The sequence below is a fragment of the Limnohabitans simekii (SeqCode) genome (genome assembly GCF_965234735.1).
Taxonomy (GTDB): Bacteria; Pseudomonadota; Gammaproteobacteria; order Burkholderiales; family Burkholderiaceae_C; genus Limnohabitans; species Limnohabitans simekii.
On sequence record NZ_OZ248541.1, the window covers coordinates 277262 to 392604 of the forward strand.

98 protein-coding genes (2 of these 98 running past the window's edge) are annotated in these 115343 nt (G+C 56.9%); 46 read left to right on the plus strand and 52 right to left on the minus strand.

Annotated features, from left to right (window positions below):
* The 3 genes in view from yaaA to queF are tightly spaced (at most 5 nt apart) and all read left to right on the plus strand, a layout consistent with a single transcriptional unit that may run on beyond the window.
* Positions 1-162, plus strand: partial view of a peroxide stress protein YaaA gene (gene yaaA / locus AC8GFP_RS05580; RefSeq protein ID WP_506611090.1) — the 3' portion only. The gene continues 615 nt to the left of window position 1, outside the view; 162 of the gene's 777 nt are visible here — the last part of the coding sequence; its start codon lies beyond the left edge, outside the window; its stop codon occupies positions 160-162.
* Between the two features lie 5 nt (positions 163-167).
* The gene (locus AC8GFP_RS05585) at positions 168-1055 is read left to right on the plus strand and encodes an alpha/beta fold hydrolase (protein ID WP_506611092.1); all 888 of its coding nucleotides are present in this window, start codon (positions 168-170) and stop codon (positions 1053-1055) included.
* Complete coding sequence (gene queF / locus AC8GFP_RS05590) at positions 1052-1897, plus strand: NADPH-dependent 7-cyano-7-deazaguanine reductase QueF (RefSeq protein WP_506611094.1); 846 nt, start codon at positions 1052-1054, stop codon at positions 1895-1897. The genes AC8GFP_RS05585 and queF overlap by 4 nt, the downstream gene beginning before the upstream one ends.
* A 3-nt stretch (positions 1898-1900) precedes the next feature.
* On the opposite strand, the gene AC8GFP_RS05595 is transcribed toward queF, so the two are convergent.
* The 5 genes from AC8GFP_RS05595 to AC8GFP_RS05615 are packed head-to-tail and all read right to left on the minus strand — an operon-like array spanning position 1901 to position 8691.
* Entirely contained in the window at positions 1901-2737 is an 837-nt protein-coding gene (locus AC8GFP_RS05595) for an enoyl-CoA hydratase-related protein (protein ID WP_506611096.1), read from the minus strand.
* Positions 2715-3980, minus strand: coding sequence for a DNA polymerase IV (dinB, locus tag AC8GFP_RS05600; protein ID WP_506611098.1), 1266 nt, complete (start codon positions 3978-3980; stop codon positions 2715-2717). Before dinB ends, AC8GFP_RS05595 begins: the two co-directional genes overlap by 23 nt.
* A gap of 5 nt (positions 3981-3985) precedes the next feature.
* A complete protein-coding gene (locus AC8GFP_RS05605; protein WP_506611100.1) occupies positions 3986-5359 on the minus strand; it encodes a M48 family metallopeptidase in 1374 nt (457 codons plus the stop codon).
* Complete coding sequence (locus AC8GFP_RS05610; RefSeq protein ID WP_506611102.1) at positions 5337-7487, minus strand: xanthine dehydrogenase family protein molybdopterin-binding subunit; 2151 nt, start codon at positions 7485-7487, stop codon at positions 5337-5339. The genes AC8GFP_RS05605 and AC8GFP_RS05610 overlap by 23 nt, the downstream gene beginning before the upstream one ends.
* A 52-nt stretch (positions 7488-7539) precedes the next feature.
* On the minus strand, positions 7540-8691 hold the full coding sequence (locus AC8GFP_RS05615; RefSeq protein ID WP_506611104.1) for an alpha-hydroxy acid oxidase: 1152 nt from the start codon (positions 8689-8691) through the stop codon (positions 7540-7542).
* A gap of 42 nt (positions 8692-8733) precedes the next feature.
* On the opposite strand from AC8GFP_RS05615, the gene AC8GFP_RS05620 reads away from it, so the two are divergent.
* Entirely contained in the window at positions 8734-9900 is a 1167-nt protein-coding gene (locus AC8GFP_RS05620; RefSeq protein ID WP_506611106.1) for a benzoate/H(+) symporter BenE family transporter, read from the plus strand.
* Between the two features lie 7 nt (positions 9901-9907).
* Here AC8GFP_RS05620 and AC8GFP_RS05625 read toward each other — a convergent pair whose 3' ends face one another.
* The 3 genes from AC8GFP_RS05625 to argH form a co-directional block, all read right to left on the minus strand.
* Positions 9908-11590 (minus strand): AMP-binding protein, encoded by a 1683-nt coding sequence (locus AC8GFP_RS05625; protein WP_506611108.1) that lies wholly within the window; start codon positions 11588-11590, stop codon positions 9908-9910.
* A 73-nt stretch (positions 11591-11663) separates the two neighbouring features.
* Positions 11664-13028: an NAD(P)/FAD-dependent oxidoreductase gene (locus AC8GFP_RS05630; protein ID WP_506611110.1), complete on the minus strand. Its 1365-nt coding sequence runs from the start codon at positions 13026-13028 to the stop codon at positions 11664-11666.
* Positions 13025-14479, minus strand: a complete 1455-nt coding sequence (gene argH, locus AC8GFP_RS05635; RefSeq protein WP_506611112.1) for an argininosuccinate lyase — start codon at positions 14477-14479, stop codon at positions 13025-13027. The genes AC8GFP_RS05630 and argH overlap by 4 nt, the downstream gene beginning before the upstream one ends.
* Before the next feature lie 979 nt (positions 14480-15458).
* On the opposite strand from argH, the gene AC8GFP_RS05640 reads away from it, so the two are divergent.
* Positions 15459-15653 (plus strand): hypothetical protein, encoded by a 195-nt coding sequence (locus tag AC8GFP_RS05640; protein ID WP_506611114.1) that lies wholly within the window; start codon positions 15459-15461, stop codon positions 15651-15653.
* A gap of 8 nt (positions 15654-15661) precedes the next feature.
* Here the strand turns inward: AC8GFP_RS05640 and ppc are convergent, their stop codons facing one another.
* Positions 15662-18481 (minus strand): phosphoenolpyruvate carboxylase, encoded by a 2820-nt coding sequence (gene ppc, locus AC8GFP_RS05645; protein WP_506611116.1) that lies wholly within the window; start codon positions 18479-18481, stop codon positions 15662-15664.
* 84 nt (positions 18482-18565) lie between these two features.
* On the opposite strand from ppc, the gene hemC reads away from it, so the two are divergent.
* Genes hemC through AC8GFP_RS05665 form a run of 4 tightly spaced genes read left to right on the plus strand, consistent with a single transcriptional unit; the run spans position 18566 to position 22618 of the window.
* The gene (hemC, locus tag AC8GFP_RS05650) at positions 18566-19477 is read left to right on the plus strand and encodes a hydroxymethylbilane synthase (protein WP_506611118.1); all 912 of its coding nucleotides are present in this window, start codon (positions 18566-18568) and stop codon (positions 19475-19477) included.
* On the plus strand, positions 19478-20269 hold the full coding sequence (locus AC8GFP_RS05655) for a uroporphyrinogen-III synthase (RefSeq protein WP_506611120.1): 792 nt from the start codon (positions 19478-19480) through the stop codon (positions 20267-20269).
* Positions 20266-21330: a uroporphyrinogen-III C-methyltransferase gene (locus AC8GFP_RS05660; protein WP_506611122.1), complete on the plus strand. Its 1065-nt coding sequence runs from the start codon at positions 20266-20268 to the stop codon at positions 21328-21330. Before AC8GFP_RS05655 ends, AC8GFP_RS05660 begins: the two co-directional genes overlap by 4 nt.
* Before the next feature lies 1 nt (position 21331).
* Positions 21332-22618 (plus strand): heme biosynthesis protein HemY, encoded by a 1287-nt coding sequence (locus AC8GFP_RS05665; protein ID WP_506611124.1) that lies wholly within the window; start codon positions 21332-21334, stop codon positions 22616-22618.
* A gap of 10 nt (positions 22619-22628) precedes the next feature.
* Here AC8GFP_RS05665 and AC8GFP_RS05670 read toward each other — a convergent pair whose 3' ends face one another.
* Positions 22629-25409, minus strand: a complete 2781-nt coding sequence (locus AC8GFP_RS05670) for an Rne/Rng family ribonuclease (RefSeq protein ID WP_506611126.1) — start codon at positions 25407-25409, stop codon at positions 22629-22631.
* Positions 25410-25583: 174 nt separating this feature from the next.
* On the opposite strand from AC8GFP_RS05670, the gene AC8GFP_RS05675 reads away from it, so the two are divergent.
* Genes AC8GFP_RS05675 through AC8GFP_RS05695 form a run of 5 tightly spaced genes read left to right on the plus strand, consistent with a single transcriptional unit; the run spans position 25584 to position 28902 of the window.
* Entirely contained in the window at positions 25584-25919 is a 336-nt protein-coding gene (locus tag AC8GFP_RS05675) for a hypothetical protein (protein WP_506611128.1), read from the plus strand.
* Between the two features lie 5 nt (positions 25920-25924).
* The gene (locus tag AC8GFP_RS05680; protein ID WP_506611130.1) at positions 25925-26917 is read left to right on the plus strand and encodes an RluA family pseudouridine synthase; all 993 of its coding nucleotides are present in this window, start codon (positions 25925-25927) and stop codon (positions 26915-26917) included.
* Positions 26889-27557, plus strand: a complete 669-nt coding sequence (locus AC8GFP_RS05685) for an HAD family hydrolase (RefSeq protein WP_506611132.1) — start codon at positions 26889-26891, stop codon at positions 27555-27557. The genes AC8GFP_RS05680 and AC8GFP_RS05685 overlap by 29 nt, the downstream gene beginning before the upstream one ends.
* Complete coding sequence (locus AC8GFP_RS05690) at positions 27550-27918, plus strand: Rieske (2Fe-2S) protein (protein WP_506611134.1); 369 nt, start codon at positions 27550-27552, stop codon at positions 27916-27918. Before AC8GFP_RS05685 ends, AC8GFP_RS05690 begins: the two co-directional genes overlap by 8 nt.
* A 3-nt stretch (positions 27919-27921) precedes the next feature.
* Positions 27922-28902, plus strand: coding sequence for a S49 family peptidase (locus tag AC8GFP_RS05695; RefSeq protein ID WP_506611136.1), 981 nt, complete (start codon positions 27922-27924; stop codon positions 28900-28902).
* Positions 28903-28932: 30 nt separating this feature from the next.
* Here the strand turns inward: AC8GFP_RS05695 and AC8GFP_RS05700 are convergent, their stop codons facing one another.
* On the minus strand, positions 28933-29700 hold the full coding sequence (locus AC8GFP_RS05700) for an SAM-dependent methyltransferase (RefSeq protein ID WP_506611138.1): 768 nt from the start codon (positions 29698-29700) through the stop codon (positions 28933-28935).
* Positions 29701-29703: 3 nt separating this feature from the next.
* A complete protein-coding gene (locus AC8GFP_RS05705; protein ID WP_506611141.1) occupies positions 29704-30303 on the minus strand; it encodes a Maf family nucleotide pyrophosphatase in 600 nt (199 codons plus the stop codon).
* A gap of 25 nt (positions 30304-30328) precedes the next feature.
* Between AC8GFP_RS05705 and AC8GFP_RS05710 the strand changes: the two genes are divergently transcribed.
* The 18 genes from AC8GFP_RS05710 (at position 30329) to AC8GFP_RS05795 (ending at position 46398) form a co-directional block, all read left to right on the plus strand.
* Positions 30329-30853, plus strand: a complete 525-nt coding sequence (locus AC8GFP_RS05710; RefSeq protein ID WP_506611143.1) for a YceD family protein — start codon at positions 30329-30331, stop codon at positions 30851-30853.
* A gap of 86 nt (positions 30854-30939) precedes the next feature.
* A complete protein-coding gene (rpmF, locus tag AC8GFP_RS05715) occupies positions 30940-31122 on the plus strand; it encodes a 50S ribosomal protein L32 (protein WP_506611145.1) in 183 nt (60 codons plus the stop codon).
* A gap of 95 nt (positions 31123-31217) precedes the next feature.
* Positions 31218-32261, plus strand: coding sequence for a phosphate acyltransferase PlsX (plsX, locus tag AC8GFP_RS05720; protein WP_506611417.1), 1044 nt, complete (start codon positions 31218-31220; stop codon positions 32259-32261).
* Positions 32258-33259 carry a beta-ketoacyl-ACP synthase III gene (locus AC8GFP_RS05725; RefSeq protein ID WP_506611147.1) on the plus strand — a complete coding sequence of 334 codons (1002 nt, stop codon included), beginning with the start codon at positions 32258-32260 and terminating at the stop codon, positions 33257-33259. Before plsX ends, AC8GFP_RS05725 begins: the two co-directional genes overlap by 4 nt.
* A gap of 1 nt (position 33260) precedes the next feature.
* Complete coding sequence (gene fabD, locus AC8GFP_RS05730) at positions 33261-34220, plus strand: ACP S-malonyltransferase (RefSeq protein ID WP_506611149.1); 960 nt, start codon at positions 33261-33263, stop codon at positions 34218-34220.
* A gap of 3 nt (positions 34221-34223) precedes the next feature.
* Positions 34224-34973: a 3-oxoacyl-ACP reductase FabG gene (fabG, locus tag AC8GFP_RS05735; RefSeq protein WP_506611151.1), complete on the plus strand. Its 750-nt coding sequence runs from the start codon at positions 34224-34226 to the stop codon at positions 34971-34973.
* 84 nt (positions 34974-35057) lie between these two features.
* On the plus strand, positions 35058-35297 hold the full coding sequence (acpP, locus tag AC8GFP_RS05740; RefSeq protein ID WP_506611152.1) for an acyl carrier protein: 240 nt from the start codon (positions 35058-35060) through the stop codon (positions 35295-35297).
* Between the two features lie 16 nt (positions 35298-35313).
* A complete protein-coding gene (gene fabF, locus AC8GFP_RS05745; RefSeq protein ID WP_506611153.1) occupies positions 35314-36558 on the plus strand; it encodes a beta-ketoacyl-ACP synthase II in 1245 nt (414 codons plus the stop codon).
* A 105-nt stretch (positions 36559-36663) separates the two neighbouring features.
* The gene (locus tag AC8GFP_RS05750) at positions 36664-38148 is read left to right on the plus strand and encodes a DegQ family serine endoprotease (RefSeq protein ID WP_506611155.1); all 1485 of its coding nucleotides are present in this window, start codon (positions 36664-36666) and stop codon (positions 38146-38148) included.
* Positions 38149-38618: 470 nt separating this feature from the next.
* On the plus strand, positions 38619-40427 hold the full coding sequence (gene lepA / locus AC8GFP_RS05755) for a translation elongation factor 4 (RefSeq protein WP_506611157.1): 1809 nt from the start codon (positions 38619-38621) through the stop codon (positions 40425-40427).
* Complete coding sequence (gene lepB, locus AC8GFP_RS05760) at positions 40427-41428, plus strand: signal peptidase I (protein WP_506611159.1); 1002 nt, start codon at positions 40427-40429, stop codon at positions 41426-41428. The genes lepA and lepB overlap by 1 nt, the downstream gene beginning before the upstream one ends.
* Before the next feature lie 2 nt (positions 41429-41430).
* Positions 41431-42129, plus strand: coding sequence for a ribonuclease III (gene rnc, locus AC8GFP_RS05765; RefSeq protein ID WP_506611161.1), 699 nt, complete (start codon positions 41431-41433; stop codon positions 42127-42129).
* Positions 42105-43043, plus strand: coding sequence for a GTPase Era (gene era, locus AC8GFP_RS05770; protein WP_506611163.1), 939 nt, complete (start codon positions 42105-42107; stop codon positions 43041-43043). The genes rnc and era overlap by 25 nt, the downstream gene beginning before the upstream one ends.
* Positions 43006-43800: a DNA repair protein RecO gene (gene recO, locus AC8GFP_RS05775; RefSeq protein WP_506611164.1), complete on the plus strand. Its 795-nt coding sequence runs from the start codon at positions 43006-43008 to the stop codon at positions 43798-43800. Before era ends, recO begins: the two co-directional genes overlap by 38 nt.
* The gene (locus AC8GFP_RS05780; protein ID WP_506611166.1) at positions 43797-44531 is read left to right on the plus strand and encodes a pyridoxine 5'-phosphate synthase; all 735 of its coding nucleotides are present in this window, start codon (positions 43797-43799) and stop codon (positions 44529-44531) included. The genes recO and AC8GFP_RS05780 overlap by 4 nt, the downstream gene beginning before the upstream one ends.
* Positions 44528-44932, plus strand: coding sequence for a holo-ACP synthase (acpS, locus tag AC8GFP_RS05785; RefSeq protein WP_506611168.1), 405 nt, complete (start codon positions 44528-44530; stop codon positions 44930-44932). The genes AC8GFP_RS05780 and acpS overlap by 4 nt, the downstream gene beginning before the upstream one ends.
* A gap of 3 nt (positions 44933-44935) precedes the next feature.
* Entirely contained in the window at positions 44936-46036 is a 1101-nt protein-coding gene (nagZ, locus tag AC8GFP_RS05790; RefSeq protein WP_506611170.1) for a beta-N-acetylhexosaminidase, read from the plus strand.
* 104 nt (positions 46037-46140) lie between these two features.
* The gene (locus tag AC8GFP_RS05795; RefSeq protein ID WP_506611172.1) at positions 46141-46398 is read left to right on the plus strand and encodes a hypothetical protein; all 258 of its coding nucleotides are present in this window, start codon (positions 46141-46143) and stop codon (positions 46396-46398) included.
* A gap of 7 nt (positions 46399-46405) precedes the next feature.
* Here AC8GFP_RS05795 and lysS read toward each other — a convergent pair whose 3' ends face one another.
* A complete protein-coding gene (lysS, locus tag AC8GFP_RS05800) occupies positions 46406-47935 on the minus strand; it encodes a lysine--tRNA ligase (protein WP_506611174.1) in 1530 nt (509 codons plus the stop codon).
* A 59-nt stretch (positions 47936-47994) separates the two neighbouring features.
* Here lysS and AC8GFP_RS05805 point away from each other — a divergent pair, with 59 nt between their 5' ends.
* Both AC8GFP_RS05805 and AC8GFP_RS05810 read left to right on the plus strand, forming a co-directional pair.
* A complete protein-coding gene (locus AC8GFP_RS05805) occupies positions 47995-48243 on the plus strand; it encodes a DUF3297 family protein (RefSeq protein ID WP_506611176.1) in 249 nt (82 codons plus the stop codon).
* A gap of 221 nt (positions 48244-48464) precedes the next feature.
* Entirely contained in the window at positions 48465-61718 is a 13254-nt protein-coding gene (locus AC8GFP_RS05810) for an Ig-like domain-containing protein (protein WP_506611178.1), read from the plus strand.
* Between the two features lie 27 nt (positions 61719-61745).
* Here AC8GFP_RS05810 and AC8GFP_RS05815 read toward each other — a convergent pair whose 3' ends face one another.
* The 14 genes from AC8GFP_RS05815 to AC8GFP_RS05880 form a co-directional block, all read right to left on the minus strand.
* Positions 61746-62912: a beta-barrel domain-containing protein gene (locus AC8GFP_RS05815; RefSeq protein ID WP_506611179.1), complete on the minus strand. Its 1167-nt coding sequence runs from the start codon at positions 62910-62912 to the stop codon at positions 61746-61748.
* Complete coding sequence (locus AC8GFP_RS05820; RefSeq protein ID WP_506611181.1) at positions 62909-65020, minus strand: ATP-binding cassette domain-containing protein; 2112 nt, start codon at positions 65018-65020, stop codon at positions 62909-62911. Before AC8GFP_RS05820 ends, AC8GFP_RS05815 begins: the two co-directional genes overlap by 4 nt.
* Positions 65017-66255 (minus strand): TolC family protein, encoded by a 1239-nt coding sequence (locus AC8GFP_RS05825; protein WP_506611183.1) that lies wholly within the window; start codon positions 66253-66255, stop codon positions 65017-65019. The genes AC8GFP_RS05820 and AC8GFP_RS05825 overlap by 4 nt, the downstream gene beginning before the upstream one ends.
* A gap of 185 nt (positions 66256-66440) precedes the next feature.
* Positions 66441-67313, minus strand: a complete 873-nt coding sequence (gene accD / locus AC8GFP_RS05830) for an acetyl-CoA carboxylase, carboxyltransferase subunit beta (RefSeq protein ID WP_506611185.1) — start codon at positions 67311-67313, stop codon at positions 66441-66443.
* 28 nt (positions 67314-67341) lie between these two features.
* Positions 67342-68151: a tryptophan synthase subunit alpha gene (trpA, locus tag AC8GFP_RS05835; RefSeq protein WP_506611187.1), complete on the minus strand. Its 810-nt coding sequence runs from the start codon at positions 68149-68151 to the stop codon at positions 67342-67344.
* Positions 68148-69431: a tryptophan synthase subunit beta gene (trpB, locus tag AC8GFP_RS05840; protein ID WP_506611189.1), complete on the minus strand. Its 1284-nt coding sequence runs from the start codon at positions 69429-69431 to the stop codon at positions 68148-68150. The genes trpA and trpB overlap by 4 nt, the downstream gene beginning before the upstream one ends.
* 44 nt (positions 69432-69475) lie before the next feature.
* On the minus strand, positions 69476-70150 hold the full coding sequence (locus AC8GFP_RS05845; protein WP_506611191.1) for a phosphoribosylanthranilate isomerase: 675 nt from the start codon (positions 70148-70150) through the stop codon (positions 69476-69478).
* Entirely contained in the window at positions 70147-70956 is an 810-nt protein-coding gene (gene truA, locus AC8GFP_RS05850) for a tRNA pseudouridine(38-40) synthase TruA (protein ID WP_506611193.1), read from the minus strand. Before truA ends, AC8GFP_RS05845 begins: the two co-directional genes overlap by 4 nt.
* A gap of 5 nt (positions 70957-70961) precedes the next feature.
* On the minus strand, positions 70962-72539 hold the full coding sequence (locus AC8GFP_RS05855; RefSeq protein WP_506611195.1) for a type IV pilus assembly protein FimV: 1578 nt from the start codon (positions 72537-72539) through the stop codon (positions 70962-70964).
* Between the two features lie 144 nt (positions 72540-72683).
* The gene (asd, locus tag AC8GFP_RS05860) at positions 72684-73850 is read right to left on the minus strand and encodes an aspartate-semialdehyde dehydrogenase (protein ID WP_506611197.1); all 1167 of its coding nucleotides are present in this window, start codon (positions 73848-73850) and stop codon (positions 72684-72686) included.
* A gap of 209 nt (positions 73851-74059) precedes the next feature.
* Positions 74060-74479, minus strand: coding sequence for a type II toxin-antitoxin system VapC family toxin (locus AC8GFP_RS05865; protein ID WP_506611199.1), 420 nt, complete (start codon positions 74477-74479; stop codon positions 74060-74062).
* The gene (locus AC8GFP_RS05870) at positions 74476-74793 is read right to left on the minus strand and encodes an antitoxin (protein ID WP_506611201.1); all 318 of its coding nucleotides are present in this window, start codon (positions 74791-74793) and stop codon (positions 74476-74478) included. The genes AC8GFP_RS05865 and AC8GFP_RS05870 overlap by 4 nt, the downstream gene beginning before the upstream one ends.
* 388 nt (positions 74794-75181) lie before the next feature.
* A complete protein-coding gene (locus tag AC8GFP_RS05875) occupies positions 75182-75508 on the minus strand; it encodes a type II toxin-antitoxin system PemK/MazF family toxin (RefSeq protein WP_506611202.1) in 327 nt (108 codons plus the stop codon).
* The gene (locus AC8GFP_RS05880) at positions 75505-75762 is read right to left on the minus strand and encodes an AbrB/MazE/SpoVT family DNA-binding domain-containing protein (RefSeq protein WP_506611203.1); all 258 of its coding nucleotides are present in this window, start codon (positions 75760-75762) and stop codon (positions 75505-75507) included. Before AC8GFP_RS05880 ends, AC8GFP_RS05875 begins: the two co-directional genes overlap by 4 nt.
* Before the next feature lie 148 nt (positions 75763-75910).
* On the opposite strand from AC8GFP_RS05880, the gene AC8GFP_RS05885 reads away from it, so the two are divergent.
* Positions 75911-76987 (plus strand): FRG domain-containing protein, encoded by a 1077-nt coding sequence (locus tag AC8GFP_RS05885; protein WP_506611204.1) that lies wholly within the window; start codon positions 75911-75913, stop codon positions 76985-76987.
* Here AC8GFP_RS05885 and leuB read toward each other — a convergent pair.
* The 11 genes from leuB to AC8GFP_RS05940 form a co-directional block, all read right to left on the minus strand.
* Positions 76984-78054: a 3-isopropylmalate dehydrogenase gene (gene leuB, locus AC8GFP_RS05890; protein WP_506611206.1), complete on the minus strand. Its 1071-nt coding sequence runs from the start codon at positions 78052-78054 to the stop codon at positions 76984-76986. The genes AC8GFP_RS05885 and leuB overlap by 4 nt on opposite strands.
* A 10-nt stretch (positions 78055-78064) precedes the next feature.
* A complete protein-coding gene (gene leuD / locus AC8GFP_RS05895; RefSeq protein ID WP_506611208.1) occupies positions 78065-78718 on the minus strand; it encodes a 3-isopropylmalate dehydratase small subunit in 654 nt (217 codons plus the stop codon).
* Positions 78719-78728: 10 nt separating this feature from the next.
* On the minus strand, positions 78729-80180 hold the full coding sequence (gene leuC, locus AC8GFP_RS05900) for a 3-isopropylmalate dehydratase large subunit (protein ID WP_506611210.1): 1452 nt from the start codon (positions 80178-80180) through the stop codon (positions 78729-78731).
* A gap of 37 nt (positions 80181-80217) precedes the next feature.
* Entirely contained in the window at positions 80218-81084 is an 867-nt protein-coding gene (galU, locus tag AC8GFP_RS05905; RefSeq protein ID WP_506611212.1) for a UTP--glucose-1-phosphate uridylyltransferase GalU, read from the minus strand.
* Between the two features lie 5 nt (positions 81085-81089).
* A complete protein-coding gene (locus tag AC8GFP_RS05910) occupies positions 81090-82400 on the minus strand; it encodes a citrate synthase (protein WP_506611214.1) in 1311 nt (436 codons plus the stop codon).
* Positions 82401-82443: 43 nt separating this feature from the next.
* Positions 82444-82770: an FAD assembly factor SdhE gene (locus tag AC8GFP_RS05915; protein WP_506611216.1), complete on the minus strand. Its 327-nt coding sequence runs from the start codon at positions 82768-82770 to the stop codon at positions 82444-82446.
* Complete coding sequence (locus tag AC8GFP_RS05920; RefSeq protein WP_506611217.1) at positions 82770-83471, minus strand: succinate dehydrogenase iron-sulfur subunit; 702 nt, start codon at positions 83469-83471, stop codon at positions 82770-82772. Before AC8GFP_RS05920 ends, AC8GFP_RS05915 begins: the two co-directional genes overlap by 1 nt.
* Positions 83471-85264, minus strand: coding sequence for a succinate dehydrogenase flavoprotein subunit (gene sdhA, locus AC8GFP_RS05925; RefSeq protein WP_506611218.1), 1794 nt, complete (start codon positions 85262-85264; stop codon positions 83471-83473). The genes AC8GFP_RS05920 and sdhA overlap by 1 nt, the downstream gene beginning before the upstream one ends.
* A 3-nt stretch (positions 85265-85267) precedes the next feature.
* Positions 85268-85633: a succinate dehydrogenase, hydrophobic membrane anchor protein gene (gene sdhD, locus AC8GFP_RS05930; protein ID WP_506611221.1), complete on the minus strand. Its 366-nt coding sequence runs from the start codon at positions 85631-85633 to the stop codon at positions 85268-85270.
* A 16-nt stretch (positions 85634-85649) separates the two neighbouring features.
* Positions 85650-86081, minus strand: coding sequence for a succinate dehydrogenase, cytochrome b556 subunit (gene sdhC / locus AC8GFP_RS05935; protein ID WP_506611223.1), 432 nt, complete (start codon positions 86079-86081; stop codon positions 85650-85652).
* A gap of 117 nt (positions 86082-86198) precedes the next feature.
* A complete protein-coding gene (locus AC8GFP_RS05940; protein ID WP_506611224.1) occupies positions 86199-86984 on the minus strand; it encodes a GntR family transcriptional regulator in 786 nt (261 codons plus the stop codon).
* 130 nt (positions 86985-87114) lie between these two features.
* On the opposite strand from AC8GFP_RS05940, the gene AC8GFP_RS05945 reads away from it, so the two are divergent.
* From AC8GFP_RS05945 to acnB, 4 genes are read left to right on the plus strand one after another with little or no spacing between them, the layout of a single operon-like run.
* On the plus strand, positions 87115-88104 hold the full coding sequence (locus AC8GFP_RS05945; RefSeq protein WP_506611226.1) for a malate dehydrogenase: 990 nt from the start codon (positions 87115-87117) through the stop codon (positions 88102-88104).
* A gap of 23 nt (positions 88105-88127) precedes the next feature.
* Positions 88128-89147 carry an HpcH/HpaI aldolase/citrate lyase family protein gene (locus AC8GFP_RS05950; protein WP_506611228.1) on the plus strand — a complete coding sequence of 340 codons (1020 nt, stop codon included), beginning with the start codon at positions 88128-88130 and terminating at the stop codon, positions 89145-89147.
* Complete coding sequence (locus AC8GFP_RS05955; RefSeq protein ID WP_506611230.1) at positions 89144-89560, plus strand: hypothetical protein; 417 nt, start codon at positions 89144-89146, stop codon at positions 89558-89560. Before AC8GFP_RS05950 ends, AC8GFP_RS05955 begins: the two co-directional genes overlap by 4 nt.
* Before the next feature lie 25 nt (positions 89561-89585).
* Complete coding sequence (gene acnB / locus AC8GFP_RS05960) at positions 89586-92177, plus strand: bifunctional aconitate hydratase 2/2-methylisocitrate dehydratase (protein WP_506611232.1); 2592 nt, start codon at positions 89586-89588, stop codon at positions 92175-92177.
* Positions 92178-92221: 44 nt separating this feature from the next.
* On the opposite strand, the gene AC8GFP_RS05965 is transcribed toward acnB, so the two are convergent.
* The 4 genes from AC8GFP_RS05965 to AC8GFP_RS05980 all read right to left on the minus strand — a co-directional run bounded on the left by AC8GFP_RS05965 (position 92222) and on the right by AC8GFP_RS05980 (position 97548).
* Positions 92222-93154, minus strand: coding sequence for a bile acid:sodium symporter (locus tag AC8GFP_RS05965; RefSeq protein WP_506611234.1), 933 nt, complete (start codon positions 93152-93154; stop codon positions 92222-92224).
* A 41-nt stretch (positions 93155-93195) separates the two neighbouring features.
* Positions 93196-94965 (minus strand): AMP-binding protein, encoded by a 1770-nt coding sequence (locus tag AC8GFP_RS05970; RefSeq protein WP_506611236.1) that lies wholly within the window; start codon positions 94963-94965, stop codon positions 93196-93198.
* Positions 94966-95196: 231 nt separating this feature from the next.
* Complete coding sequence (trhP, locus tag AC8GFP_RS05975) at positions 95197-96564, minus strand: prephenate-dependent tRNA uridine(34) hydroxylase TrhP (RefSeq protein WP_506611238.1); 1368 nt, start codon at positions 96562-96564, stop codon at positions 95197-95199.
* Positions 96565-96570: 6 nt separating this feature from the next.
* On the minus strand, positions 96571-97548 hold the full coding sequence (locus AC8GFP_RS05980; RefSeq protein ID WP_506611240.1) for a GMP reductase: 978 nt from the start codon (positions 97546-97548) through the stop codon (positions 96571-96573).
* Between the two features lie 139 nt (positions 97549-97687).
* On the opposite strand from AC8GFP_RS05980, the gene AC8GFP_RS05985 reads away from it, so the two are divergent.
* The gene (locus AC8GFP_RS05985) at positions 97688-100078 is read left to right on the plus strand and encodes a UvrD-helicase domain-containing protein (RefSeq protein ID WP_506611241.1); all 2391 of its coding nucleotides are present in this window, start codon (positions 97688-97690) and stop codon (positions 100076-100078) included.
* A 1-nt stretch (position 100079) separates the two neighbouring features.
* Here the strand turns inward: AC8GFP_RS05985 and AC8GFP_RS05990 are convergent, their stop codons facing one another.
* Together AC8GFP_RS05990 and AC8GFP_RS05995 are read right to left on the minus strand one after the other, a co-directional pair.
* On the minus strand, positions 100080-100856 hold the full coding sequence (locus tag AC8GFP_RS05990) for a BPSS1780 family membrane protein (protein ID WP_506611243.1): 777 nt from the start codon (positions 100854-100856) through the stop codon (positions 100080-100082).
* A 4-nt stretch (positions 100857-100860) separates the two neighbouring features.
* Positions 100861-101811 (minus strand): homoserine kinase, encoded by a 951-nt coding sequence (locus AC8GFP_RS05995; protein WP_506611245.1) that lies wholly within the window; start codon positions 101809-101811, stop codon positions 100861-100863.
* A gap of 60 nt (positions 101812-101871) precedes the next feature.
* Here AC8GFP_RS05995 and polA point away from each other — a divergent pair, with 60 nt between their 5' ends.
* On the plus strand, positions 101872-104643 hold the full coding sequence (gene polA / locus AC8GFP_RS06000; RefSeq protein WP_506611247.1) for a DNA polymerase I: 2772 nt from the start codon (positions 101872-101874) through the stop codon (positions 104641-104643).
* A gap of 57 nt (positions 104644-104700) precedes the next feature.
* On the opposite strand, the gene AC8GFP_RS06005 is transcribed toward polA, so the two are convergent.
* Positions 104701-105189, minus strand: coding sequence for a lytic transglycosylase domain-containing protein (locus AC8GFP_RS06005; protein WP_506611249.1), 489 nt, complete (start codon positions 105187-105189; stop codon positions 104701-104703).
* A gap of 261 nt (positions 105190-105450) precedes the next feature.
* Here AC8GFP_RS06005 and AC8GFP_RS06010 point away from each other — a divergent pair, with 261 nt between their 5' ends.
* The 3 genes from AC8GFP_RS06010 (at position 105451) to AC8GFP_RS06020 (ending at position 107945) form a co-directional block, all read left to right on the plus strand.
* Positions 105451-106347: a dienelactone hydrolase family protein gene (locus AC8GFP_RS06010; protein ID WP_506611251.1), complete on the plus strand. Its 897-nt coding sequence runs from the start codon at positions 105451-105453 to the stop codon at positions 106345-106347.
* Positions 106348-106384: 37 nt separating this feature from the next.
* Positions 106385-107203, plus strand: coding sequence for a ZIP family metal transporter (locus AC8GFP_RS06015; RefSeq protein WP_506611419.1), 819 nt, complete (start codon positions 106385-106387; stop codon positions 107201-107203).
* Positions 107204-107273: 70 nt separating this feature from the next.
* A complete protein-coding gene (locus AC8GFP_RS06020; protein WP_506611252.1) occupies positions 107274-107945 on the plus strand; it encodes a nitroreductase in 672 nt (223 codons plus the stop codon).
* Between the two features lie 22 nt (positions 107946-107967).
* Here the strand turns inward: AC8GFP_RS06020 and AC8GFP_RS06025 are convergent, their stop codons facing one another.
* The 7 genes from AC8GFP_RS06025 to AC8GFP_RS06055 form a co-directional block, all read right to left on the minus strand.
* Positions 107968-109116 carry a HupE/UreJ family protein gene (locus tag AC8GFP_RS06025; RefSeq protein WP_506611254.1) on the minus strand — a complete coding sequence of 383 codons (1149 nt, stop codon included), beginning with the start codon at positions 109114-109116 and terminating at the stop codon, positions 107968-107970.
* 2 nt (positions 109117-109118) lie between these two features.
* Positions 109119-109697 carry a hypothetical protein gene (locus tag AC8GFP_RS06030; protein ID WP_506611256.1) on the minus strand — a complete coding sequence of 193 codons (579 nt, stop codon included), beginning with the start codon at positions 109695-109697 and terminating at the stop codon, positions 109119-109121.
* Positions 109698-109840: 143 nt separating this feature from the next.
* Positions 109841-110416, minus strand: coding sequence for a hypothetical protein (locus AC8GFP_RS06035; protein WP_506611258.1), 576 nt, complete (start codon positions 110414-110416; stop codon positions 109841-109843).
* A gap of 60 nt (positions 110417-110476) precedes the next feature.
* Positions 110477-111733 carry an acetamidase/formamidase family protein gene (locus AC8GFP_RS06040; RefSeq protein WP_506611260.1) on the minus strand — a complete coding sequence of 419 codons (1257 nt, stop codon included), beginning with the start codon at positions 111731-111733 and terminating at the stop codon, positions 110477-110479.
* Between the two features lie 143 nt (positions 111734-111876).
* A complete protein-coding gene (locus AC8GFP_RS06045) occupies positions 111877-112725 on the minus strand; it encodes a sulfurtransferase (RefSeq protein WP_506611262.1) in 849 nt (282 codons plus the stop codon).
* A 2-nt stretch (positions 112726-112727) separates the two neighbouring features.
* Entirely contained in the window at positions 112728-113624 is an 897-nt protein-coding gene (locus AC8GFP_RS06050) for a DMT family transporter (RefSeq protein ID WP_506611264.1), read from the minus strand.
* On the minus strand, positions 113624-114748 hold the full coding sequence (locus AC8GFP_RS06055) for an aromatic ring-hydroxylating oxygenase subunit alpha (protein ID WP_506611266.1): 1125 nt from the start codon (positions 114746-114748) through the stop codon (positions 113624-113626). The genes AC8GFP_RS06050 and AC8GFP_RS06055 overlap by 1 nt, the downstream gene beginning before the upstream one ends.
* A gap of 129 nt (positions 114749-114877) precedes the next feature.
* On the opposite strand from AC8GFP_RS06055, the gene xseB reads away from it, so the two are divergent.
* Both xseB and AC8GFP_RS06065 read left to right on the plus strand, forming a co-directional pair.
* Positions 114878-115135, plus strand: coding sequence for an exodeoxyribonuclease VII small subunit (gene xseB, locus AC8GFP_RS06060; protein WP_506611268.1), 258 nt, complete (start codon positions 114878-114880; stop codon positions 115133-115135).
* Positions 115132-115343 carry the 5' portion of a polyprenyl synthetase family protein gene (locus AC8GFP_RS06065; RefSeq protein WP_506611270.1) on the plus strand. It continues 694 nt past the right edge of the window, so 212 of the gene's 906 nt are visible here — the first part of the coding sequence; it begins with the start codon at positions 115132-115134; its stop codon lies beyond the right edge, outside the window. Before xseB ends, AC8GFP_RS06065 begins: the two co-directional genes overlap by 4 nt.

Sequence of the window (115343 nt, forward strand, 5' to 3'; positions counted from 1 at the left end):
TTCTTTGCCAAACGCGCCCGTGGTTTGATGGCTCGCTTCGCTATTCAACACCAACTGAAAACACCGCAAGCCTTGCAAAACTTCAACCTGGAAGGCTATGCCTTCGCCCCCAGTGTGTCCAGCGACGATACTTTGGTCTTTCGCCGTCACATCAACGATTGAACAAGATGCAAATATTTGCCAATGGCTTGCGCCTGGAAGTGGAAGACACGGGAGAGCGGGATCGACCAGCGGTGTTGCTGATCGCGGGCATGTCCATGCAACTCATCGTCTGGCCCGATGACATGGTGCATCAACTGCACCAAGCAGGGTTTCGAGTGGTGCGGTTTGACAACCGCGACATCGGTTTGTCGCAGTCCATGGATGAAGCCCCAACACCAAATCTGCTGTGGTTCATGTTTCAGCAAAAGTTGGGCCTGAAACCCCAAACTCCCTACAGCGTGCAAGACATGACCCAAGACGCCTTGGCCGTTCTGGACCATTTGAAAATCCAGCAAGCCCATTTGGTCGGCGTCAGCATGGGCGGCATGATTGCCCAGCGCTTGTGCCTGACCGCGCCCGAGCGTGTGCTGAGCCTGACCAACATCATGAGCAGCAGTGGCGCGAAGGGCTTGCCTGGCCCCAGACCGGCCATGCGGCGCATCCTCATGACGCCACCTGCGTCGGGCTCAGAAGCCGCGCGGCAGCATGGCTTGCGTTTTGTCAAAGCCTTGGCGGGGCCGGGTTTTGAGCACCCCGAGGGCTCGCAGCAAAAACTGGTGGACGACTCCAACAAACGCAGTGTGCGACCCATGGGGGCCTATCGGCAAATGCTGGCGGTGATGGCCGACCGCGACCGCGCTGCAATGCTGCACAACATCCATGTGCCGACTTTAGTGATGCATGGCAAAGCCGACCCCTTGTTGCCTTATGCCTGCGGTGAAGACATTGCCAAACGCATTCCGAACGCCAAACTGATGGGCATCGATGGCATGGGCCACGACTTTCCACCCGGCGCGGTCAGTCTGATGATGAACCGCTTGCTGCCCTTCTTGAACGCCCACACGCCTGCATGAACTCCCCTGAACAATCCCAGCTGGGCAAGGCCGCAAGCTATGCCGACCATTACGACCCCAGCTTGTTGTTCCCCTTGCCCCGAGCTACGCAACGAGAACAACTGGGCATCACGGGCCAGCCGGTGTTTGTTGGCGCTGATTTGTGGACCGCCTATGAGCTGAGTTGGTTGAACATGCGTGGCAAACCGCAAATCGCTTTGGGTCGCTTGGTCGTGCCTTGTGAAAGCACCCATTTGATCGAGAGCAAATCTCTCAAGCTTTATTTCAACAGTTTCAACAACAGCCGGTTCGAGTCCCTGGCGCACGTGCGCAAAGTGATGCAACAAGACCTGAGCGAGGCGGTCTGGCGCGGTGGTCCGATGCAAGCGGGAGTGGGCGTGCAGTTGCTGTTGCCAGAACAATTTGCCCTTGAAAAAGTGCAAGAGCTTGAAGGCGTGGATTTGGACCGCTTGGATTTGGATTGCACCGAATTCCAACCTGCGCCACAGTTGCTGAAAGCGGCCAGTCATGAAAAGCCCGTGACCGAAACCTTGTGCAGCAATTTGCTCAAAAGCAACTGCCTGGTGACTGGGCAACCCGATTGGGGCAGTGTGGCCATCAGCTACAGCGGACCGCAAATTGAACAAGCTGGTTTGTTGCAATACCTGGTGAGCTTTCGCAACCACAACGAATTTCATGAGCATTGCGTCGAGCGCATCTTCATGGACATTTGGACGCGCTGTCAGCCCAGCAAGCTGAGTGTGTATGCGCGTTACACCCGGCGTGGCGGCGTGGACATCAACCCTTGGCGCAGCAGCCACCCGCAAGCCATGCCGCCCCATGTGCGCAACGCACGGCAATGAGCCTCAGTCTTTGAACGACTTGAGCTCCGCCAAATCAGGATAGTGGCCGGTGCGTTTGGCTTGAAACGCCTCAATCGCTTCTTGCACATGGCGGTTGCTCCAAATGCCGCTTTGCAACCAACCCATTTGTTTCAAAGCATCATCGGTGCTGTGGTCGCGGGCATAGTGCAGGGCTTGCTTGGTGCCCGCGATGGCAATCGGTGGTTTGCTGGCAATCTCTTTCGCGGCTTTCATGGCGGCTTCCAGGGCGCTGGCTGCATCGGGCAAGACCTGGTTCACCAAACCGTGTTGCAAGGCTTGTTCAGCACCCATGCGGCGACCGGTGTAGGCCAGTTCTTTGGCCACCGCCATCGGAATGAGTTTGGGCAAGCGCTGCAAGGTGCCGACATCGGCCACCATGCCGATGTTGATTTCTTGGATGCAGAAAAACGCATCGGCGCTGGCATAGCGCAAGCAACAAGCCGTCACCATGTCGACTGCGCCACCAATGCATCCCCCTTGAATGGCGACGATGACGGGAATGCGCAGGTTTTCCAAACGCGTGAAGGTGGACTGCAATTCCCACAACAAATCGGCAATCGCGGCGCGTCCTTCCGCGCTTTGATCGTCCATGCTGACCGACGCCCCAAAAGCGTCAAGGGACATGCCTGCACTGAAATGCTTGCCGGTGCTGCTGATCACCAAAACCCGGGCTTGCGGGTTGGCGTGGAGTGAGTGCAAGACGCTATCGAGCTCGCGCCAAAACACCATGTGCATGGTGTTGAGTTCGCTGGGCCGGTTCAAAACCAAGTGCGCGATATGGTTTTCAATGCGCAGTTCAAAACAGGTCAGCTTGCTCATGGTGTGTCTCTTTCTTTGGGGCAGGTTCTCGGGCAGTCAGGGCAGAGGATAAGGGGTTCTTGGCTTCGTCGGAATCGGCTTTGACCAAGGCACCCACGCGCACACCCAACAAGCGCAGTCGGCGTTTCAAGTCCACCCGTTTCAAACACAAACCACCCACTTGTCGAATCTCCAAGGGGTTGGCGGTATAGTGGTCCATCGTTTGGTCGCGGGTCACACTTTTGAAGTTGTCAAAGCGCAGCTTGATGCCAATGGTTTTACCCACGTAGCCTTTGCGTTGCAAGTCGGCCGCCACTTGTTGGCACAGGCGGGTGAAGATGTCCCCCAATGCAGCGCGGTCGTGCACCACATGCAGGTCCTTTTCGAAAGTGGTTTCGCGGCTCATCGACACCGGTTCGCTGTCGGTGACCACGGGGCGCTCGTCCAAACCGTGCGCCGCATCGTGCAGCCAAGCACCATAGGCTTTGCCGAAATGGGCTATCAGCCAGTCTCGCTCTTTCAAGGCCAGGTCGCCAATGGTGTGGATGCCTTGGGCTTGCAATTTTTCATCGGCTTTGGGGCCAATGCCATTGATTTTTCTGCAAGCCAGTGGCCAGATTTTGCTGGGCACATCTTCTGGGTAGATGATGGAAATGCCATTGGGCTTGTTCAGTTCGCTCGCCATCTTCGCCAACAATTTGTTGGGGGCGACGCCCATGGAGCAGGTGAGTCCGGTGGCATCGGTGATGGCCTTTTGCATCAAGCGGGCCAGCACCCGTCCACCCTCGCGCTGCCCGCCGGGCACGTCGGTGAAGTCGATGTAAATCTCATCCACGCCACGGTCTTCCACCAACGGTGCAATATCGAGGACGATGTCTTTGAAGGTGCGTGAATAGTGGCGGTATTGCGCAAAATCCACCGGCAACAAAATTGCATCCGGACACAGCTTGGCGGCTTTCATCACGCCCATGGCCGAGCCCACGCCAAAGGCTCTGGCAGCATAGGTGGCGGTGGTGATGACGCCGCGGCCCACATAACCGGACAAGCGCGGAAACAGGTCCACAGGAATCTCGCTCAGATGGTCGGCTGTCCACTCGCGTTCAGGTTGCAACAAACGCATCCGGCCCAGCAAATCGTCTTCACGCCGCCGACCGCCGCCAATGACCACCGGCAAGCCTTTGAGTTGCGGGTAGCGCAGTAACTCCACCGACGCATAAAACGCGTCCATGTCCAGGTGGGCGATGCGGCGGGGAAGCACGGGCATGGGGCTTAGAAGATGCCGAAATTGAAGGCGTAGCCAAATTCTGTTTGTGTCTGGTGGGTCCAGACACTGCTGCCGATGAACTGGGCGCGACCCTGGCCCAACTCCAAGTACAAATGGCCGAGGTTGTAATTACCCCAGCGCACACCGGCCGATAATTTTTGTTTGCGCTGGTCATAGCCATCGATGTCTTCTGCGGAGACCCAACGACCATAGACCTGCCAGTTCGGGTTGAACACCCAGCCTAGTTCAGTGAACACACCGCCAAAGTTGCCCCTGATTTGCGGGTCCCCATAGAACAAGGTCAAGCCAGCGTGCAAATTCAAACCCCCTTGTGGGGTGCGGTGCAACATCCAACCGTAGCCCAGGTCGGTGCCAAAACTCACATCCTGTTCGGCATGCACCAGCCGCGTGAACACGGTTTCTGGCGCGATGCGACCCACCAAATACAGTTTCTCGTAGTCGTCGATGTAGTCTTGATTGACTGTCGTTTTGCTGCTCAATGGTTTTTCAGCGGGTGCAACTTTGCCGCTGAGTTCGTAGATGTCGTTGATGTTGTTTTGCTGTTGCCGGACATCGGTTTCGCGGTCTTCCGACAGCGGGTGGGTGCGCAAATAGGTCCAGCGCGGAATCAATTGGAGATAGCCCAAGGCGTCTCTGCTCATCTGTTCTTCTTGGTAGAACTTTTGAAAGGTGCTTTGAGCTGCCGCTGGATTGAAACCGGCCCGCGCCATCAACTCCAAGCCAATGCGATCGGCTTCGGTTTCTTTGGTGCGCGACAGGTTTTTGTCGACACCATAGTCGATGATCATGGCGCTGGCCCAGGGCGACAAGGCTTGCGACAAACCCACACCGGCGGCATAAATGGGCACATAGTTGCTCCAATACTCCCGCATGTGCTCGCGCAGGTTGTGCGCCATCTCATGCGCCAGGATGAAGGCCAATTCGTCTTCGGTGAGCGCCAAGTGCTCAATCAATCCCCGGTAGACCATCACTTTGCCCGCACCCACGGTGTAGGCATTCACCCGGCCACGGTCAACCACATGGATTTCCCAATCCCAAGTGGAGGCTTCAGGATGAATCACGTCCACCTGCGCAATCAAGCGCTTGAACATGGCTTGAACACGTTCATCTTGGTATTGCACGGAAGGTGTGTCCAGCAAACCCTGGGCGCGGTAGAGGGTGCGGTCGGTGAAGTTGCTGAGCTTGCTCACCACATCGGCGGCCACTTGGGGCACGGCCAAGTTTTGTTTTCGATCCACATCCACGGCGGTGGGTCGGGTGCTGCTGCACCCCCCCAAAGCCAGAGAAATCAACAGGCCGAGCCAAGGGCTGAGGCCCGTGGCTGGCAATCTGCCATCAGGTTTTGAAGCTGTACCCATGGTGTCGCAAAGGCAAGGAGCGGATACGCTCTCCGGTGGCGCTGAACAAAGCATTCATGGCCGCTGGAATCACGCCGCCAATCGGTGGCTCACCAACCCCGCCCCAAAAATTCCCAGTAGGCACCAACACGCTGATGACTTCGGGGGCATGGCTCATGCGGGCCAAGGGGTAGTCGCCAAAATTACCTTGCACCACCGCACCTTTGTCGATCGTGATGTCTTCGAACATGAGGGCCGACAGACCCCAAATCACACCACCTTCAATTTGCGCCTTGACAGCATCAGGATGCACCACATAGCCTGAGTCGATGGCCACGGCCACGCGGTGCACATGGATTTCCTTGTCTTGCACCGACAACTCCACCGCTGCTGCTGTGAAACTGGCGTAGGAATCCACAACCGCAATGCCACGGTGAACCCCTTTGGCTGCGGGCTTGTCCCAGCCTATCGCTTTCGCCACGGCATCAAGCACGGCCTGATCTTTCTTCCCTTGCAGCAAAGGGCGGCGAAATGCGTAGGGGTCTTTGCCTGCGGCATGGGCCAACTCGTCAATGAAGCATTCCCGGTAAAACGGGTTGTTGGTGTGCGCCACGGCACGCCAAAAGCCCGGTGGCACATGGAACTGGTTCAGCATGTACTCGTTGGTGAAGTTGGGCACCGCATAGGGGTTGTCGCGAAACACCCGGGTGTTGATCGGGTCAATGCCGTCTTTGATCATGGCTGGCAGGACCGTGATCGCAATCGATTGGTCGGCCTGACGGGCTTCCCAAGCAGTCCACTCGCCGTCTTTGTTCAAGGCACCGCGCAGCTTGACCAGAGAAACAGGGCGGTAACGGCCTTGGCGCATGTCTTCTTCGCGAGACCACATGAGCTTGATGGGTGTGCCCGGCATGGTCATGGCGATTTTCACGGCTTGTATCGTGTAGTCTTGGTGCATGACCCGGCGTCCAAAAGCACCACCGGCGTGCATTTTGTGGATTTGAATCTTGGCCACGGGCAGCCCAGAGGCTTGTGCAGCCGCATTGATGGAGGCCTCTCCGTTTTGCGTACCAACCCACACTTGCAGTTCATCAGGCTTGTAAAGCGCCGTGGCGTTTTGCGGCTCCATGGTGGCGTGGTTGACAAAGCCGGTGAAGTACTCGGCTTCCAACACTTTGTGCGCACTGGCGAAAGCCTTGGTGGCATCGCCGTCTTTGCGGGCAATTGGGGCTTTGTCAGCGGCCAAGTCTTGCTTCAACTTGCGCATGATGCTGTCGCTGTTGACAGCGCCATTGGCGCCGTTGTCCCAGGTCACTTTCAAAGCTTGCACCGCTTTGTGCGCTTGCCACCAATTGCCAGCCACCACCGCCACCCATTCGTCGCTGGTGACGATTTTGCGCACACCCGGCATGTTGCGGGCCTTGCTGTCATCCACGCTTTTGACCTTGCCACCAAACACCGGACATTGGTGAATGGCTGCATGCAGCATGCCTGGCAATTGGATGTCAACAGCATAGAGTTGTGAGCCATCGATTTTGGCTGGCAGGTCCAAGCGGGGAGGCGAGGTGCCAATGAGTTGCCAGTCTTTGGGATCTTTGAGCTTGACATTGGTGGGCACGGGCAAGCTGCTGGCCACGCCCGCCAATTCACCGTAGGTGGCGCGTTTGCCCGAAGGATGCGAAACCACGCTGTTGAGGGCTTGGCATTCCGCTGCAGGCACGTTCCATTGTTGTGCAGCCGCAGTGACCAGCATGGTCCGAGCAGCAGCACCCGCTTGACGCAAGTATTCGTGAGATTCCCGAATACCCCGGCTACCACCGGTGGTCATGTCTTTCCAAATCTTGTCTCGCCGCATGTGTTCGTTGACATTGGCGTACTCGGCGCGAACTTTGGACCAATCGCATTGCAATTCTTCTGCCACCAGCATGGCCAAGCCCGTCATTGAGCCTTGACCCAATTCGGTGCGAGCGATGCGAATGATGACGCTGTCATCGGGCTGAATGACGATCCAATGCGTGACTTCTGTGACACCACTGCTGCCCGCAGCCATGGCGGCGGGCGCCTGGAAACCCAAGACCAAGGCGCCGGAGAGTGCCGAGGCTTGTTGCAAAAATTGACGGCGATCCGGACGTTGCAATGAAGCGGTCATGAAAATCTCCAAGATTGGTAATGAGACTGAAGCTTACGAAAAAAACAAAGCCTTAATTGGGCAGGGTTCCTGGCAGCAGAATGCCCTTGTCAACCGTGTTGATTTGGGTGTGGCCACAAAAGGCCATGCTCAATTCGAGTTCGCGGTGGATGATTTGCAAGGCCTTGGCCACACCTTCTTCACCCATGGCGCCCAAGCCATACAGCATGGCGCGGCCAATGTAGGTGCCTTGGGCACCCAAGGCCTTGGCTTTCAACACATCTTGGCCGCTGCGGATGCCGCTGTCCATGTGCACTTCAATCTGGCGGCCCACCGCATCGACAATGCGGGGCAGGGCGTTGATGCTGGACTCTGCACCGTCGAGTTGACGGCCACCGTGGTTGGACACGATCAAGGCATCAGCGCCGCTGCGCACCGCCAGTTGCGCGTCTTCCACGTCTTGGATGCCTTTCAAAATCAGCTTGCCGCCCCAGCGCTTTTTCACCCATTCCACGTCTTCCCAGCTGAGTGTGGGGTCGAATTGGTTGGCGGTCCATTCGCCCAATGAGCTCATGTCGTTCACGCCTTGCACATGGCCAACGATGTTGCCAAAACTACGGCGCGGTGTGCCCAGCATGCCCAAGCACCAACGCGGCTTGGTCATCAGGTTGAGGATGTTGGCGAGGGTGGGTTTGGGCGGTGCCGACAAACCGTTTTTCAAATCTTTGTGGCGTTGCCCCAGGATTTGCAAATCCAGGGTGAGCACCAGTGCGCCGCAGTTGGCGGCTTTGGCGCGGTCGATCAGGCGTTCAATGAAGGCGCGGTCGCGCATCACATAGAGCTGAAACCAAAAACCTTCGCCCACATGCTTGGCAATGTCTTCAATCGAGCAAATGCTCATGGTGGAGAGGGTGAAAGGAATGCCGAATTTTTTGGCGGCGCGGGCGGCCAAAATTTCACCGTCGGCATGTTGCATGCCGGTCATGCCGGTGGGCGCGATGGCGACAGGCATGGCGACTGGTTGACCAATCATGGTGGATGACGTGTCCCGCTTTTCAATGTTCACGGCAACACGCTGGCGGAATTTGATCTTCTGAAAATCATCCTCATTGGCGCGGTAGGTGCTTTCGGTCCAGCTGCCTGAATCGGCGTAGTCGTAAAACATGCGCGGTACGCGTTTTTCGGCCAACACTCTCAAATCTTCAATGGTCGTGATCACAGACATCCAGTTACTCCTGTTCAATCCCATCATGTTAGCCTCTGCGCCATGAGATTTTTCAAAGACGTGGCGCTGTCCACGGTGTTCGCTGGCGGGGTCACCGTCTTGGTGGGCTTCACCAGTTCCTTGGCCTTGGTGTTTCAAGCGGCGCAAGCCACGGGCGCGGATGCTGCCCAAATGGCTTCATGGGTATGGGCCTTGGGCATGGGGATGGCGGCCACGTGCATCGGCCTGTCTTGGCGCTACCGCACACCCATCGTCACCGCGTGGTCCACCTCGGGTGCGGCCATGCTCATCATCTCTGCGCCAGGTTGGCCCATGGGCGAGGTGGTGGCTGCTTTTGTCATGTCATCCCTGATGGTCACCTTGGTGGGCTTCAGTGGCTGGTTTGAACGCTTCATGGATCGGGTGCCCCTGCCTTTGGCGGCTGGCATGTTGGCCGGTGTGTTGCTGCGGCTGGGCTTGGATGTGTTCGTGGTCATGTCCACGCAACTCTGGTTGCCCTTGATCATGGTCTTGGTGTATTTGCTGACCATGCGTTGGTCGCCGCGCTATGCCGTGGTGCTGACCATGCTGGTGGGCGGCGTGCTGGCTGCGATGCAAGGGCAGGTGCACTTGCAAGACATTGATTGGCAATGGGCGCATCCGGTGTGGACCACCCCAACATTCACGCTGTCCGGGTTCATCAGCTTGGCCTTGCCGTTCTTCATTGTGAACATGGCCTCGCAAAACATCCCAGGCGTGGCCTCGCTTCGGGCCCACGACTACCACCCACCCTTGTCGCCGGTCATTGGCTGGATTGGTGTGGCGAATGTGGTGCTCGCACCCTTCGGCGCTTTCTCGGTGAACTTGGCGGCCATCACCGCCTCCATTTGTTCCAGCCCCGAGGCGCACCCCGATCGCTCGAGGCGCTACACCGCCGCCATCAGTGCGGGTGTGTTTTATTTCATCGCCGGTTTGGCCGGGGCCTCGATGGTGAGCGTGTTCGCCGCCTTCCCCAAAGCCTTGGTGACCGTGATTGCAGGCATTGCGCTGTTTGGCACCATCTCCAACGCCTTGGCCACGGCTTTGCAGAATGTGTCTCACCGACAAGCGGCGTTTTTGACGTTTGTGGTCACCGCTTCCGGCTTCAGCCTGTGGGGCATCAGCTCGGCGTTTTGGGGTTTACTGGCGGGCTTGCTGGCTTGGGCCTTGTCCGGACAAAAAGCCGAATAGACCAGGTTCAAGCCCAGATCACGTTTTTGCCATGGGTGTACCAGTTGTCAATCTGGTGTTGCACATTGAACTCGATGCGGCTGCGCTTGATTTTCATGGTGGGTGTGAGGCAACCGTTCTCGATGGTCCAAGGCTCGGTGCTCAGGACCAACATTTTCAGTTGTTCATATTCTGCGGAATGGGCATTCACATGGGCCAACAAATTGGCCATTTCTTGCTCAACCTCGGCACGCACACTGGCTTGCGAAACCTTGGGCCGCAGGTCTTCGGCCAGCACCACCAGCGCGTAAGCCTTTTCAAAGCCCGAACCGGACACCATGCACAACTCCACCATGGGGTTGGCATTCAATCGGTTTTCAATGGGTGCTGGGGCCACGTACTTGCCCTTGCTGGTTTTGAATTGCTCTTTCAAACGGCCGGTGATTTTCAGCTGGCCATCCGGCAGGCGTGAACCCAGATCGCCGGTTTTGAAGAAGCCATCCGAGGTGAAACTTTGGGCATCCAAGTCGGGGCGTTTGTAATAGCCCAGCATTTGCCCGGGCGACTTGATGAGCACTTCACCTTCTTCGCTGATGCGCACTTGCACACCGGGGTAGGGCGGGCCGACATAGCCGGGTTCGTTGAACTTCCCATGCTGGGTGTGCGAATAGGCGAAGTCCTCGGTCATGGCATAGCCTTCCACCAGGTTCAAGCCCAGGCGGCGGTACCAGCGAATGAGCTCGGGCGGCAAGGGGGCCGAGCCACTGCCAGCCAACTCGACTTGATCCAGACCCAAGCCCACCAAAATTTTGCGGGCCACCACGTTTTTCAACACGGGGATGCTCAGCAGCAGATTGAGTTTTTTAGAGGGCATCTTGGCAAACACGCCTTGCTGGAATTTCATCCACAAACGCGGCACCGAAATGAAGATGGTGGGTCGCGCACGTTGCAAATCTTGCACGAAGGTGTCCAAGGACTCGGCAAAAAAGACGTGCAGTCGGCCATGCATGAAGGCGGTGGATTCGACAAAGGCGCGTTCAAACACGTGGGCCAAAGGCAGGTAGGACAACATGCGGTGGCCACGGTCGCCGCCCATGGTTTCCACCAAGCGGTCAAGGATGCCTTGCGTGGCCGCACTGATGCGCTCGAAGGAATGCATGGCGCCCTTGGGTTGTCCAGTGGAGCCTGAGGTGTAAATGATCATGGCCAAGTCGGTGGGCTCGCGCCAGGGTTCGCCGCTCAGGGGTTCGGTGCGGCCGGTGATGGCGTCCCAGGTGTCGTAGGTGGTGCTGGGGGCCAATGGCAGGGCGATGCGCGGCAGGTGCTCGGGCACGCCGGGGGCTTGTTTCGGCCATTCGTCCAATTTGCCGACAAACAACAGGCTGGACTCGGAGTGTTCCAACACAAACTTCACGGTGTCGGCACTTTCCGTTGGGAAGATGGCCACGGTGGTGTAACCCGCCATCCAAATCGCCAATTCTGTGAGGAAGAAATGCGCACAGTTTTTGGACAAGATGGCGACTTTGGCCCCATGCGGCAAGCCCAAAGACTTCAAATGCGCCGCCATGCGCCGCGATTGATCGACAGCCTGCGCCCAGGTGAGGTTTTGCACCTGTCCCTGACCGGTGGGCTGGGTCAGGAAGATGTTGTTGGCTTGCTCGCGTTCGTTGTCATAGATGCGTTGAAGCAGCATGGGGGCAGTGGTCGTCATGGTTTGTCTCTGGTTGTGGTTCCAGCGTCTGTGCGCTGATGAGACAAATCATACGCAGATTCAACCCTCTCAGTCAGCTTTCTCCGACGTGTTCGGGTTTTTCCAGGGTGCCCGCCACCACCCGGGCATTGCGGCTGTAACTGGCATAGGCCATGGCCCAATCCATCAAAACCACCAAACGATTGCGAAAACCAATTAAAAAGTAAATGTGGGCCAGCAACCAAAACCACCAGGCCAGCCGCTTTGAAAAGCGCAAGGGACCGAAAGGGGTGCTCAAGTCAACCACGGCGCTGTTGTGGCCAATCGTGGCCAGGTTGCCGTAATCGGCATAACGAAATGCATGGGTGGCTTTGCCTGCGATGCGTTTGAGGATGTTGGCCGCGGCCAAGTGGCCCATTTGTTTGGCCCCCGGTGAGACCCCGGGCACCGGCGTGGGTTTTTTGCCGGGTTGGTGGCTCATGGCGGCTGCCAAATCGCCAATCACACTGATGTGGGGACAACCCGGCACGCTCAGGTCGGGGTTGACCACCACACGACCGGCGCGGTCGATGCTGCAGCCGGTGTTTTGGGCGATGTTCGCGCCCAAGGGCGAGGCCGCCACACCCGCAGCCCAGACCACGCATTTGCTGGCAATCGTGTAATCCACCGTCCCCGACACACCCGCAGGCGCAGGGCCACGAACCTTCAAACCTTGGGCATCAATGGAGGTGACGATGGCATTCAAGCGCACCTCCACCCCCAGGTTTTGCAGTTGGCTCAGGGCCTTGGCGCTCAGGCTTTCGGGCATGGCTTGCAGCACACGCGGCCCGCCTTCGAGCAACAAAATCCGGGCGTCATGCGGGTTGATGCGGCGGAATTCACCGACCAAGGTTTGGCGGGCGATTTCAGCGAAGGCCCCGGCCATTTCCACACCGGTGGGACCAGCACCAATGACGCACAAGGTCAGCCAGTCTTGGCGTTTTTCAGGGTCCGGTTCTTTCTCGGCCGATTCAAAGGCAAACAAGAGGCGACGACGGATTTCAAACGCGTCTTCCAGCGTTTTCAAGCCCGGCGCGTGGGCGGCCCATTCGTCATGGCCAAAGTAACTGTGGGTGGCGCCAGCCGCCACCACCAAGTGGTCAAACAACAAGCTGCTGCCATCCGACAAGAGCACTTGTTTGCCGGCGGCGTCAATGTTGCTGACCTCGGCCAGCAAGGTGGTCAAGTTCGCTTGTTCGCGAAACAAACTGCGCGTGGGGGCCGCGATGGCTGGTGCGGCCAAACCTGCCGTGGCCACCTGGTAAAGCAGGGGTTGGAACAAATGGTGGTTGGTCTTGTCCACCAAGGTGATGTCGACAGGCGCTTTGGCCAGGGACTTGGCGGCTTCGAGACCGCCAAAGCCGCCGCCGATGATGACGACGCGGGGTCGTTGGGGTGTTTGCATCGGGCTGGCACTCATGCGAGGCGGGCTTGGTGCCGCGCGATTTGCGCTTGCACCTGCGCCGGTGCAGTGCCGCCCAAGGTGTTGCGAGCGTTCAAAGAGCCCTGCAGGCTCAACACGTCATACACATCTTTCTCGATGGACGCGTGAAAGCCTTGCAGCACATTCAATGGCAACTCGGACAAGTCGCAGCGGTGGCTGGCGGCGGCCTTCACCGCGTGCGCCACGGTCTCGTGGGCATCGCGAAATGGCAGGCCTTTTTTCACCAAATAGTCGGCCAAGTCGGTGGCGGTGGCAAAGCCTTTTTTAGCGGCGTCTTCCATGGCCTGCGCATTCACCCGGATGCCGCCCTCTTTGACGCCGGTGGCCGGGTTCACTTGGCCGCCCACCATCTCGGCAAAGATGCGCAGCGTGTCTTTCAAGGTGTCCACCGTGTCAAACAGCGGTTCTTTGTCTTCTTGGTTGTCTTTGTTGTAGGCCAGCGGTTGGCCCTTCATCAGGGTGATCAAACCCATCAGGTGGCCGACCACGCGACCAGTTTTGCCGCGAGCCAACTCGGGCACATCCGGGTTTTTCTTCTGCGGCATGATGGACGAGCCGGTGGTGAAGCGGTCGGCGATTTGGATGAAGCCAAAGTTTTGGCTCATCCAGACAATCAGCTCTTCGCTCAAGCGGCTGATGTGCACCATGCACAGCGCAGCGGCGGCGGTGAACTCGATGGCGAAGTCGCGGTCGCTCACGCCGTCCAAGCTGTTTTGGCAGACCTGGGGCTCGCCTTGCGCATTGACCATGCCCAAAGACTTGGCGACACGTTCGCGGTCTAAGGGATAGGTGGTGCCTGCCAAGGCGGCCGAGCCCAAGGGCAAACGGTTGGTGCGGTTTCGAATGTCGGCCATGCGTTCATCGTCGCGCGACAGCATTTCCACATAAGCCAGCAAATGGTGGGCGAAGCTGATCGGCTGTGCCACTTGCAAATGCGTGAAGCCGGGCATGACGGTGTGGGTGTGCTGCGCGGCCACATCGACCAAAGCGCGTTGCAGGTTCTTCAGCAGTTCGCGGATCGCGTCAATCTCGTCACGCAGCCACAGGCGCACATCGGTGGCGACTTGGTCGTTGCGGCTGCGGCCGGTGTGCAGCCGTTTGCCAGCGTCTCCCACCAGTTGGGTCAGCCGCGCTTCGATATTGAGGTGCACGTCTTCAAGCTCCAGCTTCCATTCAAACTGGCCGCTTTCAATGTCTTGGGTGATCTGCGTCAGGCCGCGCTGGATGTCGGCCCAGTCTTGCGCACTGATGATGCCTTGGGCTTGCAGCATCTCGGCATGGGCCAAGCTGCCTTGGATGTCGGCACGCCACAGGCGCTTATCGAAAAACACGCTGGCCGTGTAGCGCTGCACCAACTCGCTCATCGGTTCGGAGAACAGGGCGGACCAAGCCTGGGATTTGCGGTCGAGCGAATTGGAAGAAGTCATCGGGGCATTTTAGGTGTGGGCTGACAGGGCTTGGGCGGGCGGCGCAGGCGTGCCTTCAGAACCAGCTTGGCTTGATGAAGCCCAAGGAAGTCACGCGGCTTGCATACCACGGCGGGCTCGTCTGCCGCTCACCGCCACTTCGTGGCAACGTTCGCTACGCATCCGACCCGCCATGTTCTGCAAGCTGAAGCATCTCTTCAGAGCCGCTCACCGCAGCGGAGCTGCAACGTTCGCTTGCGCATTTGACCCAGCACGTTGGTCAAGCTGTAGTGATTCCATCGCCAGCAGGCAGATCAAATTCAAGCGGTTTTGGCGTCGGTCCAAAACCCCTTGTTTTGAGGGGTGGGTCAGCAGGGACGGGGCTTGCAGGCGTTTTTATGACACATAAATTCAAGGATTTGCCAAAATTTTGTATCACCTGCTGACCAAAGAAATGGGGTCAGATTCCAATTAATTTCGCGCCTCAGTTATCAGCTTGCCGAAACATTCCTTCAGCGCAGCACGGCCTGGGGGCCATTTTTTGAGCGAAAGACCAGAAAAATGCTCCCCCATGGCGGGCGGCGCAGGCGTGCATTCAGAACCAACTTGGCTTGATGAAGCTCATGGCGGGCGCCGCAGGCGCGTCCTCTTTGCCCCACTTTCAAAGCATATATTGGGCTTCTTGCCGGTCCCTGCATGGGAAATGGGGGTCAGATTCCAATTAATTTCGGGAAATGGGGGTCAGATTCCAATTAATTTCGCGCCTCAGTTACCAGCTTGCCGAAACATTCCTTCAAAGCCGCACGGCCTGGGGGCCATTTTTTGAGCGAAAGACCAGAAAAATGCGCCCCCATGGCGGGCGGCGCAGGCGTGACTCCAAAACAGCGTGCCTTCAGCGCCACCACTTGCAACCCCACCATTTGTAAGCCTGCCAAAGGCCTGTCAGTGCTAAATTCTTCGCAGACCCCAGAACGGGGACAACTTAACGGAGACATTGTTCATGTGGAAACTAGCATTGGGATTTGTGATTTTTGCCGCCGTCGCACTTTTTGCGATTTACAAAGCAGGCGGCAATGTGGACATGAGCGGTGAAAAACACGGTGCAGATGCCGTTCACGCCCCAGAGGAAACCAAACCAGCCACTGCACCCGCCGCGGCCACCGAAGCACCAGCCGCTCCTGCCCCAGCCAAGTAAGCGCAGGCTTAGCCTGTATTCCTCAGACCTGCTGCAATCCCATTGATGGACAGGTGAATACCGCGCTGCGCCCGTTCGTCGGTGATGCCCGCGCGGTGCCGCCGAATCAACTCCACTTGCAAATGGTGCAGCGGGTCGATGTAGGGAAAACGGTGCTTGATGGACCGCGCCAGCGCCGCGTTGTTGGCCAGGCGTTGCTTGGCCCCGGTGATGAGTTGCAGCGCCTGCGCCGTCAGTTGCCACTCGGTTTCAATCGCTTTGAAAATCCGCCGGCGCAGTTTGACGTCGGTCACCAACTCGGCGTAGCGCGAGGCCAGCGCCAAATCGCTCTTGGCCATCACCATGTCGATGTTGGAGAGCAAGGTGCGAAAAAACGGCCACTGTTTTTCCATGCGGCGCAACAGCGCCAGGGCTTGGGCGCGGCTCAGTGAGGGGTGCTGGTCTAAAAACTGGTGCACCGCCGAGCCAAAGCCGAGCCACCCGGGCAGGGTCAGGCGGCATTGGCCCCAGCTGAAGCCCCAGGGAATGGCCCGCAGGTCTTCAATCCTTTGGCTGGCTTTTCGTGAAGCAGGCCGAGAACCAATATTGAGTGCAGCAATTTCACGCAATGGCGTGGCTTCAAAAAAGTAGTCGGTGAAGCCGGGCGTCTCGTAGACCAAATGCCGGTAGGCCTTGAAGCTGTGCGCCGACAAAACTTCGGCCGCCTCAATGAAAGCACGAGGCGCGGCTTTTTGGGCTTGCAACAGGCTGGCCTCCATGGTGGCCGCCACCAAAGTCTCCAAATTGCGCCGTCCCAACATGGGGTTGGCGTATTTCGAATTGATCACTTCACCTTGCTCGGTGAGTCGGATTTGGCCGCGCACCGTGCCGGGGGGTTGCGCAAGAATAGCGTCAAAACTCGGACCGCCGCCGCGCCCCACGGTGCCGCCGCGCCCATGGAACAAGCGCAGCGTGATGCCATGTGCTTCCTCCAAATGTTGGAACACATTCACCAAGGCCAACTCGGCTTGGTAGAGCGACCAGTTGCTGGTGAAGATGCCGCCGTCTTTGTTGCTGTCAGAGTAGCCCAGCATGATGTCTTGCTCGCCACTGCTGCGTTTCACCATGGCCGCGATGCCGGGCAGCGCGTAATAGGCCCGCATGATGTACGGCGCTTGTTGCAAGTCTTCAATGGTTTCAAACAGCGGCGACACGATCAACGCCGCCAAGGCTGCATCGTTCAAGCGGCCTTGCAGCAAGCCGGTTTCTTTTTGCAACACCAACACTTCCAGCAAGTCGCTCACGCTTTCGGTGTGGCTGATGATGGCGTGGCGAATAGCGTCTGCGCCAAAGTCATCGCGCACTTGCCGCGCGGTTTCAAAAATGCGCAACTCGGACACGCTGTGGGCGCTGTAGCTGTGGTGCGGCAGGCGCAAGGGACGCGGGTCGTTCAAGCTTTGCATCAGCAGGGCTTGCTTGTCTGCTTCGCTCAATTTGGCGTACTGCGCGTGAATGCCTGCGACTTTCAGCAACTCGGCCACGACCAACTCGTGCTGGTCCGAGCTTTGCCGCAAATCGATGGTGGCCAACTGAAAGCCAAACACCTGCACGGCACGGATGAGGGGGCGCAGACGCGGCACCGCCAAGGCTTGGGCGTGTTGGGCGGTGAGGGCCTCGTCCAAGGTGTGCAAGTCGGCCAAGAAACTGTGGGCATCCGGGTAGGCTTGTTGCGGCGGCAGGGCGTGGCGAGCCGCTTCTTTGCCGGTCAGGTGCAGCAGCGTGGCGGCCAAGCGGGCGTAAATGAAGGTGAGGCTGCGTCGATAGGGCTCGTCTTGGCGGTGTGCGTTGGTGTCGGGCGACGAATCGGCCAAGGCTTGCAAGGCTTTGGGCACGCCCACCAACATGGCCGAAGTGGACAACTCACCGCCCAACCAATGGATCTCGGTCAGGTAGTGGCGCAGCGCCACTTCGCTTTGCCGTTGCACCGCGTATTGCAAGGTGTCGGCGTTCACATTCGGGTTGCCATCGCGGTCGCCGCCCATCCATTGGCCCATGCGGAAAAAAGGCGCAATGGCTTGGCCGCCCAGCGCGGCTTCCAGGTCGGCATACAGCTTGGGAATTTCAGACAAAAACGTGGACTCGTAATAGCCCATGGCGTTTTCAATTTCATCGGCCACGGTGAGTTTGGTGAAGCGCAGCAATCGGGTTTGCCACAGTTGCAGCACCCGGGCCCGCACTTGGGCGTCAATCTGCGCCAAGGCTTTGGCGGTGGTGGCGTCGGTGGGGCGGGACGTGATGGCGTCGCGTTCTTGCAAGCTGTGGGCGATGCCGCGCTCGGCGTCCAAAATACTTTTGCGCTGCACCTCGGTGGGGTGCGCTGTCAACACCGGTGAAATATGCGCATGGGACAAAGCTTGGCGAATCGCTTTGGCGGTCCAGCCCGCGTTTTTGAGTTTGCCCAAGGCCTGCTCGACACTGCCGCTGCGAATGTCGCCAGCACGTTCGTGCACTTGCTGGCGGCGAATGTGGTGCTGGTCTTCGGCCAAGTTCGCCAAATGGCTGAAGTAGGTGAAGGCGCGGATCACGCTCACCGCTTGCTCGCTGGACAAAGCCGCTAATTTTTTCTTCAAGGCTTTGCCTGCCAAGGCATCGGCATCGCGGCGAAACGCCACCGACAAGCGGCGAATTTGTTCCACCAACCCAAATGCCGCATCGCCTTCTTGTTCGCGGATCACGTCGCCCAAAATCCGACCCAACCAACGTATATCGTCCACCAGCGGTCGCTCTGCTTGGCTGAGAGCGCCGGACAGCGGGCGTTTGGCAACGAGCGGCACAGTGGTTTTGGTCATCCGATTTTTCGCGTCAGCAAGGGGAAACCATAGGAGGCCTCATGCTAGCATTTGAAGACATCAGACGACCAACACCCATCTATTTTGAGCCCTGTGCACCTGACCATCGCTACCCGTGAAAGCCGTTTGGCTTTGTGGCAAGCCCATCACATGCAAGACCTGTTGCGAGCGCAAGGCTGCAAGGTGGATATCTTGGGCATGACCACCCAAGGCGATCAAATCCTCGACCGGTCTTTGAGCAAAGTCGGTGGCAAAGGTTTGTTTGTCAAAGAACTCGAAGTCGCTTTGGAAGAAGGCCGAGCCGATTTGGCGGTGCATTCCTTGAAAGACGTGCCCATGGACATGCCCGAGGGCTTTGCCTTGGCCTGCGTCATGGCCCGCGAAGACCCCCGTGACGCTTGGGTGTCGCCGCACTTCGCCACGCTGCAAGACCTGCCCATTGGCGCCGTGGTGGGCACCTCGAGTTTGCGCCGCACCGTGTTGCTTCACGCATTGCGCCCCGACCTGCAAATTGAGCCCTTGCGCGGCAATTTGGACACCCGTTTGCGCAAACTCGATGAAGGCCAATACGCTGGCATCGTGCTGGCCGCTGCAGGTTTGAAGCGTTTGGGTCTGGCCGATCGCATTCGCCATATTTTTGCCACCACGGACATGTTGCCCGCGGCTGGACAAGGCGCTTTGGGGATTGAAATTCGCAGCCACCGCGACGATGTGAAAAGCATCTTGGCACCCCTGGCCGATCAAACCACCTGGTTGGCCGTGGCCGCCGAACGCGCGGTCAGCCGTGCCATGGGGGGCAGTTGCTCCATGCCTTTGGCTGCCCATGCGGTCTTGCATGGTCAAGTGCTCGACTTGCACGCCGCTTGGGGCAGTCTTGAAAATCTGAAGGCCCCTTTGATCCGTGCCCATTGCCAAGGTGATGTCAGCAGCTTGGCCGACGCTGAAGAGATCGGCTTGGCGGCTGCACAACAACTGCACAGCCAAGGGGCGGCCTGAGTGGCCAAACCCCAGGCTGTTGTCATTACCCGACCTGTTGCTGAAAGTCTGTTGTGGTCGAAAGCCATCGCACGGGCAGGTTTTGAGGTACTCGCTTGGCCGCTGATTGAGGTGCAAGCCCATGCGGACTTGATGCGCATCAACAAAGCATTGGCCGCTTGGCATGGTTACCAAGCCGTCATGTTTGTCAGCCGTGCCGCTGTGGTGCATGCTTTTCAACACCATCGACCCAAAGCCGGTTGGGGCCTGACCCGCTGCTGGGCCACGGGTCCAGGCACCCGACAAGCTTTGCTGGATGTCGGCGTCCCCGAGGGGCTGATCGATTCGCCGCCATTGCAGGCTGGCCAATTTGACACCGAAGCCTTGTGGCGCGTGGTGTCGCCCCAACTCTTGCCAGGTCGCCCCGTGTTGTTGTTGCGTGGCAGCGATGGTGACAAGCCTGCAACCGCCGATGAAGGCATTGGCCGCGATTGGTTGATGAAGCAACTCGATAGCGTCAACCTCCAAGTCGACAGCGTGGCGGTTTATCAAAGGAATCTGCCCGTGTGGGATGCGCCACAACAAGCCCGCGCCAAAATGGCGGCGCAGGATGGCAGCATTTGGGTGTTCAGCAGCAGCCAGTCCGTCACCCATTTGGCGCAGCTGTTGCCAGCTCAAGATTGGTCCAAGGCGAGGGCCTTGGCCACCCATGAGCGCATTGCCGATGCCAACCGGCAAATCGGCTTTCAACACATCCGGGTGTGCAAGCCCACCTTGCTGGACATCATCGCCTCATTAGAATCCTTTGAATGAGCAGTGCCACACCTTCAGACAATGATTCCAAGCTTGGTGTGACTGAACACGCCCTGCCTGCCAGCCGCTGGCGCAGATGGATGCCTCATGCCAGTCTGGTCATGGCCGTCATTGCGGTGTTGATGTCATGGCAGCTCTGGCAAAAAGTCAGCACCATGCAAGAGATGCTGGCCAGGCAAAGCGCCGATGCTGGCCAACTCTCGATGCAAGCCAACAGCTTGGCCAAAAATGCCCAAGAGCTCACCCAAGAAACAGCAGCCCGTGTGGCATTGCTGGATGCGCGTTTGAGTGAAGTGGCATTGCAGCGCAGCCAGTTGGAAGATTTGATGCAAAGCTTGTCGCGTTCGCGTGATGAAAACCTGGTGGTGGACATCGAGTCTGCGCTGGGTTTGGCCCAGCAACAAGCCGAATTGACCGGCAGCATTCAGCCCATGTTGGCCGCATTGCAATCAGCGCAAAAACGCTTGTCCAAAGTGCCGCAACCGCGTTTGACGCCCGTGCTGCGAGCCATCCAACGTGACATCGACATTTTGCAATCTGCCAGCCTGACAGATTTGCCCAACGTGTTGATTCGATTGGACGAGTTGGTGGTGTTGGTTGAAACCTTGCCCATGGTGAATGCCGTGGGCCCCAGCCGCAAAGGGGCGCTGTCTACCGACCAACGACCCCAGCCCAGCTGGTCGCAAATGTGGGCCAACAATGATTTATCGGGGGTGGGTCAACGCATTTGGCAAGAGATCACAGGCCTGGTCCGTGTCAGTCGGATCGAGGTGCCCGAATCGGTTTTGCTGACACCTGAGCAAAGCTTCTTTGCCCGCGAAAACTTGAAGCTTCGCTTGCTCAACGCCCGATTGGGTTTGTTGGCGCGGCAAACCATCACCGCCCGCAACGACCTGGCCACGGCTGAGCGTGACATGAATCAGTTTTTCGATTTGTCCAACCGCCCGGGTCAAACCGCCAAAGCCTTGTTGAGACAAGTACAGGGCCAAATCCGCTTGACCAACTTGCCTCGCTTGGACGGCACCATGGCAGCTTTGGCCACAGCATCGGCGGGCCGCTGAGATGCGCTTGGCTTTGTGGCTGATTGCCCTGTTTGGTGTGGCCGTCTCGGTGGCGCTGGGTCTGAGCCAGCAGTACGGCACGGTCACGGTGTTTGTGCCGCCTTACCGGGTCGACTTGTCCTTGAACCTGGTGGTCATTGCTTTGGTGTTGGGCTTTGTGTTGTCTTACTTGGCATTGCGCGGCGTGATGTCCTTGTTCGAACTGCCAGCACAAGCACGCAACTGGCGTGCCCAGCAACGCGAACGGGTGGCGCAAACCGCCTTGCTCAACGCCATGGTGTTGTGGATGACCGGGCGTTACACACGTTCGCGCAAAGCCGCCATGCAAGCGCTCAGCCAAGTTGAAAGTCTGTTGACCGTCGCCCCGCCCGAACACCTGCCCAGTTTGGGTTTGATGCGCAGCTTGTTGCATTTGCTGGCCGCTGAAAGCGCCCATGCGTTGCGCGACCACCCGGCGCGGGAACAGCACTTCCAGCAAGTACTGGCCCATCAAGACATGGGGCGTGTGGCGCAAAAACTGGAACTGCGGGATGCCGCGCATTTGAATGCCGTGCGCTGGGCTTTGCATGACCGCGACAACGCTACCGCGCAGCAGTATTTGGGCTTGCTGCCGCATGGCACGGCGCGTCGCACACTGGCGCTGCGTTTGCGTTTGAAAGCAGATCGTTTGGGACAAAACCATTTGCCCGCCTTGGACACGGCCCGCTTGCTGGCCAAGCACGGCGCGTTTTCTGCCGCACCGGCGCTGAGTTTGGTGCGTGGCTTGGCCATCGCTTGTTTGGACGATTGTCATGACAGCGGACAGTTGCAAGCCTCTTGGCAACTTCTGCTGCCAGACGAGCGGTTGCAAGTGGACATCGCCATGCATGCGGCGCAACGCTTGTTGACGCTGGAAGGTGAACCCACCTTGGCCTTGAAATGGTTGCTTCCTGTTTGGCAAGAGCTCACCCGCATGCCCGAGACCGGCAGTGCTTTGCAGCGGCAACGCTTGGTGAAGGTCTTGGCCCAAGCCATGGACGCGATGACGCCCAACAGTGAATGGCTGGCGCGGGTCGAGCAAGCCCGCTTGGCCAATCCACGCAGCATGGAACTGCAGTACCTGAGTGGCATGGTCTGTTTGCGCCACGGCTTGTGGGGCAAGGCCCAGCAAATGCTGGAACAGGTGGCCCCGCGCATCACCGACAAAGACTTACAACGTCAAGCGTGGCGGGCCTTGGCCGAACTGGCCGAGCAAAAGGGCGACAACGCCCAGGCTTTGGCGTGCTGGAAGCTGTCCGCCAAAGTCTAGGCCAGCGGCTTCAATGTGAAGCGCTGTTGTCAAACGGCATGGGCATCTGACCCAAATCCCGCTTGGTTTCCACCAAGATCAAAGGACCTTCGTCCATCACCACCGCCGGTGGGCGTTCGCGCGGCACATGAATCGGACGGGGCTCGGCGGCAATCGCCGCTTGCACCTGGGCGATGCGCTCGGGGTTGGAATTGACCCATTCCAAACCAGAGGACTGGGCCACGCCTTGCAAGCTGCTGATGGGCAACTCGTAAGCACCCACCGTGGGCATGCGGGCTGCAGCAGGCGCGGCCACAGTCGTGTGGACGCTTGCCTGGAAGGGGGCCTGAACCTGTGAATGCTCAGCAGTGGATGCACTGTCGGCTAGGTTGTCACGCGGTTGGCGATCTCGGCCATAGCGGTCCCGGCTGCGGCGTTCACGGCGTTCGCTCAAGGCTTCACCGTCTTGGCCAGGCTGCGAGGATTCGCTGTGTGGAGCCCCATCGGCTGATGCCTCCGAAGGCGCAGCCAGTTGTTGCAAGCCGTCCTCGTTGGTCTGGTTGTCACCGGTTGGCGTGGATCGTTCGCCACGGCGGCCACGGCCACGGCGGCCCTCGCCACGCGCTGGGCGGGCGGCTTTTTCGCCGTTGGCATCCAAGGTCTCAGTGCTAGGGGCATCACTGCTGCGAGCGTCATCGGTGCGCAGTTCGGTGCGAGCTTCGGGTCGGTTGCGGGCTTCTCCGCTGCGTTCGCCACGGCCATTGCGACCACCGCGTTCACCACGCTCGGCGCGGCCTTCTGTGTTGCGGCCCTCGGCACTGCGGCCTTCACCGCGTTCACCACGCTCGGCGCGGCCTTCGGCGTTTCTGCCGTCTTGGCGCTCGGTGCGTTCGCCGCGACCTTCGCCACGTTCAGCGCGATCGCCACCACGGCCTTCGGCTCGTCCTTCGCCACGGCCTTCGCCTCGGCGGCCACCACGTCGACCATCGCCACGGCCTTCGCCGCGGGCGCCATCACGCCCGGGTTCACGGCGTTCACCGGGCTTGCCACGTCCTGCGGGCGCGGGAGCGGGTGCCGCAGCAGGTTCGCTGCTGAACAAGCCTTTGAGCCAGCCAAAGAAGCCTTTTTCGGCCGGTGCCACAGCGGCTTCACGACGCGCTGCGGGTACAGGGCGCTCAGCGCGGGGTGGGCGTGCCTCGGCAGGCGGTGCGGGCAGATCGGGCAACACGCCTTTGATGACCGGCGTTTGTTTGTTGGTGGGTTCTTGCGAACGACGGGTGACGGCGGTCGGGTCTTCGATCTCCTCGGCCATCTTGTAACTGGCTTGGATGTTGTCCAAACGCGGGTCGTCGTGCTTCAAACGCTCCAACTTGTAGTTCGGGGTTTCCAAACCTTTGTTGGGAATCAACAGCACGTTGGTGCGTTGTTGGATTTCAATCTTGGCAATCTCGGAGCGTTTTTCGTTCAACAAGAACGACGCCACTTCCACCGGCACTTGGGCATGCACCGCGGCCGTGTTGTCCTTCATCGACTCTTCTTGAATGATCCGCAAAATTTGCAGCGCCGAGCTTTCGGTGTCGCGCACATGGCCGGAGCCGCCGCAACGTGGGCAAGGGATGGAAGCGCCTTCGCTCAAAGCGGGGCGCAGACGTTGGCGGCTCATTTCCATCAAGCCGAATTTGCTGATGGTGCCGAACTGCACCCGGGCGCGGTCTTGGCGCAGCGCGTCGCGCAAGCGGTTTTCCACTTCGCGGCGGTTTTTCGATTCGTCCATGTCGATGAAATCGATGACGATCAAGCCACCCAAATCGCGCAAACGCATTTGGCGTGCCACTTCGTCGGCGGCTTCCAAGTTGGTGCGGGTGGCGGTTTCTTCGATGTCACCACCTTTGATGGCACGCGCCGAGTTGACGTCAACTGACACCAAGGCTTCGGTGTGGTCAATGACGATCGCGCCGCCAGACGGCAGGTTGACCGTGCGGGCATAGGCTGACTCGATTTGGTGCTCGATTTGGAAGCGGCTGAACAACGGTGTTTCGTCGCGGTAGCGCTTGACCCGGGCCGCATGCTCGGGCATGACGTGGGCCATGAACTGCTGCGCTTGGTCGTAAATGTCATCAGTGTCGATCAGGATGTCGCCGATGTCATTGTTGAAATAGTCGCGGATGGCACGGATCACCAAGCTGGATTCTTGGTAAATCAGGAAAGCGCCTTTGGACTTGCTGGCGCCGTCAATCGCAGTCCAGAGCTTGAGCAGGTAGTTCAAGTCCCATTGCAACTCGGGGGCACTGCGGCCAATACCGGCGGTGCGGGCGATGATGGACATGCCGTTGGGGTATTCCAACTGGTCCATGGCTTCTTTGAGTTCAGCCCGGTCGTCACCCTCGATGCGGCGACTGACGCCGCCACCCCGGGGGTTGTTGGGCATCAGCACCACATAGCGACCGGCCAAACTGATGAAGGTGGTGAGGGCCGCGCCTTTGTTGCCGCGCTCCTCTTTTTCCACCTGGATCAGCAGGTCTTGGCCTTCTTTGATGACGTCTTGGATGCGGGCCTGCGAGGCCGACACATTGCCCGAGAAATACTGCTTGGAGATTTCTTTGAAAGGCAGAAATCCGTGGCGTTCTTCACCGTAATCGACAAAACAGGCTTCCAACGAGGGTTCAACCCGTGTCACCACCGCTTTGTAAATGTTGCCCTTGCGCTGTTCGCGCCCTTCAATTTCGATTTCGTAGTCGAGGAGTTTTTGTCCGTCGACGATGGCCAGGCGGCGCTCTTCAGCTTGCGTGGCGTTGATCAGCATCCGTTTCATGATGCGTTCCTTTTCTTGCTAACAACACAGGTCCATGGCGGACCAACGATGCCGTGGGCCAATGCAAGAAAAAACGAAAGGGAATGCCGCGTGGAACGCGCACGAGCACCGGGTTAGCGGTGTCTGCGGGTCGAAGGCGGGGGGTGGATGCGGGCGAGTTGCAGGCGAACGGGCATGACCAACAGGGCCATGGGGTTCATTGGCGAACGGGTGGGGGGCTGGAAAACGCGCACCGTTTCAACTGGCGCAAGCCAGGAAAAGCAGAGTTTCAGCAGAACCAACACGACGTTCATGTATCGACAATCTCACTTTGAATCCGTTGCAGGTTGGATTTCAAACCTGCAACTGGGGTATTCCGTTTCTGGGTTTTTCCAAGGCATCGGCTTGCGTGACCGCAGGGCAGACCGCAATTGGGCGGTAAGGCTTGCGGCGGCCACGATGGGCATCGACCTCTCAGTGCTGGTGGGACGTGCTCTAATCTCTTATTCAAATCAAGCACTTAGAACCTGACACTGGTGAAGATCATTATAGACACAGACGCTACCCCAACCGCCGCGGTCAAAAACTTGACGGTGGACGAGGAATCCGCCGGTCAGCGCTTGGACAATTTTTTGCTGCGCCACTTGAAGGGCGTGCCCAAAACCCATGTGTACCGCATCATCCGAACCGGTGAGGTGCGGATCAACAAAGGCCGCGCCAGTGCCGACACTCGGGTGCAAACCGGTGATTTGGTGCGCATGCCGCCGGTGCGGGTGTCCACGCCGTCGCCCGACGCGCCGGTGGCCCCGGGCCGTGAATTCCCCATTTTGTTTGAAGACGAACAAATGCTGGCCATCGACAAACCGGCCGGTGTGGCGGTGCATGGCGGCAGCGGCGTGAGTTTTGGCGTCATCGAGCAATTGCGCCAGGCCCGACCCGGCGCGCGGATGTTGGAGTTGGTGCACCGCTTGGACCGCGACACCTCGGGTGTGCTGCTGGTGGCCAAAAAACGCAGCGCCCTCACGCGCTTGCAAGACCAGTTCCGCGACCGTGAAACCGGCAAAACCTATTTGGCGCTGGTCAAAGGCCAGTGGCCAACCAATAAAAAAGTGATCGACTTGCCGCTGCAGCGCTATTTGTTGCCCAGCGGCGTGGGCGAGGGCGAGCGCCGGGTGCGCATCGCCCACAAAGACGATGCCAACGCCCAACGCGCCATCACCTTGGTTCGGGTGGCGCGTTTGGTGGGCGATTACAGCCTGCTGGAAGTGACCATCAAAACCGGGCGCACCCATCAAATTCGGGTGCATTTGGCCAGTCAGGGCTACCCGATCGTGGGCGACGACAAATACGGCGACTTTGAACTGAACAAGCGCATGTCTGCAGAAGGCTTGAAGCGCATGTTCTTGCATGCCTGGCGGTTACAGTTTGTCCATCCGCAGTTGGGCAAGCCGCAAACCTTGCAAGCCGATTTGCCCCCCGAACTTCAACAATTCATCGATCATGTCCAACCCCCGCCCCCGTCAGTATGACCTGATCGCTTTCGATTGGGACGGCACGCTGTACGACTCGACGCAAATCATCGTGCGCTGCATCCAAGCGGCGGTGACCGATGTGGGTGGTGCCAAGCCCACAGACGAACAGGCTGGGTATGTGATTGGCATGGCCCTCATGCCTGCGCTGGCACATGCAGCACCTGATGTGCCGAAAGAAAAATACCCGCTGTTGGGCGAACGCTATCGGCACCATTACGCCTTGCACCACAACGATTTGTCTTTGTTTGTCGGCATCTTGCCGCTGCTGCAAGCGCTGCGCGAACGCCAACACCTCTTAACCGTGGCCACTGGCAAAAGCCGCAAAGGCTTGGACGATGCTTTGCACCAAGTGGCTTTGCGCGGCATGTTTGACGGCTCGCGCACCGCCGACGAAACCGCGGGCAAACCCGATCCGCGCATGCTGCACGAGTTGATGGCCGAGTTTGGCGTCTCTCCTGAGCGCACCTTGATGATTGGCGACACCACCCACGATTTGCAAATGGCGCAAAACGCCGGTTGCGCCAGTTTGGCGGTCAGCTATGGCGCCCATGGCGCTGATGGTCTGGAAAACTTCGGCCCTTTGGCTGTGGTGCATTCCGTGCCCGAGTTGCACGATTGGTTGATCGGACATGGCTGAAGACTTGGTGCCACTTTGCCAAAGCAGTGAACTGTTGGACAGCGGCTTGGCCGTGCCCTTTGACGTGGTCTATGCAGGCCAAACCTGCCGCGCTTTTGCGGTCCGGTTTGAAGGACAGGTGCAGGCCTACCTGAACCGTTGCACCCATGTGGCCATGGAGATGGACTACCAACCCGATCGGTTTTTCGACACCGAGGGCCGTTGGTTGCTGTGTGCCACCCACGGCGCTACTTACGCCCCTGACACAGGAGAATGCGTGGGCGGACCTTGCCGAGGCGGTTTGGTCAAAATCACCCTTTCAGAGCGTCAGGGCGTGGTCCACTGGCATACTGCATACAACCTCAAGCCTTTGGACTTCTAAGCCATGAACGACGACACGTCTGCCAACACCACTGCCAACGACAAAGCAGCACCCGGCCACTGGGAGCGCGAAACGCTGGAGCGATTGGTCATGGCACAACTGGATGAGCAGCGTGCTGCGCGTCGTTGGCGCATTGGATTTCGCATTTTTTGGTCCTTGTTGGTGTTGACAGCCGTTTGGTTTTCATTTCATCAAAACAAAGCTGCCACCTCGAACAACCCAGCCTCGCACACCGCCATGATTTCAATCCAAGGAGAGATTGATGCAGATGCCAATGCCAACGCCGAATGGATCATGGACTCCCTGCGACAAGCCTTTGAGGATGAAGGGGCGCAAGCCATTGTCTTGCTCATCAATTCGCCGGGTGGCAGCCCGGTGCAAGCGGGCATGATCAACGATGAAATTCGCCGTCTCAAGGCTTTGCATCAAAAACCAGTCTATGTGGTGGTGGAAGAAACCTGCGCTTCAGCGGCCTACTACATTGCCGTGGCAGGCGATCAAATTTTTGTCGACAAAGCCAGTATTGTTGGCAGTATTGGTGTGTTGATGGATGGCTTTGGCTTCACGGATTTGATGGACAAAGTGGGTGTCGAGAGACGCCTGATGACGGCAGGCGAGAACAAAGGCTTTCTCGATCCGTTCAGTACGCCAAGCAAACCGCAACGCGCCCACGCACAAGCCTTGCTGGACCAGATTCACCAACAATTCATCAAAGTGGTTCGAGACGGTCGCGGAGACCGTTTGAAGGAAACGCCCGATGTTTTCAGTGGCTTGTTTTGGAGCGGTGAGCAGGCGATTGCCTTGGGCTTGGCCGATCAATTCGGGACTTTAGACAGTGTGGCCCGCGACGTGGTGAAAGCCGAAGACATCGTGGACTACACCCGCCAAGACAACGTGGCCGAACGCCTGGCCAAGCGCTTTGGGGCCGCCATGGGCGAAGCCATGGTGAAGACTTCGCTCAGCCTGATGCCCTCACTGCGTTAAAGCGGCCATCAGGCCGAAGGGGTGAAAATCTCAAGGCCCAAAGGCAAACACCGCCGGGGTGTTTTTATCCGGTGCATCGGGGTGGCGTTTCCAATCAGCCACGCTGTGGCTTTGAATCCGCATCTCAGGCAAGGTCAAATGGCTGCACACCGCCAAACGTGTGCTGGCTTGCAAACTGCCTAGCAAGCCTGACAGCATGGCGGCATTGCGGTAGGGCGTTTCAATGAACACTTGGGTTTCACCGGTTTTCAAGGCGTGTTTTTCCAGCGCTTTGAGGCGGGTGTCGCGCTCTGCGGCGTCTTGCGGCAAATAGCCCAGAAAAGCAAACTGCTGGCCATTCAAGCCACTGGCCGCCAGCGCCAACAGCAAGGCACTGGGTCCTACCAAAGGCAGCACTTGCAAACCCAAATCATGGGCGGCGCGAACCACCGAAGAGCCCGGATCGGCCACGGCTGGCATGCCCGCTTCGCTCAGCAAACCGATGTCGTGGCCTTGCAAGGCCGCTTGCAACAACGGGCGCATGTCACCACCGGCCTTGAGGTCGCCTTTCTTGTGCACTTGGCGCGGCAATTCGGTGATGGTTTGGGCTTGCAGAGGTGTTTTCAGCGCCAGTTCCAGGTCGATGCGTTTCAAAAAAGCCCGGGTGGATTTGGCGTTTTCGCCAATCCAATGGTCGATTTGCGAGGCTGCTCGCACCGTGCTCACGGGCAGTACGTGGTTCAACGGCACCTGCGTGGCGCATAAAAAATCAAGGGGGGTGGGCACCAAATACAACTTGCCCAAGGGCGCTTGGCTCATGGCTTAATTCAGCAAAGGCAGGCCAGCAGCCCGCAGCAAGCGGCAGGTGTGGATCAGCGGCAGGCCGACCAAGGCGCTGGGGTCTTGGTTGTCGATGCGCTCAAGCAAGGCAATGCCCAGCCCCTCGCTTTTGGCGCTACCAGCGCAGTCGTAGGGCTCCTCAGCGCGCAAGTAAGTTTCGATGGCCGCATCGCTGAGCTGGCGAAACTGCACCTTCACTTGCGCCAAGGCCTGCTCGGCAAAACCACTCTCAATGCACACCACGGCCACGGCGGTTTGAAACACCACGGTGTGCCCGCGCATGCGCTGCAATTGGGCCACGGCCCGCTCGTGGGTGCCGGGTTTGCCCAGTGGTTCGCCGTCCAAATCGGCTACTTGGTCGGAGCCGATCACCACCGCTTGGGGGTGCTGCCGCGCCACGGCCAGGGCTTTCTCCATGGCCAAGCGCTGGGCCAAGGCCACGGGTAACTCTCCTGCATGGGGTGTTTCGTCCACCTCGGGCCGCACCACCTCGAACGGCAGGCGCAGGCGTTGCAGCAATTCACGCCGGTAGGGCGAGGTGGAGCCCAAAATCAGGGGGCGGGGCAAGGGGCTGTTGGGCATGCACCATTCTCTTACACTGAACCGCATGAAAACCGATTGGCAACCCCGCGTACTGGACCTCCACCGCTTCACCCAGTTGGAAGGGGTTTGGCAAGACGCCACGCCGCTTGCCAAGCTATCGCGTGTTTTTGAGGCTTGTTTGGACCAACCCGGTTTGGCCGACCGCACCTGCCAATGGACCTTGACAGGTGAACTGCGGACCGTGGCGGGCACAGCACAGGCTTGGCTGCACCTGACAGCCCAAGTGACCCTGAGCCAGCAATGCCAGCGCTGCCTGGAACCCATGGACATCCCCGTGCAGGTAGACCGCTGGTTCCGTTTGGTGGCCGATGAAGCCACCGCCTTGGCCGAGGATGACGCCGCCGAAGAAGACTTGCTGGCCATGGACCCCGAATTCGACGCCCATGCCCTGCTGGAAGACGATGTGCTGCTGGCCATGCCCTTGGTGCCGCGCCACGATGCCTGCCATGCCCCCTTGAGTGCAGCCCTGGAAGACGACTTGCCCCACCCGTTTGCCGCCTTGGCAGCCCTCAAAGCGCCTAAACAGTGAAAAGTTGCAAGCCGCTATAATCTTTGATTCTTTGCCCGGCCAAGCCAGGGCATCCCATTTGAACCAACGATCTTCAGGAGCCTGCCATGGCTGTCCAACAAAACAAAAAATCCCCCTCTAAGCGGGGCATGCACCGTTCACACAATGCACTGAATGTGCCTGGTTTGGCCGTTGAGCCCACCACTGGCGAAGTGCATTTGCGCCACCACATCAGCCCCACCGGTTTCTACCGTGGCCGCAAGGTGCTGAAAACCAAATCCGAAGCCTGATTGAGGCTTGCCATCAAGGCCCGTCGCAGCTTGTCTCGCGCGGGCCTTTTGCTTGATGGCGACTCCAAAGTGAGCAATCTTCAGGGGTGTTTCCAGTGGTGACCGTGGCCGTGGACTGCATGGGCGGTGACCATGGGCCCCGTGTCACCTTGGCGGCGTGCCGCCAATTTCTCAAGCTTCATCCCCGCGCCCAACTCTTGTTGGTCGGCCTGCCCGAAGCGCTGTCCTCTTTTTCCCATCCCCGTGCCCGCATCCTGCCCGCCTCGGAAGTTGTCGAAATGGACGACCCGGTGGAAGTGGCTTTGCGCCGCAAAAAAGACTCGTCGATGCGCGTGGCCATCGAGCAGGTGCGCGACGGCCATGCTCAAGCAGCGGTATCTGCTGGCAACACGGGCGCATTGATGGCTATCTCACGCTATGTTCTGAAAACCATGGATGGTATTGATCGCCCGGCGATTGCGGGCGCCATGCCCAATATCAAGGGTGGCGGCACCACCATGCTGGATTTGGGCGCCAACGTGGATTCCACGCCAGAGCATCTTTTGCAGTTTGCTTTGATGGGCTCGGCCTTGGTGTCGGTGCTCTATGGCATTGAAAAACCCTCGGTGGGCTTGCTCAATATTGGTGAAGAGGCCATCAAAGGTGGCGAAAACATCAAAAAAACCTCTGAATTGCTGCGATCTGCTGCCAATTCCGGCGATTTGAATTTTCACGGCAATGTTGAAGGCAACGATATTTTCAAAGGCACGACCGACATCGTCGTGTGTGACGGTTTTGTTGGCAATGTCGCCTTGAAAGCCAGCGAAGGCTTGGCGGCGATGGTCAGCCATTTCCTGAAAAGCAGCTTTTCGCGCAATATCTTCACGAAAATTGCGGGCATCATCGCTTATCCTGCGCTAACTGGCTTTAAACATCTGGTTGACCACCGACGTCACAACGGCGCGGCGCTGCTGGGCTTGCGCGGCTTGGTGTTCAAGAGCCATGGTTCGGCGGACGAACTGGCTTTTTTGACCGCCTTGAGCCGGGCGTATGATGCGGCGGACCACGATTTACTGGCCCGTGTGCAGTCGCAACTCACCCATGCCGCCCCTTTGTTGGCGGCATCCGCGGCAGCGCAGGCCCTTTCTTCAAACCCATGACCCTTTATTCCCGCATCGTTGGCACAGGCAGTTACCTGCCGCCCCGTCGTTTGAGCAATGCCGATCTGGTGGCTGACTTGGCTCAAAACGGCGTGGAATCCTCGGACGATTGGATTGTTGAGCGCACCGGCATTCGGGCCCGTCACTTCGCCGATGAAGGAATGTTCAGCAGCGATTTGGCCTTCGAGGCCTGCAAAAACGCCTTGCAAGCCGCCAAGCTCGGCCCCCAAGACATCGATTTGGTGATCGTCGCCACCTCCACACCCGACATGGTGTTCCCGTCCACCGCCTGCATCTTGCAGCACAAGTTGGCGCAACTCAGCCCCGAAGCCGGTGGCATCTCTGGTGCACCAGCCTTTGATGTGCAAGCGGTCTGCGCGGGCTTCATTTATGCCCTGAGCGTGGCTGACGCCATGATCCGCGCGGGCAATGCCCGTCGGGCCCTGGTGGTGGGTGCCGAGGTGTTCTCCCGCTTGTTGGATTTCAAAGACCGCACCACCTGTGTGCTGTTTGGTGATGGCGCGGGTGCCGTGGTGCTGGAAGCTTCCGAGCAGCCCGGCATTTTGGCCACCGACATCCATGCCGATGGCAAGCATGTGGGCCTGCTGTGTGTGCCCGGCCATGTGCATGGCGGCCAGGTCTTGGGCGACCCGGTGCTGAAAATGGACGGGCAAGGCGTGTTCAAGCTGGCGGTGGGCGTGTTGGAAGAAACCGCCCGCACCGTTTTGGCCAAGGCGGGTTTGCACGACAGCGACCTCGATTGGTTGGTGCCACACCAGGCCAATATCCGCATCATCCAAAGCACCGCCAAAAAGCTCAAACTCTCCATGGACAAGGTCATCCTGACGGTGGCCGAGCATGGCAACACCTCTGCCGCCTCGATTCCGCTGGCCTTGGACGCGGGTGTGCGGGCTGGTCGGGTGCAGCCCGGCCAACTGGTCATGCTTGAAGGCGTGGGTGGTGGTTTTGCCTGGGGTTCTATTTTGTTGCGCTATTGATATGACGACATTTGCATTTGTATTTCCTGGCCAAGGCTCGCAGTCGGTGGGCATGCTGGACGCGTGGAACGACCACCCGGTGGTGGAAGCCATCTTGGAGGAGGCCAGCGAAGCGCTCGACCAAGACCTGGGCAAGCTGATCCATGAAGGCCCCAAAGAAGAGCTGGCACTCACCACCAACACCCAACCGGTGATGCTGGTGGCCGCCATCGCGGCTTACCGCGTGTGGCAAGCCGAGGGTGGCGCCACGCCGCACTTTGTGGCGGGTCATTCCTTGGGCGAGTATTCCGCGCTGGTGGCCAGTGGTGCCCTCAGTTTGGCCGACGCTGTGCCCTTGGTGCGCTTTCGCGCCCAAGCCATGCAAGAAGCGGTGGCGGTGGGCTCGGGTGCCATGGCCGCCGTGCTGGGCCTGGACGCGGCCAAAGTGGTGGAGATTTGCAACCACGTTCAAAGCGGCTTTGCCGCTGGCAGCAGCGAGGTGGTGCAAGCCGCCAATTTCAACGACCCCAGCCAAACCGTCATCTCCGGCAGCCAAGCCGCCGTGGCTTTGGCCTGCGAGCAACTCAAAGCAGCAGGGGCCAAACGCACCCTGCCACTGCCCGTGTCTGCGCCATTTCACTGCGCCCTCATGCAGCCGGCCGCCGAGCGTTTGCGCGGCCAGCTGAGCAGCATCCAATTGCACAGCCCGGGTATTCCTTTGGTGAACAACATCGATGTGGCCACTGAAACCGACGCCGACCGCATCAAAGACGCGCTGTACCGTCAGGCCTTTGGGCCGGTGCGCTGGGTGGAAACCATGCAGCGCATGCAGCAACTGGGCGTGGGCCACGTGGTGGAATGCGGCCCCGGAAAGGTCTTGACCGGCATGGTCAAACGCATCGCCCCTGATTTGAACGCCAACGCCTTGTTCGACCCCGCCACCTTGGCCGAGGTGCTGGCCCTGTTTCCTGCCTCCAAATAAAACATGAGCTCAACAGACAACTCTCCTCAAGTCGCCTTGGTCACTGGGGCATCCCGTGGCATTGGCGCGGCCATTGCCCTGCAACTGGCGCACAACGGTTTCAAAGTATTTGGCACCGCCACCAGCGTTGAAGGCGCTGAGCGCATCAGCCACAACCTGTCGGCCTTCGCGGGTTGCCAAGGCTTGGTGCTGCAAGTGAATGACGCCGAGCAGTTGCAAGCCGTGGTGGACGGCGTGCTGGCGCAAGCCGGAGCCTTGCATGTGTTGGTCAACAACGCTGGCATCACCCGCGACATGCTGGCCATGCGTTTGAAAGACGACGATTGGGACGCCGTCATCGACACCAATTTGAAAGCGGTGTTTCGCATGAGCCGCGCCGTCATGAAACCCATGATGAAGCAGCGTTATGGCCGCATCATCAACATCACCAGCGTGGTGGGTGCCGCCGGCAACCCTGGCCAAGCCAATTACGCCGCCGCCAAAGCGGGTGTGGCTGGCATGACCCGGGCTCTGGCCCGCGAACTGGGCAGCCGACACATCACGGTCAATTGCGTGGCGCCTGGTTTCATCGACACCGACATGACCGCCACCTTGTCTTCCGAGCAGCAACAGGGCTTGCTGTCACAAATCCCCCTGGGACACCTTGGCAAGCCTGAAGATGTGGCCCATGCCGTGGCGTTTTTGGCCGGTCCCCATGCCAGTTATGTGACCGGTCAAGAAATCCATGTGAATGGCGGCATGTACATGGCCTGACGGCCTTGGTACAAGCCATGAGTAAGCCGACCCGTCCGCGCGGCTAAAATCGCGGACTTGTTAACAAAACCCTCTGAGGGAACCATGAGCGATATTGAAGCACGAGTCAAGAAAATCATTGCCGAACAACTCGGCGTTGAAGAGTCCCAAGTTACTTCTGAAAAGGCTTTCGTGGCCGATTTGGGCGCCGACTCTTTGGACACCGTCGAATTGGTGATGGCCTTGGAAGACGAATTTGGCATTGAGATCCCCGATGAAGACGCCGAAAAAATCACCACCGTGCAAAACGCCATCGATTACGCGTTAAGCCACAAAAAAGCTTGATTCCCCGGGGTTTCGCATGAGTCGCCGTCGCGTCGTCGTGACCGGTTTGGGTTGTGTTTCTCCTGTGGGAAACACCGCTCAAGCGTCTTGGGCACAAATTCTGGCCGGGCAGTCCGGCATTGATGTCATCACCCACTTTGATGCATCGGCTTTCGCTTGCCACTTTGCCGGCGAAGTGAAGAATTTCAATCTGGACGAGTACATCTCACCCAAAGAAGCCCGCACCATGGACCGCTTCATCCATTTGGGGGTGGCCGCTGGTTTGCAAGCTGTGGCGGATGCTGGTTTGCCCACCGGAGACGCTTTGGATGAAGAAGCTTCATTCCGCATCGGTTGCTTGATTGGCTCTGGCATAGGCGGCTTGCCCCTCATTGAAACCATGCGCGACGAACTGATGGCCCGTGGCCCGCGCCGTATTTCTCCCTTTTTCGTGCCCGCCAGCATCATCAACATGATTTCTGGTCATGTGTCCATGCGCTGTGGCTTCAAAGGCCCCAATTTGGCCATCGCCACAGCCTGCTCCACCGGCTTGCACAGCATTGGTGAAGCGGGGCGCATCATTGAGTACGGTGACGCCGATGTCATGGTGGCCGGTGGCTCTGAAGCCACTGTGTCACCATTGGGTTTGGGCGGATTTGCGGCCATGCGTGCGCTGTCCACCCGCAATGACGACCCGAAAACAGCTTCTCGCCCTTGGGACAAAGACCGTGACGGTTTTGTGTTGGGGGAGGGCGCTGGTGTCATGGTCCTCGAAGAATACGAGCACGCCAAGAAACGCGGCGCCCGGATTTACGCCGAACTGGTGGGCTACGGCCGCAGTGCGGATGCTGGCCACATGACGGCCCCCAACATGGATGGCCCGCGCCGCTCCATGTTGAGCGCCTTGAACAATGCCGGTGTCGCACCCGAGCAGGTGCACTACCTGAATGCCCATGGCACGTCCACACCGCTTGGGGACATCAACGAAACCCATGCCATCAAGGCGGCCTTTGGCCACCACGCCAAGTCCATGGTGGTCAGCTCCACCAAATCAATGACCGGCCATTTGCTCGGCGGTGCGGGTGGCATCGAAAGCGTTTTCACGGTGCTGGCCATCCATGATCAGAAGGCGCCGCCCACCATCAATTTGCACAACCCCGATCCGGAGTGTGACCTGGACTATTGCGCCAACACCGCACGCGATATGAAGATCGATATTGCTGTGAAGAACAATTTCGGCTTTGGTGGCACCAACGGCAGCTTGGTGTTCAAACGCCTTTGATGGGCGAAAGACCGCCGAAGCCTAGTGGTCACTCACGAGGAGTCTGCATTGGCAGGCGGGTTGACGTTACAACTGTTCAATTCCTTTTTCTTGGAGAGTAACAAGATGATTCAGTCTTTAGGTCGACGCAATCAGGTGATTTCCCTGCTGGCGGCTGCATCCTTGTTCATGGGCTTGATGACAGCGCCCAGTCTTGGCCTGGCGAACAATGCCGGATCAGGACGCGCTTTGCCCGATTTCACCGATTTGGTTGAAAAAGTCGGTCCCTCTGTGGTCAACATCCGGACCTTGGAAAAGCAAGCGGCACAGTCCCCTGTGGCCGGCAATCCTGGTGCACCTGGCGAAGGCCAAGACGAGGAAATGCAAGAATTGTTTCGTCGTTTTTTTGGTGTGCCTGTGCCCGGCGCCCCGGGGCAACGACGCCCCAATCGTCCCCAGCAGCCTGAAGAACAACCGCGTGGCGTGGGCTCAGGCTTCATCCTCACCGCTGATGGCTTCATCATGACCAACGCGCATGTGGTTGATGGTGCTGAACAAGTGTTGGTCACACTCACCGACAAGCGCGAGTTCACCGCCCGCATCATTGGCGCCGACAAGCGCACGGATGTGGCCGTGGTCAAAATTGAAGCCACGGGTTTGCCACCTGTGACCTTGGGTGACCCGAACAAACTCAAAGTGGGTGAATGGGTGATGGCCATTGGCTCACCCTTTGGATTGGAAAACACGGTCACTGCGGGCATCGTCAGCGCCAAAGGTCGTGACACCGGTGACTACTTGCCCTTTATTCAAACCGATGTCGCCATCAACCCCGGCAACTCTGGCGGGCCGCTGATCAACATGCGCGGTGAAGTCATCGGCATCAACAGTCAAATCTATTCGCGCTCTGGTGGTTTCATGGGCATCTCGTTTGCCATTCCCATCGATGAAGCGGACAACGTCAGCAAGCAGCTTCGAGCCAGTGGCCGGGTGCAGCGTGGCCGCTTGGGTGTGGGCATTGGCGACGTCAGCAAAGAGATTGCGGAGTCCTTGGGCTTGAGCAAGCCCCAAGGTGCGCTGGTCAACAGCATTGAAGCCGGTTCGCCAGCTGACAAAGCTGGTTTGGAAGCGGGTGACGTGATTTTGAAATTCGATGGCAAAACCATCGAAAAGTCCTCTGATTTACCCCGAACGGTTGGCGGCACCAAGCCGGGCACCAAAAGCCAAATCACCGTGTTGCGACGCGGCGTGACCAAAGATTTCGCCATCACCGTGGGTGAATTTGAAGCCGAGAAAACCGCTGCGGCCAAAACCCCGGACAAACCGGCTGCCAAAGACGGCCAGCAACTGCTGGGCTTGACGGTCAGCGATTTGACCGATGCCATGAAAAAGGATCTCAAGCTGCGTGGTGGCGTGCGTGTCGATGCAGTGGCTGAACCCGCCGTGCGTGCTGGCATTCGTGAAGGCGATGTCATCATGCAAATCGGCAACATTGAAGTGCCAGACGTCAAGGCGTTCGCCCAGATTTTGGGTCGCTTGGACAAAGCCAAGCCCGTCAATGTCTTGCTTCGAAGGGGCGACTGGGCGCAATATGTCCTGATTCGCCCGCGTTGAAAACCAAGGATTTCCAAGGGTTAACCCTTGGAAATGCCGACTGATGGATTCTTCCAACGACTTCTGAAAATATTTTTAATGTGGGCGCACGCTAACAACAGGAATAGAATCTGATTTGTTTCAATCTAAAGCAGAGACCAAGACAAGGATTTTGAGCATATAGATCGTTGCTTTTTGTCTTCTGGAGGTCAATCTCTGGCTTGTACATATCCTTCCACAGCTCACCCACAAGTTATCCTGATGGAATCAAACTCAAATTGTGCACAACCTGTGAATAAATTTCACCAATTTGGCCTTCTTTGTCAAAGCGACTCGCCGCAAGGGGCTATCGCTTGGGCGCGATCTGCCTACAATGAAGTCCCAACTATCGCAGTTGCCATAGATTGTTGGTTCCGGGCGCGTCATCACCTGACGCGCCCTTTTTTATGGCTTTCTCCTCTGTAAATTCAAACACTTAACTGCTTGCATTGATGAACCACATCAGAAATTTTTCGATCATCGCGCACATTGACCACGGCAAATCCACGCTGGCAGACCGCATCATTCAGCGCTGCGGCGGACTGAGTGACCGCGAGATGGAAGCGCAGGTGTTGGACTCGATGGACATTGAGAAAGAGCGTGGGATAACCATCAAGGCGCAGACCGCTGCGCTGCAATACAAGGCCCGCGATGGCCAGATTTACAACCTGAATTTGATCGATACACCTGGACATGTCGACTTCTCTTATGAGGTGAGTCGTTCGCTGTCGGCTTGTGAAGGCGCACTCTTGGTCGTGGATGCCAGCCAAGGGGTTGAAGCGCAGACCGTGGCCAATTGCTACACCGCCCTCGACTTGGGCGTGGAGGTGGTGCCGGTGCTCAACAAAATGGATTTGCCGCAGGCCGATCCTGACAACGCCAAAGCAGAGATTGAAGACGTCATCGGCATCGACGCCACGGATGCGATTCCCTGCTCGGCCAAAACCGGCATGGGCGTGGAGGATATTTTGGAAGCTGTGGTGGCCAAAATTCCCGCACCCAAAGGCAATCCGAATGCCCCGTTGCGAGCCATGATCGTCGACAGCTGGTTCGACACTTACGTAGGCGTCGTCATGCTGGTGCGGGTGGTGGATGGACGCCTTGGCAAAGGTGAGCGTTTCAAGATGATGGCCACCGAAACGGTCTACAACGCCGACAACCTGGGTGTGTTCACCCCGGCCAATGAACCGCGTGATTCCCTTGAAGCGGGCCAGGTGGGCTACATCATTGCGGGCATCAAAGAATTGCAAGCCGCCAAGGTGGGTGACACCATCACCTTGGAGAAAAAGCTGCCCAACAACCTCGGGCCTGCCGAACAAGCCTTGCCTGGTTTCAAGGAAATCCAGCCCCAGGTGTTCGCTGGTTTGTACCCCACGGAAGCCAGCCAATACGACTCCTTGCGGGATGCGCTAGAGAAACTCAAGCTCAACGATTCTTCGCTGCGCTACGAACCCGAGGTGTCGCAAGCGCTGGGTTTTGGCTTTCGCTGCGGTTTTCTGGGCTTGTTGCACATGGAAATTGTGCAAGAGCGCTTGGAGCGCGAGTTCGATCAAGACCTGATCACCACCGCCCCCAGCGTGGTGTATGAAGTGCTGAAGGCCGACGGCGAAGTCATCATGGTGGAAAACCCCTCGAAGATGCCCGAGGCCAGCAAGATGGAAGAAATTCGCGAACCGATCGTGACAGTCCATTTGTACATGCCGCAAGACTATGTCGGCGCGGTCATGACCTTGGCCAACCAGAAGCGTGGCGTGCAACTCAACATGGCGTACCACGGTCGACAGGTCATGCTGACCTATGAAATGCCCCTGGGCGAAATTGTGTTGGACTTCTTTGACAAACTTAAAAGCGTCAGCCGAGGCTATGCCTCGATGGACTACGAGTTCAAGGAATACCGCGCATCCGATGTGGTGAAGGTCGATATTTTGCTCAATGGCGAACGCGTGGATGCCTTGTCCATCATCGTTCACCGCACCCAGTCTCAGTACCGCGGCCGGGCGGTGGTGTCCAAGATGCGCGAAATCATCAGCCGACAAATGTTTGACGTGGCCATCCAAGCAGCCATTGGTGCCAACATCATTGCGCGTGAAAGCATCAAGGCGTTGCGCAAAAACGTGCTGGCAAAATGCTATGGCGGTGACATCAGTCGCAAACGCAAACTCTTAGAGAAACAAAAAGCAGGTAAGAAGCGCATGAAACAAATTGGATCAGTTGAAGTACCCCAAGAAGCTTTCTTGGCGATTTTGCAGGTAGAAGACTGATGTCAACCATCACCGCATTCATCTTGGCTGGTTTCGTGGCCTATGCTGGCGCTTGGTACGCAGGTGTCATCGAGGGTTCTTTTGCACTTCTGTTGCTGATGGCCTCCACGGTGACGGGTGTTTATTGGTTGGCCGAGCAACTGCACTTCATGCCACGTCGGCGGGCTGCCGCTGTCCTCTTTGATGCCGAACGAGCCCAGCGCTTGCAGGCTCTAGCCGCCCAAGGCATCACTTCACAAGAGGACGACACACCGGCCTTGCAAGCGCGAGAAGCCTTGTTGCGTCAACCCTGGTGGTTGGACTGGACAGCGGGCTTGTTTCCGGTCATTGCAGCCGTCTTCTTTTTGCGGTCTTTCTTGTTTGAGCCCTTCAAAATACCCTCGGGCTCCATGATTCCCACGCTGCACATTGGCGACTTGATCTTGGTGAACAAATTCCACTACGGCATACGTTTGCCCGTGCTCAATGTCAAGATCCTTGACAACAACCCTGTTGAACGTGGTGATGTCATGGTGTTTCGCTACCCGCCCAAGCCCAGCTTGGACTACATCAAGCGGGTGGTGGGTGTGCCGGGCGACAAGATCGCCTACATCAACAAGGTGCTGACCATCAATGGTCAGTTGGTCAGCAAGGTGTCTGTGCCTGAGTTTTTCGATGCTGACACCATGCGTTACAGCAAGCAATTTGAAGAGGCGATGCCTATTGGCAGCCGCCCTGCAGACATGGGTCAGCAGCGTGCACACCGCTTGCTCAATGACGACCGGGTGCCCAATTTTGTCAGCGGCATCAATGATTTTGAATTCAAGGAAAACTGCAGCTACAACGTTGAAGGGGTGGTCTGCACCGTACCCGAAGGCCACTATTTCACAATGGGCGACAACCGCGACAACTCTCTTGATTCGCGCTATTGGGGGTTTGTGCCCGACAAAAACATCGTTGGCAAAGCCTTTTTCATCTGGATGAATTTCGCCAACCCGTCACGTGTAGGTGGTTTTGACTGAGCATGGTCAAGGTCTCTGACGCTCAGTCACACGCGGCCTTGCAAACCCGTTTGCAGCACACCTTCGCCGATCCCAAATTGCTGGCCTTGGCGCTGACCCACCGCAGTTTTGGCACGGGTCACAACGAGCGTCTTGAATTCTTGGGCGACTCGGTGTTGAACTTGGCGGTTTCCAAAATGATTTACACCGCCTTGCAGGATTTGCCGGAAGGCGACTTGTCACGGGTGCGGGCCAACTTGGTCAAACAAGACACCTTGCACCGCTTGGCTGTGGACCTGGGACTGGCCGGTATGGTGCGTTTGGGTGAGGGCGAAATGCGCTCTGGCGGTCAACAACGCCCCTCCATCTTGGCCGATGCCCTAGAGGCCGTCATTGGCGCGGTGTTTTTGGATGGTGGTTTTGATGCGGCCCAAGCCTTGGTGTTGCGTTTGTTCGACAAAGTCGATATGTCACCGACCATGATCGCCGCGGCCAAAGACCCGAAAACCGAATTGCAAGAATGGCTGCAAGCTCGGCGTTGGCAACTGCCCACATACCGCGTGGTGGGCACCACCGGTGCGGCGCACCAGCAAACCTTTGATGTGGAATGCGAAGTTCCCGAATTGAAACAGTCGCAACGCGGCATTGGCAGTTCACGCCGCAGTGGTGAACAAGCAGCGGCCTTGGCCATGCTGCAATGGTTGCGAGAAAACCCCCCATGACCGAAGAACAAGCCACTCCTCCTCAGCGCTGCGGCACGGTGGCCATCATTGGTAAGCCCAATGTGGGCAAATCCACCTTGCTCAATGCCTTGGTGGGTCAAAAAATCAGCATCACCTCGCGCAAAGCACAAACCACCCGCCACCGCATCACCGGCATCCGCACCATCGAACAAACCCAGTTCATTTTTGTCGACACCCCGGGTTTTCAAACCGCCCATGGCAATGCCTTGAACCGCTCGCTCAACAAAACCGTGCTGGGTGCGGTGGGTGATGTGGACTTGGTGTTGTTTGTCGTGAATGCGGGCAGCTTTGCAGCCGCAGATGCCAAAGTCATGGCGCTGCTCAGCAAAAACATTCCGGCCATGCTGGTGGCCAACAAGCTCGACAAAGTGAACCGCCGAGAAGAGCTGGCACCTTGGTTGCAAGAGATGCAAAGCAAACATGCGTTTGCCGAGTTTGTGCCGATGTCGGCCAAGAATCCGAAAGACATTGAGCGCCTGTTGGTACAGTGCCAAAAATACCTGCCCGAGCAAGCTTGGTGGTATGGCGAAGACGAGCTCACCGACCGCAGCGAGAAGTTTTTGGCCAGCGAAATCATCCGAGAAAAATTGTTCCGCCTCACGGGTGACGAGTTGCCCTACACCTCCACCGTCATCATCGACAAGTTCACCGAAGAGCCCGGCAAAACGGTGTCGCGCATGGTGCGCATTGCCGCCACCATCGTCGTCGAGCGCGATGGCCACAAGGCCATGGTGATTGGCGACAAAGGCGAACGCTTGAAACAAATCGGCACCATGGCGCGACAAGAGTTGGAAAAGCTGATGGACGCCAAGGTGTTCCTCGAACTCTGGGTGAAAGTGCGCTCCGGCTGGGCCGATGACGAAGCGCGGGTGCGCAGCTTTGGCTACGAATAGGTCCAAGGTGTTTCGGGTTCTGGACGAACCCGGCTTCGTGATTCACCACTACGACTGGAGTGAATCCAGCCGCATCTTGGAAGTTTTCACCCGTCACCATGGACGCGTCGCCTTGGTGGCCAAAGGGGCCAAGCGGCCCACCTCGAATTTGCGTCCGGTGTTGTTGCCCCTGCAACCGCTGCTCTTGTGTTTTGGAGGAGACGGCGAAATCCGCACCTTGAAAAGCGCCGAATGGGCTGGCGGCCATGTGATGCCCAGCGGTGAGGCCTTGCTGTCAGGCTACTACCTGAATGAACTCTTGCTGCGCTTGTTGGCGCGTGACGACCCGCACGCCGCTTTGTTTGATGTCTACCGCCAAACCGTGAAGGTGTTGGCCAGCGGCTTGGACCACACCACCGCACCGCTGCTGCGGGCCTTTGAATTGATGTTGCTGCGAGACATCGGCTTCTTGCCTGATTTGTCGTTGCAAACCATGACGCTGCAAGCCGTGCTGCCCGACAAGGGCTATGGCCTGGTGGCCGAAGGCGGCTTGCAGGCCATGCCGCAAGGGCAGCAGTTGCTGGGCGGTCAATGGATGCAATTGCAAACCGCCTTGGATGGCGACGAACCCCTCACCAGCTTGCTGCGCATTTGTGCCGAATGGCCCAGCGAAGACCGCAGCTTGTTGCAAACCCAGTTGCGTGCTTTGTTGCACTACCATTGTGGGGTCAGCAGCTTGCGCACCCGCCAAGTGATGATGGATTTGCAAGCCCTATGAACACCCACCTCTCCGTCAATGTGAACAAGGTTGCGCTGTTGCGCAACACCCGCCACCTGGGGATTCCCAGCGTCACCCGTGCCTCCACCTTGTGTTTGCAAGCTGGTGCGCATGGCATCACGGTGCACCCTCGACCCGACCAACGGCACATTCGTGACAGCGATGTGCACGACTTGGCCGCTTTGTTGAAAGACTGGCCCGACCGCGAATACAACATCGAAGGCAACCCGCTGCACAACCTGATGCCCTTGGTGCGCTTGGTGCGGCCGCATCAAGTGACTTTTGTGCCAGACGGTGAAGGGCAGTTCACTTCAGACCACGGCTGGCGATTCCCACAAGACGCAGTCGTCTTGAAGGGCCTGGTGGCCGAAGCGAAAGATTTGGGCGCCCGCGTGAGTTTGTTCATGGACGCCGACCCCCAGGCCATGGCGGCAGCCCGCGACGTGGGTGCTGATCGGGTCGAGTTATACACAGAGCCCTATGCCCAAGCCCATGGGCAGGCTGCATTTGCCCAAGTGTTGGCGCAGTTCAAAGCGGCCGCTGTGGCCGCGCAAGCGGTGGGCTTGGAAATCAATGCGGGGCACGACTTGAATTTATTCAACTTGCGCGACTTTGTGCAAACCGTGCCCGATGTGAAAGAGGTGTCGATAGGCCATGCCCTCATGGCCGATGCCTTAGAGATGGGCTACAACGCCACCATCCAAGCCTATTTGAAATGTCTGAATGCATGAGCCAGATTTACGGCATTGGCACGGATATTTGCGACATCCGCCGCATTCGTGCCAGCTTCGAGCGGCATGGCGAACGCTTTGCTTTGAAGATTTTGAGCGAGGCTGAAATGCAGACCTTTCGCGCCCGCAGCCTGCGTTGGCCGGACCGAGGTATTCGTTTTCTAGCCACGCGTTTTTCGGTGAAAGAGGCGTTCAGCAAAGCCATTGGTTTGGGTATGCGCATGCCCATGACCTGGCGGCATTGCGAGGTGGGCAAACTGCCCAGCGGCCAACCCACGATCGTTTTGCATGGTGCTTTGCAAGATTGGTTCAAGCAACGGCAACTGCGGGCCCATGTCACCCTGAGCGACGAAACCGACTACGCCACCAGCCATGTCATCGTTGAACAAACCACCGCCTGACTCATGAAACCTGTTGCCCACGCCCCGCTGATTTTGGACATTGCTGGCACCGCGCTCAGCGACACCGACCGCCGCCGCTTGGCGCATCCGCTCACCGGCGGTTTGATTTTGTTTGGTCGCAATTGGGTGGACCGTGCACAACTGAGCGCCTTGTGCGCCGACATCAAGTCTGTGCGCCCTGATGCCTTGATTTGTGTCGACCATGAAGGCGGGCGGGTCCAGCGTTTCAGGACGGACGGCTTCACCCATTTGCCGCCCATGCGCTCTTTGGGCGCTTTGTGGAACGAGGACGAAAACGGCGTGGTGGGCAGCGGCGCCTTGCAAGCCATGAACGCCGCCACCGCCTGCGGCTTCGTGTTGGCCTCAGAGTTGCGAGCTTGCGGCGTGGACTTCAGTTTCACGCCTGTGCTGGATTTGGACTTTGGCAGCAGTGGCGTGATTGGCGACCGCGCCTTTGCGCGGGACCCGCGCATGGTGGGTTTGTTGGCCAAGAGCCTGATGCACGGGTTGTTGCAAGCTGGCATGGCCAACTGCGGCAAGCATTTCCCGGGGCATGGCTTTGTCAAGGCCGACTCGCACACCGAGATCCCGGTGGACAAGCGCAGCCTGAAAAACATCCTCACCGACGACGCCTTGCCCTACGAATGGCTCAACACCAGCATGAGCAGCGTCATGCCTGCCCACGTCATCTATCCCAAAGTGGACGGTCGGCCCGCTGGGTTCTCCAAGCGCTGGTTGCAAGACATCTTGCGCCAACAGTTGGGTTTCATGGGTGCCGTGTTCAGCGACGATTTGTCCATGGCCGGTGCCCGACTGATTGATGGCCGTGAGGTGAGTTACACCGAGGCGGCTGTCACCGCATTGAACGCGGGTTGTGACTTGGTCTTGCTGTGCAACCAAAGCACCCCTGACAGCCCCGAAGGTGGGCGGGCGGTGGACGACTTGTTGGATGGCTTGGCGCAAGCCCAACGCCAAGTGCAATGGTCCGCCAGCGCCGCCAGTGAAGCCCGTCGTTGCGCTTTGTTGCCGCGCAGTCCTGCTTTGGACTGGAACCGCTTGATGCAAACCCCTGCCTATTTACAGGCTTTGGCCTTGCTTCCCTGAACTGGCTGCATACATTTGCAGCACAAAGGGCCCAAACCATTAACGGTTAAAATAGACCCTCTTGACCCCGCTTGACGGGTCACAAGGTTTGTTAAAGGAATGACATGGCTACCAAATCTGGCAAAACTTCGGTTGACGAGAGTGGTCTTCGTTTTACCAGTCGAGAAAACGGTTCACCCTTCGCGGGTATGGGCAAAATGGGCGAAACCATGTCTTGCATCAAGTGCGGCATGCACAAACCCCGTCGCCAAGGCAGCCAACAGCGCTTTGCCGGCAGCCTGGCCTTCTTTTGCCACGACTGCAAACCGCCCAAGCCTGTGGTGAAACCAGGCGCAGCCACCGAAGCCGCGCCCAAGGCTTAATTCGCTTTCAATGTTCTCGGCGCAATGCCGGGAACAAAATCACGTCCCGGATGCTGGGGCTGTCTGTCAAAAGCATCATCAAACGGTCCATGCCAATGCCACAGCCAGCGGCTGGCGGCATCCCGTATTCCAAGGCCCGCACAAAATCGTGGTCATAAAACATGGCTTCATCGTCGCCGCTGTCTTTGGCGTTCACCTGCGCATGAAAACGTGCCGCTTGGTCTTCGGCGTCGTTCAACTCGCTGAAACCATTGCCAAATTCTCGGCCGGTGATGTAGAGCTCGAAACGTTCAGTCACCTCAGGATGGCTGTCGCTGGCACGAGCCAAGGGTGAAATTTCCACCGGGTGCTCACAGATGAAGGTGGGCTCCCACAGCTTGTCTTCCACGGTTTCTTCAAAGTACAGCACCTGCAAACCGGCCAAACTGCGGCCAGAGAGTTTGTGTTTTTCTTCCGAGTGGCCAAGCTTTTTCAAAGCGTTGATCAGCCATGCGCTGTCGTCCACATGGTCACCCGCTTCGGTGTGTTGGATGATGGCTTCGCGGATGGTCAGGCGGGCGAAGGGCTTGGACAGGTCGACGGGTTTGCCGTCATAGGTGAGAAGCAAGGTGCCCACCGCTTTTTCGGCGGCGTCACGAATCAGGCTTTCGGTGAACTGCATCAGGTTTTGGTAGTTCCAGTAGGCCGCGTAGAACTCCATCATGGTGAATTCGGGGTTGTGGCGCACCGAAATACCTTCGTTGCGGAAATTGCGGTTGATCTCGAACACCCGCTCGAAGCCGCCCACCAACAAGCGTTTCAGGTAGAGCTCGGGGGCGATGCGCAGGAACATTTGCTGGTCCAGGGCGTTGTGGTGCGTTTCAAAGGGTCGGGCGTTTGCGCCACCTGGAATAGGGTGCAGCATGGGTGTTTCGACTTCCAAGAAACCGTGGTGCACCATGAATTCGCGGATGCCACTGACCGCTTTGCTGCGAGCGATGAAACGCTGGCGCGAGGTTTCATCGGTGATCAGATCGACATAGCGCTGGCGGTATTTGATTTCTTGGTCGTGCACACCGTGGAATTTGTCGGGCAAGGGGCGCAGGCTTTTGGTCAGCATGCGGATGCTGGTGACGTGCACCGACAACTCGCCGGTTTTGGTTTTGAACAGGTGGCCTTCGGCACCGACGATGTCGCCCAAATCCCAGTGTTTGAAGTCTTCGTAAAGTTCCAGGCCGATGTCTTCGCCCTTGACATACACCTGCATCCGGCCCGTGCTGTCTTGCAAGGTGGCGAAACTGGCCTTGCCCATGACCCGCTTCAGGACCATGCGACCAGCGATGCGAACGGCGTGCTTTTCCTCGACCAAGACCTCGGCCGTCTTGGCACCATGGGCGGTGTGCAAGGGTTCGGCATGGTGGGCGGGTTTGAAATCGTTGGGGAAAGCGACTGGGCCGCCAAGCGCTTGCCGTTGGCGCATGTTCTTCAGTTTGTCGCGGCGTTCGGCAATCAGTTGGTTGTCGTCTTGGGGAGCGGGGGAGGGTGTGTTTTCTGACATCCAAGGATTCTAAGAGTTCACCGAGAATGCACCTTTTCAAGCACTTTGAAGCCAACATCATGACTGAATCCAGCACCCGCCCCGAACTGCCCGACCGTTTGTCCATCGATGCTCGCAGCCCGCATTATTTGCCCGCCATTTTTCAACATGACATCGGCATTCGATTCAACGACAAAGAACGCCATGACGTCGAGGAGTACTGCATCAGTGAAGGCTGGATCAAAGTCCCTGCTGGCAAAACGGTCGATCGAAAAGGTAAACCTTTGTTGCTGACGTTGAAAGGCCGGGTTGAGGTTTATTACCGCTGAAAAACCTCGCTTAATACTGGCACTTATTACCGGTTTCTCCCTCTGAATTAGCCCTGATGACCACTGCAAATTTTTAGAATCAGTCAGTAAATCAACATAAACAAAAAATTCAATATTTACAACAAACTTCAGGTTTGTTTGAATTTTTTGCAGGTCTGCCGAATCCACATTCGATAGAGCCCATTTCGGTGGGATGTTGATGGTTGATTCTTAGGGTGGTCATGGCATATTTGCTGGGTTTGGAAAAACAACAAGCGCGGGTTCCAGGTTCAACCGAACTGGAAGATACTGGTCAGGGCGTGCCAGCGTTGCAGCCGCGCTATGTGTTGCTGGATGCCGCCACCAAGCGCCCTGTGCCGGGTCAGCAGATTCGGCGCAAAGGCCAAGCCTTGGAAGTTTGGGTGGATGGCAAGTTGGTCTTGGTCTTGCCTGCCTTTTTTACACCAAAAGATGGTGTTGAATCATTGAACGACCTACAACTGGGCAGCCTGGATGTGGCGTTAACGGCTGATCAGCTGACGAATCCTGAAGAGCACACGGCTACATACTTGCTGACTGAAGAAGCTTGGGACACTGAGAACACCTTTGACTTGTCAGAATTGGACGTCAGCCCAAAGAGTTGGCGCGAAAGCGATTTGTGGGCGCAAGCCAGTGGTCATGAATCCATGGCCAATGCCACCATGACAGATGCCGCCATGACAGATGCCGCCACTGGCGCAGCCAGTGCCACAACTTCAGGTGCTGTCAGCACAACGGTGACAGGCTCCGTGTCCGGCATGGGTTTGGGCGCTGTAGGTTTGTTGTTGGGCATGAGCACCATTGCCAGCCATGTGAACAACAAGGTGTCGGTGGTTCCTGGCGCAGTTGGTCCCGACAGCGATTCAATTCGTCCGGCCACACCGAGCTTGCATTGGGTGGACACTGGCAGCGATGCCAACGATGGGGTGAGTAGCGCCACGATGGTGACGGTCATCGGTCTTGAAACTGGGGCGAGCTGGGAATACAGCTTGGACGGGGGCGTCACCTGGCAGGGTGGCAGCAACTTGCCCGGTAATGCGGGGCCGGGCTTTATGTTGGCTGCTAACGTCCGCTACGCTTTGGGCGCGGTACAGGTGAGGCAAACCGATGCGGCGGGCAATCCTTCGGGCACGGTGTTGTCGGCCTTGGCGTGGACCATCGACAACACTGCTCCGGCGGTGAGTTTGAGCAGCAGCAGCGCGACTCTGAAAGTGGGTGAGACGGCGACCATTACCTTGGTCTTTAGTGAAGCGCCGGCACAGTTGCCCAGCGTGGACAGTGCTGTGGGCAGCTTCTCGGCGTGGACGGCCAGTGCCGACCTCAAAACCTACACAGCCACCTTCACCCCCAGAACCAACACCAAAGGCACCACGGCCTTTAGTTTGGGTGCTTGGGCCGATGCGGCGGGCAACGCAGGCAGCTCCACCAGCGTGGCCAGCGTAGCGGTGGATACTGCCGCTCCGGCCACACCGAGCTTGCATTGGGTGGACACTGGCAGCGATGCCAACGATGGGGTGAGTAGCGCCACGATGGTGACGGTCATCGGTCTTGAAACTGGGGCGAGCTGGGAATACAGCTTGGACGGGGGCGTCACCTGGCAGGGTGGCAGCAACTTGCCCGGTAATGCGGGGCCGGGCTTTATGTTGGCTGCTAACGTCCGCTACGCTTTGGGCGCGGTACAGGTGAGGCAAACCGATGCGGCGGGCAATCCTTCGGGCACGGTGTTGTCGGCCTTGGCGTGGACCATCGACAACACTGCTCCGGCGGTGAGTTTGAGCAGCAGCAGCGCGACTCTGAAAGTGGGTGAGACGGCGACCATTACCTTGGTCTTTAGTGAAGCGCCGGCACAGTTGCCCAGCGTGGACAGTGCTGTGGGCAGCTTCTCGGCGTGGACGGCCAGTGCCGACCTCAAAACCTACACAGCCACCTTCACCCCCAGAACCAACACCAAAGGCACCACGGCCTTTAGTTTGGGTGCTTGGGCCGATGCGGCGGGCAACGCAGGCAGCTCCACCAGCGTGGCCAGCGTAGCGGTGGATACAGTCCCTCCTACCGTTGGCAGCGGTGCGTTCACAGCTGGTCCGGCCGTGGCCGGCAACGGGCTGCACATGAAGGTGTACCGTGCCGACACAGGTGCCTTGCTGGAAGATGTGAAGGTGGCTGATGACGGCAGCTACAGCTTCACCACCACGTTCGTGGGCGTGGTCATCTTGGTCATTCAGGATGTGGATGCCGACCCCGACAACCCCGGCATGGACTACATGGACGAGGCCGGTGGCTTGGTGGACTTGTCAGTGGACTTGCGCTCCATCGCAGTGCTTGGTGCCACGGGTGGGGCCGTGACGGCGAACGTGACGCCCTTGACTGAAATTGCCGCCACCATCGCCACGGGCAAATCGGCGGCGCAAGCTGCAGCAGCGGGCTATACCGAAGCCACACTCACCCCCACAGCCGTGGCCAACACCAACAAAGCCTTGGCCAAGGTGCTGGGCTTGGGCGACAACGTGGATGTGACGAGCGCATCCGTGACGCCCATCACGGATGCGAATGGCAATGTGAATACCGGTATGAACGACTATGGACGCGTCTTGGCTGCGTTGTCACATGCAGGGGATTTGTCGAATGTGATTGCCACCATGGCTGCAGGCATCCGGGTGGACGCCAGTGGCAACCCCAGTTTCAATGCGGACGCTGGCAGCGCGGCGCAAGTGCTGATGGCGCAAGGCATGGCCGAGGCTGAAACCGCGCAAGGTATTTCCTTCTCCAGCATGCCCGCCCTGCAAACGGTGAAAACCGCGGCGACCAAGGCTTACAGCAGTGTCTTGATTGCCAACATGCTCAAAGCCGACGACCTGCTGGGCCCTGACTTGACGAAGCTGCTGAACGCAGCCAAGACAGCACTCCAAAAGCAAACCACCGACTGGGACACCCTGAGCAATGCGTGGGTGAACAACAGCAGCTTGAACGCCAACCTTGTATTTTTTGAAACCTTGAATGCCAACAAGGGCAGCTTTGACAACGCTTTGGGGCAGGCGTTCAACAAAGCCTTGGACCAAGCAAAGCTTTCCGAACAAATGCTGGGCAACACCAAGCTGAGTGTGGCCACGATTGCCAGGGCGCAAGCGTCTTACGACCAAGCGCTTTCCAGCTTGAAGCAGCAAGCGCAAACCGCGCTGGACCGGATTGAACTGCAAGGCTTGAAGCAAGACGACATGGCGGCTGACTGGGCCGATGGGCAAAATCCAGCAGCACTGGCGCGACTTGGTGACAATTTAGAACTGTTGTCAGATGGGCTGCAAGCTGACACCACCACCGCGAAAGCGTGGCAAGCATCGTTGACGCAACTCACAGCGGCTCAGAAAAATTTGAGCAATCTCAAGGCCAAACCGACGACCAGCAGCTCTGAACTGGCGGCTGCACAAGCGGAGGTGAGCAATCTCAAATCCATCACCAGTTTGGTTGAAACCAGCAGCGCCGACCAAGCTGCCGTGGACTTGAGCGCATGGCAACTGCTGGGGTTGCGCAAACAAAACCATTTGGCCGACCCCAACAACACAGCCAAGCAAGCAGCTTGGATGAAGGCTTTGGCCACCGAAGCCACGCAAGTGCAAGGCGACCAAGTCGTCAGCGACATGCTGGCAGCCGCCCTGGAATTCAGCGGCAGTGCAAGTCAAAAGCAAGCCTTGGTCAAAGAAGCTTTGATGACCAAGGCCAATCGCCTAGCCACCGACAGGGTATTTGCCGATGCCCTGAGCCTGGCCATCGACAAGCCAGACAACCCCGTCATCGACACGCTTCAAACATTTGCGGCCAACAAAGCCGAAGTGGATCAGATGCTGTTGAACAGCATGAGCACGCAAGCAAACAACAGCAGCCGTGTAGACATTTTGAAAGGTTTGATGGCTGCGCAAGCAGCCTCTGAAAAAGTGGCTGCTCAAAATTGGGCCAAGACCGGGGGCAGTACCCAAAGCAATGCATTTCGCGCCCTAGAGTCCAAAAACAATGCCAACAAGTCATTGTTGGGCATGTTGAACGATGCCTTTGTCGAAGAAGACGGGGCCAAAGCGGCGTTGTTGATCAATAAAAACGACCCCCAAGCTGGTAAAGACTCATCCCATGCGAATGCCATCATCAAAGGGGTGGTGAAAAGTTTCAGCCAAGAAGCGCTTTACCAAGTGCAGTCGGTGATGGCCAAAACGGTGCGCATCGACGAAAAGCCAGCCAGCTTTGTTTACGCTGACACCAACGAGGTGTTGAATCCAGCGCAAGAAAGTGTGACCTTGGGAATGCCAGAACTGGCCAATTTGACATGGTCTTTGGTCAGCAGTGCCAACAACATCCATGCAGACCTCTTCAAACTGAGTGCTGATGGCAAATTGAGTTTCAAGAATGATGTTGATTTTGAAGCGAATGCGCAGGTTAAAACGTGGCAAGTGACTGTTCGCATGAAAGACGCTCAAAACGAGTTTGTCGATCAAGAGATCACGGTGAACTTGGGCGATGTGAATGAGGCACCCACGGTCAAAGCAACCATCACAGATCAGATCATCGCCAAGGGCCGCGATTTCAACTTGAATCTCTCGAATGTATTTGGCAATGTGGATGCCAACGACCCCTTGACCTTCACAGCCACAAGTTTGCCGCAAGGTTTGAGCATCAATGCAAGCAATGGTCAGCTTTCAGGCACACCCAACACGTTGCGTGACGCCACCAACGTCACAGTGACCGCCACCGATGCGGGTGGTTTAAGTGTGAGCCAATCATTCAAGATGTCGGTCATGAACGCGCCCGGCATGCAATCTTTGTCACCTGCACCCAATAGCAAGACCTTGGTGAAAGCTGGGGACAGGTTTCAAGTGATCTTGAAAACCACCGAGGCGCTGACACTGGGTGGCAATGGCAGTCCTGTGTTGAATATCAACTTCAATGGTGACAATTTACAAGGCACGAACAAAGGCCACAATGCCGCTGGAGACGAATGGACTTTTGAATTCACAGCACCTGCCAAATCCACGCAAGTGCTGGACGGCAATCAATTGACGGTGACGAGCCTGAATTTGAATGGCGGTACCTTGGTGGGCCAAACATCAGGCTTGTCGTTTGAAACTACCGCGCCAGCGGGGCTTGCCACTTCAGTCTTTCGGTTGGACAACACGGCCCCTGAAGCGCCGGGTTTGCAACTGCAAGATGAAGGTATCAGCAACACCGATGGTTTGACGAAGCCCACCGCGGTCAAGGTCACAGGCGTGGAAGCAGGTGCCAAGTGGGAATACCGTTTGAACACCAAGGACGCTTGGACCCTTGGCAGCGACATGCCCAACAACGCAGGCCCAGGCTTTGTTCTGGGGACTGAAAACACCTATGCCCAAGGGGCTGTGCAAGTTCGTCAAACCGATGCTGTGGGGAATGTGTCGGCCATCACGGCTTCTTCGAAAGCTTGGACGATTGACAACACCTCACCCATCGTCAGCATCAGCAGTGACAAGGCCAAATTGAAGGTGGGAGAAACCGCCACCTTGACGCTCAGCTTCAGTGAAGTCCCAACGCAGGAACCGATCATCAGCGCGATGATGGGAACCACTTCGGCGGGCTCCATCAGCGCATGGACAGTGGACGGCAGTGACCCCAAACAATTCACAGCCAATTTCACACCCGCCGTTGATTTGGAAGGGGAAGTGGTTTTTTCAATTGGCGCATGGCAGGACGACGCAGGCAACCTGGGTCAAAGTGGAAACTTGCCCACCATCGGTGTGGATACCTTGCCACCCCCAGCGCCGCAGTTGACGTTCACCGATTCGGGACGCTCCAGTGCCGATGGCATCACAAACAACGGGGTGGTCACCGTCACGGGTATCGAGGACAACGCCACCTGGCAATACAGCGTGGATGGTGGCAAAAAATGGCTGACCGGCAGCAACAACCAATTCACCTTGGCCGAAGGTGACCATGTTCTCGGTGCCATTCAAGTGCGTCAACAAGATCGTGCGGGCAATTTGTCTGCAATCAATCAATCCGTCAAAGACTGGTTGATCGACAAGACGCAGCCCTCGCTCCTTCTCAACAAAGTCGGGGGAGATGACGTCATCAACCTACAAGAGCGAAATGACGGGGTTCTGATCAGCGGCACAGCAACGGGTGCCCAAGAAGACGATGACGTGATGATCACTTTCAATGGATTGACGTTGCACACCATGGTGACAAGCAAGGGCCAATGGACCTTGAAATTGGACACCTCTCAAATACCTGTTGGCGAAGATTCGCAAAACCTCACCGTGGTGGTTACAGACACAGCTGGCAATGTGTCGAGCGAAATGACCAAAGCGATTCGCATCGACACCATTGCACCCACACTGACACTGCCAACTGACACCATGCCGACCGACCTCACTGGTTGGTCCCTAAATGTGATCGGGGCCAAGGTTGACAATGTCTTGAACTTGTTCGAGCTCAACGCCATTCAGTTGAGCACCACCGATTGGTCGTTGTCAGGCACCACCAATGCCGAAGCAGGTCAGAGTCTTGAATTCATTTTGAACAGCCACAGCTTCACAGGCATCGTCACTGAGGTGCTTGACGGGCCCAATGTGTGGACCGTGACACAAAGCACCAACAATGATGTGGAAGCCGTTCTCAGTGGCCTGGTGCATGGCAACAGCTATGACATGACCGTGCGGGTGAGTGATGCGGCGGGCAATACTGCCGAACCTGTGACAGCCAGTTTGTTGGTCAAGCTCTACCCCCCTGACATTCCCACCATCCAACTGCTGCAGACCAACACCTACACACCCACCATCAAAGGCACAGCCCTGAAAGAGGTCGGTGTCGATGACAACGGCCAAAAGAAATACGGAGCCTTGGAAAACGCAGACGTTTTGACGGTGAAGGTGTTGAATCGCACTTTCACGCTGACATTGAAAGAGAATCTCAATAGTAATGGCCCCCTGTCATATGACCGCGAGAAACAACAATGGTCACTTGACTTGTCTGAAAACAAAGACATCGATGGTCAATTGGATGCTTTCATCATCAGCGATTGCATATTGGATGTAGAGGTCTCCGTCAAATCCATTGGCTACGAATTGCTGCAAGACAAGAGCGAGTCTGAAGTTGCCCTGAAAAAAGCGCCTCCTGTGCTGACCGTAGAGGACGTGGAGGCAGATAACCAGGTCAATGCCACGGAGCTTGCTGATGGCGTCTTGCTCAAGGGCACAGTCACCGACTACAAGCCTGGTGACACCTTGAACATGGCATCAAATCGCACCATGACACTGAAGTTGGGGACGACCAAAACTTGGAATCTTCAAGTCAATAGCAGTGGTGAATGGTCGGTCGTCTTGACGGCCGATGAAGCGGCTGACCTGACGTCGGGTACCCACACGCTCACAGCATCCTTTAACAGCCTATACGGCAAAAGCAACAGCATCACCAAGGATTTTTTGCTGGACAAAGAAGGCCCCAGTGTTGCCATCACCCAGCCTGCAGATGTGAACCTGAGCAGCACGGAAACAAGCAGTTGGCAAACTGGTTTGCAAGTTTCAGATGGCGTCTCTGGCTTGGACACCGTCAGTGTGCGTTTGTTCAAAGGACAGACGGAAGTCACCACGAACCCTGTCAGCCTGCAAAACACGGGCAGCCTCGCCGGTGACCTGAGCAGTTTGACCGATGGCAACTACAGCCTGCGCGTTGAGGCCGCAGACAAGGCTGGCAACAATTCTGCACAAACCTTGAATTTCAGCGTCGACCAAACAGCACCGACGCTTTCATTCAGTATTGACAACAGTCAACTTCTACTCAACAAAGAGAAAGCAACTGCCACTGTGAAGCTCACTTTGAGTGAGCGGGTGTTGGTGCCACCGACCTTGACGCCCAGCACAGGCACACTCTCGACATGGGTTGAAGAAGTGGGCTCCAACGGCTTGCGTTATTCGGCCACGTACACCGCGCCCGCAGACAGCAATGGCAGCGTCGGCTGGACGGTTGGTGCTTGGACTGACCTGGCGGGCAACGCTGGAAGTACGCAGGGCACACCGCCCCCGATCACCTTCGATACCTCGTCACCCATTATTCAAAGCATGGTGTTGGTCAACGGGCTCAACAAACCGCTCAAGGCGGGTGAGTCTGTGGACATTGAAGTGACCTTCAGCGAAGCCGTGACAGTCAGCGGTTCACCAGTGTTGAAACTGCAAATAGGGGGTGTTGAACGTTCAGCCATTTACAAGCAAGCCAAAGCAAATTCCGACGGCACGGTGCAGATTTGGCGCTACACGGTGCAAGCGGGCGACAACGACACAGATGGCATCGCGGTTGCGCAGGACAAACTGAGCCTGGGCACTGGCATCATCCAAGACAACGCTGGCAACCGTGCGGTACTGACGCATTCAAGCATCACCAGCACTGTTTTGGTTGACACCACGGCACCAACCCTGAGCCTGTCCTATGCGGGTACCGACACCTTGTTGGCGCTCGGCGAAACGGCCACCATCACGGCCAGGTTCAGTGAAACACCAGCGACGTTGCCCAATCTCACGGTCAGTTCGGGCAGTGTTCAAACACAGACTGGCACAACAGACACGCTATGGACCAATGTTTCTGGCACCGAATACACCACGGTGTTCAAGCCTGGGGCCAATCTCAACAATGGCACAGTGAGCTTCAACATTGGGGCTTGGGCAGACGCTGCCGGTAATGCGGGATATGCAGGTGAGGTGGCCTTGACTGACAACAAGACGATCCGTGTGGACACGGTGGCACCCACCGTCACAGGCGTGACAGGCCAATCCCTCTTGGCCACCAATACCGACATCAGCTTTGTGGTGACCTTGAGTGAGGCCATCAGCGGCACCTGGTCGACAAGCAACTTCACAGCCAGCAACGCCACAGTGTCATCCGTCACGCCCACTTCAGGCACCAACACCAACCAACTGACGGTGGTGGTCAGGCCTGCCAGCGACCAACAACATGAGTTGGTCGAATTGAATTTGGTGGGCGGCACGCTTAAAGATGCGGCAGGCAATGCCCTGGCCAACGCCAACCAATTGGCCAGCCAATTGATTGACACCAAAGCGCCAAGCGTTACCAGCGTGATTCTGAGTGGCAAACCCAGCACAGCGGGTGTTTACAAGGCGGGTGATGTCATCACGGCCACTGTTGAAATGAGTGAGGATGTGCTTGTGACTGGTACGCCCCAATTTGCGCTGAATTTTGGCAATGGGCAAACCCGGCAAGCCACTTATGTCACTAGCGAGAGTAAAGACAAAACCTTGGTGTTCAAGTACACCGTTTTGTCAGTGGATGACAATTCAAGCAATGGCATCGCCTACAGTACAAATGCTTTGAACTTGCCCAGCGGCAGCGCATTGAAAGATGCGACAGGCAACAACGCGGTGCTTGCTGTCACCGCTGCTGCGGCCAACAGTTCTTTCAAAGTGGACTCGGTGGCTCCCACCGTTCGCATCACCAGCAGCTTGGATCAATTGGATGTGATCAATCCCTCGGACACGGTGATGTTCACATTCAGCGAAGACCCCGGCAGCAGTTTCTCAGACGCTGACATCTCACTTGTGGGTGGGACATTGAAGGATTTGACGCGTACCTCTGCAACTGGCGCGCCTGTTGTGTATGAAGCGACTTTCACCGTTGAAGACGGTTTCAGGGGGATGGCTTCTGTGTCTGTAGGCAATGGCACTTTCCAAGATGATGCTGGCAACTTGAACCTAGACGGGAATTCCAATGCCAAACGTTGGAGTGCCGATTCGAACGCGCCCTCGGTCACCTTGGCACAAGCCACATTGGGCAGCAACGGACTGGCAACGGTCAGCATGGACGAACCGGGCACGGTGTATTTGGTGCTAGAGGGTGCTTCGATTTCAGATGCAGCCAGCGTCCAATCAGCGGCGGTCGCCTCAGTCACGTTCGATTCGACACAGGCTGGCACCAATCAAGCCGTGGCCGTGAACACGCTGGTTGATGGCGTTTACAGAGCCTACTCTATTGATAGTTTGGGTAACAAATCTGCGAAGTCTGCCGGGTCGATCAAGGTGGACAACACGGCACCTGTGATCAGTGGAGGTGCCAGTCCCAGTGTGCTGGAAAACGTCGCAGCTGACACCGTCATCTACAGCACCAAAGCCACGGATGCGTTGTCTCAAAGCAGTTTGGTGTATTCACTGAAAGCCGGGTTGAGCGATGACGCCAGTGCCTTTGTCATCAACCAATCTGGCCAAGTCCAAATCAACAGCAGCCCGAATTACGAAGTCAAAAGCAGTTACAGCTTCACGGTGCAGGTGAGTGACGGCGTCAACACCTCCGAACAAGCGGTGACGCTGTCGGTGACCAATGTGAATGAAGCGCCCAGTGCCGACGACAAAACCATCACCATCAATGAGGATGCGAGCCGAACATTCAGTGCATCCGATTTCGGCTTCAACGGCAATGGGGAAATCAATGCCAATGGACAACCTCAAGTTTTGAATGCGGTGATCATTAAAAGCACGCCTTCCTCCGGTGTGCTCGCCTTGAAGGACGTCAATGATCATTTCACAGCCGTGGTTGTCAACCAACGTATTGCGGCTACCGATATAGGCAACTTGAAGTTCACACCTGCGGCCAACGCCAATGGCAATGACTACACGAGTTTCAGCTTTGCTGTGCAAGACGATGGCGGCACGGCCAACAGCGGCGCAGACACCAGCAGTGCCAAAACTATCACCTTCAATGTGACGCCTGTGAATGACGCGCCCACCTTGACGTCGGTGGCCAAACTCCAAAATTTCACAGAAGATACTTACAATGAAATCACCTTCTCCATGCTGGCGACTGCTGCCGATGAATCTGATGTTGAAACACAGAGCCTCACCTTTGTCATTGATGAAATCAGTTCAGGCAGTTTGCAAAAATTGAACGGTTCAGTCTGGACAGATGCAACCAGCGGGACGACTTGGGGTGAGGGCGACACATTCCAATGGAAAGCGGCTACCAATGCCAACGGTGAATTGAACGCTTTCAAAGTGAAGGCCTCTGATGGCCAATTGTTGTCAGCCGCCATCCAAGTGACAACCAATGTGGCTGCGGTGAACGATTTGCCCACCCTGACTGCGGGCGCGCCAAGTGCGGTCTTGGTGGAAGCCTCTGGTACGTCCAACGACACGCCGGGCATCGCCAGCGCCAACATTCAACTGAGCAAAAGCGATGTTGAAGTCGGTCTGAGCTACGACACCAATGGTTGGAGTACCGCCGACAGCGGCCTCACGTATACCAAGGCAGGCACCTATGGTACGGCCACCTTGACGGTGGCGACCGATGTGGTGAGCTATGCCTTGGACAACAGCAAGGCAGCCACCCAAGCCCTGACCAACTCGCCAAATCCCACCACAGTCTCAGACAGTTTTACAGTTCAGGTGAAAGACGCTGCGGCAGCCACAGCCACAGTGAGCATCAAGTTTGACATCAACGGCATCAACGATGCACCGGTGCTGACTACACCGGACCCCCTAAGCTTGACCGACACGGCAGCAGCCGACACATTCACTATCCAAACTGGTACTCTGAGCGCCTCTGACCCAGAAGGCAGCACGCTCACCTACGGAATCACCAGCGGCACTAACGGTAGCACAACCATCAACGGTGTGACCTACGACCTGAGCAGAGTCGGCAGCTACGGCACCTTGTACGTCAGGAGCACCAACGGTGCATACGCCTACGTGCCGAACAACACCGCCATCAATGCCTTGATCAGCAACGCCAGCGAGAGCTTCACCGTCACCGCCAGCGATGGCAGCCTGAGTGGCAGCAACACGCTGACCGTGGACGTGACAGGCGCCAACGAAAATGCCATAGTCACCAACAACGCCATCAGCTATTCACTTACCTCATCAAGTCGAAAAAAAGCATTGACTGTGAGTGACTTTGGTTTGAGTGACGCCGAAGGTGACACCACTGCATCTATTGTGATCACGTCCTTGCCGACTACGAGCTATCTTCCCTCGAGCAGTACTGGCAGCTTGTTATTAAATGGCACCTCAGTCTCAGCGGGCACGGAGATTAGCTGGACACAAATTGCCGCTGGCTCGCTGGTGTATTCGCCGCCGGATGGTGCGGCTGGCGGAATGAACTTTGCCAATATCGGCTTTAAGGTCAAAAACGGCGCAAACACCAGTTCAGTGAAAGCGCTGACGCTCAATGGCTCCTCAGATTATCTTGATTTAGGCGCCATCAATTCAATCAGCAATCAAGTCACTTTGGAAGCATGGGTGAACTTTTCAGCCAATGAAGTTCATGCCAGGATATTTGATTTGAGCAACGGACAGAATACAAACAATATTATTTTGTCCAATAGTTATTTTCGACTTCACAATGGAGGAGCTGTCGGCAATGTCGAATACGGTACTCGCCCGCTTAATCAATGGAATCATGTGGCAGCAGTTATAGATGTTGCAGAAATGCGTGTCTATATCAATGGAGAACTAGTGGGCACGGGAACCTTGCACAATAGTCAATCGTTAGACAGAGGTTCTGGAAACAATGCTCGATCACAAAACTGGATCGGTCGAAGTGCATGGCCTAATCCCTATGCCGACCTGTCCATCTACGATGCCCGAATTTACAACGACGTGCGCAGTCAAGCCGAAATTCAGCAAGACATGAAAGGGCTGACCACCCCGAACGACGACAACCTGATCAAACGTTACACATTGGACGGCACTCCTGAAGGGCTGAGTGACGCTATTCGCGCAGTGGGTAGCGGCTCTCCCACCTCAGCAAACTATACGGACCATGCCAATACCCTTGTGATCCATGTCGCACCGATACCAACCCCCTTTACGGGGGATGACAGCAACAATAATTTTTCAGGTTTGCAGGGTAACGATATTTTGATGGGCTTGGCTGGGGACGATACTCTGAGTGGAGGTGAAGGGAATGACACCCTGAATGGTGGGGTTGGGAATGACACTCTATCCGGCAATATGGGTTTCGATGTGTTGATTGGCGGCAAAGGAAATGACAGATTGACCGGTGGAGAGCATGGCCCATTTGGCGGCACCGTTTATGCAGGTGGAGACACCTTCAGGTGGGAAGCGGGCGATGCCTTTGCGCCCTCATCAACTTCGGTTCCTGATGTCAATGGTGTCAGAACTCCTTATGTTGACACAGTGACTGACTTCAGCCTTGTTCAAGGCGACAAAATTGACCTCACCGGTTTATTGGCTGAATCTTTCTCTGCCAATGGCGTGATCGCCAACAACCTCAGCGCCAATATCAACAAGTATGTGGAATTGACACAGTCTGGATCGACCACCACAGCCTTGCTGAAAGTTGATCTTGAGGGTGCAGCATCTTTTGCTTCACCAGAACTCACCATTCAACTGACGGGCGCCTGGGCATATTACAACCTGTTTCCCTTTGGCTCGTCGCTGACCCTGGATCAGTTGCTTGCCAACAAAACCTTGGTGGTGCTGTAGCAGCAGAAAAAATGAACGGGCGAGCGTTCACCGCTCAGTCATCGCCCCACTGAAGGATTTCACCAAGGGCTTGAGCAAATAGTTCATGACGGTGCGCTCACCCACCATGATGTCCAAGCTGGCAGTCATGCCGGGTTTCACCAATATTTGCGCCGCCTTGGGGTTGCTTTGCTGCGGCAGCACTTTCACCCGCACCCGAAAATACGACATGTTTTGACCATTGGGCGCGGTCTCGTTCAAGGTGTCCGGGCTGATGAATATCAGCTCACCTGTCAAGCCGCCATAGATGCTGGCGTCGAACGCGTCAATCTTCACCTGTGCGGTTTGGCCCATTTGCAGTTGCCCAATGTCGGCGGGGGTCACCTTGCCCTCGATGATCAACTCGTCGCCGGTGGGCGCAATTTGCAAGAGCTCGTCGCCAGGGCGCAGCACACCACCCAAGGTGGTCACGCGCAAATACTTGACGATGCCAGCCATGGGCGCGGTGATGTCGGTGTGCGACAGCACGCTTTCACGCTCAGACAGCTTGTGTTCTTGGCTGGCCAGATCTTCTTCGGTGCGGGTCATGTCGGTGCGGGCTTCTTGCAAATACTTGTTGCGCACCGCCACCATCCGGCCTTCCACCTCGGACACCGCCCGCTTGGAGCGCAGCACATCCACCTCGCTCACATCGCCGCTTTTGAACAGCTTTTGATTCATGTCGAGTTCGCGTTGCGACAACACCAAGCTGTCGTTCAAGGTGTCCAACTCGGCCTTCATGCTGTTCAGGCGTTGTTGGAACAAACCCATTTGCGCCTGCACGATACCGGGGTAGGGGGCAAAGGCTTTGCCAAACTGCGGCACCGTGCCTTGCACCTCGGCTTGCAAGCGCAGCAAGGCGGCCCGCAAGGCCATGATGCGCGAACGCCCTTCATCAAAACCCGCCTGGGCGCGTTCTTTTTCCAGCGTGGCCAAAAGTTGCCCAGCTTTCACACTCTGACCTTCTTGCACATGCAGACCTGAAATGACGCCGCCATCGGCCACCTGAATCACTTGGGTGCGGGCGCTGGAAATCACTTGGCCGGTGGTGCGCACCGCGTGGTTGATTTCAAAGAAAGAAGCCCAAGCCACAAAGGCAGCAAAAGCCAAGATCAACCACCACAGCAAGGCGGATGAGGGTTTGCGGGCATCGTCTTCCCAATGGTTCAGGTTCATGCTTTGGCCCCTGGATTCGTGGGCGTGGGATTGTTCAAACGTGCCAACACCTCGTCGCGGGGCCCATCCAGCACCACCTGGTGTTGCGCCACCACAATGAGTCGGTTCACCAGCACCAGCAACTCGGGCTTGTGGGTCACCACCACCAAGGTGTGCTGCGGCTGCAAACTTTGGCGCAGGCTTTGCAACACCACGCCCTCGGTTTGTCGGTCCATCGAGGCCGTGGGTTCATCCAACAACCACACCGTGGGTTCACGCAAATACAAGCGCGTCAAATTCACCAACTGGCGTTGCCCTGCTGACAAGCCTTGGCCGCCTTCGGTGATCTCTTGCATCAAGCCTTTCGGGTGATCGTTGATGACGGTACGTTGCAAACCGGTTTTTTCAGCAGCGGCCAAGATGGCGTCGTCACCCGGGTCCAACAGCCCCAAGATCAGGTTGTCGCGCAAACTCCCTGCAAACAATCGCCCCTCTTGCTGCAAAAAGCCCACGTGCTCGGCCAGCACCGGTTTGCTGATGTGGGCAAGGTCCAGTTGGTCCAACAGCACCCGACCTTCTTGCGGTTTGTACATGCCCGAGAGCAAGCGCAGCAAGGTGGTTTTGCCCGCGCCAATGGGCCCCAAGATGCCCACTTTTTCGCCAGCTTGAATCTGTAATTGCGGGATGACCAGCGCCTTCACCGGGCCGCCATAGGAGACACTGATTTTCTCCAGCTTGTAGCCGCCTTGGATGGTTTCAGGAGTCAGCGGATGTTCCACACCATGGTGGTCGTCCTCGAGTTGCCAGATCCGGTCCAGCGCTTGCAACGAGGCTTTCACAGACGCCCATTGCACCAGTTGTGCGGGGATCATGGCCACGGGTTGCAAGACCCGACCCGACAAAATGGAACAGGCAATCAGGGCACCCACGCTCAGCTCGCCTCGGCTGATCATCAGCGCACCACTGGCCACCAGCAGCACATAGGCCACTTGCTGGAAGAAGGCGGTGAGGTGTTGGTTGCGTTCGGTGATGTCGCGCATTTGCAGTTCTTGGCTGCGGGCATCATCGTTGGTGTGCATCCAACGGCTGAGCATGCGCCAACCGCCTTGGCCCGACTTGATGGTTTCCGCGCCTTCTACGGTTTCCACCAACAAGCCGGTTTTCAGGTTGGCCGAGGCCACACTTTTGCGGGTCAACTCTTCAACCCGCTTGCGGTAAAAAAGCCCCACCGACACCGACACCACCAGGAAACCAAGGGGGATGAGCGCCAAGAAAGGGGTGCCAATGATGCCCAAGAGCAGCAAGAACAGAATGGCAAACGGCGCATCAATCATCAACTGCGAAGTGATCGTCGTGAGGAAACCGCGCACCGACTCGTGGCCACGAAGTTGCGACGCCAAGGTGCCCACACTGCGTGGCAGTTGGTCCAGCCGCAAGCTCAAGAAACGCAAATACACGGCCCGCGACAATCGCTGATCCACGTTGTCAATCAAGTGGGCGTACAAATGCGAGCGCAGGTGCTTGATGGTCAATTCAAACACGGCAGCCACCAACACCCCCAGCGTCAATACCATCAGGGTTTGGCTGGCGCCGGTGGGCACCACGCGGTCGTAGACCTGCATGCTGTAGAAGGACACGGCCAGCGTGATCAGGTTCAGCACCAAACCGGCCAAGGCGGCTTCAGCCAACACCCGCTTGTGGCTCAACAGTTCGCGCTTGACCAATTGATACACCGGGCTGTTGGACGATTCAAAAGGCACTGCCAAAGACAACTTGGCCATGGTGAGGCCTTGCAAATCGTGAAGTGCTTTTTCTTCAAAGCCGCCCTTGTCGGGGTTCAGCACTTCCACCACCCACGCTTGCTGGGCATTCAGGCCGCGCAGCACCAGCCATCCCATTTGGGCGTGGTGCGCCAACAAGGGCATGGCCGATGGGTCGGGTTGTCGCACCCACTTGGGTTGGGGCAGATGCATTCTGTGCGCCAGCTGCTTGAGCAAGGGCCGTGGCTCGGTGTGCAGCTGCGATGCAGATTCCACCGCCTCTTGCAAGGCGTTGCGGTCCAACGGTTGCATTTGCAACTGGGCGATGCGCATCAAGCACACATGAAGCGTGGGGGGCAAGGTGCTCATGGGGAGGTGGTTGCCATGGAAGACAAGCCTTGGGTCAGCAATTGAAGTCGCCATGCAGTCAGGAGTTCAGCGCCGCTGAGTTCAGCCATTTGCACCTCGGCGCTGGCGAGTTCTCGGGCAGCCGTCATCAAGTCGAGCCAAGACTTGCGCCCCGCATTGAATTGACGTCCAAACGACTCGAACACGGTGCGGGCAGAAACCAAGGCCCCGTCTAAAGCGCGGAGTCGCAGTGTGAATGATTGAGCTTGTGCCATCTCGGCCGCCACTTGCTCGCGCACCAAGCGCTCTTGTGATTCCACTTCAGCGGCTGCGGCAGTCAGTTGTTCCGAAGCCGCTTCCAGGTTGCTGAAGTTGGACAGGCCTGCCCCCAGCTTGCTGTTGAAACCGATGAACAGCCTGTTTTCGGGGCTGGCGTTTTTGTAGGCATAGTTGCCCCACTGCCGCTCGGCGCGGATGAACACATCGGGTTGCAAATCAGACTGACGTTCGCTGATGGTCAATTCGGCCAAACGGCGTTGCAACTGCGCACGTCGAACACCTGGATGGTTGGCCAAGGCTTGGTCGGTGAGGCTGGACAAGTCAGTGGGCCATGATGGTGCCTTGGTGCTGTGGGCTTGCAATGAGGCTTGGCTGAGCGTGCTTTGGCCGGTCAACTCCACCAACCGGTTCAAGGCTTGTTGGCGCAGCAGCTCCGCCACCGACTGCTCGGCAGCAGCAGCATCTGCGCGGCCTTGCACCAAGTTCAAGTCGCTGGCAGGTGACACGCCTTCCGCAATCCGGTTGCGGGCCTGCACCAGCAGCAGTTGATGGGTTTCAACGCTGCTTTGATAGGCCTTCACTTTCAAATCAGCAGTGGTCCAATCGGCATAGGCCTGCACCACCCGCAAGGCCAGTTGCAACTGGGTGTCCACGGTGTTGGCCTGGGCCAGGTCCAGGTTGACGCGGGCTTTGTCTTGGTTGCTGGTCAATCGCCCGCCGGTCCACAAAGGTTGCTGCAGACGCAAATAGGTCACTTGCGCATCACCTGCATAGCTCGGATCGTCTTTCGAAGCATTCACGCCTTCCACCGACAGCGAAGGTGTCGGGAAAAACTGCCACTTGGCGGCGTCCACCCCTTTGAGGGCGGCACGCTGCTGGGCCTGTTGGTTGCGCACACTGGGATGGCTGGCGGTGGCCGCTTCCAACAACTGCGGCAGGCTTTGCGACCAAACCGGGTTGCTGAGTAAAAGCGTCAAGCCAAGCAGTCGTCCAGAAAGCCTGAAAAAACGATTCATAGGGTGGGTTGTGAACGTCCTTCGATAGAACGTACATCAAACAAGCGATGCAACCCATTGTGAATTATTAAATTTGATATTGGGCCGCCAAACCCTGAGATAGGGGTAGAGATTGCCGCTATGTGACGGGTTGCCCGCCCTGGGGGTCAGCTCACCGAGTCGGCCGGTTGTTTGGTCAGCATGGCCAAGGTGTTGGCGATGGTTTTGCGCAAATCGCGGCGGTCGCAAATCAGGTCCAGGGCGCCTTTTTCCATCAGGAACTCGGCGCGTTGGAATCCTTCTGGCAAGGTGACGCGCACGGTGCTTTCAATCACGCGCGGACCGGCAAAACCAATGAGCGCTTTGGGCTCGGCGATCACCACATCGCCCATGAAGGCAAAGCCTGCGGACACGCCGCCCATGGTCGGGTCGGTCAAGACGCTGATATAAGGCAGGCCTTTTTGCGCCAATCGGGTGAGGGAAGCATTGGTTTTGGCCATTTGCATGAGCGACAACAAGCCCTCTTGCATGCGGGCACCACCGGTGGCGGTGAAGCAAATGAACGGCACTTTTTGCTCGATCGCGGTGTGCACGCCGCGCACAAAACGTTCGCCGACCACCGAGCCCATCGAGCCGCCCATGAAGTCGAATTCAAAGCAAGCGGCCACCACATTGATGTTGTGCACCGCGCCGCCCATCACCACCAAGGCGTCGGTCTCGCCGGTGTTTTCCAGGGCTTCTTTCAGGCGTTCGGGGTATTTGCGGCTGTCCTTGAATTTCAAGGGGTCCATCGGCAGGACTTCTTGGCCAATCTCGTAGCGGCCTTCCGGGTCCAAGAACGCATCCAAGCGGGCCCGCGCTGAAATGCGGTGGTGGTGGCTGCACTTGGGGCAAACGTTTTGGTTTTCCTGCAAATCGTTTTTATAAAGCACGGTTTCGCAACTGGGGCATTTCACCCAGACGCCTTCGGGCACGGTGCGGCGGTCCGCAGGGTCCGAGGGTTGGATCTTGGAAGGCAGCAGTTTTTCAAGCCAGCTCATGGGTTGTCTCCAGGAAAAGCAGAGGGGATTATGCGTCCAGCGCTTGGCGGATACCGCGCATGAAGTCGCGGGCGGCGGCAGGGGCTTCACCTTGGTTGGCGGCCTTGACGAGTTGAATCAATTTGCTGCCAATCACCACCGCGTCAGCCACTTTGCCAATGGTTTGGGCGGTGGCGGCGTCGCGGATGCCAAAGCCCACACCCACGGGAATGTGCACATGCTGCCGAATGCGCGGCAACATGGCTTCCACCTCGTCGGTGTTGAGTGCGCCCGAGCCGGTGACGCCCTTGAGTGACACGTAATACACATAGCCGCTGGCCACCGCAGCCACTTGCTGCATGCGCTGGTCGGTGCTGGTGGGGGCCAGCAAAAAAATCAGGTCCATCTGGTGCGCCTTCAAGGCAGCGGCAAAGTCCACGCATTCCTCGGGCGGATAGTCCACCACCAGCACACCGTCCACACCCGCAGTGGCAGCGTCTTTCACAAAGCCATGCTCGCCGTGCACCAGGTTGTAGCTCTCCACCGGGTTGGCATAGCCCATCAACACCACGGGGGTATGGGTGTCGGTGGCGCGAAACTGTCGCACCATGGCCAACACCTCGGTCATGCCCACATGGTGGCGCAGCGCCTCTTCACCGGCTTCTTGAATCACCGGGCCGTCGGCCATGGGGTCGCTGAACGGCACGCCCAGTTCGATGATGTCGGCACCCCCTTCCACCAGCGCTTGCATCAGCGCCAAGGTGTGGTTGGGGTGCGGAAAACCGGCCATCAAATACGGAATGAGGGCTTTGCGACCTTGGCTTTTCAGCGCGGCCATGACAGGGGTGATGCGGCTCATGCGTGTGCCCCTTTGAGCTGCGACAGTGAAATGGTGGTGTCGCCTTTGACCGATTGGCCTTGGCAGCTGGGGCGGCAGAAGAAGTCCGCGTTGCTGAGGTCGGCCACGGTGCCAATGTCTTTGTCGCCTCGGCCTGACAGGTTGACCAAAATCGACTGCGTGGGCTTCATGGTTTTGGCCAGCTTCATGGCGTGGGCCACCGCATGGCTGGACTCCAGCGCCGGGATGATGCCTTCGGTGCGGCACAAATAGTGAAAGGCTTCCAGCGCTTCTGTGTCGGTGATGCCAACATATTCCGCCCGGCCAATGTCTTTCAAAAACGCATGCTCGGGGCCAACGCCGGGGTAATCCAGGCCCGCACTCACCGAATGGGTTTCGGTGATTTGGCCGTTGGCGTCTTGCAGCACATAGGTGCGGTTGCCGTGCAACACCCCGGGCACGCCGCGTTGCAATGAGCACGAGTGTTTGTCGGTGTCCATGCCTTCACCAGCGGCTTCCACGCCAATCAATCGTGTGTTGTCAAATGGAATATAGGGATAAAAAATGCCCATGGCATTGGAGCCGCCGCCCACGCAAGCCAGCACCGCATCGGGTTGCAGGCCGTTGTGCATGTTGGGCATTTGGGCGATGCATTCTTCGCCAATCACGCTTTGGAAATCGCGCACCATCATCGGGTAGGGGTGTGGTCCAGCCACGGTGCCGATGATGTAGAAGGTGTTGTCCACGTTGGCCACCCAGTCGCGCATGGCCTCGTTCAAAGCGTCTTTCAGGGTGCGGCTGCCGCTGTTCACGGGCACAACGGTCGCGCCCAACAGCTTCATGCGGTAGACGTTGGGGCTTTGGCGCTTCACGTCTTCGCTGCCCATGTACACCACGCATTCCAAACCATAGCGGGCGCAGATGGTGGCGGTGGCAACACCGTGTTGACCCGCGCCGGTTTCGGCAATCACACGTGGCTTGCCCATGCGCTTGGCCAGCATCGCTTGGCCAATCGTGTTGTTGATCTTGTGGGCACCGGTGTGGTTCAAGTCTTCGCGCTTCAAATAAATTTGGGCGCCGCCCATTTCACGGCTCATGCGGGCTGCGTGGTAAATGGGCGAAGGGCGACCGACAAAGTGCGCAAGTTCGCTTTTGAACTCGGCGATGAACTCGGGGTCGTGCTGGTACTTGGCGTAGGCGGCTTTCAGCTCTTCAATCGCATGGGTCAGGGTTTCGCTGATAAAGCTGCCGCCGTATTTGCCAAAGTGGCCACTGAAATCGGGTTGTTGGTAGGTAGACATGGGGCTGATCCCTTGGGGGCTGGGGCTGCAGCTGCAGCCAAAAATCAAGAGGCAAGCGACGTGTTGCGCACGGCTGCCACGAAGGCGCGGATTTTGTCGTGGTCTTTGATGCCCTTGGCGCTTTCCACGCCCGAGCTCACATCAACCGCCAACGAGCGTCCGCGCGAATGCACGGCCCGGATGCCGTCGGCCACGTTTGCAGGTGTGAGTCCACCAGACAAAACGAGGTGAGCATTGACGTTTGTTGGAAGCTGTGACCAATTGAATGTGCTGCCACTGCCACCATACGCATCGACCAGGGTGTCGAGCAACAGGGCATCGGCTTGCGAGTAGTTGAGCGCGTAGTTTACGAGGTCAAAAGCCGCTGCGCCCTGCGGGGTTTCCTTGGGTATCCGGGCGGCTCGCAACCAGCGCCGCCCCAGCTTTTGGGCCACTTTTTGGCAAAAATCGGGGGTTTCATCGCCATGAAACTGCAGCCAAGCGCCGGGCACCAGGGCGGCTGCATGGGTGAGTTCAGCCTCCGTGGCGTTCACAAACAGCAGGACCGGCGTCACAAAGGCGGGCAACATTTTGGCCAGTTCGGCGGCGTGTTCCGCCGTCACATGGCGGGGGCTGGGGGCATACAGCACAAAGCCCACCGCGTTGGCACCTGCCTGCACAGCGGCTGCAACGTCTTGGGCGCGGGTCAGGCCGCAAATTTTGATGGGGATCTGGGTCATGGTGATTGGCCGGGTAGCCAATCATAAGAGGGCGTGAAGGCGGGGATGGCCCACTTGGGGTCGTAGACCGGGCCTGCGAAATACAAGCCATCGGGTGAAAAAGTAGGTGCGGCCGCTTTGCGATCCCGCGCTTGCAGCACGTCCAGCATCCAGTCTGGCTCTTGCAGACCTTGGCCAATGGCCACAAAACAGCCCATCAGGTTGCGGATCATGTGGTGCAAAAACGCGTTGGCTTCAAAGTCAAAGCGCCAATAAGCGCTGCCGTCTTGGCGGCCCACGCGTTGAATGTCAATGCGCAAGATGTTTTTCACAGGGCTCAAGGCCTGGCAACTGGAGGCGCGAAACGAGGTGAAATCATGCTCGCCCACCAGATGCAAGGCGGCAGCTTGCAGCGGGGCCAGTTGCATGGGCCGGTAGACCCAACCGACACGACCTGCTTCGAGGCTGGGGCGCACCGGCGACGCCAGCACCAAGTAGGTGTAGCGGCGGGACAAGGCGCTGCCCCTGGCGTGGAAATCTGTGGGGACTTCATGCGCCCATTGCACCGCAATGTCGTGGGGCAAGTAAGCGTTGGTGCCGCGCACCCAGGAATTCAAATCGCGTTCGACGGTGGTGTCGAAATGCACCACTTGGCGCAGGCCATGCACGCCTGAATCGGTGCGGCCGGCGCACAAGGTGCCGATCTTGTGACCGGCAAATTCGAGGAGGGCTTTTTCGAGGTGGTCTTGAACCGTCAGACCCGAGGCTTGGCTTTGCCAACCTTCGTAGGCGCAGCCCAAATAGCTCAGGCCCAGCGCCAAACGCATGCCGCTCAAGCCCGTTCGGTCAGCCAGCGCATGGCACGGTCGCGGGTTTCACCGTGGGTTTGATCGGCCACTTCTTGCGCCAAGGCACGGCCAGTTTGTTTTTGGCCCAATTTCCAAAGTTCATCAGCCAATTCCAAGCGCACTTTGAACGGATCTTCGCCCATGTGTGCGTTGTCATGCATGGCCATGTGCGGTGCGCGACTGGCGGCGCTGGTGGGTTGAATCACTTGAAAAGGCGCTGCGTTGCTGTGGCTTGGCGAAGCCGTTGGGGAGGGTGCTGCAGTAGGCGCGGCTGGTGGCAAATTGCCATGCGCAGGGTGCTGAGGCAAGTCCAAATCAAAGTCCAAGTTCAAACCAGCATGGCCTTGGGCGCTTGGCTCCTGCATGAAGTCCATTTCATTGGCTTCATCTTCTTGGCGTGCTTTTGCAGATGACCGGCGTTCACGCATCAAGGAGAAAGCCACCAACGCAGCGGCCAACAGGGCCAAGGCCCCAATCAGCTCGAAAGCATGACGCTTGACCCACACCATGGCGGCTTGATATTGGGCTTCAAAGCCACTGAAATCAGGGCCCGTGCCTTCTTCTGCATTGGTTGCAGCTTTTGAAATGGCTTCGAGTTCGCTGGCATTTTTAGCCAACTCTTCATTGCGCTTGGCGGTCTGCTCAGCTTCGAGTTGTTTGCTGGCCTGATCAGTATCCGTCGTTCCGGGTTTGCTGAGTGTCAACTGATCGCTGGGAGCAGGGCTGTTGGAATTGACTTGGGCGGTGACATTGCCGCTGGCTTCACGTTGGTTGGAGTCCGCCAATTTGGTGCCAGGAGCGGCACTGGCCAATTGCGCGCGGTAGGCGTCGAAATCTTGGGCTTGCAAGCGGATGCTTTGACGCGCTTCTTGACGATCAACTTGGCTGGCTTCCTCGGGGCTGGGCAAGGTGACCAACACGCCAGCTTTCAGGCGGTTGACGTTGTTGTCGACAAAAGCTTTGGGGTTGTTGCGCAACATGGTGACCAGCAATTGGTCCAGCGACACATTGTCGGTGTCTGTGGCCAAAATCAAGCCACTGGCGGTGTCGCCGCGCTGCACCTCAATGCTTTTACCCGCTTCGGGCAAAGCCGTGGCAGCTTCGCTGCGTTTGGCCACTGGCGCAGGGTCTTTGGGCAGCGGGGCAGGCCGTGGTGCATTGATTGCTGGTGCTGGCGCAGGTTCAGCGGCCACCAAGCCTTTGGGTGTGTTGTTCAGTGTGCCACTCAGCGGGAAGCCAATATTGCGAAAAGACCGACCGGTGGCCCAACGGAACTCGAGCAGCACATCCACATAAGGCGAGACCAGCGGCTCTGTGCCCAACATCTGCAACACATACACATCGTCGCTGCGTTTGCTCAAGGTGAGAGTGATATTGTCTAAACCTGCAACACGATTGATTTTGGCGGTTTGGTAAACCGTTTCATCGGCCAAGACGGCTTGAAAGTCTTGGGCTTCTTGCGCATTCAAATCACTGATTTGCACCTCAAGCTTGAGTGGCTGGCCCAACTGAGATTGCAGAACGGGTTGACCCAGTTGCAAAGCCTGGGCTTGTGAACTCATCAAGACTGATAAAGCCACCACAATGCCGCGCAAAGAAGATGTTGGAGTGTTCAAGTGAAGCATAAAGAATGATTCTCGTGCTATTTATGAAGCCTTCATCATAATCTACTTTAACTTCGGGAGCCAAGAGGTTCCCGATGTTTTTTACGAATCCAACAAAATTTGCAACATTCTGCGCAAAGGTTCAGCCGCACCCCACAAAAGCTGATCGCCAATCGTGAAAGCGCCCAGGTACTCGGGTCCGAAATTCAGCTTGCGCAAACGTCCCACGGGAATGGTCATGCTGCCTGTGACCGCCACGGGCGTCAGGTGCTGCATGGTGTCTTCACGGTTGTTGGCAACCACTTTCACCCACTCGTTGTCGGCGGCAATCATGGCTTTAATATCAGCCAATGGCACGTTTTTCTTGAGTTTGAAGGTCAGCGCTTGGCTGTGACAGCGCATGGCACCCACGCGGACACAAAAACCATCAACCGGCACGGCAGGCGTGTTGAATCCGGCACCTTGACCCAAAATTTTGTTGGTTTCAGCCATGCCTTTCCATTCTTCGCGGCTCATGCCCCAGAACTCGTCACCGGCATGTTTGCCCGCGCCCAGGTCTTTGTCGATCCAAGGAATGAGCGAGCCGCCCAAGGGAACGCCAAAGTTGGCGGTTTCTGTGGCGGAAAGCGCACGTTGCTTGGCAATGACTTTGCGGTCGATTTCCAAAATAGCGCTTTTCGGGTCGTCCAACAAGGATTTCACTTCGCCATAGATCGTGCCAAATTGAGTGATGAGCTCACGCATGTGGGCCGCACCACCGCCTGAAGCGGCTTGGTAGGTTTGAGTGCTCATCCACTCCACCAAACCGGCTTTGTACAAAGCGCCCACGCCCATCAACATGCAACTGACGGTGCAATTGCCACCCACCCAGTTGTTGCCGCCGTGTGCCAAGGCGTTTTTGATGACCGGCATGTTGACCGGGTCCAAGATGATGACGGCGTCGTCTTTCATGCGCAGGGTGGAGGCGGCGTCAATCCAGTGGCCGTTCCAACCTGCAGCGCGCAATTTTGGAAACACCTCGGCGGTGTAGTCGCCACCTTGGCAAGTGAGGATGATGTCGCAGGCCTTCAGTGCGTCGATGTTGTGGGCGTCCAGCAGCTTGGTTTCATTTTTGGCCATGGCAGGCGCTGCGCCACCCGTGTTGGATGTGGTGAAGAAGACGGGTTCAATGCGAGCAAAATCGTTTTCGGTTTGCATGCGGTCCATCAGGACCGAACCGACCATGCCTCGCCAACCGACGAGACCGACGCGGTTTCCAATTTTTTTCATTTTTCTGCCCTTTCAATCAAAGTGTTTTTGACCCCCAGCTCGTCTGGCCGGGGAGGGCACGACGAACCAGAGCTGTTCAGCCCTTGGTGGTGGTCGTTGTGATGGAGACGGTGCGCACCTTCACACCCAGCGAGGCGCTGGTGGAGGCTGTCATCAAAAAGGATGCGGTGCATTTCATGGGTAGCTATTCTAGCCGCTAGAAAACGGCGCTATGCAAGCCAGTTTTCGACGACCAAGTCAGGCAGGCGTTTGAACGCCAAATCTGCAGACACCAATGTGGCCTTCATCGATAGCGCATGGGCGGCAATCAACAAGTCGTTCGGGCCCATGGGTTGGCCTTGTTGCTCAAGTGAAAACCGAAGCTTGGCGTAGAACGCCGATACCTCAGGTGTGAGCGGGCATATCTCGAGAGACGCCATGGCAGCCTCGAAACGCAAAGACCACTGCGGGTTGCTGCGTCGTTGCAAACCAAACCGCAACTCGCAATCGACCACCACGCTGGTGCACAGTTGCACGCTCGCGCCTTGTGTGGCGAATTGAAACACGCGTTGAGCGGCCACGCCTTGCGGGTAGCGCATCATGTGCGAAATGATGTTGGTGTCGAGCAAGTAGGTGGTGGCAGCGCTCATGCGGGGTCGTCGAAACGAACGTCATCGAGGGGCAGCAAACCGGCGTCCACATCGGGAAAATCGTCTGTCAGCGGTGTCCAGTTGGCCATGGTTTGCAAGGCTTGCGCCAAAGCTGCTGGGCTGCCCCGTTCGGGCTCGGTGATGATGGCTTCCAGCACCAGCTTGTTGCCATCCCGGTAGAGCAGGGCTTCTTTGCCGGGTAGCTCAAATTCTTTGGGGATGCGAATGGCTTGGTTGGCGCCGTTGCGAAACAAACTGACTTGCCGAGGCTTGCCAATGATGTAGCTGGCGCTGATGTCTTGGGCTTTGTTCACAGGGCCTCCTGGGAAGCTAAGAGGGGGTTAGTTTAACATATGCTTTACATATGCCGAAAGGCGGATGCTCTATTTTTTTGAACACATAATAGCTGTATGAGAATAAATTACAAATTCTTTAAAACTATATATGGCTGCTTGCTTGCCAGCTGTTTGCTGCCTGCACTTGCCGTGGCACCCCCTCGGTATTTGGCGGTCAAAGATTTCAAAAGCTGCTTGGCACAACAAGACCAAGGCAGTTTCAGCGTCTGGTGTGTGCCCGCCCACAAGCCCAAGGCCTGCCCCAAAGCCAGCTGGAAACAGCTGAAAGCTTTGCAAAAGAAGGGGGAGATGGGGGCATGTCACCCCCCCCACACTCAGCACCAGCAACAACCGCGGTACCCCAGGCTCACTGAAAAATAGGGTTCAGCCGGGCCAGCACTTCATCCATCAGATCTACCGGCAGGGTGTCCACCTTGCGGGCGTGTCGTGTGGTCAAGTCCAGCACACGGGGTTGGTCACAGCGCACGACGCCAGTGGTTTTGATGCCGTTCAGGGTCACGGCAAAACCTATGCGGCGTGCAAAGTCACCGCCATTGGTGATGGGACAGACCACGGGCAATTGAGTCGCCATATTGAAGGCCGTAGCAGATACCACCAAAACTGGCCGACTACCGCGTTGTTCTCGGCCTTCGGTAGGGTCGAGTGAGACCATATAAATATCGCCGCGCTTCACAGCAATTCACGACCAATTGCAGGTGAATCCAGCCACTCTCGGTCGGGTGGCGCAGGTGCTACTGCATCTTCAGCCGGTGCCAACAGTTCTTTCAAGCTATAGCGCGGCTTGACTTGGGGTTGAACCACCAAATGCCCATCGGACACCGATAAACCGACCGCTGCACCTGCTTGGAGGTTCAATTGCTCAAGAACGGCTGGCGGTACGGCCAGCATGACTGAGCCGCCGACTTTGCGTAGATTGGTGGTGAGCATGTCATTTCTCCTTCATCACTATGTTATCTATAAATATAATATTTAGAAAGGCCATTCAAAAAAATTAGCATTATCCGAAAAATATTATACTTATTTATTCATTAAATTTTTCGATACATTAAAAATGAACATAAATTATGATCTGAACATGAACCAAAAAGCAGTAGCTACTGGAAGTGTAAAAAGTATGGTTTATGAAGACCCTGAAAAATTCATTGATGATTTCAACAATTTGACATACGAAATAATTAAAAACCCACATTCAGGGGTGTTTATTTACCGAGGGGGTCTAGGCAGCGACAAATTGATACCCAGCATAGACAGACCAAATGACAAAGAAAAAATCCTGTCATTTGGCGGCAAATTTGGCTGGCAAACTTCTCCAATACTTGATGCTTATACAAAAGCCTCTTGTCTATTCGGGGCGATCGGGAGTTTTTATAGAAGAGCCATCAATTTAGGATACGAGCTGCCGCAAATTGACAGGAAATTACATGATGAGTTGATGAACCCGTCATATGTAAAGAGTAGTTACTGGCCAACTCAAGATTTATTTCAAGACCCCAGAAATTGGCAGTTAATCGCAATGGCTCAACACCACGGTGTTCCGACGCCATTGCTGGACTGGACCTCTGATGCATATATTGCCATGTACTTTGCAGCAACCAGGGGCGTCAAGCAATTAGTCAAAACTGAATCTTTCGACGCGTTGGCAGATCAGCAGATCGTCGTTTGGGCTACGTTTCAAGAATTTTTTCACTATTCTGTAATCGACCCGTTGACTCCACAATCAACATCAATAGACCCGACACCTGTTCCATTGGCTGATTTTTATCCTTACCGAATCCATTTAGTCGATCCACCGCGCCACTACAACCCAAATTTGACTGCGCAGCGAGGCAAGTTCACTTTAGTGCAAAAAATGACGCAAGGCAAAGACACATCTGAATTTAATCATGATGACGTCTTCGGATTGCCAGACTTAGAAACCGTGTGGTCAGAAATGGTTAAGACCCCTCAAGTCGTGGCTGCGCATTGGCATAGTGCAGTTTTATATAAATTCAGTTTGCCAGTCAAAAAAGCAACGACTTTACTCAAGATATTAAAAATCAAAGGTTTCGACGCTGCTGGTATTTTTCCGGGCTTGGATGGATGCGTCAAAGCCATTGAAGAAGGTATTCAAATTCAAAAAGCGGAAAAACTTCTGGGAGCAAGTGCAGCTTAAACCAGCGCCTTGACCACCGCATCACCCATTTGCGACGTGCCCACCTTGGTGGTGCCTTCGCTGTAGATGTCGCCGGTGCGCAGGCCTTGGGCCAGCACTTTTTTCACGGCGTCTTCAATGCGCACTGCCGCGGCTTCTTGACCAAGGCTAAAGCGCAGCATCATGGCCGCAGACAAGATGGTGGCCAGCGGATTGGCCACGCCTTTGCCAGCGATGTCAGGGGCGCTGCCGTGGCTGGGTTCGTACAAACCTTGGCTGCTTGAATTGAGCGAGGCCGAGGGCAACATGCCAATCGAGCCGGTCAGCATGGAGGCTTCGTCGGAGAGGATGTCGCCAAACATATTGCCGGTCACCACCACGTCAAAGCGCTTGGGTTCTTTCACCAATTGCATGGCGGCGTTGTCCACGTACATGTGGTCCAGGGCCACATCGGTGTAGTCTTTGTGCACCTCGGTGACGATGTCTTTCCAGAACTGGAAGGTCTCCAACACATTGGCTTTGTCCACACTGGTCACGCGCTTGCTGCGCTTGCGGGCGGCTTCGAACGCCACGCGGGCAATGCGTTCCACCTCGGGGCGGCTGTAACGCATGGTGTCAAAAGCTTCCTCGGCACCGGCGAAGGCACCGTCAGGGGAGACACGGCGGCCACGCGGTTGGCCAAAATAAATATCACCCGTCAGCTCGCGGATGATGAGGATGTCCAAACCGGCCACCAACTCGGGTTTCAAGCTGGACGCGTTCACCAATTCTTTGTAGCAGATGGCGGGGCGGAAGTTGGCAAACAGGCCGAGGTTTTTGCGCAAACCCAAAATGGCTTGTTCGGGTCGCAATGGGCGGTCGAGGGTGTCGTATTTCCAGTCGCCAACAGCGCCAAACAAAATCGCATCGGCTTCTTTGGCCAGCTTCAAGGTGCTCTCGGGCAGGGGATGGCCATGGGCGTCGTAAGCCGCGCCACCCACCAAGGCCGTTTCCATCTCAAATTTCAGGTCCAGCGCATGCAAAACCTTGATGGCCTCTGCAACGATTTCGGTGCCAATGCCATCTCCGGGCAGAACTGCGATTTTCATAGGTGTTGTCTCAAAGGGTCTTCATGGTGTGGGCCAACCAAGGTTTGGTGGCCAAGCGCTGGGCTTCAAAGGCTTTGATTTTGTCGGACTGGCGCAGGGTCAGGCCGATGTCGTCAAAGCCATTGAGCAGGCAGTATTTGCGAAAGGCTTGCACTTCAAAAGAAATCTCCTCGCCTTGGGGACGCAGGATGACTTGGCGCTCCAGGTCGATGGTCAATTCATAGCCGGGGAAGGCCAGCACGTCGTTGAACAACTGGTTCACGGTGGACTCGGGCAAGGCGATGGGCAGCAAGCCGTTTTTGAAGCAGTTGTTGAAAAAGATGTCGGCAAAGCTGGGGGCGATGACACAGCGAAAACCGTATTGATCGATGGCCCACGGTGCATGTTCACGAGATGAACCGCAACCAAAGTTTTTGCGGGCCAACAGCACCGACGCGCCTTGGTAGCGCGGTTGGTTCAGTACAAAGTCAGGGTTTGGTTTGCGGCTGGCCGGGTCTTGGCCGGGTTCGCCATGGTCGAGGTAGCGCCATTCATCAAACAAGTTGGGGCCAAAACCGGTTTTGCGGATGGATTTGAGGAATTGCTTGGGGATGATGGCGTCGGTGTCGACGTTTTCGCGGTCCATCGGGGCCACGATGCCTTTGTGGAGGGTGAATTTTTGCATCTGGGACTCCTCAGGCGAACTTGCGCACGTCGACAAAATGGCCGTGAATGGCAGCGGCGGCGGCCATGGCGGGGCTGACCAAATGGGTGCGCCCGCCATTGCCTTGACGGCCTTCAAAATTGCGGTTGCTGGTGGAGGCGCAGCGTTCGCCGGGCTCCAAGCGGTCGGCGTTCATGGCCAAGCACATCGAGCAACCAGGTTCGCGCCACTCAAAGCCTGCAGCTTTGAAAATCTCGTGCAAACCTTCTTGCTCGGCTTGCGCTTTGACCAAACCCGAGCCGGGCACAACCATGGCCAGCTTGATGTTCTTGGCCACTTTTTGACCGAGTTTTTTAACCACAGCAGCCGCTTCGCGCATGTCCTCAATCCGGCTGTTGGTGCACGAACCAATGAACACCTTGTCGACAAACAAGTCGTTCAAGGCCTTGCCGGGTTCGAGCGCCATGTAGGTCAGGGCGCGTTCAATCGCACCACGTTTGTTCGGGTCTTTTTCTTTGTCGGGGTCGGGCACGATGCCATTGATGTCCAACACCATCTCGGGCGAGGTGCCCCAGGTGACTTGCGGCAAGATGGCCTCGGCTTGGAGCTCGACCACGGCGTCAAACTTGGCGTCCGCGTCGGATTGCAGCGTTTTCCAATAGGCCACCGCTTGGTCCCATTCCGCACCACCGACAAACTGACCGGTTTTGGCATCGGTGCCGGGTGACAGGGGACGCCCTTTCACATACTCGATGGTTTTCTCGTCCACCGCCACCAGGCCAGCGCGAGCGCCGCCTTCGATGGCCATGTTGCACAAGGTCATGCGGCCTTCCATGCTCAAACCGCGAATGGCCGAGCCTGCAAACTCGATGGTGTAGCCGGTGCCGCCGGCCGTTCCGATTTTGCCGATGATGGCCAGCACCACGTCTTTGCCAGTGACGCCTTTGGCCAAGGTGCCTTCCACCTTGATGAGCATGTTCTTGGCTTTTTTCGCCAACAAGGTTTGCGTGGCCATCACGTGCTCAACCTCGGAGGTGCCAATGCCATGGGCCAGCGCACCAAACGCGCCGTGGGTGGACGTGTGGCTGTCGCCGCACACCACGGTCATGCCGGGCAGGGTGGCGCCGTTTTCCGGGCCAATCACATGCACGATGCCTTGTCGTTTGGACAAAAACGGAAAGAACGCGGCCGAACCGAACTCTTTCATGTTGGCGTCGAGGGTGGTGATTTGTTCTTTGCTGATCGGGTCAGTGATGCCGTCGTAGCCCAACTCCCAACCGGTGGTGGGCGTGTTGTGGTCGGCGGTGGCCACAATCGAGCTGACCCGCCAGACCTTGCGCCCGGCTTGGCGAATGCCCTCAAACGCTTGGGGGCTGGTGACTTCGTGCACCAAGTGGCGGTCGATGTAGAGGATGGCGGTGCCATCTTCTTCGGTATGGACGACGTGTTCGTCCCAAATCTTGTCGTAAAGCGTGCGTCCCATGAGGGGTCCTGGTCGGTCTGACGAGTTTGTCAGCGGGCTATTTTAGGTTTGCCAGATACTGCTTGAATTCTTCAGCGGTTTCGGGGTGGCGCAAGGCCAATTCCACCGTGGCTTTCAAAAAACCAATCTTGCTGCCGCAGTCGTAGCGCACGCCTTCGTAGGCGCAGGCATAAACGGCTTCAAGCTTCAAAAGACTTTGAATCGCGTCGGTCAGTTGGTATTCACCGCCAGCACCGGGTTGCAGTTGGTCGATGTGTTTGAAGATGGACGGCGTGAACACATAGCGGCCCACCACGCCCAGGTTGGACGGGGCTTTGTCAGGCGTGGGTTTTTCCACGATTTGCGACATCTTGGTCAGGCGATCGCCCGCTGGGGTGCCTGCCACCACACCGTAAGAACGGCTTTGCTCGGGCGCGATGGTTTCCACCGCCACCACCGAGCTGCGGTAGTGCTCGTACAAGCCCACCAATTGTTTCAAGACACCGGGTTGGTGGTCCAGCAAGTCGTCAGCCAGCACCACGGCAAACGGCTCGTTGCCCACCAAAGACGCCGCGCAATTGACCGCATGACCCAAGCCCAGGGCTTCAGGTTGGCGGACATACACACAGTTCACATGGGCGGGTTTGATATTGCGCACCAGCTTCAACAACTCGGTTTTTTGTTTGGCCTCAAGTTCGTGTTCGAGCTCGAAGGATTTGTCGAAATGGTCTTCGATGCTGCGTTTGCTGCGACCGGTGACAAAAATCATCTCGGTGATGCCCGCCTCGATGGCTTCTTCCACCGCGTATTGAATGAGCGGCTTGTCCACGATGCACAGCATCTCCTTGGGGCTGGCTTTGGTGGCCGGCAAAAACCGGGTCCCTAAACCAGCGACAGGAAAAACAGCTTTGCGAACGATGGCCATGGCGATCAGCGTTTGTTCAGGGGGGGCACGTCGCGCTTGACCGAGCCGGTGAACAACTGACGTGGGCGACCGATTTTGTACTCGGGGTCGCTGATCATTTCGTTCAACTGCGCAATCCAACCGACGGTTCGGGCCAAGGCAAAAATACCGGTGAACAGGTTCACAGGAATGCCGATGGCGCGTTGCACGATGCCAGAGTAGAAGTCCACATTGGGGTAGAGCTTGCGTGACACGAAGTACTCGTCTTCCAATGCGATTTTTTCCAGCGCTTTGGCCAGCTTGAACAAGGGGTCGTTTTCCAAGCCCAGTTCTTTCAACACCTCGTCGCAGGTTTCTTGCATCAGCTTGGCGCGGGGGTCGTAGTTTTTGTAAACACGGTGGCCAAAGCCCATCAGCTTGACGCCCGAGTTTTTGTCTTTGACTTGCTCCATGAATTCACCGACTTTTGCAATGCCGCCATTGGCTTGAATCTCTTCCAGCATGTTCAGGCAAGCTTCGTTGGCGCCGCCGTGAGCCGGGCCCCACAAACACGCCACACCAGCGGCGATGGCGGCAAACGGGTTGGTGCCGGAGGAACCACACAAGCGCACGGTGGAGGTGGACGCGTTTTGTTCGTGGTCGGCATGCAAAGTGAAGATGCGGTCCATGGCGCGCTCGAGCACTGGGTTGACCACATAAGGCTCGCAAGGCGTGCCAAACATCATGCGCAAGAAATTGCCCGCATAAGACAAGTCGTTCTGAGGATAAAGGAAAGGTTGACCGACGCCGTATTTGTAGGCCATGGCCACCAAGGTGGGCATCTTGGCGATCAAGCGAATGGCCGCCACTTCGCGGTGTTCAGGGTTGTTGATGTCGGTGCTGTCGTGATAGAAGGCCGACAAAGCGCCGACCAAGCCGGTCAGCACGGCCATGGGGTGGGCATCACGACGGAAACCGCGCAAGAAAAATTGCATTTGCTCGTGCACCATGGTGTGGTGCGTCACCGTTGTTGTGAATTCTTTTTTGCGTTGCGCATTGGGCAGCTCTCCGTACAACAGCAAGTGGCAGGTTTCCAAATAGTTGCAGTTGGTGGCGAGTTGTTCGATGGGGTAGCCACGGTAGAGCAATTCGCCTTTGTCGCCATCAATGAAAGTGATGGCCGATTGGCAAGAGGCGGTTGACAAGAAACCAGGGTCGTATGTGAACATGCCAGATTGACCATACAACTTGCGGATGTCAATCACGTCCGGGCCAATATTGCCTTGATAGACAGGCATGTCGATAGCTTCTTTGCCGTTGCTGAACTGAAGGGTGGCTTTGTAATCGGCGAGTTTCATGGTCATTTCCTGTGTCAAACAATTTCAAAAAAACAAATTCTCATCAAGTTCTCAATAAGGGCAGCAGCGCTTGCACTTCGGGCAAAGCCAACACCGACTGCACCACCTGGGCTTCGGGGTCCGAAACCGCCAGCGGCTTGGCAGGGCGGTTCAGCAAGGTGTCCAGCAAATCGTTGTCAGCCAAATCCATCAGTGCATACATGCCACGTGCCATTGCCACGGTCATCCCATCAGCGTGTTGGTTGAAAAACCGCTCGATGAACAAATCGTTTTCCAGCAAACCACGGCGGCTGCGCCAGCGCAATTTGCTAAGCGCTGCCGCAGACAGAGGTTCGTCGGCGGGCAGCGCATCGAGTTCTTCATCGACCATCAAACAGCGCGGCTGATCATCAATTCTTTGATCTTGCCAATCGCCTTCGTCGGGTTCAAACCTTTGGGGCAGACATCGACGCAATTCATGATGGTGTGGCAGCGAAACAAACGGTAGGGGTCTTCCAAGTTGTCCAAGCGTTCGGCGGTGCCGTGGTCGCGGCTGTCCGCGATGAAGCGGTAGGCCTGTAACAAGCCCGCGGGACCGACAAACTTGTCGGGGTTCCACCAAAACGAAGGGCAGCTGGTCGAGCAGCTGGCGCACAAAATACATTCGTACAAACCGTCGAGTTCTTCGCGCTCAGCGGGCGACTGCAGACGCTCTTTTTCAGGCGGCAGACTGTCGTTCATCAAATAAGGCTTGATGGAGTGGTATTGGTTGAAGAACTGCGTCATGTCCACAATCAGGTCGCGCACCACTGGCAAGCCAGGCAGCGGCTTCAAGGTGATGACGCCTGGCAAGGTCAGCATGTTGGTCAAACAAGCCAAACCGTTTTTGCCATTGATGTTCATCGCGTCTGAACCACACACGCCTTCGCGGCAAGAGCGGCGGAATGACAAGCTGGGGTCTTGCGCCTTGAGCTTCATCAGGGCGTCTAGCAACATGCGCTCGTGACCGTCGAGTTCCACCTCGATGGTCTGCATATACGGCTTCGCGTCTTTTTCCGGGTCGTAGCGGTAGATGTTGAAAGTGCGTTTCATTAGAAGGTCCTGACTTTGGGTGGGATGCTGTCGGTGGTCAGTGGTTGCAGTTTGACCGGCTTGTAACTCATGCTGTTGCTGGCGCTGTGCCACAAGCTGTGCTTGAGCCACTGTTCGTCGTTGCGGCCGTTAGGGTGTTCGGGCGTATCGGCATAGTCATCCACCGTGTGGGCGCCGCGGCTTTCGTGGCGTGCCGCAGCAGACACCATGGTGGCTTGGGCGCATTCAATCAAATTTTCAACTTCCAGCGCTTCAATGCGGGCGGTGTTGAAAATCTTGCTCTTGTCTTTCAAACCGATGTGCTTGACGCGCTCGCGCAGTTCGGCGATTTGCTGCACACCTTCGTCCATGCTGGCTTGGGTGCGGAACACGCCAGCGTGTTTTTGCATGCTGGTGCGCAAGTCGTTGGCCACGTCTTGGGCGTATTCGCCGCTGGTGGTGTTGTTCAAGCGGGCCAAGCGGTCCAAGGTGCGATCGGCGGCGTCAGCGGGCAGTGGTTTGTGGTTTTTGTTTTTCTCGTGGAAGTCGACGATGTGGTTGCCAGCGGCTTTGCCAAACACCAGCAAGTCCAGCAGCGAATTCGTACCCAAGCGATTAGCACCATGCACTGACACGCACGAACATTCGCCCACGGCGTACAAACCATTGACCACCGCGTTGTGGTCGGTGGCGGTTTGCGTCACCACCTGGCCGTTGATGTTGGTGGGAATACCGCCCATTTGGTAGTGGATGGTGGGCACCACGGGGATGGGCTCTTTGGTGATGTCGACGTTGGCAAAGTTGTGGCCAATCTCGAACACCGAGGGCAGGCGCTTCATGATGGTTTCCACACCCAGGTGGTCCAACTTCAAATGCACATAGTCCTTGTTGGGGCCGCAGCCTCGGCCTTCCTTGATTTCCTGGTCCATGCAGCGGGACACAAAGTCACGTGGCGCCAGGTCTTTCAAGGTGGGCGCATAACGCTCCATGAAACGTTCGCCCAGGCTGTTCAAAAGAATCGCGCCTTCGCCACGGCAACCTTCGGTCAGCAACACGCCAGCACCGGCCACGCCCGTGGGGTGGAATTGCCAAAATTCCATGTCTTCCAGGGGGATACCAGCGCGAGCGGCCATGCCCAAACCATCACCGGTGTTGATGAAGGCATTGGTCGACGCCGCAAAAATACGGCCAGCGCCACCGGTGGCCATCAACACAGTCTTGGCTTCCAAGATGTGCAGGTCGCCGGTTTCCATTTCCAAAGCGGTCACGCCCACCACATCGCCTTCAGCGTCGCGGATCAGGTCTTGCGCCATCCATTCGACGAAGAAATTCGTGTTGGCTTTCAAGTTTTGCTGATACAGGGTGTGCAACATCGAGTGGCCTGTGCGGTCGGCCGATGCGCAAGCGCGTTGCACGGATTTTTCGCCGTAGTTCGAGGTGTGGCCACCGAAGGGGCGCTGGTAAATGGTGCCATCGGGGTTGCGGTCGAAGGGCATGCCCATGTGTTCCAACTCGTAAACCACTTTCGGGGCTTCGCGGCACATGTATTCGATGGCGTCTTGGTCGCCCAGCCAGTCCGAGCCTTTGACGGTGTCGTAGAAATGGAAGTGCCAGTTGTCTTCTGACATGTTGCCCAGGGAAGCGCCGATGCCGCCTTGGGCCGCCACGGTGTGAGAGCGGGTCGGGAACACTTTGGAGAGCACCGCCACGTTCAGGCCAGCGCGAGAAAGCTGCAGCGAGGCACGCATGCCAGAGCCACCAGCTCCAACAATGACCACATCAAAACGGCGGCGGGGAAGGGTGGAACGTGTCATCTGTCAAAGTCTCCAAAGAACCTGAACCGCCCAGCCCAAACAAGAGAGCAACCAGACGATGGTGAAAAGGTGCAACGCCAAGCGCAAACCGACGGGCTTGATGTAGTCCATCCAGATGTCGCGCATGCCGACCCAGACGTGGTAGGACAGGGCCAAGAAGATGGAAAACGTGAGGGCTTTCATCCACTGTGGGCTGAAGATACCGGCCCATTGGTCATAGCCGATCTCTCCACGCGAAAAAATCACTTGCACCAACACCAGCGCGGTGAACAAGGCCATGAGCGCGGCGGTGAGGCGTTGCGCCATCCAGTCGCGCAAACCGTAGTGCGCACCCACCACCAAACGTTTGGAACCTATTTTGTCTGTCATTTTTCAGCTCCTTGAATCAGTAGAGGCCAAACAACTTGGCACCCAACAGCACGGTCAGACCGATGCTTGTCGCCAAGGTGAAGATGGCACTGGAGCGGCCAAACTCTTTGCTGACCGAGTGGGTGGCGTCCATGTACAAATGGCGCAAACCGGCGATCAGGTGGTGCAAATAGGCCCAAATCAGTGCCAAAGTGACCAAACTGATGAACCAGCTGGGGTACCAGCCGATGCCGCCGTTGTAAGCAGCTTTGAATTTGGCAAATGAATATTCCGACGAGACGGATTTATCGAACAACCAGATGATGAAGGGCAGCAACAAAAACATCAGGGCACCGCTGACACGGTGCAGGATGGACACCCAACCGGCAGGGGGTAGGCGGTAGGTGGGCAGGTCGTTGAAGGCGTTGATGTTGCGAAACTCTGGCCTTGATGGGGCTTTGTCGGTCATGCGTCAGGCTTTCTCGGGGTCGTTTTTGGGACGGGAAACAGGCTTTTCGGGGCAGAACGGATCATTCTATTGCAATGCACAAAAATGACAGTTGGCTTGCATTCAAATGAATACCAATCAATTCAATTCGTTCAAATAGTGGTGTCGATCGGTGCGGTAGACGCCAATTCGCCACTCCATGGGGGTGTCTTGGTAGGTGTAGGACAGGCGCTCAACCCGCAACAGCGGGGCGTTGCCATCCACTTGCAGCAGCTGCGCCTCATCTGGGGTGGGGTTGACCGCCCGCAGTTTTTCTTGGGCGCGCAGCATCCTGATGCCAAATTCGGCCTCAAACAAGGCGTACATCGGGCCAGTGTCGCGACTCAGGCGCTCGGCGGTCAGGCCTTTGAAGGGCGCGCCGGGCAGCCAAATGTCTTCATAAATGGTGGGTACCGCGCCAAACGACAGCACCCGCCGCACTTGGAACACGGGGTCGCCGCTGGCCAAAGCCAGGGCTTGGGCCACGTCTTTCGGGGCTTTCAGGCGTTTGCAGTCAACGATTTGACGTTGCGCCGGACCTTGGCTGATGAAATCACCTTGGTCGGGCTTCAGCTTTAAAAAACGAAACTGCACTTGCTGCTCGGCATGGGTGGCCACAAAAGTGCCCTTGCCCTGGCGACGCACCAGCAAATGGTTTTTGGCCAGCTCGTCAATCGCCTTGCGCACCGTGCCCTGGCTGACTTTGTAACGGGCGGCCAGTTCGAATTCACTGGGAATTGGGTCGCCTGGTTTCCATTCGCCCAGCTGCAGGCTTTGCAGCACCAAGCTTTTGATCTGCTGATAAAGTGGGCTGAAGGCAGGTGATGCCGGCACGGGTGTGTCGGTCCATTCAGTGCTGTTTTCTGCGGTGGTTGAGGGGTTCACGGTAGACGCGTCAGGCTCTGGTCATGATCGAGCCGCTATCATATCTTCTATAAGACACATGTCTGCTGGACGTCCAGCTGGCGTCTGCCCCCGCGAAAGTCTTTTCTTTTTTTAATTTCGGAGATTTCTCATGAGCAAAAAGCCCGTCCGCGTTGCCGTTACCGGCGCAGCAGGTCAAATCGGTTACGCCTTGCTGTTTCGCATCGCCTCTGGCGAAATGCTGGGCAAAGACCAGCCCGTCATCCTGCAGTTGCTGGAAATTCCCGATGAAAAGGCGCAAAAAGCCCTCAAGGGCGTGATGATGGAGTTGGAAGACTGCGCTTTCCCACTGTTGGTGGGGATGGAAGCCCATGCCGACCCGATGACGGCTTTCAAAGACACCGACTACGCCTTGCTGGTGGGTTCACGTCCTCGCGGCCCCGGCATGGAGCGTGCTGAACTGTTGTCCATCAATGGTGCCATCTTCACCGCCCAAGGCAAAGCCTTGAATGCGGTCGCTTCGCGCAACGTGAAGGTGCTGGTGGTGGGCAACCCCGCCAACACCAACGCTTACATCGCCATGAAGTCCGCCCCCGATTTGAAACCTGGCAACTTCACCGCCATGCTGCGGCTGGACCACAACCGCGCCGCGTCGCAAATCGCAGCCAAAACCGGCAAAGCTGTGGCCGATATCGAAAAACTCTGCGTCTGGGGCAACCACTCGCCCACCATGTACGCCGATTACCGTTTCGCCACCATCCAAGGCGCGTCGGTGAAAGACATGATCAACGACCAAGAATGGAACGCCAATGTGTTTTTGCCCACGGTGGGCAAGCGCGGCGCGGCCATCATTGAAGCGCGCGGTTTGTCTTCTGCCGCTTCAGCAGCCAACGCCGCCATTGACCACATGCGCGATTGGGCGCAGGGCACGCATGGCAAATGGGTCACCATGGGCATACCTTCGCAAGGTTGGTATGGCATTCCCAAAGACGTGATGTTTGGTTTTCCCGTCACCTGCGAGAACGGCGAGTACAAAGTGGTTGAAGGCTTGGCCATTGACGCTTTCAGCCAAGGCTGCATCGATAAAACCTTGAAAGAACTGACCGATGAGCAAGCGGGCGTGGCCCACTTGCTGAAGTAAGTCAAAACACTCGGACCACTTGCATGAGCTTGGCTGCACCTCCTGAAACAACTGTTCGGGTGGGTGCGCATCCGCGTGAAGTATTGCAAGGGGCGCAAGCCGGTGCCATCACATTGCCGGTGTGTGACCATTACAGCGGGGTTGAGCTGCGCATGCGCAAAAGCCTGCAATTGCAGGCTGAAATGACGCAAGAATTTGGGGTTTGCGTCTTCGACGTCACCTTGGATTGCGAAGATGGTGCGCCAGTGGGTGGCGAGGCCGAGCATGCGGCGCTGGTGTCTGAACTGGCCATGGCGGCAGCACCCGATGCGCGTGTGGCGGTGCGGGTTCACCCGGTGGATCACCCCGCGTTTCAGGCCGACATTCAAACCATTGTCGGCCGGGCTGGCGCACGTTTGTGCCACATCATGCTGCCCAAGGTCGAGTCGGTGGATGATGTGGTGTTGGCTGTTCAAGCCATCGACGCCGCTGGCGCCAAGCACTTGGCCGTTCATGCCTTGATCGAATCACCAGCGGCCGTGCACCGGGCCTTTGACATTGCTTCGCATCCGCGGTTGCAGTCCTTGAGTTTTGGTTTGATGGACTTTGTGTCGGCCCACGGTGGCGCGATTCCAGCCGATGCCATGGGCAGTGCGGGGCAGTTCAGCCACCCGCTGGTGTTGCGGGCCAAGCTGGAAATTGCCAGTGCCTGTCATGCACACGGCAAGGTGCCGTCGCACTGTGTGGTGACCGAATACAGCAACCCCGAGGCCATGCAAGCCGCTGCCAGTCGTGCGTCGAAAGAACTGGGCTACACCCGCATGTGGAGCATCCACCCTTCGCAAATTCGCCCCATCTTGCAAGCCATGGCGCCGTCTGAAAAAGACATTGAGCAGGCTTGCGAGGTGATGCTGGCCGCGCAAAATGAAAACTGGGCGCCCATCAGCGTTGGCGGACAGTTGCACGATCGCGCCAGTTACCGCTTCTTTTGGCAAGTGCTCGAGCGGGCTCACGCCACGGGACGCGCCATGCCCAGCCAAGCCCAAATGTTTTTCAAACCATGAAAACCAAGAAGACAGGGCTCCTCGTGCTGTGCAGCTGTTTGCTGCTGGGTCAAAGCACATGGACCTTGGCGCAAGACAAGCCTCATGTGTTTTTGGGCCGCTTCCCATGTGAGGCCAATCAAATCGTCAGCTTGCAAGAAGTGCCGAATGCGCCTGGGCAGTACCTGCTGCATTTCAAAAAATTCAAATTCAAATTGGTGGCTGTGTCCACCTACTCTGGTGTGGTGCGACTTGAAGATCCTTTCACTGGCGCCACCTGGGTACAACTCAACAGCAAATCGATGCTGATGGACAGCCGACGTGGCCAGCGCTTGGTCGACGACTGCCAACACCCATCGCAAAAAGCCATGGCCGAGGCGATGAAAACCACACCTGACCAACCCTTGATTGAGGTTGATGCGGCGAACCGTTGATTGATTTATTTTTCAGGAGAAGACCATGTTGAAAGCTTACCGAGACCACGCTGCCGAACGCGCCGCTTTGGGCATCCCCCCGCTGCCCTTGGATGCGAAACAAACTGCTGAATTGATCGAACTGATCAAGAGCCCGCCCGCTGGCGAAGACGCTTTCCTGATGGACCTGCTGACCCACCGCGTGCCTCCCGGTGTGGACGATGCGGCCAAAGTGAAAGCCTCGTTTTTGGCCGCGGTAGGCCATGGCGAATTGAAAGTCGGTTTGATCTCCAAGGCCAAAGCCACCGAGTTGCTGGGCACCATGGTGGGTGGCTACAACGTGCACCCGCTCATCGAGTTGCTCGACGACCCTGAAGTGGCTGGTGTGGCGGCTGACGCTTTGAAGAAAACCTTGTTGATGTTCGACTTTTTCAACGACGTGGCAGACAAGGCCAAAGCGGGCAATGCCAAAGCCAAGGAAGTGATGCAAAGCTGGGCGGATGCCGAGTGGTTCACCAGCCGCCACGAAGTAGACAAAAAAATCACGGTCACCGTGTTCAAGGTGCCCGGCGAAACCAACACCGACGATTTGTCACCCGCGCCAGATGCTTGGAGCCGCCCCGACATTCCGTTGCACTATCTGGCGATGCTGAAAAACACCCGCGAAGGCGCAGCCTTCAAGCCTGAAGAAGACGGCAAACGCGGCCCCATGCAGTTCATTGAAGGCCTGAAGAAAAAAGGCCATTTGGTGGCTTATGTGGGCGATGTGGTGGGCACGGGTTCCAGCCGCAAATCGGCCACCAACAGCGTGATTTGGGCCACCGGCCAAGACATCCCCTTCGTGCCCAACAAGCGTTTTGGCGGTGTGACTTTGGGCGGCAAGATCGCGCCCATTTTCTTCAACACCCAAGAAGACTCGGGTGCCTTGCCTATCGAGGTGGATGTCTCCAAGTTGGAGATGGGCGACGTCATCGACATCCTGCCTTATGAAGGCAAGATTGTGAAAAACGGCACCACCGTCACCGAGTTCAAATTGAAGAGTGATGTGCTGTTTGATGAAGTGCGTGCTGGCGGCCGCATCAACCTGATCATTGGCCGTTCACTCACCGCCAAAGCCCGAGAGTTTTTGGGCTTGCCTGCCTCCACCGTGTTCCGTTTGCCGACTGTTCCTGCAACCACCAAAGCTGGCTTCACGCTGGCGCAAAAAATGGTGGGACGCGCCGTTGGATTGCCTGAAGGCCAAGGCGTTCGCCCTGGCACTTACTGCGAACCCAAGATGACCACCGTGGGCTCGCAAGACACCACCGGCCCGATGACCCGCGACGAGTTGAAAGACTTGGCCTGCTTGGGTTTCAGCGCCGACATGGTGATGCAGTCCTTCTGCCACACAGCCGCTTATCCCAAGTCGGTGGATGTGAAAACCCACCGCGAATTGCCCGCCTTCATCAGCAACCGCGGCGGCGTGGCACTGCGTCCTGGTGACGGCGTGATCCACTCCTGGCTCAACCGTTTGCTGTTGCCCGACACCGTGGGCACCGGTGGCGACTCGCACACCCGTTTCCCCATCGGCATTTCTTTCCCTGCCGGTTCCGGTTTGGTGGCCTTTGGGGCTGCCACCGGTGTGATGCCTTTGGACATGCCCGAGTCGGTGTTGGTTCGCTTCAAAGGCGAGATGCAACCCGGCGTCACCCTGCGCGACCTGGTGCACGCGATTCCTTTGTACGGCATCAAGAAGGGTTTGTTGACGGTGGCCAAGGCTGGCAAGATCAACGAGTTCTCGGGCCGCATTTTGGAAATCGAAGGCCTGCCGAATTTGAAAGTGGAACAAGCATTTGAGTTGTCTGACGCGTCTGCCGAGCGCTCGGCTGCTGGTTGCACCATCAAGCTGAACAAAGAACCCATCATCGAGTACCTGAATTCCAATGTCGTGTTGATGAAAAACATGATCGCCGACGGCTATGCCGACGCCCGCACTTTGGCGCGTCGCATCGAGAAAGTGGAGGCTTGGTTGGCCAAGCCCGAACTGCTCGAAGCCGACAAAGACGCCGAGTATGCGCATGTGATTGAGATCGACATGAACGAGATCAAAGAGCCCATTCTGTGTTGCCCGAACGACCCAGATGACGCCAAGTTCTTGTCCGAAGTGGCTGGCACCAAGATCGATGAAGCTTTCATTGGTTCTTGCATGACCAACATCGGCCACTTCCGTGCCGCCGCCAAACTGTTGGGCGGTCAACGCGATATCCCGGTCAAGCTCTGGGTGGCTCCGCCCACCAAAATGGACGAAAGCGAGCTCATCAAGGAAGGCCATTACGCCGCCTTTGGCACAGCGGGTGCACGCACTGAAATGCCAGGTTGCAGTTTGTGCATGGGCAACCAAGCGCAGGTGCGCGAAGGTGCGACCGTGGTGTCAACATCCACGCGCAACTTCCCCAACCGCTTGGGCAAAAACACCAACGTGTTTTTGGCCTCGGCTGAATTGGCGGCGATTGCATCCAAGCTGGGCCACATCCCAACGGTGGCCGAGTACCACGAAGCCATGGGCATCGTGAACCAGGATGGCGCGGCCATTTACAAGTACATGAACTTCAACCAGATCGATGAGTACGTGCAAAACGCGAAAACAGTGACGGCCTGAGGCAAGGCTTGCCGGGGCGCGTGGTCTGTGGCCTCAAGGGGCGGTCAAGGCCGTGGCGCAGTTGCGCCAAAACTGGCCACGACGCCAACTTTGGCGCGGTCGCGGGCCAGTGCCTCGCGTTCGCTGGCACGGCGGAAAAACACCGTCACGATGCTGGAACTGATGACGATGAACAGCGAATACAACACTGGTATCAGCAGCACGTCTTGTTGGCGTGGGCCAGAGATGCTGATCGTCACAATCAGAATGGCCAGTGGGCCATTTTGGATACCGGTTTCCAAGGCGATGGTGCGGCTGCGGTTGGGGTCCTGCTTCAGGAGTCGCGCCAGAACGTATCCCAAGGCCATACCGACCAGGCCCAGGCCAATGGCACCAAGATAGACATTGAGTGGTGTATCTAGCAGAAGCTGGTGGTTGCGCGGAATCCAAGTGACCACCAGGAAGAGGATCACCGCAATGCCCATGATGCCGCCAAACAGTTCCAGGGTGGCACCAACATTGGGGTTGGCCTTGCGCAGCACCATACCAATGATGGTTGGCACCAGCAACACCACCAGCACCTGGGCCACATTGGCAGCTGGAATGGTGTAGTCGCCTTCATAGCCAGCCAATCCTGAATAAAAAGCCAAGGTGGCAGGCACCATGCCCAGCGCCACCAGCGTGGAGACACTGGTCATCATGATGGAAAGTGCCAGGACCGCTTTGCTGAAGTAAGTGAAGATGTTGGAGGTGGTGCCACCGGGCATGCAACCCATCAGAATCAGTCCCACCGCAATTGCTGGTGGCAGGCCCAGTACTTGGGCCAGTGCAAAGCCAAGCGCAGGCATGATGCCGTATTGGCAGACCAGCCCGACGATCACACCCTTGGGCTTGCGAAAGGCGATCAAAAAGTCGCGCCAGGTCAGCGAGGCGCCCATGCCCAGCATGATGATCATCATCATGAAGCCGAGCAACTTGGTTTCAAATTCGGTCACCATGGGGTGTTCTCCGCAATATCGTTGGGGTGGGGCGCGGACGCTCAGGAGCGCTGGGCACCGAGTTCGGCCAGGGCTTCGGCGCGCAGTTCCTTGCGCAACACCTTGCCGATGGGCGATTTAGGCAGCTCATCGCGCACGATCACTTGGCGCGGTACTTTGTAGGCAGTGAGTTGTTTTTTGCAGTGGGCAACCACCTCCTCAGCACTCACGTCGCCTGCGTGGTCTGGGTTGGGCACCACATAGGCTCGCACCGCTTCGCCGGTTGTTTCGTCGGGCACGCCGATCACAGCCACTTCCAGCACCGAGGGTATCTGCGCGATCGCATCTTCCACTTCGTTGGGGTAGACGTTGAAACCCGACACCAGCACCATGTCCTTCTTGCGGTCCACAATGCGCAGAAAGCCTTCGCGGTCCATCACAGCGATGTCGCCGGTGGCCAGCCAGCCAGCTTGTAGCACCTTGGCAGTTTCTTCCGCCTGGCCCCAGTAGCCTTGCATCACTTGCGGCCCTTTGACCTGAATTTCACCAGGCTCTTCAGCGGCCACCACATCACCTGCATCATTGACCAAACGCACATGCGTGCCCGGCGCCGGAATGCCGATGCTGCTGTTGCGAGGTGTGCCCGACAGCGGGTTGAAGCTGACCACGGGCGAAGTTTCTGTCAGGCCATAGCCTTCGGCGATTGGCGTCTGGGTGACTTGGCGCCAGCGTTCAGCCACCGCTTGGTGCAGCGCTGTGCCACCAGCAATCGAGGCCTTGAGCTGTTTGGGCGGATAGGCGAGAAACCATTCCTCGTTGAGCAGGCCGTTGTAGAGCGTGTTGACCCCCGTCATCCAGGTGATCGGGTTGTTTTCGATGGCGCGTTGCAGGTTCTGCACCGGACGCGGGCTGGGCACCAGCACATTGTGCGCCCCGATCACCAAGAAGCCGAGCAAATTGGCCGTGAAGGCGAAGATGTGATACAGCGGCAAGGCCGTGAGCACACACTCTTGGCCTGCCCGCATGTGGGTAGCGCCCATGGCCAGCATCTGGTTGACGTTGTGCAGCAGGTTGCTGTGCGTCAGCATCGCGCCCTTGCTGACCCCCGTGGTGCCGCCGGTGTACTGGAGGGCGGCCAGATCGCCGGGACCGACGCCCTCCCAGTAGCGTCGCGCCGGGGTTTGCGACAGCGTCGCTGCGCCGCGTTTCAAGGCTGGCGCCAGCCGCTCGTGGGGGACAGTGATTGGCGGCAAGACCCGGCTCCAAACCTTTTGCACCGAGCGCACCACCGCACGCGGCACCGCTGGGAAGAAGGCGGTCACATCGGCCAGCACCACGTGCTTGAGGCCGGTGGCTTGCAGCACAGCGGGCAGCTTGTCGGCAAACATATCGATGATCACCAGCGCCTGCGCACCCGCATCCTTGAGCTGGTGCACCATTTCTTTTTCGGTGTAGAGGGGGTTTGTGTTGACCAGCACACAACCCGCCTTGAACACGCCAAACGCCACCACCGGGTAGGCCAGACAGTTGGGCAGTTGAACCGCAACCCGGTCACCCGCCTGCAGGCCCAACACGCCGCGCAGGTAGCCGGCAAATGCGTCAGACAGCGTGTCAACCTCGGCAAAGCCCAGACTACCGTTCATGCCGTTGGGTACCACACAGGTGAATGCGGCCTGCTTGGGCGCAGACTGGGCATAGCGGCTGCAGGCCTCGTGCACCAGCGCGGCCAGGCTGGCGTGGGTGGGCGGGTTGAGTTCGGGCGCGATGCCCGCCTTGTCGTAGGCGGCACGCCAAGGCGCATCATGTGGGGTGGAGATGTCTGAGGCAATCATGGTGTGCGATTGTCACCATAAATGCACCTTGATCTGAAAAATCACAGCCTGCGGCTACCAGTATTTACCCTTATTTTCTTAAAAAATTTAATAAATATGTTATAAATTAATTATAAATAATTATTTCTAAAAACCATGATGGACGCACGCGAACATGTCGTGCTTGTCACCTTGTGGGCCAGAATGCCTTGGCCAAAGCTTGTGGGCTGAGGCCAAGGATCTTGAACTGCTTTACAACAGCCGTGCCAACAAACCACCGTCGGCTGGGCCAACGATCGGAATCCACACATGCGTGGGGCTGCCAGCGGCCACGTCAATCGACGCGCCGTTTTTGTCTTTCATCTGTTCCAGTGTGACGATGCGGTTGCCGCTGGGGTGGATGATTTCAATCCGGTCGCCCACTGAAAATTTGTTTTTGGTTTCAATCTCAGCCCAGCCATCGGCCACGGCCCGCACCTCGCCGACAAACTGGCTGCGGTGGCCTACTGAATGACCTGTTTCGTAGTTTTGGTAATCGTTGGCAGGGCGGCGATCCATCAGACCAGCGGTGTAGCCACGGTTGGCCAAGCCATCCAATTCAGAAATCAGTTCGGGGTTGAACGGTCTGCCTGCCACAGCATCGTCAATCGCACGTCGATACACCTGCGCGGTGCGGCTCACGTAATACAAACTCTTGGTGCGGCCTTCCACTTTCAGGGAGTCCACGCCGATTTTGGTGAGGCGGTCCACATATTCCACGGCCCGCAAGTCTTTGCTGTTCATGATGTAAGTGCCGTGCTCGTCTTCCATGATGGGCATGAGTTGACCAGGGCGGCCTTTTTCTTCCAGCAGGTAAATCTTGTCGGCCTCGGGGTGGCGTTGGCCATCGCCACAAGCCGAAAAGGTTTGCTCGGCTTCTTGTTGCGACTTGGCGAAATCGAAATCGGTGTCCATCGGCACCGCCATGGCTTCACCCGTGTTGGGATCGGTGGCGCTGGCTTGGGTGCCATAGCTCCATCGGCAGGCGTTGGTGCAGGTGCCTTGGTTGGGGTCGCGGCGGTTGAAGTAACCCGACAACAAACAACGGCCCGAATACGCGATGCACAAAGCGCCGTGCACAAACACCTCGAGTTCCATGTCGGGGCATTCTTGGCGGATTTTTTCAATCTCATCCAGGCTCAATTCGCGCGACAAGATGATGCGGGTCACGCCCACCTGTTGCCAAAACTTCACCGCTGCCCAGTTCACTGTATTGGCTTGCACCGACAAGTGGATGGGGACCTCAGGCCATTTCTCACGCACCATCATGATCAGACCCGGGTCGGCCATGATCAAACCATCGGGCTTCATGGCGATGACGGGCTCGATGTCGCGCATGTAGGTACGCACCTTGTCGTTGTGCGGCAGCAAGTTGCTGGTGACAAAAAACTTCTTGCCCCGCTGGTGCGCTTCGGCAATGCCGATGCCGATTTGCTCCAGCTTGAACTCGTTGTTGCGGGCACGCAGGCTGTAACGCGGTTGCCCCGCGTAAATGGCGTCGGCGCCAAAATCGTAGGCGGCACGCATCTTGTCGAGCGAGCCGGCGGGCAGCAAAAGTTCAGGGGCTTTGAGTGTGGTCATGGTTTTTTACATCAGCAGGTGTTCGCCCGCATTGTCGCCGCCCAGGATGACGTAGTTGACTTTGCGGATATCCATCAGTTTGGTGCCGCCTGCATAAGAGATCGAGCTTTGTACATCTTGCTCCATCTCCACCAGGGTGTTGGCCAGCTTGCCCTTGATGGGCTCGAGGATGCGTTTGCCTTCCACGTGTTTGTATTCACCCTTGTTGAAGTCGGAGGCCGAGCCGTAGTACTCCTTGAACATCTCGCCATCCACTTCCACGGTTTTGCCGGGCGACTCTTCGTGGCCTGCGAACAAAGAGCCAATCATCACCATGCTAGCGCCAAACCGAATGCTCTTGGCGATGTCGCCATGGCTGCGGATGCCACCATCGGCAATGATGGGCTTGGTGGCCACACGAGCGCACCATTTGAGGGCTGAAAGTTGCCAGCCGCCGGTGCCAAAGCCGGTTTTGAGTTTGGTGATGCACACCTTGCCCGGGCCCACACCCACTTTGGTGGCGTCTGCGCCCCAGTTTTCCAAATCAATCACCGCTTCGGGCGTGGCCACGTTGCCCGCAATGACAAAGCTGTTGGGCAACTTGCCCTTGATGTAAGCAATCATGTCGCGCACGCTGTCGGCGTGGCCGTGCGCAATGTCGATGGTGATGTAGTCAGGTGTCAATCCCGCAGCGGCCAAGGTGTCCACCGTGGCGCGGTCAGGTGCTTTCACACCCAAAGAGATGGAGGCATAAACACCTTTGCTGTGCATGTGTTTTACAAATTGCACATTGTCCAAATCGAAGCGGTGCATCACATAAAAGTAGTGGTGCTGTGCCATCCACAAGCAGATGTTTTCATCCACCACGGTTTTCATGTTGGCCGGTACCACGGGCAAGCGGAAAGTGTGGGCGCCCAAGGTGACCGACGCATCACATTCAGAACGGCTTTCAACGCGGCACTTGCGGGGCAACAACAGGATGTTGTCGTAATCGAATATTTCCATTGTCCAAGCTCCAAAAAATAACAGGATTGAGCGCTTGGGGCTTGGTCGGTTGAGCTTTGTCCCTAACCGAGCAGCAAGATTCTTGGGCTCGGTGATTGATTCTACGCAGAATCAAAACAGGCCTGCCTACAATCGCCGCATGCTTTCTTCTCACCCTGCCCACGCCTCCGACACACCTTCTCTGCACAGTCCCTTGTTGCAGGGTTTGAACGAAGAGCAACTCGCCGCAGTCACCTTGCCGCCCGAACATGCGCTCATCTTGGCTGGCGCGGGTTCGGGCAAAACACGGGTGCTGACCACCCGGATTGCATGGTTGCTGCAAACCCGGCAGGTGGGCCCGGGCGGTTTGATGGCGGTCACCTTCACCAACAAGGCTGCCAAAGAGATGCTGACCCGCTTGGGGGCCATGCTGCCCGTGAATGTGCGCGGCATGTGGATTGGCACTTTCCACGGGCTGTGCAATCGTTTTTTGCGGGCGCATTGGAAGCTGGCCAACCTGCCGCAAGCTTTTCAAATTTTGGACACCCAAGACCAACTCTCGGCCATCAAGCGACTGGCCAAGCAACACAATATCGACGACGAACGTTTTCCACCCAAGCAATTGCAATGGTTCATTGCGGGTTGCAAAGAGGATGGTCAGCGGCCCAAAGACGTGCAAGTGCGCGACCCTGAAACCCGCCAAAAGGTGGAGATTTACCAACTCTATGAAGATCAGTGCCAGCGCGAAGGCGTGGTGGACTTTGGTGAACTGATGCTGCGCAGCTATGAGCTGCTGCGCGACAACGACCCGCTGCGCGAGCACTACCAGCAGCGCTTCATGCACATTCTGATTGACGAGTTTCAAGACACCAACCGCTTGCAATACGCCTGGATCAAGTTGCTCAGTGGCCCCAGCAGCGCCGTGTTGGCAGTGGGTGACGATGACCAAAGCATTTATGCGTTTCGCGGTGCACGTGTGGGCAACATGGCCGACTTTGTGCGTGAGTTTGAGGTGAAGCACCAAATCAAGCTCGAGCAAAACTACCGCAGCCACAGCCATATTCTGGACACCGCCAACGAACTCATCAAGCACAACAAAACCCGCTTGGGCAAAAACCTGCACACCACCCAAGGCGCAGGCGAGCCAGTGCGTGTGATGGAGTCCACCGGTGACTTGGCCGAAGCCCATTGGATGGTGGAAGAAATCAAACAACTTTTGCGCGACGGCCGCGATGGCGATGGCCACAAGGGCGTGGCAACCCGCAGCGAAGTGGCGGTGCTTTACCGCAGCAACGCCCAAAGCCGGGTGATTGAAACCGCTTTGTTCAATGCGGCCATGCCCTACCGTGTCTACGGTGGTTTGCGCTTTTTTGAACGCGCTGAAATCAAACACGCGCTGGCCTATTTGCGTTTGTTGGAAAACCCGCGCGACGACACCAGCTTCATGCGGGTGGTGAATTTCCCACCGCGCGGCATTGGTGCCCGCAGCATCGAACAATTGCAAGACGCTGCCCGCGCCAGTGGCTGCGCTCTGCATGACGCGGTCAGCACCATCCCCGGCAAAGCGGGTGCGAACCTGTCTGCTTTTGTGGCCAAGTTGGATGTGCTGCGCGAGCAAACCCAAGGGCAAACCTTGCGGCAAATCATCGAACTGGTGCTGGACCACAGCAAGCTGATTGAGCATTACCAAGCCGAGCGTGAAGGTGCCGATCGCGTTGAAAACTTGCAAGAGTTGATCAACGCGGCAGAGAGTTTTGTCACCCAAGAAGGCTTTGGCAAAGACGCGGTGGCCTTGCCTGTGGATGAAGCCCTGCAAAGCCAAGCCGACTTTGCAGCCTCCCAAGCGGCCAAAGGTGAAGGCCTGCAAGCCGACGCAGAAACCGGTGAAACCTTGTCGCCGCTGGTGGCCTTTCTCACGCACGCGGCTTTGGAGTCGGGGGACAACCAGGCGCAGGCCGGACAAGATGCGGTGCAACTCATGACAGTCCATGCAGCCAAAGGTTTGGAATTCGATTGCGTTTTCATCACCGGCTTGGAAGAAGGTTTGTTTCCCCATGAAAACGCCATGAGTGACTTTGAAGGCTTGGAAGAGGAGCGGCGGCTGATGTATGTGGCCATCACAAGGGCTCGCAAACGCTTGTACTTAAGCCATTCGCAGACCCGGATGTTGCATGGCCAGACCCGCTACAACATCAAAAGCCGATTCTTTGATGAAATGCCCGAGCACACCCTGAAGTGGCTGACGCCGCCCATGGGCTTGCCCGCGCAAGCGCAGTGGGGCGCTCGGCCCAGTAGTTTTGGGCACAGTGACAGCAGCCGTGCTGGTTTTTTCACGTCCACACCACCGTCTGTTCCGCAACGCGCAGCACCGCAAGCCAGCGGCCCGAATGCCTGGGTGCGTTCAGGCTTGCAGGTGTTTCACACCAAGTTTGGTGAAGGCACGGTGGTGTCGGTGGAAGGCGGGGGTGAAGACGCGCGAGCCCAAGTCAAGTTCAATCGGCATGGTGTGAAATGGTTGGCCTTGTCGGTGGCCAAACTCACGCAGGTGTAGTTCAGGCCAGCACCGGCTCGCTGACAAAACACTCGCGAAAGCTGTGGTAGCTGGAGGCGAAAAACATGGCGGCCAAAAGCATCATGGCTGGCAACATCAACATCATCGATAACTGCCCGTCTCCCATCACCAGACTGATCAAGCTCAAGATCACACTGGTGCTGATGAAAATGCTCAACCAGGTGAGGCCAAACACCGCAAATGCACGCCAGTTGGCCAGGCAAGCCATGGTGCTGAAGAAAATACTTTTGACCAAAGGCTGACGGTGCCAATGCACCAAGGCAGGCGCATGCCAAAAAAGAGCTGACAAAGGCACATACATGATCATGCAAAAAACAGATGCTGTTTGAAAGTTTTCACTCAGCAAGGCCTCTTCGGTCAAGCTGCCGCCCAGCAAATACATGCGTGCAAAATCGCCACCGTCAAAAACGCTCGACAGCATCAGTACCACACCAAACAACAATGCATAAATAGCGCCCATGCCAAGCAAGCTTTTGCTTTGCGATGCGCCTTGCTGAAAGCCGATGAACATGATGCGCGGCATTGGAAAATGACCTAAATCGGCTTCTCTCGCACCTGCCATCAAGCCCAGGGTGATGATGGGCAGCATCATCAAACCGAGCAGCGTGCCCACATAAGAAAGGTAGGAGGTGAGCGATATCAAGCCCATGAACAAGAAAAACATGCCGCTCAGGGCCAAAGGTTGGCGCCAGAATGTTTTGATGCCTTGCCTGACCCAGGCGGTACCCGTGCGGGCTGTAACAACTTGGAGTTTCATGGCTTCAGAGGTGGACAGGGTGAATCAAGCGCTGTTGTAACACCCGCTCGAAATGTGTGGGATCGTGGGCCTGCAACATGCTGGCTTCACGGGGCAAGTGAAAGTCCCACAGTCGTGATATCCAAAAACGCAGAGCGGCGGCCCGCAACATGGGATTGAACAAAGCACGCTCAGCAGCGCTCAAGGGACGCACAGTTTGGTAGGCCGCCAACATGGCCTGCAGATTGGGGGTGTTCATCACGCCAGTGGTGTCGTCAATGCACCAGTCGTTGATACACACACCCAGATCGAACAACCAACTGTCTACGCCTGCAAAATAAAAATCAAATACGCCGCTCAAGGTTTCGTTGACAAACATCACATTGTTGCGAAACGCATCGGCATGCACCGGACCACGCGGCAAGGCGGTGTAATCGGACAAACCACTGACATGGTTTTGGAAAGCCAGTTCGTGGCTTAGCAATTGGGATTGATCGGCACTCAGAAAGGGCAAGATTTGCGGCACGGTATCGTTCCACCAAGCCAGGCCTCGCAAATTGGGTTGCTGCTTGTCAAAGTCATGTGCAGCCAAATGCATCTTGGCCAAGGTTTGACCCATGGCGGCGCAGTGTGAAACCCCTGGATGCATTTGCGAGACACCGGCCAAGCGATTCACCACGGCTGCAGGTTTGTCAAGCAAGGTCAGCAAAATATCGCCTTGTCGATTGGACCGCGGATCAGGCACTTCAATGCCGCGCTCGGCCAAGTGCTTCATCAGGTACAAATAAAACGGCAGTTGGTCGTGATTCAATCGCTCAAAAACAGTCAGTACAAACTCGCCTTGGTCTGTGGTTAGAAAATAGTTGGTGTTTTCAATACCGCTGCTGATGCCTTGGAGGGATACCAAGTCGCCAATGGCGAGTTGCGTCAACAAGTCGCGGGCTTGCTGTTCAGAAACTTCGGTGAAAACGGCCATGAATAAAAGTGGAAACAGCTAGAGCCAATGGAAGCCGAGATTGTAGGCACAATCCTTCTCATGCAAGACACATCCACCCTGTTGCTGGTAGACGGTTCCAGCTATTTATACCGCGCGTTTCATGCCATGCCCGATCTACGCGCTGACCGAAACGATCCCAACAGCCAAGCCACTGGGGCCATTCGGGGCATGGTCAACATGTTGCAAAGTCTGCGCCGGGATTACCCGACGCAGCATGCTGTGTGCGTGTTTGATGCCAAGGGCCCGACCTTTCGCGACGATATCTACCCCCCATACAAAGCCACGCGCTCACCCATGCCGGACGACTTGCGCAGTCAAATCGAACCGATTCACCGCATGGTTCGCATGTTGGGTTGGCCCTTGTTGGATGTGCCCGGCGTTGAGGCCGATGATGTGATTGCCACGCTGGCGAACCGCGCCGCCGCCATGGGCATGAATGTGGTGGTCTCCAGTGGCGACAAAGACCTGAGTCAATTGGTGAACGAGCGCATCACCATCATTGACACCATGAACGGCAAGAAGCGGGACGTGGCCGGTGTGACCGACGAATTTGGCGTACCGCCCAAACTGATGATTGATTTCCAAACCCTGGTGGGCGATACGGTTGACAACGTGCCGGGCGTGGCCAAGGTCGGTCCTAAAACCGCTGCCAAGTGGTTGCTGGAATACGGCTCTTTGGATGCACTTTTGCAAAAAGCCCACGAGATCAAAGGCGTGGCCGGTGAGAACCTGCGCCAAGCGGTGGATTGGTTGCCTACTGGCCGTCAACTCGTCACCATGAAAACCGATTGCGACTTGCAAGACCATGTGCCGGGTTGGCCCTCATTGGATGGCGTGCTGATGCAAGCCCCTGATGAAACAGGCTTGATTGATTTTTACCAAGCCCATGGCTTCAAAGGCTTGGCCTCTTCCATGGCTGCTGCCGACAAAAGCAGCGCACCTGCCAGTGCCGGTGGTTTGAGTGATTTGGGGCCGTTGGCCGATACCCCTCTGTCGCAAGAGGTTCATCCCCAGCATTACGACACCGTGTTGGACTGGGCGACATTTGAAAAATGGCTGACCAAAATCCAAGCAGCAGCGTTGGTGGCGCTTGACACTGAAACCACATCCCTGGTGGAAATGCAAGCCCAGGTGGTGGGCATCAGCTTGTGCATTGCACCCGGCGACGCCGCCTATATTCCTTTGGCCCACAACGCCGCCGATGCACCCACGCAATTGCCTTTGAACGAAGTCCTTGCGCGCTTGAAGCCTTGGCTGGAAGACTCCCAAAAATTGAAGTTGGGTCAGCACGTGAAATACGACCGCCATGTGTTGGCCAACCATGGTATCGAAGTACAGGGCTTCTCGCATGACACCATGCTGCAAAGCTATGTGCTGGAAGTCCACAAACCGCATGGCTTAGAGAGCTTGGCACTGCGTCATTTGGGCCGCAAAGGTTTGTCTTATGAAGATCTCTGCGGCAAGGGTGCGCACCAAATTTCATTTGCCCAAGTGGACGTGGCCACCGCGGCCCAATACGCTTGTGAAGACGCGGACTACACGCTGGCTGTGCACAGCAAACTTTGGCCCTTGTTGCAGGCAGATGACAAGCTGAATTTTGTGTACCAGTTGGAGATGCAAAGCAGCGAAGCGCTTTATCGGATTGAGCGCAATGGGGTGTTGATTGACGCACCCACCTTGGCTGCGCAAAGCCATGCATTGGGGCACCGGATCATGCAACTCGAGCAAGACGCTTATGTCATTGCGGGTCAACCGTTCAACCTGGCGTCTCCCAAACAGTTGGGTGAAATCTTCTTTGACAAACTGGGCTTACCCGTCATCAAGAAAACCGCCACGGGCGCTCGCAGCACCGATGAAGAAGTGTTGGAAAAGCTCGCTGAAGACTACCCCTTGCCTGCCAAAATTTTGGAGCACAGATCTTTAAGCAAGCTCAAGGGCACCTACACCGACAAATTGGCGCAACTCGCCAACCCCCGCACGGGCCGCGTTCACACGCATTACGCCCAAGCCGTGGCCGTCACCGGACGCTTGTCCAGCAACGACCCGAACCTGCAAAACATCCCCATCCGAACGCCGGAAGGCCGCAAAGTGCGCGAAGCTTTCGTGGCCTCACCTGGCCATGTGATTGCCAGCGCCGATTACAGCCAAATTGAACTGCGCATCATGGCCCACATCAGCCAAGACCCGGCGCTGTTGAAAGCGTTTCACGAAGGCTTGGATGTGCACAAAGCCACGGCGGCCGAGGTGTTTGGCCTGACACCGGACACGGTCAGCAGCGAGCAGCGCCGCTATGCCAAGGTGATCAACTTCGGGCTCATCTATGGCATGAGTGCATTTGGTTTGGCCAAGGCGCTGGGCATCGACAACACGGCAGCCAAAAACTACATCGAACGTTATTTCCAACGCTTTGCGGGTGTGAAGCGCTACATGGACGAGACCCGCGCCCAAGCCAAGGCGCAGGGCTATGTGGAAACGGTGTTTGGGCGGCGTTTGTACCTGCCCGAAATCAATTCACCCAACGGGCCGCGCCGGAGTGGTGCAGAACGCGCGGCCATCAATGCGCCGATGCAAGGCACCGCCGCCGACCTGATCAAACTCAGCATGGTCAAGGTGCAACAAGTGCTGGATGCACAGCACAAGGGAACCCGCATGATCATGCAAGTGCATGACGAGTTGGTGTTTGAGGTTCCAGAGGCTGAGGTGGAATGGATGAAGACCGACATTCCAAACTTGATGGCCGGGGTGGCTGATTTGAAAGTGCCTTTGCTGGCCGAGGTTGGCGTGGGGGCCAACTGGGACCAAGCCCACTGAAACATCCAAAGCCTGCGGCGGCTTGATTTGTCAATCCAGGCATCGCCCCAGATGGGTCTAGCGCAGCGCGGTAGGCACTGTGATGCTGAAGTTGTCTGGCGAACGATGTCGCATCAACTCTCGGTAAATCAACGTTTGGTAACGCGCATTTTTTGCGGGTGTGGTGGAGTGGTAGGCTGCGATGCCAAACCAAGTCAGGCCATGCCGTGCAATTTGCTTGCTCAGCAACCAAGCACCGACATAGGTGTTGACACAGGCATCCTTCAATTCCTTTTCTCCAATTCCATGCTTCTCCAGCGTGGGCAGGTGAACCGTGTTCACCTGTGCCACGCCGATGTCTTTCGTGCCGTTGGTGTTGTGGTTGATGGCTTTGGGGTTGAGGCGGCTTTCCACCATCAAAATGGCTTTCAGGAGTTGCGGGTCAACCCGGTGAAATTGCGCGGCGTCTGCAATGCACCGTTCAATGGCCAAATGTTGGATGGGCGGCTTGGCTTTTGCTTGCACATCGGTCAGGCCCCAACACAAGGTCGCAAGCCAACAAACCATCAAACTTGACAGTTGCTTGGGCTTTGTTTGTAAAAAGTAAATCATGTGAAATGAATTCTTTGGTGTCGTTAAAGACAAATTAAATCGCAAATAAAGTAAATAATTGGTATTTTTAAAATAAATTTGTATATTTGGTATTCAATTCTGTGGTTTTTTGACAAAATTCAGACATTCAAGCGGACCTGGCTTGGCGCACACATCTGCCAAGCCCTGTTTGCTGGGGCGCATAATCACCACCCTTCGCATGCCTAAACCCGCCCTATGAACCCCGCCTTACTGACCGATGGCCAAGCCCTGTTGGCCCCTGCCCAACCATGGGTCAAGCCAAACCGCCGTACCTGGATGCAAACCGCTTTGGGGGTTGGCTATGCCGCAGCGGCTTTGCCGGTGGTTGCCCAAAACGCCGTGAAAACGACCGGCGAGGGACTGGTTCACGGCGAGGTGATGATTGATGTGGCGGGATTTCAAATGCCGGCCTACCGCAGCGCACCCGCTGGTCAATCCAATCTGCCGGTCGTGTTGGTGGTGTCTGAAATCTTTGGTGTGCACGAATACATTGCAGACGTCACACGCCGCTTGGCGCACCAAGGCTACTTGGCGATCGCCCCTGAATTGATGGTTCGTCAAGGTGACGCCAGCAGCTACGGCGAAATCAGCAAGTTGATTGCAGAAGTGGTGTCCAAAGTGCCGGACGCCCAAGTGATGAATGACTTGGATGCTTGTGTGACTTGGGCCTCAGCCCATGGCGGCAACACAGCCAAACTGGCCATCACAGGCTTTTGTTGGGGCGGTCGCATCACCTGGTTGTATGCCGCGCATCAATCCGCTGTCAAAGCCGGTGTGGCCTGGTATGGCCGCTTGGTTGGGCCCAGCTCAGCCCTGACCCCCAAACAACCGGTTGAACTGGTGGCGCAATTGAAAGCCCCCGTCTTGGGCCTGTACGGCGGTGCAGACAGTGGCATTCCTCTAGACAACGTCGACACCATGAAAGCTGCTTTGGCTGGCGGCAACAACAGCGCCAAAGCCAGCGTGTTTCAAATCTACCCTGACACGCCCCATGCATTTCATGCAGATTACAGAACCAGCTACCGTGAAGCGGCAGCCAAAGACGGTTGGTCGCGCATGTTGGCCTGGTTTCAACAACAAGGCGTGGCATGAGCTTGCTGCTGAGCCAAGAAAACGTACAACGATGAATCTGACCTTGTGGGCCACTGTGCTGGGTACGCTAGGTGCAGGCGTGGGCAGTGTGTTGCTGGCGGCCTTGCTGTCGCGTGCCCTCTTGGGACGCTTCACCCAACATTTGTTGAGCCTGGCAGCGGGCGCATTGTTGGCCACAGCCTTCATGCATTTGCTGCCGGAGGCTTTTGAATCTGATATCACCCCGCATGTCTTGTTCACGACATTGTTGTTAGGCTTGGTTTTTTTCTTTCTGTTGGACAAGGCGGAGTTGTGGCACCACGGTCATGAGCACAGTCATGACCATGATCACGGCAGTCATTCGAAGGGCCACGACCATGCCCATCATGATCAAGGGGCAGATGCGCCGTCCTCTGAGCAAGGTTTTGCAGGCAGTTGGGCGGTCTTGGCCGGTGACAGCGTGCACGCTTTTGGCGATGGCATCTTGGTGGCTGCTGCGTTCATGACCGACATCCGATTGGGGGTGGCGGCATCGCTGGCGGTGCTGGCGCACGAGATTCCACACCACATGGGTGATCTGGCGGTGTTGCAACGTGGCTTTGGTCAAGGCCGGGGTGCTTTGCTCAAACTCTGCATGGCCGGTGGCGTGACCGTGTTGGGCGGACTGCTGGGACATTTCTTGATCGAAGGTCACGAGTCTTGGCTGCCCTTCATGCTGGTGGTCGCCAGCAGCAGTTATGTGTATGTGGCTTTGGCTGACTTGATACCCCAACTGCAAAAACGATTGACTGCCCCAGCGACAGCGATGCAAGTGCTGTGGTTGTTTGCGGGGATTGCCTTGGTGACGGCGGCCACCGAGTTCATGCACGTGCATTGAACAGGCTCTCAATTTTCTCGGCTGGGGCCATCTTGCGGCCTGGCGTTCAAGCATGATTTGGAGTGGCGACATGGAATTTTCAGAACTGATCAAAGCCCGCAAAAGCGTACGCGGTTATTTGCAAAAACCAGTGCCCCGCGAAGTCATCGAAGACATCATCGAGGTGGCGAAATGGTCGCCCTCCAGCATGAACACCCAGCCTTGGTATGTGCATGTGGTGACGGGCGAACCTTTGGATCGCATCCGCCAAGGGAACTCAGACAACATGATGAATGGCGTACCACCGAAACGCGACTTCCCCATGAAAGAAGAGTACGAAGGCGTCCACCGCAGACGACAAGTGGACATTGCCATTCAGTTGTTCGAGGCCATGGGTATTGCGCGTGACGATAAAGCACGTCGCACCGATTGGGTGATGCGCGGTTTTCGCCAATTTGATGCGCCGGTCTCGTTGGTTTTGACCTATGACAAATACCTCGAACCGGCAGCCATCAGTCAATTTGATTTAGGTGCCTTGTCGCATGCCATTGTGCTGGCAGCTTGGGAGCGTGGTTTGGGCTGTGTCATCAACGGCCAAGGCATCATGCAGTCCAAGGTGGTGCGCGAGCATGCCGGAATTCCAGATGATCAAAACATCATGATCTGCATTGCCATGGGCTATCCGGATGAAGATTTCGTGGCCAACCATGTGAAGTCAGTGCGAGAAGACAACGAAAAATTTGTCCGTTACGTGGGATTTTGAAGACCCCACAAACGATGGCGCTTCAACCGATCAAGCGTTGCACAAACCACCAGAATGCGACCAAGAAAACAGACACGGATCCCCAGCGCATCAGGTTTTTTTTGGCAACTTGACTTCTGAACAACACGACAACTGGCAAGCCAACCAGCAGCACGGCAAACAGTTGGCCCAATTCAACCCCCAGATTGAAAGCCAGCATGGTTTCGAGAAAATACATACTCGACAAACCCAGTTCTCTCAGGCCATTGGCAAAGCCCATGCCATGGATCAATCCAAAGACAAATGCCATCTTCCAATGGCTGAACTGAAAACGCGTTTGTAAATTCATGGCCGCCGACACCATGATGGACAGGGCAATCACAGATTCAATGAACCGATCGGGCAGGCTCACCCAACCCAAGACCGAGCAAATCAAGGTGATGGAATGCGCCAAGGTGAATGCGGTAATCACCTTCAGGGCAAATTTTGCGGCTGTTTCGGGATGTCGTGCGGCCGTAGGGGTGGCTGCAGGCTGAAGTAACAACAGGCCTGGCAAAAGCAGGGTCAACAAAAACAGCAGGTGATCCGGGCCTTCCAGGACATGCCTTGCCCCTTCTTGAATGAAGAGCCAGAAGGTGGACCAACCTTTGGCCTCTCCCAACACAAAGCGTTGAACCGCATGGTCATGGTCAAAGACCGAGGATATTTCATCGTTAGACAGGCGCAATTTGAAAAAGGCACGCCCCAACTTGTCGTTTTGTGTGAAGAATTGGTAACGAACAACGACAAATTTGGGGGGTTGGGCTTCAAGCGGAGCGTTGAAGCGTTGTCGAACATACAGCCCGTCGTTATGCAGTACCACCGATTGCGCATCGAACACCAATGCAACGGACGCGCCATCTATCTCTATGTCCAGTGAATCCTGAATCACTTTTGTGATGGCGGGCTGCATCGCCGCCAATTGATCAGGGGATGGTGCCGCGGCATCCGTTTGCGCAGCTTGTTGCAGCAAGTTGCCCAGGTCGCGAACGATGAAGTCGAGTTCTAGTTGCAGTCGACCCTCTGCTTCACGGATCGTCACATAGCTGTTGCCTGTTTGATGGGCCAACGTCAACCCATTGGAGGCCAGCAGGCCGACTGCCAGCGAGGCCCAAAGAAGAAAACGGTGCAAACGAGGGGGTAAAGCCAGCATGGTCAAGGGGCAGGCACGAGCGCCTCCAAGGTCAATGGTTTGAGACTTTGCGGGTATTCTTTGCGAAGTTCAGCGTGTAGTTTTTTAAACTGACGCGTGCCCTCTTCTTTTGGCACCATGCCTTGTTGAACAGCCTGCAAAACATGGATGGCCAGAATGAACTTAACCTCTTCGGCATTGACTGTGCTGTCTCTGGCCTTGAGCAAGCTGTTGCCGATGGTCAGCATTTCAGTCAATTCTTCGCGAGTTTGAGAAAAAGGGGCCAGCGGGTTGTCGCTGAAGCTGTCGTAAAACTGGTTTTTAAAAAGCAGGTATTTGGCCTGTTCATTGAACGGGGCTTTGCCATCCAACTTGAGCGCTGTTCGGTAGTGATTCAGGGCGGACAGGTAAAGACCGATTTGCGGAGATTTCTCTAACTTGAAACCCGCACGGGCCAACTCGCTCAGCAGCAATGTCGATTCCAGTCCCTTGACCGCACCATGGCTGATGATGTCTTGGTTGAACAAGTCGCGAATTTCATCCAACGTGGTGCCCAGCAAAAAATGCGCTTTGGCTTTGCCAGCAGGAGAAGAGCTTGTCACCAGTATTTGCTGGGTTTCAGACAGCTTGGCCAGGTAGTTTTGTCGCACTTCAGTGGTGATGGAATCATGTGACCAACTGGTTGCGCACAACAGCCAATGAAGAGCCCACAGCAGGCTCCAACGAAGGTGAAAACCAGGCTTTTTCATTTGTCTGGGGGTGGGGGCGGTGGATCGATTTTCTCGCCTTTGTAAAAAGCCAAGGCACCAGGGTGAATGGCCATGCCATGTCGGCCAGTGCCGGGATCTGTCAATTGCAGTGATGCCGCCGAGTCCATCAAGCCGCGTGTCACCAAATAACCATGGTAGAGAGGCACATCCGGTCGGGTCACCAACAGGTACTTGCCGTTGTCCACCAAGATCTGTAATTCAAGGGGCTTGAAACTCTCGAAGGGCGCATCGCCTGCAAACATTTGCCGCGCGTGCTCATGAGACAACACCGCCAGCTTGACTTGGTCTGTTTTGAGCAGACTGGCCATGCGACCCAAATCTTGTGTGCGACTGACCAGTGCGCGACTCAGCGGGAGGTTTTGCCGCAGCGTGGCCACCCAAAGATCGCCAATGTCATCTCCGGTGTAGTCTTGATGCGATGTCAGGATCACCATGTTTCGCTTTCGAAACACATCCCAAAAACGGTAGGGCGTGTGGGCCAAGGCCATGGCAGGCAGCCCGCTCATGGCGGCAGCCAGACTCAAGCGAGAAAGGAAAGAGCGTCTTTGCATATCAGAAGATCCAAAAAAAAGAGCGAGAGTGACTCGCTCTTTTTATACAGCGTAGAAAGATTATTTCTTACCGAAGATTTCCATCGGGCAAATGGTGGTCACGGCATAGTTGGGCACGTCCACCACGTTGCTGATGCGCAAGTCGCAGGCCACGCTGGCAACAACCAGGGCTTGCTCTTTGCTCAAGCCTTTGGTGGCCATCAGCCAGTCGATCATGGCGATCATGGAGTTGCGTGCAGCCAAGGTCAAATCGTTGGACAGGTTGGTCAGCGGTTTGATTTTTTCGCTGTCAAGGTAAGCCCACTGGGGTGGTACTTCGCCCGCTTTTTTCAAGGGATAACCGACCACAGCGTGGAAGCTGTCTGGCTCCAATTTCTTGATTTGTGAGCCACCTTCAAACATGGGTTGTTTGACCAAAGAGGCCATGCCCTTGCGGATTTCGGTGGAAACAGTCACAACTGCACCCATTTCAATGGCGGTACCTGCCACTTCACCATCGCCTTGTGCGTAGTGCACGTCACCAATGAAGAAGCCGCAACCGTCGATGTAGCAGGGCAACAACAGGGTGGTGCCTTCAACCATTTGCTTGACGTCCATGTTGCCGCCGTTTTCACGGGGAGGCACGGTGCGCAAGCACTTGTCTTTGTGGCTGCCGTTGGGGCCGCAGATTTCTGCAGGACGGGCACTGATAGGTTGAGGTGGCAGAGCCACGCCACCCGCAGCACCCAGTTGGCTTTCGCGGGCCAACCATTTTTCAACTTCTTCTTCGCCAGGCATGACACCCACCGAACCCATGAAGCCATTCATGGGAATGCGAACGCCAGGCAGCTGAGCAGAGACGGCCTCGTAGCGGTTCAGCTTCCAGTTGGCCACATAAGGATCTGGAAACATATCGGGCAAAAAGCCGAAACCAGGAATCAGGGTGGTGTAACCGTATTCATTGGGATTGATGTCAATCAGTTTGATGGCCAACACATCGCCGCGCTTGGCGCCTTCGATGTGGATGGGGCCGGTCATCGGGTGAATCAGGTTGGTGTCAATCGCCGTGACGTCTTTGGCAACAGAGTTGATATTGAGTTTGGCGTCCAGGGCGTCACGGGTGTGAACCACGATCAAATCACCAGGTTTCGCGCGTGCAATGGGCTTGATGGCGGGATGGTAACGGTTGAAACAATTGGGGTCATTTTCACAATGCTCCCCTTTTTTCGTGATTTCAACGATGGTTTGGGTCTTGACGTTGGTGGTGTCAGCAAAAGCATTGGTGAAAAAGAAACCAATCAACAACCACCCGAGAGAGGGCTTGGCGAAATACTTCATGTCAGTCCTTGTGTGATGGGGAAAGAAATTTATGTTTGTAAGACACGGGATGATCATTCAGAACCACTTGTTGGCTTGAATGCCCCAAGGATAACCTTGGTATGCGTAGGTTAATCATGAGATATGCACTCAAGCGGTGCATTTCAAGCTTTCGCCAAGGGTAAACCCGGGGTGTTGCACCAATCACTCCAACTGCCTGCATACAAAGCGGGACGACCCAAGCCAGCCACTTCCATGGCCAACACATTGGGAACTGCACTGATGCCACTGCCGCAGTGGTGCACCACACTGTGGGCCTCTCGCCCATTCAACAAGGCTTCAAATTCGGCTTTCAAAACAGCTGGGCTTTTCATGAAGCCCTCTGGCGTGAAGTTGCTGGTGAACGGCCGGTTCAACGCCCCCGGAATGTGACCCGCCACCGGGTCGAAAGGCTCGGTCTCACCCTTAAACCGTGCAGGGGCCCGGGCATCCACAATGGTTTGCGTGGGCTGGCCCAAAGCCGCTGACACATCGGCTGTGAATTTGAGCGCGACCAAGCTGTCCCGCAATGGAAAAGATGAGGCTTTCACGGGTGCTGCAGGACCACTGGCCACCGCACCACCAGCCGCCACCCAAGCTTGCAAACCACCATCCAGCACCGCCACAGCTTCGTGGCCGCACCACTTGAGCATCCACCACAAACGGCCACAGTAGTTCATGGTTTGACGGTCATAGACCACCACTTGTGTTGGCGCGTCGATGCCGCAGCTGCTGAGCCACTTGGCAAAGTGTTCGCGGGTAGGCAGTGGATGACGACCGCCATTCACGGCCAAGGCTTTGTCGTGCGTGGCCAAGTCGGTGTTGATGTCAGCAAACAGTGCACCAGCGATGTGCTGCTCTTCAAATTGCGCCCGGCCTGCCGCTGGGTTAGTCAACTCGGCACTGCAATCAACCACCACCAAGGGGTCACGCAGTGCTTGCAATTCGCGCACGGAAATCAAAGTGGTGTACATGCTCAATGCTCCTCAGCAGGTGAATCGGGAACGGCGCGGGTGCGCAACACAGTGGAGGCCACGCCACTGGCGATGATCAAGCCCATGCCCAGCCAGCCGATGGTGGGCAATTGTTCGTCAAACAACATCATGCCGTAAAGCGCTGCAAACACAATCCCCGCGTATTGCAAATTGGCCACCACCAAGGTGGAGCCACGTGAAAACGCCAGGGTGAGACAAACCTGACCCAAGGAGGCCAAGATGCCAATCGGCAGCAACCAAGCCGCGTGGCTCCAGTCCCATGTTGACAAGCCGGTGACGGTCATGCCCAACAAACCTGCCACGGCGGTGCCCAAGGCAAAGTAAAAAACAATCCGCGTGATGGGCTCGCCGGTGCGGCCCAAGGCCATCACATGCATGTAGGCGAAGGCGGCAAAAAACCCAGAGATGAGACCGACCAAGCCAGCGAACAATTGGTTTTGCTCGATGGTCGGGCGCAGCATCATGACCACACCCACAAAGCCCATCAGAACGGCCAACACCAAGGGCCCTTGACGACGCATGTCGTGGCCGTTGCCAGTGAGTGTGCCCATCAAACTGCCGCCCACCAAAAACGCGGCAATCCACACACTGCTCATGTAGTTCAAGGTCATGGCGGTGGCCAAGGGCAGTTTGCCAATCGCATAAAACCAAGCGCCCAAGGATGTGACACCGACGATGCTGCGCCAAAAGTGCATGGCCGGGATAGGCGTTTTGAGGGGTGTACCGCGATAGTGGGCAAAAGCCGCCACCAAGCCCAAGCTGATCAGGCCACGAAAGAACACCAATTCACTGGCGTGAAAATAAACGGAGGCAAATTTCACGCACACACTCATGCTGGCCAACAAGGCTGCGGCCAGCAGCATCCACAGGGCTTGCATTAAGGCTGAACGTTCATGTGCTGGTGATACCACTCATGAAACTGTTGCATGCCGTCTTCCATCGGGCTTTGGTAGGGGCCGAATTCGTTGTCACCGCGTTGCATCAAAGCCCAGCGGCCTTGGTCCATGCGTTCGGCAATTTCATCGTCTTCGACGCAAGTTTCCATGTAGGCAGCGCGTTGCGCCTCGACAAACTCACGCTCGAAAGCGACGATTTCTTCCGGATAGAAGAACTGCACCATGTTCATGGTTTTGCGCGGGCCCATGGGATGCAAGCTGGACACGGTGAGCACATGCGGGTACCACTCGACCATGATGTGCGGGTAGTAGGTGAGCCAAATCGCGCCGTGGGGCGGGACTGCACCTTGGTTGTACTTCAGCAAGGCATCGTGCCAGCGTTCATAGGTGGGACTGCCCGCTTTGCCCAGACGGTTGGCCACGCCAACAGTTTGCACCGAGTATTCTTTTTTGAACTCCCATTGCAAATCGTCGCAGGTGACAAAGTTGCCCAAGCCGGGGTGGAACGGACCAACGTGGTAATCCTCGAGGTACACCTCGATGAAGGTTTTCCAGTTGTAGTTGCACTCGTGCAACTCGACGTGGTCCAGGGCGTAGCCGGTGAAGTCGAGTTGGCTGCGTGGGCCCATGTGGGCCAAATCGGCCTCGATGTCGCGGCCGTTGTCCTCGAACAGCAAGCCATTCCATTCACGCAACTTGTAGTTGTTCAGGTTCAGACACGGGTCTTGTTGGAAGTGCGGGGCCCCCAGCAGTTGACCATTGGTGGCATAAGTCCAGCGGTGCAAGGGGCAGACAATGTTGCCGCCCATGTTGGCAGCAGGGGACTGCAAATTGCCACGACCTTTGAGCATCACCGCTTGTCGGTGGCGGCAAATATTGGAGATCAGTTCGATGCCCTGTGCGTTGCGCACCAACGCGCGGCCTTCGTGTTCTTGGGGCAAGGCCATGTAATCACCCACCTCGGGCACGGCCAAGGCATGACCGACGTAACGAGGACCTTGCTGAAACAGCAAAGCCATTTCGCGCTGATAAAGCGCCTCGTCAAAATAGCTTGTAACTGGGAGTTGGCCAGAGGCCTGCTGCAGTTGAAGACTTAAATCAGACATGGACCGTCCTGACCTAAAGACTCCCCACAGGGAGGTGATTAAAAAACTGGCAGGTCGCCAGAGGGAAGGGGATTGTAGCCGTCCCCCAGAGCCCCCCTACAATCGCGCCAAACCACTGCCCAGACCCCCATGACCAAGGCCGCCGCCCCCTCATCTGCTTCCGCCAAAGCGCAAGCCCTGCCCGACAGCTACGAGGCTGGTTTGCAAGAACTGGAGCAGCTGGTGGCCACCTTGGAATCGGGGCAAATGCCCTTGGCCGACTTGCTGCAGGCCTACCAACGCGGGTCTTTTTTGCTCAGCCATTGCCGCGGTCAACTCAAAGCCGTCGAGGCGCAAATACAGGTGCTTGAAGCGGGCAGCCTGAAAAGCTGGAACGACGAGGCATGACCCCCTTCAACATGCAGGCTTGGAGCCAAGCGCATCTGCTCACCATTGAGCAGGCCTTGCAACAGTGGGTGACGCCGCATGCTCCTGCTGGTCTGGGCGACGCCATGCGTTATGCCGTGCTTGATGGCGGCAAACGTTTGCGCCCCTTGTTGGTCATGGCCAGCATGGAGGCTTGCACAGCCCAGCCCGCAGCTTGGACTTTGGATGC

Bases quoted from the DNA above. Each gene is read 5' to 3' on its own strand.
- AC8GFP_RS05585 (WP_506611092.1), top strand. From the start codon at position 168: ATGCAAATATTTGCCAATGGCTTGCGCCTGGAAGTGGAAGACACGGGA.
- queF (WP_506611094.1), top strand. From the start codon at position 1,052: ATGAACTCCCCTGAACAATCCCAGCTGGGCAAGGCCGCAAGCTATGCC.
- AC8GFP_RS05595 (WP_506611096.1), bottom strand. From the start codon at position 2,737: ATGAGCAAGCTGACCTGTTTTGAACTGCGCATTGAAAACCATATCGCG.
- dinB (WP_506611098.1), bottom strand. From the start codon at position 3,980: ATGCCCGTGCTTCCCCGCCGCATCGCCCACCTGGACATGGACGCGTTT.
- AC8GFP_RS05605 (WP_506611100.1), bottom strand. From the start codon at position 5,359: ATGGGTACAGCTTCAAAACCTGATGGCAGATTGCCAGCCACGGGCCTC.
- AC8GFP_RS05610 (WP_506611102.1), bottom strand. From the start codon at position 7,487: ATGACCGCTTCATTGCAACGTCCGGATCGCCGTCAATTTTTGCAACAA.
- AC8GFP_RS05615 (WP_506611104.1), bottom strand. From the start codon at position 8,691: ATGTCTGTGATCACGACCATTGAAGATTTGAGAGTGTTGGCCGAAAAA.
- AC8GFP_RS05620 (WP_506611106.1), top strand. From the start codon at position 8,734: ATGAGATTTTTCAAAGACGTGGCGCTGTCCACGGTGTTCGCTGGCGGG.
- AC8GFP_RS05625 (WP_506611108.1), bottom strand. From the start codon at position 11,590: ATGACGACCACTGCCCCCATGCTGCTTCAACGCATCTATGACAACGAA.
- AC8GFP_RS05630 (WP_506611110.1), bottom strand. From the start codon at position 13,028: ATGAGTGCCAGCCCGATGCAAACACCCCAACGACCCCGCGTCGTCATC.
- argH (WP_506611112.1), bottom strand. From the start codon at position 14,479: ATGACTTCTTCCAATTCGCTCGACCGCAAATCCCAGGCTTGGTCCGCC.
- AC8GFP_RS05640 (WP_506611114.1), top strand. From the start codon at position 15,459: ATGTGGAAACTAGCATTGGGATTTGTGATTTTTGCCGCCGTCGCACTT.
- ppc (WP_506611116.1), bottom strand. From the start codon at position 18,481: ATGACCAAAACCACTGTGCCGCTCGTTGCCAAACGCCCGCTGTCCGGC.
- AC8GFP_RS05660 (WP_506611122.1), top strand. From the start codon at position 20,266: ATGAGCAGTGCCACACCTTCAGACAATGATTCCAAGCTTGGTGTGACT.
- AC8GFP_RS05665 (WP_506611124.1), top strand. From the start codon at position 21,332: ATGCGCTTGGCTTTGTGGCTGATTGCCCTGTTTGGTGTGGCCGTCTCG.
- AC8GFP_RS05670 (WP_506611126.1), bottom strand. From the start codon at position 25,409: ATGAAACGGATGCTGATCAACGCCACGCAAGCTGAAGAGCGCCGCCTG.
- AC8GFP_RS05675 (WP_506611128.1), top strand. From the start codon at position 25,584: ATGACCAACAGGGCCATGGGGTTCATTGGCGAACGGGTGGGGGGCTGG.
- AC8GFP_RS05685 (WP_506611132.1), top strand. From the start codon at position 26,889: ATGTCCAACCCCCGCCCCCGTCAGTATGACCTGATCGCTTTCGATTGG.
- AC8GFP_RS05690 (WP_506611134.1), top strand. From the start codon at position 27,550: ATGGCTGAAGACTTGGTGCCACTTTGCCAAAGCAGTGAACTGTTGGAC.
- AC8GFP_RS05695 (WP_506611136.1), top strand. From the start codon at position 27,922: ATGAACGACGACACGTCTGCCAACACCACTGCCAACGACAAAGCAGCA.
- AC8GFP_RS05700 (WP_506611138.1), bottom strand. From the start codon at position 29,700: ATGAGCCAAGCGCCCTTGGGCAAGTTGTATTTGGTGCCCACCCCCCTT.
- AC8GFP_RS05705 (WP_506611141.1), bottom strand. From the start codon at position 30,303: ATGCCCAACAGCCCCTTGCCCCGCCCCCTGATTTTGGGCTCCACCTCG.
- AC8GFP_RS05710 (WP_506611143.1), top strand. From the start codon at position 30,329: ATGAAAACCGATTGGCAACCCCGCGTACTGGACCTCCACCGCTTCACC.
- rpmF (WP_506611145.1), top strand. From the start codon at position 30,940: ATGGCTGTCCAACAAAACAAAAAATCCCCCTCTAAGCGGGGCATGCAC.
- AC8GFP_RS05725 (WP_506611147.1), top strand. From the start codon at position 32,258: ATGACCCTTTATTCCCGCATCGTTGGCACAGGCAGTTACCTGCCGCCC.
- fabD (WP_506611149.1), top strand. From the start codon at position 33,261: ATGACGACATTTGCATTTGTATTTCCTGGCCAAGGCTCGCAGTCGGTG.
- fabG (WP_506611151.1), top strand. From the start codon at position 34,224: ATGAGCTCAACAGACAACTCTCCTCAAGTCGCCTTGGTCACTGGGGCA.
- acpP (WP_506611152.1), top strand. From the start codon at position 35,058: ATGAGCGATATTGAAGCACGAGTCAAGAAAATCATTGCCGAACAACTC.
- fabF (WP_506611153.1), top strand. From the start codon at position 35,314: ATGAGTCGCCGTCGCGTCGTCGTGACCGGTTTGGGTTGTGTTTCTCCT.
- AC8GFP_RS05750 (WP_506611155.1), top strand. From the start codon at position 36,664: ATGATTCAGTCTTTAGGTCGACGCAATCAGGTGATTTCCCTGCTGGCG.
- lepA (WP_506611157.1), top strand. From the start codon at position 38,619: ATGAACCACATCAGAAATTTTTCGATCATCGCGCACATTGACCACGGC.
- lepB (WP_506611159.1), top strand. From the start codon at position 40,427: ATGTCAACCATCACCGCATTCATCTTGGCTGGTTTCGTGGCCTATGCT.
- rnc (WP_506611161.1), top strand. From the start codon at position 41,431: ATGGTCAAGGTCTCTGACGCTCAGTCACACGCGGCCTTGCAAACCCGT.
- era (WP_506611163.1), top strand. From the start codon at position 42,105: ATGGTTGCGAGAAAACCCCCCATGACCGAAGAACAAGCCACTCCTCCT.
- recO (WP_506611164.1), top strand. From the start codon at position 43,006: ATGACGAAGCGCGGGTGCGCAGCTTTGGCTACGAATAGGTCCAAGGTG.
- AC8GFP_RS05780 (WP_506611166.1), top strand. From the start codon at position 43,797: ATGAACACCCACCTCTCCGTCAATGTGAACAAGGTTGCGCTGTTGCGC.
- acpS (WP_506611168.1), top strand. From the start codon at position 44,528: ATGAGCCAGATTTACGGCATTGGCACGGATATTTGCGACATCCGCCGC.
- nagZ (WP_506611170.1), top strand. From the start codon at position 44,936: ATGAAACCTGTTGCCCACGCCCCGCTGATTTTGGACATTGCTGGCACC.
- AC8GFP_RS05795 (WP_506611172.1), top strand. From the start codon at position 46,141: ATGGCTACCAAATCTGGCAAAACTTCGGTTGACGAGAGTGGTCTTCGT.
- lysS (WP_506611174.1), bottom strand. From the start codon at position 47,935: ATGTCAGAAAACACACCCTCCCCCGCTCCCCAAGACGACAACCAACTG.
- AC8GFP_RS05805 (WP_506611176.1), top strand. From the start codon at position 47,995: ATGACTGAATCCAGCACCCGCCCCGAACTGCCCGACCGTTTGTCCATC.
- AC8GFP_RS05810 (WP_506611178.1), top strand. From the start codon at position 48,465: ATGGCATATTTGCTGGGTTTGGAAAAACAACAAGCGCGGGTTCCAGGT.
- AC8GFP_RS05815 (WP_506611179.1), bottom strand. From the start codon at position 62,912: ATGAACCTGAACCATTGGGAAGACGATGCCCGCAAACCCTCATCCGCC.
- AC8GFP_RS05820 (WP_506611181.1), bottom strand. From the start codon at position 65,020: ATGAGCACCTTGCCCCCCACGCTTCATGTGTGCTTGATGCGCATCGCC.
- accD (WP_506611185.1), bottom strand. From the start codon at position 67,313: ATGAGCTGGCTTGAAAAACTGCTGCCTTCCAAGATCCAACCCTCGGAC.
- trpA (WP_506611187.1), bottom strand. From the start codon at position 68,151: ATGAGCCGCATCACCCCTGTCATGGCCGCGCTGAAAAGCCAAGGTCGC.
- trpB (WP_506611189.1), bottom strand. From the start codon at position 69,431: ATGTCTACCTACCAACAACCCGATTTCAGTGGCCACTTTGGCAAATAC.
- AC8GFP_RS05845 (WP_506611191.1), bottom strand. From the start codon at position 70,150: ATGACCCAGATCCCCATCAAAATTTGCGGCCTGACCCGCGCCCAAGAC.
- truA (WP_506611193.1), bottom strand. From the start codon at position 70,956: ATGCGTTTGGCGCTGGGCCTGAGCTATTTGGGCTGCGCCTACGAAGGT.
- AC8GFP_RS05855 (WP_506611195.1), bottom strand. From the start codon at position 72,539: ATGAGTTCACAAGCCCAGGCTTTGCAACTGGGTCAACCCGTTCTGCAA.
- asd (WP_506611197.1), bottom strand. From the start codon at position 73,850: ATGAAAAAAATTGGAAACCGCGTCGGTCTCGTCGGTTGGCGAGGCATG.
- AC8GFP_RS05865 (WP_506611199.1), bottom strand. From the start codon at position 74,479: ATGAGCGCTGCCACCACCTACTTGCTCGACACCAACATCATTTCGCAC.
- AC8GFP_RS05880 (WP_506611203.1), bottom strand. From the start codon at position 75,762: ATGCTCACCACCAATCTACGCAAAGTCGGCGGCTCAGTCATGCTGGCC.
- AC8GFP_RS05885 (WP_506611204.1), top strand. From the start codon at position 75,911: ATGAACCAAAAAGCAGTAGCTACTGGAAGTGTAAAAAGTATGGTTTAT.
- leuB (WP_506611206.1), bottom strand. From the start codon at position 78,054: ATGAAAATCGCAGTTCTGCCCGGAGATGGCATTGGCACCGAAATCGTT.
- leuD (WP_506611208.1), bottom strand. From the start codon at position 78,718: ATGCAAAAATTCACCCTCCACAAAGGCATCGTGGCCCCGATGGACCGC.
- leuC (WP_506611210.1), bottom strand. From the start codon at position 80,180: ATGGGACGCACGCTTTACGACAAGATTTGGGACGAACACGTCGTCCAT.
- galU (WP_506611212.1), bottom strand. From the start codon at position 81,084: ATGGCCATCGTTCGCAAAGCTGTTTTTCCTGTCGCTGGTTTAGGGACC.
- AC8GFP_RS05910 (WP_506611214.1), bottom strand. From the start codon at position 82,400: ATGAAACTCGCCGATTACAAAGCCACCCTTCAGTTCAGCAACGGCAAA.
- AC8GFP_RS05915 (WP_506611216.1), bottom strand. From the start codon at position 82,770: ATGGTCGATGAAGAACTCGATGCGCTGCCCGCCGACGAACCTCTGTCT.
- AC8GFP_RS05920 (WP_506611217.1), bottom strand. From the start codon at position 83,471: ATGAAACGCACTTTCAACATCTACCGCTACGACCCGGAAAAAGACGCG.
- sdhA (WP_506611218.1), bottom strand. From the start codon at position 85,264: ATGACACGTTCCACCCTTCCCCGCCGCCGTTTTGATGTGGTCATTGTT.
- sdhD (WP_506611221.1), bottom strand. From the start codon at position 85,633: ATGACAGACAAAATAGGTTCCAAACGTTTGGTGGTGGGTGCGCACTAC.
- sdhC (WP_506611223.1), bottom strand. From the start codon at position 86,081: ATGACCGACAAAGCCCCATCAAGGCCAGAGTTTCGCAACATCAACGCC.
- AC8GFP_RS05945 (WP_506611226.1), top strand. From the start codon at position 87,115: ATGAGCAAAAAGCCCGTCCGCGTTGCCGTTACCGGCGCAGCAGGTCAA.
- AC8GFP_RS05950 (WP_506611228.1), top strand. From the start codon at position 88,128: ATGAGCTTGGCTGCACCTCCTGAAACAACTGTTCGGGTGGGTGCGCAT.
- AC8GFP_RS05955 (WP_506611230.1), top strand. From the start codon at position 89,144: ATGAAAACCAAGAAGACAGGGCTCCTCGTGCTGTGCAGCTGTTTGCTG.
- acnB (WP_506611232.1), top strand. From the start codon at position 89,586: ATGTTGAAAGCTTACCGAGACCACGCTGCCGAACGCGCCGCTTTGGGC.
- AC8GFP_RS05965 (WP_506611234.1), bottom strand. From the start codon at position 93,154: ATGGTGACCGAATTTGAAACCAAGTTGCTCGGCTTCATGATGATGATC.
- AC8GFP_RS05970 (WP_506611236.1), bottom strand. From the start codon at position 94,965: ATGATTGCCTCAGACATCTCCACCCCACATGATGCGCCTTGGCGTGCC.
- trhP (WP_506611238.1), bottom strand. From the start codon at position 96,564: ATGACCACACTCAAAGCCCCTGAACTTTTGCTGCCCGCCGGCTCGCTC.
- AC8GFP_RS05980 (WP_506611240.1), bottom strand. From the start codon at position 97,548: ATGGAAATATTCGATTACGACAACATCCTGTTGTTGCCCCGCAAGTGC.
- AC8GFP_RS05985 (WP_506611241.1), top strand. From the start codon at position 97,688: ATGCTTTCTTCTCACCCTGCCCACGCCTCCGACACACCTTCTCTGCAC.
- AC8GFP_RS05990 (WP_506611243.1), bottom strand. From the start codon at position 100,856: ATGAAACTCCAAGTTGTTACAGCCCGCACGGGTACCGCCTGGGTCAGG.
- AC8GFP_RS05995 (WP_506611245.1), bottom strand. From the start codon at position 101,811: ATGGCCGTTTTCACCGAAGTTTCTGAACAGCAAGCCCGCGACTTGTTG.
- polA (WP_506611247.1), top strand. From the start codon at position 101,872: ATGCAAGACACATCCACCCTGTTGCTGGTAGACGGTTCCAGCTATTTA.
- AC8GFP_RS06005 (WP_506611249.1), bottom strand. From the start codon at position 105,189: ATGGTTTGTTGGCTTGCGACCTTGTGTTGGGGCCTGACCGATGTGCAA.
- AC8GFP_RS06010 (WP_506611251.1), top strand. From the start codon at position 105,451: ATGAACCCCGCCTTACTGACCGATGGCCAAGCCCTGTTGGCCCCTGCC.
- AC8GFP_RS06020 (WP_506611252.1), top strand. From the start codon at position 107,274: ATGGAATTTTCAGAACTGATCAAAGCCCGCAAAAGCGTACGCGGTTAT.
- AC8GFP_RS06025 (WP_506611254.1), bottom strand. From the start codon at position 109,116: ATGCTGGCTTTACCCCCTCGTTTGCACCGTTTTCTTCTTTGGGCCTCG.
- AC8GFP_RS06035 (WP_506611258.1), bottom strand. From the start codon at position 110,416: ATGCAAAGACGCTCTTTCCTTTCTCGCTTGAGTCTGGCTGCCGCCATG.
- AC8GFP_RS06040 (WP_506611260.1), bottom strand. From the start codon at position 111,733: ATGAAGTATTTCGCCAAGCCCTCTCTCGGGTGGTTGTTGATTGGTTTC.
- AC8GFP_RS06045 (WP_506611262.1), bottom strand. From the start codon at position 112,725: ATGTACACCACTTTGATTTCCGTGCGCGAATTGCAAGCACTGCGTGAC.
- AC8GFP_RS06050 (WP_506611264.1), bottom strand. From the start codon at position 113,624: ATGCAAGCCCTGTGGATGCTGCTGGCCGCAGCCTTGTTGGCCAGCATG.
- AC8GFP_RS06055 (WP_506611266.1), bottom strand. From the start codon at position 114,748: ATGTCTGATTTAAGTCTTCAACTGCAGCAGGCCTCTGGCCAACTCCCA.
- xseB (WP_506611268.1), top strand. From the start codon at position 114,878: ATGACCAAGGCCGCCGCCCCCTCATCTGCTTCCGCCAAAGCGCAAGCC.